The sequence below is a fragment of the Pseudomonas sp. PDM22 genome (genome assembly GCF_014851965.1).
In the GTDB taxonomy this organism is placed as follows: Bacteria; Pseudomonadota; Gammaproteobacteria; order Pseudomonadales; family Pseudomonadaceae; genus Pseudomonas.
Map to the genome: position 1 here is coordinate 1 of NZ_JACVAR010000003.1, position 112,629 is coordinate 112,629.

107 protein-coding genes, 1 tRNA gene and 1 rRNA gene are annotated in these 112,629 nt (G+C 65.2%); 43 read left to right on the forward strand and 66 right to left on the reverse strand.

Going from position 1 to position 112,629, the window contains the following annotated elements; all coding sequences use genetic code 11:
* Together IB255_RS10865 and tyrS are read right to left on the reverse strand one after the other, a co-directional pair.
* Nucleotides 1–73, reverse strand: a 16S ribosomal RNA gene (locus IB255_RS10865); the annotation flags it as partial.
* Between the two features lie 545 nt (nt 74–618).
* The gene (gene tyrS, locus IB255_RS10870) at nt 619–1,818 is read right to left on the reverse strand and encodes a tyrosine--tRNA ligase (RefSeq protein ID WP_192210367.1); all 1,200 of its coding nucleotides are present in this window, start codon (nt 1,816–1,818) and stop codon (nt 619–621) included.
* A gap of 182 nt (nt 1,819–2,000) precedes the next feature.
* On the opposite strand from tyrS, the gene IB255_RS10875 reads away from it, so the two are divergent.
* Both IB255_RS10875 and IB255_RS10880 read left to right on the forward strand, forming a co-directional pair.
* On the forward strand, nt 2,001–3,446 hold the full coding sequence (locus tag IB255_RS10875) for a peptidoglycan DD-metalloendopeptidase family protein (protein ID WP_192210368.1): 1,446 nt from the start codon (nt 2,001–2,003) through the stop codon (nt 3,444–3,446).
* Nucleotides 3,447–3,449: 3 nt separating this feature from the next.
* Complete coding sequence (locus IB255_RS10880) at nt 3,450–4,541, forward strand: anhydro-N-acetylmuramic acid kinase (RefSeq protein WP_192210369.1); 1,092 nt, start codon at nt 3,450–3,452, stop codon at nt 4,539–4,541.
* A gap of 57 nt (nt 4,542–4,598) precedes the next feature.
* On the opposite strand, the gene erpA is transcribed toward IB255_RS10880, so the two are convergent.
* The 3 genes from erpA to IB255_RS10895 all read right to left on the reverse strand — a co-directional run bounded on the left by erpA (nt 4,599) and on the right by IB255_RS10895 (nt 7,576).
* Nucleotides 4,599–4,949: an iron-sulfur cluster insertion protein ErpA gene (erpA, locus tag IB255_RS10885; protein ID WP_045212604.1), complete on the reverse strand. Its 351-nt coding sequence runs from the start codon at nt 4,947–4,949 to the stop codon at nt 4,599–4,601.
* 135 nt (nt 4,950–5,084) lie between these two features.
* Nucleotides 5,085–6,119: an N-acetyl-gamma-glutamyl-phosphate reductase gene (gene argC, locus IB255_RS10890; RefSeq protein ID WP_081520749.1), complete on the reverse strand. Its 1,035-nt coding sequence runs from the start codon at nt 6,117–6,119 to the stop codon at nt 5,085–5,087.
* A gap of 89 nt (nt 6,120–6,208) precedes the next feature.
* Nucleotides 6,209–7,576, reverse strand: a complete 1,368-nt coding sequence (locus IB255_RS10895) for a chloride channel protein (protein ID WP_225594816.1) — start codon at nt 7,574–7,576, stop codon at nt 6,209–6,211.
* 145 nt (nt 7,577–7,721) lie between these two features.
* Here IB255_RS10895 and hemJ point away from each other — a divergent pair, with 145 nt between their 5' ends.
* From hemJ to IB255_RS10915, 4 genes are all read left to right on the forward strand, one after another.
* Nucleotides 7,722–8,147: a protoporphyrinogen oxidase HemJ gene (gene hemJ, locus IB255_RS10900; protein WP_192210370.1), complete on the forward strand. Its 426-nt coding sequence runs from the start codon at nt 7,722–7,724 to the stop codon at nt 8,145–8,147.
* Nucleotides 8,148–8,166: 19 nt separating this feature from the next.
* Complete coding sequence (locus tag IB255_RS10905) at nt 8,167–9,135, forward strand: NAD(P)H-dependent flavin oxidoreductase (RefSeq protein ID WP_081520751.1); 969 nt, start codon at nt 8,167–8,169, stop codon at nt 9,133–9,135.
* Nucleotides 9,136–9,240: 105 nt separating this feature from the next.
* Complete coding sequence (locus IB255_RS10910; RefSeq protein ID WP_081520752.1) at nt 9,241–10,341, forward strand: DUF805 domain-containing protein; 1,101 nt, start codon at nt 9,241–9,243, stop codon at nt 10,339–10,341.
* A 55-nt stretch (nt 10,342–10,396) separates the two neighbouring features.
* Nucleotides 10,397–11,185: an SDR family NAD(P)-dependent oxidoreductase gene (locus IB255_RS10915; protein WP_045212616.1), complete on the forward strand. Its 789-nt coding sequence runs from the start codon at nt 10,397–10,399 to the stop codon at nt 11,183–11,185.
* A 7-nt stretch (nt 11,186–11,192) separates the two neighbouring features.
* Here the strand turns inward: IB255_RS10915 and IB255_RS10920 are convergent, their stop codons facing one another.
* Complete coding sequence (locus IB255_RS10920) at nt 11,193–12,674, reverse strand: AAA family ATPase (protein ID WP_192210371.1); 1,482 nt, start codon at nt 12,672–12,674, stop codon at nt 11,193–11,195.
* 93 nt (nt 12,675–12,767) lie between these two features.
* On the opposite strand from IB255_RS10920, the gene IB255_RS10925 reads away from it, so the two are divergent.
* The 3 genes from IB255_RS10925 (at nt 12,768) to IB255_RS10935 (ending at nt 14,754) form a co-directional block, all read left to right on the forward strand.
* A complete protein-coding gene (locus IB255_RS10925) occupies nt 12,768–13,106 on the forward strand; it encodes a histidine triad nucleotide-binding protein (RefSeq protein ID WP_081520754.1) in 339 nt (112 codons plus the stop codon).
* A 102-nt stretch (nt 13,107–13,208) separates the two neighbouring features.
* A complete protein-coding gene (gene coq7, locus IB255_RS10930; RefSeq protein ID WP_081520755.1) occupies nt 13,209–13,856 on the forward strand; it encodes a 2-polyprenyl-3-methyl-6-methoxy-1,4-benzoquinone monooxygenase in 648 nt (215 codons plus the stop codon).
* Nucleotides 13,857–13,998: 142 nt separating this feature from the next.
* Nucleotides 13,999–14,754: a carbonic anhydrase gene (locus IB255_RS10935; RefSeq protein WP_081520756.1), complete on the forward strand. Its 756-nt coding sequence runs from the start codon at nt 13,999–14,001 to the stop codon at nt 14,752–14,754.
* Nucleotides 14,755–14,810: 56 nt separating this feature from the next.
* Here the strand turns inward: IB255_RS10935 and speD are convergent, their stop codons facing one another.
* Nucleotides 14,811–15,605, reverse strand: a complete 795-nt coding sequence (gene speD / locus IB255_RS10940; protein ID WP_017517341.1) for an adenosylmethionine decarboxylase — start codon at nt 15,603–15,605, stop codon at nt 14,811–14,813.
* 226 nt (nt 15,606–15,831) lie between these two features.
* On the reverse strand, nt 15,832–16,254 hold the full coding sequence (locus IB255_RS10945) for an OsmC family protein (RefSeq protein WP_015475289.1): 423 nt from the start codon (nt 16,252–16,254) through the stop codon (nt 15,832–15,834).
* 375 nt (nt 16,255–16,629) lie between these two features.
* On the opposite strand from IB255_RS10945, the gene crp reads away from it, so the two are divergent.
* On the forward strand, nt 16,630–17,277 hold the full coding sequence (crp, locus tag IB255_RS10950; protein ID WP_024763566.1) for a cAMP-activated global transcriptional regulator CRP: 648 nt from the start codon (nt 16,630–16,632) through the stop codon (nt 17,275–17,277).
* 60 nt (nt 17,278–17,337) lie between these two features.
* Here the strand turns inward: crp and trpC are convergent, their stop codons facing one another.
* From trpC to IB255_RS11065, 23 genes are all read right to left on the reverse strand, one after another.
* Complete coding sequence (gene trpC, locus IB255_RS10955; protein ID WP_081520757.1) at nt 17,338–18,174, reverse strand: indole-3-glycerol phosphate synthase TrpC; 837 nt, start codon at nt 18,172–18,174, stop codon at nt 17,338–17,340.
* Nucleotides 18,171–19,220 (reverse strand): anthranilate phosphoribosyltransferase, encoded by a 1,050-nt coding sequence (trpD, locus tag IB255_RS10960; protein WP_081520758.1) that lies wholly within the window; start codon nt 19,218–19,220, stop codon nt 18,171–18,173. The genes trpC and trpD overlap by 4 nt, the downstream gene beginning before the upstream one ends.
* Nucleotides 19,217–19,813, reverse strand: coding sequence for an aminodeoxychorismate/anthranilate synthase component II (locus tag IB255_RS10965; protein ID WP_081520759.1), 597 nt, complete (start codon nt 19,811–19,813; stop codon nt 19,217–19,219). The genes trpD and IB255_RS10965 overlap by 4 nt, the downstream gene beginning before the upstream one ends.
* A 317-nt stretch (nt 19,814–20,130) precedes the next feature.
* Nucleotides 20,131–20,379, reverse strand: coding sequence for a hypothetical protein (locus IB255_RS10970; protein ID WP_081520760.1), 249 nt, complete (start codon nt 20,377–20,379; stop codon nt 20,131–20,133).
* Entirely contained in the window at nt 20,376–20,732 is a 357-nt protein-coding gene (locus IB255_RS10975; RefSeq protein ID WP_081520761.1) for a hypothetical protein, read from the reverse strand. Before IB255_RS10975 ends, IB255_RS10970 begins: the two co-directional genes overlap by 4 nt.
* Nucleotides 20,729–21,358 carry a glycoside hydrolase family 19 protein gene (locus IB255_RS10980; RefSeq protein ID WP_081520762.1) on the reverse strand — a complete coding sequence of 210 codons (630 nt, stop codon included), beginning with the start codon at nt 21,356–21,358 and terminating at the stop codon, nt 20,729–20,731. The genes IB255_RS10975 and IB255_RS10980 overlap by 4 nt, the downstream gene beginning before the upstream one ends.
* Before the next feature lies 1 nt (nt 21,359).
* The gene (locus tag IB255_RS10985; protein WP_081520763.1) at nt 21,360–22,364 is read right to left on the reverse strand and encodes a phage late control D family protein; all 1,005 of its coding nucleotides are present in this window, start codon (nt 22,362–22,364) and stop codon (nt 21,360–21,362) included.
* Nucleotides 22,365–22,428: 64 nt separating this feature from the next.
* Complete coding sequence (locus IB255_RS10990; RefSeq protein ID WP_081520764.1) at nt 22,429–22,638, reverse strand: tail protein X; 210 nt, start codon at nt 22,636–22,638, stop codon at nt 22,429–22,431.
* Complete coding sequence (locus tag IB255_RS10995) at nt 22,610–23,515, reverse strand: phage tail protein (protein ID WP_081520765.1); 906 nt, start codon at nt 23,513–23,515, stop codon at nt 22,610–22,612. The genes IB255_RS10990 and IB255_RS10995 overlap by 29 nt, the downstream gene beginning before the upstream one ends.
* A 9-nt stretch (nt 23,516–23,524) precedes the next feature.
* Nucleotides 23,525–25,456, reverse strand: coding sequence for a glycine zipper domain-containing protein (locus tag IB255_RS11000; RefSeq protein ID WP_139791705.1), 1,932 nt, complete (start codon nt 25,454–25,456; stop codon nt 23,525–23,527).
* Nucleotides 25,457–25,611: 155 nt separating this feature from the next.
* The gene (locus IB255_RS11005; protein ID WP_081520767.1) at nt 25,612–25,953 is read right to left on the reverse strand and encodes a phage tail assembly protein; all 342 of its coding nucleotides are present in this window, start codon (nt 25,951–25,953) and stop codon (nt 25,612–25,614) included.
* Nucleotides 25,954–25,964: 11 nt separating this feature from the next.
* Complete coding sequence (locus IB255_RS11010; RefSeq protein ID WP_081520768.1) at nt 25,965–26,468, reverse strand: phage major tail tube protein; 504 nt, start codon at nt 26,466–26,468, stop codon at nt 25,965–25,967.
* 12 nt (nt 26,469–26,480) lie between these two features.
* A complete protein-coding gene (locus IB255_RS11015) occupies nt 26,481–27,641 on the reverse strand; it encodes a phage tail sheath family protein (protein WP_192210372.1) in 1,161 nt (386 codons plus the stop codon).
* Between the two features lie 89 nt (nt 27,642–27,730).
* Nucleotides 27,731–29,605, reverse strand: a complete 1,875-nt coding sequence (locus tag IB255_RS11020) for a phage tail protein (protein ID WP_225594817.1) — start codon at nt 29,603–29,605, stop codon at nt 27,731–27,733.
* Nucleotides 29,596–30,210 carry a phage tail protein I gene (locus IB255_RS11025; RefSeq protein ID WP_081520770.1) on the reverse strand — a complete coding sequence of 205 codons (615 nt, stop codon included), beginning with the start codon at nt 30,208–30,210 and terminating at the stop codon, nt 29,596–29,598. Before IB255_RS11025 ends, IB255_RS11020 begins: the two co-directional genes overlap by 10 nt.
* Nucleotides 30,203–31,093, reverse strand: coding sequence for a baseplate J/gp47 family protein (locus IB255_RS11030; protein ID WP_081520771.1), 891 nt, complete (start codon nt 31,091–31,093; stop codon nt 30,203–30,205). Before IB255_RS11030 ends, IB255_RS11025 begins: the two co-directional genes overlap by 8 nt.
* On the reverse strand, nt 31,090–31,416 hold the full coding sequence (locus IB255_RS11035; RefSeq protein WP_081520772.1) for a GPW/gp25 family protein: 327 nt from the start codon (nt 31,414–31,416) through the stop codon (nt 31,090–31,092). Before IB255_RS11035 ends, IB255_RS11030 begins: the two co-directional genes overlap by 4 nt.
* Before the next feature lie 110 nt (nt 31,417–31,526).
* Nucleotides 31,527–32,090, reverse strand: a complete 564-nt coding sequence (locus IB255_RS11040) for a phage baseplate assembly protein V (protein ID WP_081520773.1) — start codon at nt 32,088–32,090, stop codon at nt 31,527–31,529.
* Nucleotides 32,087–32,617: a hypothetical protein gene (locus IB255_RS11045; RefSeq protein WP_081520774.1), complete on the reverse strand. Its 531-nt coding sequence runs from the start codon at nt 32,615–32,617 to the stop codon at nt 32,087–32,089. Before IB255_RS11045 ends, IB255_RS11040 begins: the two co-directional genes overlap by 4 nt.
* A gap of 17 nt (nt 32,618–32,634) precedes the next feature.
* Entirely contained in the window at nt 32,635–32,979 is a 345-nt protein-coding gene (locus IB255_RS11050) for a phage holin family protein (RefSeq protein WP_081520775.1), read from the reverse strand.
* A 316-nt stretch (nt 32,980–33,295) separates the two neighbouring features.
* Nucleotides 33,296–33,769 (reverse strand): GNAT family N-acetyltransferase, encoded by a 474-nt coding sequence (locus tag IB255_RS11055; protein WP_081520776.1) that lies wholly within the window; start codon nt 33,767–33,769, stop codon nt 33,296–33,298.
* Between the two features lie 82 nt (nt 33,770–33,851).
* Nucleotides 33,852–34,211, reverse strand: coding sequence for a hypothetical protein (locus IB255_RS11060; protein ID WP_045212666.1), 360 nt, complete (start codon nt 34,209–34,211; stop codon nt 33,852–33,854).
* Nucleotides 34,212–34,230: 19 nt separating this feature from the next.
* The gene (locus IB255_RS11065) at nt 34,231–34,440 is read right to left on the reverse strand and encodes a TraR/DksA C4-type zinc finger protein (RefSeq protein ID WP_081520777.1); all 210 of its coding nucleotides are present in this window, start codon (nt 34,438–34,440) and stop codon (nt 34,231–34,233) included.
* Nucleotides 34,441–34,850: 410 nt separating this feature from the next.
* Between IB255_RS11065 and IB255_RS11070 the strand changes: the two genes are divergently transcribed.
* Both IB255_RS11070 and IB255_RS11075 read left to right on the forward strand, forming a co-directional pair.
* On the forward strand, nt 34,851–35,621 hold the full coding sequence (locus tag IB255_RS11070) for an XRE family transcriptional regulator (RefSeq protein WP_081520778.1): 771 nt from the start codon (nt 34,851–34,853) through the stop codon (nt 35,619–35,621).
* Nucleotides 35,622–35,742: 121 nt separating this feature from the next.
* Entirely contained in the window at nt 35,743–36,057 is a 315-nt protein-coding gene (locus tag IB255_RS11075) for a pyocin activator PrtN family protein (RefSeq protein ID WP_081520779.1), read from the forward strand.
* 188 nt (nt 36,058–36,245) lie between these two features.
* On the opposite strand, the gene trpE is transcribed toward IB255_RS11075, so the two are convergent.
* From trpE to IB255_RS11125, 10 genes are all read right to left on the reverse strand, one after another.
* Nucleotides 36,246–37,739 (reverse strand): anthranilate synthase component I, encoded by a 1,494-nt coding sequence (gene trpE, locus IB255_RS11080; RefSeq protein WP_081520780.1) that lies wholly within the window; start codon nt 37,737–37,739, stop codon nt 36,246–36,248.
* A 72-nt stretch (nt 37,740–37,811) separates the two neighbouring features.
* A complete protein-coding gene (locus IB255_RS11085) occupies nt 37,812–38,630 on the reverse strand; it encodes a phosphoglycolate phosphatase (RefSeq protein ID WP_081520781.1) in 819 nt (272 codons plus the stop codon).
* Nucleotides 38,630–39,304, reverse strand: a complete 675-nt coding sequence (rpe, locus tag IB255_RS11090; RefSeq protein WP_015475282.1) for a ribulose-phosphate 3-epimerase — start codon at nt 39,302–39,304, stop codon at nt 38,630–38,632. Before rpe ends, IB255_RS11085 begins: the two co-directional genes overlap by 1 nt.
* A 188-nt stretch (nt 39,305–39,492) precedes the next feature.
* On the reverse strand, nt 39,493–40,320 hold the full coding sequence (locus tag IB255_RS11095; protein WP_045214142.1) for an ABC transporter permease: 828 nt from the start codon (nt 40,318–40,320) through the stop codon (nt 39,493–39,495).
* A gap of 16 nt (nt 40,321–40,336) precedes the next feature.
* Complete coding sequence (locus IB255_RS11100; protein WP_081520782.1) at nt 40,337–41,584, reverse strand: ABC transporter permease; 1,248 nt, start codon at nt 41,582–41,584, stop codon at nt 40,337–40,339.
* 127 nt (nt 41,585–41,711) lie between these two features.
* Nucleotides 41,712–42,761 (reverse strand): ABC transporter substrate-binding protein, encoded by a 1,050-nt coding sequence (locus IB255_RS11105; RefSeq protein WP_081520783.1) that lies wholly within the window; start codon nt 42,759–42,761, stop codon nt 41,712–41,714.
* 68 nt (nt 42,762–42,829) lie between these two features.
* On the reverse strand, nt 42,830–43,939 hold the full coding sequence (locus IB255_RS11110; RefSeq protein WP_081520784.1) for an ABC transporter ATP-binding protein: 1,110 nt from the start codon (nt 43,937–43,939) through the stop codon (nt 42,830–42,832).
* A 180-nt stretch (nt 43,940–44,119) separates the two neighbouring features.
* On the reverse strand, nt 44,120–45,157 hold the full coding sequence (locus tag IB255_RS11115; protein ID WP_139791706.1) for an ABC transporter substrate-binding protein: 1,038 nt from the start codon (nt 45,155–45,157) through the stop codon (nt 44,120–44,122).
* A gap of 164 nt (nt 45,158–45,321) precedes the next feature.
* Nucleotides 45,322–45,951, reverse strand: coding sequence for a response regulator transcription factor (locus IB255_RS11120; protein WP_081520786.1), 630 nt, complete (start codon nt 45,949–45,951; stop codon nt 45,322–45,324).
* 51 nt (nt 45,952–46,002) lie between these two features.
* Complete coding sequence (locus IB255_RS11125) at nt 46,003–48,414, reverse strand: PAS domain S-box protein (RefSeq protein WP_081520787.1); 2,412 nt, start codon at nt 48,412–48,414, stop codon at nt 46,003–46,005.
* A gap of 165 nt (nt 48,415–48,579) precedes the next feature.
* Between IB255_RS11125 and IB255_RS11130 the strand changes: the two genes are divergently transcribed.
* Nucleotides 48,580–49,629, forward strand: coding sequence for an alpha/beta hydrolase family protein (locus IB255_RS11130; protein WP_151189150.1), 1,050 nt, complete (start codon nt 48,580–48,582; stop codon nt 49,627–49,629).
* Nucleotides 49,630–49,641: 12 nt separating this feature from the next.
* Here the strand turns inward: IB255_RS11130 and IB255_RS11135 are convergent, their stop codons facing one another.
* Genes IB255_RS11135 through IB255_RS11145 form a run of 3 tightly spaced genes read right to left on the reverse strand, consistent with a single transcriptional unit; the run spans nt 49,642 to nt 52,101 of the window.
* The gene (locus IB255_RS11135) at nt 49,642–50,406 is read right to left on the reverse strand and encodes a DnaJ domain-containing protein (protein ID WP_192210373.1); all 765 of its coding nucleotides are present in this window, start codon (nt 50,404–50,406) and stop codon (nt 49,642–49,644) included.
* 1 nt (nt 50,407) lies between these two features.
* A complete protein-coding gene (murU, locus tag IB255_RS11140; RefSeq protein WP_081520790.1) occupies nt 50,408–51,082 on the reverse strand; it encodes an N-acetylmuramate alpha-1-phosphate uridylyltransferase MurU in 675 nt (224 codons plus the stop codon).
* Nucleotides 51,079–52,101: an aminoglycoside phosphotransferase family protein gene (locus IB255_RS11145; protein WP_081520791.1), complete on the reverse strand. Its 1,023-nt coding sequence runs from the start codon at nt 52,099–52,101 to the stop codon at nt 51,079–51,081. Before IB255_RS11145 ends, murU begins: the two co-directional genes overlap by 4 nt.
* A 129-nt stretch (nt 52,102–52,230) precedes the next feature.
* On the opposite strand from IB255_RS11145, the gene IB255_RS11150 reads away from it, so the two are divergent.
* The 12 genes from IB255_RS11150 (at nt 52,231) to IB255_RS11205 (ending at nt 67,074) form a co-directional block, all read left to right on the forward strand.
* Nucleotides 52,231–55,002: an LPS-assembly protein LptD gene (locus IB255_RS11150; protein WP_192210374.1), complete on the forward strand. Its 2,772-nt coding sequence runs from the start codon at nt 52,231–52,233 to the stop codon at nt 55,000–55,002.
* Entirely contained in the window at nt 54,983–56,275 is a 1,293-nt protein-coding gene (locus IB255_RS11155) for a peptidylprolyl isomerase (RefSeq protein WP_192210375.1), read from the forward strand. Before IB255_RS11150 ends, IB255_RS11155 begins: the two co-directional genes overlap by 20 nt.
* Before the next feature lie 131 nt (nt 56,276–56,406).
* Nucleotides 56,407–57,408 (forward strand): 4-hydroxythreonine-4-phosphate dehydrogenase PdxA, encoded by a 1,002-nt coding sequence (gene pdxA, locus IB255_RS11160; protein ID WP_192210376.1) that lies wholly within the window; start codon nt 56,407–56,409, stop codon nt 57,406–57,408.
* A 116-nt stretch (nt 57,409–57,524) separates the two neighbouring features.
* Nucleotides 57,525–58,352 (forward strand): 16S rRNA (adenine(1518)-N(6)/adenine(1519)-N(6))-dimethyltransferase RsmA, encoded by an 828-nt coding sequence (gene rsmA / locus IB255_RS11165; protein ID WP_192210377.1) that lies wholly within the window; start codon nt 57,525–57,527, stop codon nt 58,350–58,352.
* Nucleotides 58,349–58,729 (forward strand): Co2+/Mg2+ efflux protein ApaG, encoded by a 381-nt coding sequence (apaG, locus tag IB255_RS11170; protein WP_054908027.1) that lies wholly within the window; start codon nt 58,349–58,351, stop codon nt 58,727–58,729. The genes rsmA and apaG overlap by 4 nt, the downstream gene beginning before the upstream one ends.
* The gene (locus tag IB255_RS11175; protein WP_192210378.1) at nt 58,729–59,553 is read left to right on the forward strand and encodes a symmetrical bis(5'-nucleosyl)-tetraphosphatase; all 825 of its coding nucleotides are present in this window, start codon (nt 58,729–58,731) and stop codon (nt 59,551–59,553) included. The genes apaG and IB255_RS11175 overlap by 1 nt, the downstream gene beginning before the upstream one ends.
* Nucleotides 59,554–59,599: 46 nt before the next feature.
* A complete protein-coding gene (gene glpE, locus IB255_RS11180; RefSeq protein ID WP_081520797.1) occupies nt 59,600–59,929 on the forward strand; it encodes a thiosulfate sulfurtransferase GlpE in 330 nt (109 codons plus the stop codon).
* A gap of 288 nt (nt 59,930–60,217) precedes the next feature.
* Nucleotides 60,218–62,140 (forward strand): PrkA family serine protein kinase, encoded by a 1,923-nt coding sequence (locus IB255_RS11185; protein ID WP_045212719.1) that lies wholly within the window; start codon nt 60,218–60,220, stop codon nt 62,138–62,140.
* 104 nt (nt 62,141–62,244) lie between these two features.
* Nucleotides 62,245–63,516: a YeaH/YhbH family protein gene (locus IB255_RS11190; RefSeq protein WP_045212721.1), complete on the forward strand. Its 1,272-nt coding sequence runs from the start codon at nt 62,245–62,247 to the stop codon at nt 63,514–63,516.
* Nucleotides 63,513–65,066 carry a SpoVR family protein gene (locus IB255_RS11195; RefSeq protein ID WP_192210379.1) on the forward strand — a complete coding sequence of 518 codons (1,554 nt, stop codon included), beginning with the start codon at nt 63,513–63,515 and terminating at the stop codon, nt 65,064–65,066. Before IB255_RS11190 ends, IB255_RS11195 begins: the two co-directional genes overlap by 4 nt.
* 58 nt (nt 65,067–65,124) lie before the next feature.
* Nucleotides 65,125–65,634, forward strand: coding sequence for a DUF4136 domain-containing protein (locus IB255_RS11200; RefSeq protein WP_081520799.1), 510 nt, complete (start codon nt 65,125–65,127; stop codon nt 65,632–65,634).
* Between the two features lie 210 nt (nt 65,635–65,844).
* Nucleotides 65,845–67,074 (forward strand): multifunctional CCA addition/repair protein, encoded by a 1,230-nt coding sequence (locus IB255_RS11205; protein WP_081520800.1) that lies wholly within the window; start codon nt 65,845–65,847, stop codon nt 67,072–67,074.
* 143 nt (nt 67,075–67,217) lie between these two features.
* Here IB255_RS11205 and folK read toward each other — a convergent pair whose 3' ends face one another.
* Nucleotides 67,218–67,754, reverse strand: a complete 537-nt coding sequence (folK, locus tag IB255_RS11210; RefSeq protein ID WP_192210380.1) for a 2-amino-4-hydroxy-6-hydroxymethyldihydropteridine diphosphokinase — start codon at nt 67,752–67,754, stop codon at nt 67,218–67,220.
* A complete protein-coding gene (folB, locus tag IB255_RS11215; protein ID WP_015475255.1) occupies nt 67,745–68,098 on the reverse strand; it encodes a dihydroneopterin aldolase in 354 nt (117 codons plus the stop codon). Before folB ends, folK begins: the two co-directional genes overlap by 10 nt.
* Nucleotides 68,099–68,178: 80 nt before the next feature.
* Between folB and plsY the strand changes: the two genes are divergently transcribed.
* Complete coding sequence (gene plsY, locus IB255_RS11220) at nt 68,179–68,748, forward strand: glycerol-3-phosphate 1-O-acyltransferase PlsY (RefSeq protein ID WP_081520802.1); 570 nt, start codon at nt 68,179–68,181, stop codon at nt 68,746–68,748.
* Nucleotides 68,749–68,842: 94 nt separating this feature from the next.
* Here the strand turns inward: plsY and tsaD are convergent, their stop codons facing one another.
* The gene (gene tsaD, locus IB255_RS11225) at nt 68,843–69,868 is read right to left on the reverse strand and encodes a tRNA (adenosine(37)-N6)-threonylcarbamoyltransferase complex transferase subunit TsaD (protein ID WP_192210381.1); all 1,026 of its coding nucleotides are present in this window, start codon (nt 69,866–69,868) and stop codon (nt 68,843–68,845) included.
* Between the two features lie 200 nt (nt 69,869–70,068).
* On the opposite strand from tsaD, the gene rpsU reads away from it, so the two are divergent.
* The 5 genes from rpsU (at nt 70,069) to IB255_RS11250 (ending at nt 78,384) form a co-directional block, all read left to right on the forward strand.
* Entirely contained in the window at nt 70,069–70,284 is a 216-nt protein-coding gene (gene rpsU, locus IB255_RS11230) for a 30S ribosomal protein S21 (RefSeq protein ID WP_003085057.1), read from the forward strand.
* A 200-nt stretch (nt 70,285–70,484) separates the two neighbouring features.
* Nucleotides 70,485–72,521: a DNA primase gene (gene dnaG / locus IB255_RS11235; RefSeq protein WP_192210382.1), complete on the forward strand. Its 2,037-nt coding sequence runs from the start codon at nt 70,485–70,487 to the stop codon at nt 72,519–72,521.
* Between the two features lie 78 nt (nt 72,522–72,599).
* The gene (gene rpoD, locus IB255_RS11240) at nt 72,600–74,453 is read left to right on the forward strand and encodes an RNA polymerase sigma factor RpoD (RefSeq protein WP_054908018.1); all 1,854 of its coding nucleotides are present in this window, start codon (nt 72,600–72,602) and stop codon (nt 74,451–74,453) included.
* A gap of 103 nt (nt 74,454–74,556) precedes the next feature.
* On the forward strand, nt 74,557–78,291 hold the full coding sequence (locus tag IB255_RS11245; RefSeq protein WP_192210383.1) for a bifunctional diguanylate cyclase/phosphodiesterase: 3,735 nt from the start codon (nt 74,557–74,559) through the stop codon (nt 78,289–78,291).
* A 16-nt stretch (nt 78,292–78,307) separates the two neighbouring features.
* Nucleotides 78,308–78,384 (forward strand) — tRNA-Ile (locus IB255_RS11250).
* Nucleotides 78,385–78,441: 57 nt separating this feature from the next.
* Here IB255_RS11250 and IB255_RS11255 read toward each other — a convergent pair.
* Both IB255_RS11255 and IB255_RS11260 read right to left on the reverse strand, forming a co-directional pair.
* Nucleotides 78,442–78,846: a type II toxin-antitoxin system HicB family antitoxin gene (locus IB255_RS11255; RefSeq protein ID WP_081520806.1), complete on the reverse strand. Its 405-nt coding sequence runs from the start codon at nt 78,844–78,846 to the stop codon at nt 78,442–78,444.
* Nucleotides 78,847–78,876: 30 nt separating this feature from the next.
* The gene (locus tag IB255_RS11260; RefSeq protein ID WP_081520807.1) at nt 78,877–79,083 is read right to left on the reverse strand and encodes a type II toxin-antitoxin system HicA family toxin; all 207 of its coding nucleotides are present in this window, start codon (nt 79,081–79,083) and stop codon (nt 78,877–78,879) included.
* Nucleotides 79,084–79,529: 446 nt separating this feature from the next.
* Between IB255_RS11260 and IB255_RS11265 the strand changes: the two genes are divergently transcribed.
* The 4 genes from IB255_RS11265 (at nt 79,530) to IB255_RS11280 (ending at nt 84,696) form a co-directional block, all read left to right on the forward strand.
* Complete coding sequence (locus IB255_RS11265; protein ID WP_174824615.1) at nt 79,530–80,015, forward strand: Bro-N domain-containing protein; 486 nt, start codon at nt 79,530–79,532, stop codon at nt 80,013–80,015.
* A gap of 445 nt (nt 80,016–80,460) precedes the next feature.
* Nucleotides 80,461–80,784 (forward strand): hypothetical protein, encoded by a 324-nt coding sequence (locus IB255_RS11270; RefSeq protein WP_081520808.1) that lies wholly within the window; start codon nt 80,461–80,463, stop codon nt 80,782–80,784.
* 166 nt (nt 80,785–80,950) lie between these two features.
* Entirely contained in the window at nt 80,951–83,131 is a 2,181-nt protein-coding gene (locus IB255_RS11275) for a putative bifunctional diguanylate cyclase/phosphodiesterase (protein WP_192210384.1), read from the forward strand.
* A complete protein-coding gene (locus IB255_RS11280) occupies nt 83,128–84,696 on the forward strand; it encodes a PAS domain-containing methyl-accepting chemotaxis protein (protein ID WP_192210385.1) in 1,569 nt (522 codons plus the stop codon). The genes IB255_RS11275 and IB255_RS11280 overlap by 4 nt, the downstream gene beginning before the upstream one ends.
* On the opposite strand, the gene IB255_RS11285 is transcribed toward IB255_RS11280, so the two are convergent.
* From IB255_RS11285 to IB255_RS11305, 5 genes are all read right to left on the reverse strand, one after another.
* On the reverse strand, nt 84,693–84,851 hold the full coding sequence (locus IB255_RS11285) for a YqaE/Pmp3 family membrane protein (protein ID WP_003084988.1): 159 nt from the start codon (nt 84,849–84,851) through the stop codon (nt 84,693–84,695). The genes IB255_RS11280 and IB255_RS11285 overlap by 4 nt on opposite strands.
* 273 nt (nt 84,852–85,124) lie before the next feature.
* Nucleotides 85,125–86,474: a glutamine synthetase family protein gene (locus IB255_RS11290; RefSeq protein ID WP_081520811.1), complete on the reverse strand. Its 1,350-nt coding sequence runs from the start codon at nt 86,472–86,474 to the stop codon at nt 85,125–85,127.
* A 76-nt stretch (nt 86,475–86,550) separates the two neighbouring features.
* Complete coding sequence (locus IB255_RS11295) at nt 86,551–87,102, reverse strand: helix-turn-helix domain-containing protein (protein ID WP_081520812.1); 552 nt, start codon at nt 87,100–87,102, stop codon at nt 86,551–86,553.
* A gap of 14 nt (nt 87,103–87,116) precedes the next feature.
* On the reverse strand, nt 87,117–88,421 hold the full coding sequence (locus IB255_RS11300) for an NAD(P)/FAD-dependent oxidoreductase (RefSeq protein WP_081520813.1): 1,305 nt from the start codon (nt 88,419–88,421) through the stop codon (nt 87,117–87,119).
* Between the two features lie 105 nt (nt 88,422–88,526).
* Nucleotides 88,527–89,246, reverse strand: coding sequence for a hypothetical protein (locus IB255_RS11305; protein WP_081520818.1), 720 nt, complete (start codon nt 89,244–89,246; stop codon nt 88,527–88,529).
* 323 nt (nt 89,247–89,569) lie between these two features.
* On the opposite strand from IB255_RS11305, the gene fnr reads away from it, so the two are divergent.
* Entirely contained in the window at nt 89,570–90,271 is a 702-nt protein-coding gene (fnr, locus tag IB255_RS11310) for a fumarate/nitrate reduction transcriptional regulator Fnr (RefSeq protein ID WP_139791708.1), read from the forward strand.
* A 194-nt stretch (nt 90,272–90,465) separates the two neighbouring features.
* On the opposite strand, the gene IB255_RS11315 is transcribed toward fnr, so the two are convergent.
* Both IB255_RS11315 and IB255_RS11320 read right to left on the reverse strand, forming a co-directional pair.
* Nucleotides 90,466–92,439 carry a PhoX family protein gene (locus IB255_RS11315; protein WP_192210386.1) on the reverse strand — a complete coding sequence of 658 codons (1,974 nt, stop codon included), beginning with the start codon at nt 92,437–92,439 and terminating at the stop codon, nt 90,466–90,468.
* Between the two features lie 206 nt (nt 92,440–92,645).
* Nucleotides 92,646–93,353 (reverse strand): MOSC domain-containing protein, encoded by a 708-nt coding sequence (locus IB255_RS11320; protein ID WP_151189106.1) that lies wholly within the window; start codon nt 93,351–93,353, stop codon nt 92,646–92,648.
* Between the two features lie 100 nt (nt 93,354–93,453).
* On the opposite strand from IB255_RS11320, the gene IB255_RS11325 reads away from it, so the two are divergent.
* Nucleotides 93,454–94,332 (forward strand): LysR family transcriptional regulator, encoded by an 879-nt coding sequence (locus tag IB255_RS11325; RefSeq protein ID WP_081519682.1) that lies wholly within the window; start codon nt 93,454–93,456, stop codon nt 94,330–94,332.
* 449 nt (nt 94,333–94,781) lie between these two features.
* Here the strand turns inward: IB255_RS11325 and IB255_RS11330 are convergent, their stop codons facing one another.
* The 10 genes from IB255_RS11330 to bioB form a co-directional block, all read right to left on the reverse strand.
* Nucleotides 94,782–96,560: an acyl-CoA dehydrogenase C-terminal domain-containing protein gene (locus IB255_RS11330; RefSeq protein WP_081519681.1), complete on the reverse strand. Its 1,779-nt coding sequence runs from the start codon at nt 96,558–96,560 to the stop codon at nt 94,782–94,784.
* A gap of 208 nt (nt 96,561–96,768) precedes the next feature.
* Nucleotides 96,769–98,565, reverse strand: coding sequence for an acyl-CoA dehydrogenase C-terminal domain-containing protein (locus tag IB255_RS11335; protein ID WP_192210387.1), 1,797 nt, complete (start codon nt 98,563–98,565; stop codon nt 96,769–96,771).
* Between the two features lie 119 nt (nt 98,566–98,684).
* Nucleotides 98,685–99,965 (reverse strand): sensor domain-containing diguanylate cyclase, encoded by a 1,281-nt coding sequence (locus tag IB255_RS11340; RefSeq protein ID WP_192210388.1) that lies wholly within the window; start codon nt 99,963–99,965, stop codon nt 98,685–98,687.
* Nucleotides 99,966–100,136: 171 nt separating this feature from the next.
* A complete protein-coding gene (locus IB255_RS11345) occupies nt 100,137–101,942 on the reverse strand; it encodes a phenylacyl-CoA dehydrogenase (RefSeq protein ID WP_081519678.1) in 1,806 nt (601 codons plus the stop codon).
* A 309-nt stretch (nt 101,943–102,251) separates the two neighbouring features.
* Nucleotides 102,252–102,482: a hypothetical protein gene (locus IB255_RS11350; protein ID WP_081519677.1), complete on the reverse strand. Its 231-nt coding sequence runs from the start codon at nt 102,480–102,482 to the stop codon at nt 102,252–102,254.
* A 74-nt stretch (nt 102,483–102,556) separates the two neighbouring features.
* Nucleotides 102,557–103,240, reverse strand: a complete 684-nt coding sequence (gene bioD / locus IB255_RS11355) for a dethiobiotin synthase (protein WP_192210389.1) — start codon at nt 103,238–103,240, stop codon at nt 102,557–102,559.
* A gap of 11 nt (nt 103,241–103,251) precedes the next feature.
* Entirely contained in the window at nt 103,252–104,049 is a 798-nt protein-coding gene (gene bioC, locus IB255_RS11360; protein WP_192210390.1) for a malonyl-ACP O-methyltransferase BioC, read from the reverse strand.
* Entirely contained in the window at nt 104,042–104,767 is a 726-nt protein-coding gene (locus IB255_RS11365) for an alpha/beta fold hydrolase (RefSeq protein WP_081519674.1), read from the reverse strand. Before IB255_RS11365 ends, bioC begins: the two co-directional genes overlap by 8 nt.
* A complete protein-coding gene (bioF, locus tag IB255_RS11370) occupies nt 104,760–105,965 on the reverse strand; it encodes an 8-amino-7-oxononanoate synthase (protein WP_192210391.1) in 1,206 nt (401 codons plus the stop codon). The genes IB255_RS11365 and bioF overlap by 8 nt, the downstream gene beginning before the upstream one ends.
* A 138-nt stretch (nt 105,966–106,103) precedes the next feature.
* Nucleotides 106,104–107,162, reverse strand: coding sequence for a biotin synthase BioB (gene bioB, locus IB255_RS11375; protein WP_138213038.1), 1,059 nt, complete (start codon nt 107,160–107,162; stop codon nt 106,104–106,106).
* A gap of 241 nt (nt 107,163–107,403) precedes the next feature.
* Between bioB and IB255_RS11380 the strand changes: the two genes are divergently transcribed.
* The 6 genes from IB255_RS11380 to rarD all read left to right on the forward strand — a co-directional run bounded on the left by IB255_RS11380 (nt 107,404) and on the right by rarD (nt 112,002).
* Complete coding sequence (locus IB255_RS11380) at nt 107,404–107,697, forward strand: hypothetical protein (RefSeq protein ID WP_081519671.1); 294 nt, start codon at nt 107,404–107,406, stop codon at nt 107,695–107,697.
* 39 nt (nt 107,698–107,736) lie between these two features.
* On the forward strand, nt 107,737–108,459 hold the full coding sequence (locus IB255_RS11385) for a ComF family protein (RefSeq protein WP_081519670.1): 723 nt from the start codon (nt 107,737–107,739) through the stop codon (nt 108,457–108,459).
* Between the two features lie 93 nt (nt 108,460–108,552).
* Entirely contained in the window at nt 108,553–109,317 is a 765-nt protein-coding gene (locus IB255_RS11390; protein ID WP_081519669.1) for a TOBE domain-containing protein, read from the forward strand.
* A 121-nt stretch (nt 109,318–109,438) separates the two neighbouring features.
* Entirely contained in the window at nt 109,439–109,819 is a 381-nt protein-coding gene (locus tag IB255_RS11395; RefSeq protein ID WP_081519668.1) for a substrate-binding domain-containing protein, read from the forward strand.
* Between the two features lie 68 nt (nt 109,820–109,887).
* Nucleotides 109,888–110,862, forward strand: coding sequence for a serine/threonine protein kinase (locus IB255_RS11400; RefSeq protein WP_081519667.1), 975 nt, complete (start codon nt 109,888–109,890; stop codon nt 110,860–110,862).
* A 252-nt stretch (nt 110,863–111,114) separates the two neighbouring features.
* The gene (gene rarD, locus IB255_RS11405; RefSeq protein ID WP_081519666.1) at nt 111,115–112,002 is read left to right on the forward strand and encodes an EamA family transporter RarD; all 888 of its coding nucleotides are present in this window, start codon (nt 111,115–111,117) and stop codon (nt 112,000–112,002) included.
* Nucleotides 112,003–112,629 lie beyond the last annotated feature (627 nt).

Genomic DNA, 112,629 nt, shown 5'->3' on the forward strand with positions numbered 1-112,629 from the left:
TCATCCGCTCGACTTGCATGTGTTAGGCCTGCCGCCAGCGTTCAATCTGAGCCATGATCAAACTCTTCAGTTCAATACTGCTTGGGTTTTGAGAAAACCCTAAACTTGGCTCAGCAATCGCATGCTCTATTTAAAGAGCTAAAACTCTCGAATTCACGAGTGTTACTTGCGCTGCTGATAATCAGTCGATCATCAGTCTTACATCACAAGCACCCACACGAATTGCTTGATTCAACTTGTTAAAGAGCGTTTGACTGAGGCTTTCGTCTCAACCGAGGCGCGCATTCTACGCTAACCTCTCTTTCCGTCAAGCTTTATTTTTCGAAAATTTCTTTTCTACTCAATCGCTTGCGCTTCAGCGAAGGAAACCTTCTCATCAGCGGGAGACGCATTCTACAGCGATCAAACTCGCTGTCAACCACCTCAGCGATCTTCTTTTCAGCTCGCTGCCGGAGCAGCTAATGAAGAGCGGCAAGTGAATCACCTGCCTGACCACCACCCTCACCTTCGAATCTCTGTAAGTACTTGATTTTCAAGTTCTTTCAGCGCTTCGTCGCTGGGAGTGGTGCGCATTATAGGGAGTTTAAATCGGCCGTCAACGACTAATTTAAACTTTCTTCACTCAGCGGCCAGGGAGACGCGAGCGAAAGCCTTCTTGCCGGCCTGCAGGACATGGGTAGCGCCTACCTTGAAGACAAAGCTGCGATCCACAGCCTCACCATCCACCCGCACACCGCCGGACGACAGTAGGTCGCGAGCGACAGCCGAGTTCTTCACCAGGCCTGCCTTATTAAGGACGGCACCAATGGGCAGGTCTTCCGTAGCGGCGACCTCCACTTCCGGCAGGTCTTCCGGCAGCTCACCCTCTTTCAGGCGGTTGCCAGCGGACTTGTGCGCGGAAGCAGCCGCTTCCTCACCATGGAAGCGGGCCACGATCTCTTCCGCCAGCTTGATCTTGATGTCGCGGGGGTTGGCGCCAGCCTCGACGTCTTTCTTGAAGCCCTCGATCTCTTCCATGGAGCGGAAGCTGAGCAGCTCGAAGTAACGCCACATCAGGGTATCCGGAATGGAGACCAGCTTGCTGTACATGACGCCCGGCGCTTCCTGGATGCCGATGTAGTTGCCCAGGGACTTGGACATCTTCTTCACGCCATCCAGGCCTTCGAGCAGCGGCATGGTCAGGATGCACTGAGGCTCCTGCTCATAGGCACGCTGGAGCTCACGCCCCATCAGCAGGTTGAACTTCTGGTCGGTGCCGCCGAGCTCGACGTCCGCACGCAGTGCTACCGAGTCGTAGCCCTGGACCAGCGGATAGAGGAACTCGTGAATGGCGATGGACTGATTGCTGGCATAGCGTTTGCTGAAATCATCGCGTTCCAGCATACGAGCAACGGTGTACTGGGAAGCCAGACGAATGAAATCAGCGGGGGAAAGCTGGTCCATCCAGGTGGAATTGAAGGCTACTTCGGTCTTCGCGGGGTCGAGAATCTTGAAAACCTGGGCCTTGTACGTCTCGGCGTTGTCGAGAACCTGCTCGCGGGTGAGGGGTGGGCGGGTAACACTTTTCCCGCTGGGGTCACCGATCATCCCAGTGAAGTCACCGATCAGGAAGATCACCTGATGGCCCAGCTCCTGGAACTGACGCAGCTTATTAATAAGGACGGTGTGTCCCAGGTGCAGGTCAGGAGCGGTCGGGTCGAAGCCGGCCTTGATACGCAGGGGCTGGCCGCGCTTGAGCTTTTCGATCAGCTCGGCCTCCACGAGAATTTCGTCTGCACCGCGCTGGATCAGCGCCAGCTGCTCTTCGACCGACTTCATTGCAGGTTCCTGTACGTTGCGAATTGCGAAAGGGAACCAACGATACAAGAACAGGCACTAAAAACAAGTTTTGCCCAGCGCCAGAAGACAGGACGTCAGAAGCCCGACATCAGGGTTGCTTCAGAGGGAATTTGGTTATATTTTAGGCAGTTATTTCACATTCCAAAAACACCACTCACGCCATGACGCAATCCGATCAGAAAGCGCCGTACTACCCGAAGAGCCATCTGCTGGCCGCAAGCGGTGTAGCAGCGCTCCTCAGCCTGGCTCTGCTGGTGTTCCCTTCGGCCGAGGTCGAAGCGAAGAAGACCACGCTCAACCTCGAGCTGGAGAGCGGCACCGAGCAGATCCTCCAGGAAAAAGACGACCTCCGACCCAATCCGGTCACGGAAGACAGCGGCTCTTCGCCTTTTGCACAGATAGAAGGCCAGCCGGACAACCAGAACAGCGCCGAAAAAGACGCGCAGAAGAACAAAGCTCTCGCCGATTCGAACCAGCAACCCTCCCCCTCCGCACCGGCTGAACCTGCCTGGAAGAGCGTGACCGTGGGCAAGGGCGACACTCTTTCCAACGTGTTCGCGAAGGCCGGCCTGCCGGCGAACGCCGTGCACGACATGCTTGCCGCCAGCAAGGACGCCAAGCAGTTCACCCGTCTTGATATCGGCCAGGACGTGGACTTCCTCATCGACACCAAGGGCGAGCTGCAGAGCCTGAAGGTCAAGCGCAGTGACCTGGAAACCATCAGCCTGAACAAGTCCGCCAAGGGCTATGACTTCAAGCGCGACCTGGTCAAACCCTCGGTACATGCGAACTATGCCCACGGCCGCGTCGACAGCTCGCTGTTCGTCGCCGGCAAGAATGCCGGGCTGTCCCATGATCTGATCATGTCGATGGCCAACATCCTCGGCTACGACATCGACTTCGCCCAGGATATTCGCGAAGGCGACTCGTTCGACGTGATCTACGAATCCCAGCAGGTGAAAGGCAAGCAGGTCGGCACCGGCAGCATCCTCGCGGTGCGCTTCGTCAACCGCGGCAAGGAATACACCGCCGTGCGCTACACCAGCAAACAGGGCAGCACCAGCTACCTGCGCGCCGATGGCAGCAGCATGCGCAAGGCGTTCATCCGTACTCCGGTGGACTTCGCCCGTATCAGCTCGCGCTTCTCCATTGGGCGTTTCCACCCGATCCTGAACAAGATTCGTGCGCACAAGGGCGTGGACTACGCGGCGCCGATCGGCACCCCGATCAAGGCGACCGGCGACGGCAAGATCCTCGAAGCCGGTCGCAAGGGTGGCTACGGCAATGCCGTGGTGATCCAGCATGGCCAGCGCTATCGCACCGTGTACGGCCACATGAGCCGCTTCGCCAAGGGCATCCGCTCCGGCGTGGCGGTGAAGCAGGGCCAGATCATCGGCTACGTCGGCATGACCGGCCTCGCCACCGGCCCGCACCTGCACTACGAGTTCCAGGTGAACGGCCAGCATGTCGATCCGCTGAGCGCCAAGCTGCCGACGGCTGATCCGCTGTCCGGCCCGGAGCGCAAGCGCTTCATGGCACAGGCGCAACCGCTGATCGCGCGCATGGACCAGGAGAAGGCAACCTTCCTGGCCCTGAACAAGCGCTGATCCATGCCGCTCTATCTGGGGGTAATGTCCGGTACCAGCCTCGATGGGCTGGACATCGCCCTGATCGAGCAAGGCGAGCAGACCACTCTGCTCGCCTCCCACTACCTCCCCATGCCTGCTGCGTTGCGCGCCGACCTTCTGGCACTCTGCTCTCCCGGCCCTGACGAGATCGCCCGCTCCGCCCTCGCGGAAAACAGCTGGGTACGCCTGGCTGCCCAGGGCATCAATGAACTCCTCGCCCGCGAGAAACTGAGCGCCAGCGCCATTCGCGCCATCGGCAGCCACGGCCAGACCATTCGCCACGAACCGCATCTGGGCTTCACCGTGCAGATCGGCAACCCAGCACTGCTAGCCGAACTGACCGGCATCGATGTCGTCGCCGACTTCCGCCGCCGCGACGTAGCCGCCGGCGGCCAGGGCGCACCGCTGGTGCCCGCTTTCCACCGTGCGCTGTTCGGCAGCGAGGGTCGCGAGTGCACCATCCTGAATGTGGGCGGTTTCAGCAATGTCTCGCTGCTCAGCCCTGACAAACCGGTTCGCGGATTCGACTGTGGCCCCGGCAACGTCCTGCTGGATGCCTGGATTCAGGAGCAGCGCGGCGAAGCCTATGACCGAGATGGCGCCTGGGCTGCCAGCGGCAGCATCGACCAGACGCTGCTGCAGAAGATGCTGACCGATGATTTCTTCGCGGCAAAAGGCCCGAAGAGCACCGGACGGGAGCGCTTCAACCTGAACTGGCTGAACGCAGTCCTGGCCGGCCACGGCCCGGCAAAGGCTGAAGACGTGCAGGCAACCCTGCTCGAACTGACCGCGCAAAGCATCGCCGCCGCACTATTGGATGCGCAGCCCGGCTGTGAAGAAGTAGTGGTTTGCGGTGGCGGCGCCTTCAACGTGGCACTGATGCAACGACTGGCCGCGCACATGCCTGGCGCCAGCGTGATCAGCAGCCTCGAGCGTGGCGTACCACCGGAGTGGATGGAGGCAATGGCCTTTGCCTGGCTGGCCCATCGCTTCTTCGAACGCGCGCCCGGCAACTGCCCGGAAGTCACGGCCGCGCAGGGACCCCGTATCCTCGGCGCGCTCTACCCCGCCTGAGTCCGACGCACAAACAAAAACGCCGCGCATCTGCGCGGCGTTTTCGCTGCTACGGCATCAGATCGAGAAGGACTGACCGCAGCCGCAGGTGGTCGCTGCGTTCGGGTTCTTGATGACGAACCGCGAACCTTCGAGGCCTTCCTGATAGTCCACTTCCGCACCGGCAAGGTACTGGAAGCTCATCGGATCGACCACGAGGTTGACGCCATCGCGCTCGACGATGGTGTCGTCGTCCGCGGTGTCTTCATCGAAGGTGAACCCGTACTGGAAGCCCGAACAGCCACCGCCCGTGACGAATACCCGCAGCTTGAGGCGCGGATTGCCTTCTTCGTCGATCAGGTTCTTCACCTTGTTCGCAGCGCCTTGCGAGAACATCAGCGGAGTGGGGGTGAAGGTTTCGATGGTCATGGTGAAAACTCTCCCGGCCGAGGCCGTACGTTACAACATTGCGGACCATTATCCGCTTACCCCAGAAAAACGGTCAACTAATCCGACTCATCCATTGGTCCAGATCAATCGACCGCCTTACGGGGCAGTCTTTCCTTACGGCAGCAGCGCGACGTTGGACAGGCCCAGGTGCTCGTCCAGGCCGAACAGGATGTTCATGTTCTGGATCGCCTGGCCGGATGCACCCTTCACCAGGTTGTCGATGACCGAGAGGATCACCACCAGGTCTCCGCCCTGCGGACGGTGTACCGCGATGCGGCAGACGTTGGCGCCGCGCACGCTGCGGGTTTCCGGGTGGCTGCCTGCCGGCATCACGTCGACGAACGGCTCGTTGGCGTAGCGCTCTTCATACAGCTTCTGCAGGTCGACGCCACGGTCAGCGACGCGCGCGTACAGGGTCGCGTGGATACCGCGGATCATCGGGGTCAGGTGCGGCACGAAGGTCAGGCCGACATCGCCCTTGGCTGCGCGACGCAGGCCCTGGCTGATTTCCGGCAGGTGACGGTGACCTTTCACCGAGTAGGCCATCATGCTTTCACCGGCTTCGCAGAACAGCGAACCGACCTTGGCACCACGGCCAGCACCGCTGACACCGGATTTGCAGTCAGCGATCAGCTGGCTGGCATCGGCCAGACCGTTCTCCAGCAGCGGGATGAAACCGAGCTGGGTAGCGGTCGGGTAGCAGCCGGGAACGGCGATCAGGCGCGCGGACTTGATCGCCTCGCGATTCACTTCCGGCAGGCCATAGACGGCTTCGGACAGCAGTTCGGGCGCACCGTGGGGCTGGCCGTACCACTTGGCCCATTCCTCCGCGTCCTGCAGGCGGAAGTCTGCGGACAGGTCGATCACCCGGGTACCGGTCGCCAGCAGTTCGCCGGCCAGTGCGTGGGCCACGCCGTGCGGAGTGGCGAAGAACACCACGTCGCATTCGCCCAGACGCTTCACGTCCGGCACGCTGAAAGCCAGGCCGTCGTAGTGGCCTCGCAGGTTCGGGTACATGTCGGCGACTTTCACGCCCTCCTCGGACCGCGAGGTAATCACCTCGACGCGAGCCTGGGGATGCTGTGCCAGCAGGCGCAGCAGTTCCACGCCCGTATAACCCGTACCGCCTACGATACCGACCTTGATCATCTGCCTGTCACTCCACCTATGGGGCCAAATTCAGGGGCAGCCATGATATGAGCCGCTGCCCCCGCTGAACAGAGCGAATGCACGCAGGTTTAAGAGCCTTTGGTCGGAGCCAGGGTTTCCTGCATCTGACGAGCGAGCGCGTGATAGATCGGCAACGGGTTCAGGCGCGCCGATACACCACTGGCCAGCAGCGTGGCGGCGAGGATGGGGATCAGCATGTCCGGGCTGTGGGACATCTCGACGGTGATCACCGTGGCGGTGAGCGGCGTGCGCGTGACCCCGGCGAGGTAGGCGGACATCCCCAGCAGCGCCACTGCCGGCAGGCTTGCGCCGGGAATCAGCGGCGTCAGCCAGGGCGCCAGACTGGCGCCTACGGTGAGCGAAGGCGAGAACAGTCCGCCTGGAATGCCGGCGATGAACGAGATCACGTTGGCGATGAACTTCCACAGGAGGAAGTCCTGCCCCACCACCGGCTGCCCCTCGAGGATGGACCGGGTCTCTGCGTACCCGGTGCCGAACACGTGCTGCCCGGACAACAGGCCGAGCAGCGCCAGCAGCAGACCACACACCGCCGCGAAACGGATCGGCCAGCGCCCGCGCCAGCGGCTGATGAAGCCGAGCGGACCGCGATGGGTCGGCAGCACGAGCCGGCAGTAGAGGCCGCCAAGCAAGCCACCGAGCACCCCACAGACCACCACGGCGATCCATGCCGGGCCCAGAGGCATGCTTTCCGAGAGGCGACCGAAATAGCTGTAGCTGCCCATCAGGCCGAGCGTGACCATGCCGCCGAGCAGGACAGCGGTGAGCACCAGCCCGCTGAAGCGTTGCTCGAAGGTGCGGCTCAGCTCCTCGATGGCGAAGACCACCCCGCCCAGTGGCGTATTGAAGGCGGCCGCGATGCCCGCCGCACCGCCAGCGATGATCAGGCCGGACACCGTGCGCTTGTCGTAGAGCCCCAGGCGACGGCCGAGCGAATACATAAGTGCCGCGCCAATATGCACGGTCGGGCCCTCGCGGCCGGCCGAGGCCCCCACCAGCAGCGCCAGCAAAGTCATCGCCAGCTTGCCCACGGCAATCCGCACCGATAGCAGGGCATTGCGTGTGCGGCTGCTGCGCTGCTCCAGCGCCACGATGACCTGTGGAATGCCGCTGCCACGGGTGTTCTTCAGCGCCCCCTGGGTCAGCCAGACCAGGCCGGCGAAGCCCAGCGGGCAAAGCAGCCACGGCCACCACGGGCTATGCGCGACCACGCCGCGGAAGGTCGCGCTGGCGAGGTCCGCCAGGTGGGCGAAGGCCAGGGCCACCAGCCCGACCAGCAGCGCACCGAGCCAGAACGCCAGGTTGCGCCGCCACTGGCGCAGCAATGGGTGTCGCGCCAGCGGGCGCTTGGGGACGGTACGAGCAGACGAGTCACCAGTCGGCTCGCTGGAACTCTCCGGCAATGCAGGTTCTGACATGGACACGAAGCCGGGCATCTTCCGGATGCCATGCGGCGCGCGCGGCAAACAGCCACGGACGGAAGAGCTCAGTGTAATAGACGCAGGGATGACGCCATTGCACGGCGCCACTACTATCGGCTCACCGTGATCCGAGGAAGTCCTGATGCTTTACCTGTGGTTGAAAGCCTTTCACATCATTGCCGTGGTCTGCTGGTTCGCCGGCCTCTTCTATCTGCCGCGACTGTTCGTCTACCACGCCATGAGCGAGGACGCCGCCAGCCGCGAGCGCTTCTGCATCATGGAACGCAAGCTGTACCGCGGCATCATGGGCCCGTCGATGATCCTCACCCTCGTCCTCGGCGCCTGGATGCTCTACCTCAACCCGGCCTGGCTGACCCAGGGCTGGATGCACGCCAAGCTGACCCTGGTGGTCCTGCTGATCGGCTACCACCACGCCTGCGGCGCCATGCTCAAGCGCTTCGCCCGTGGCGAGAAAGGCCGCAGCCATGTGTTCTACCGCTGGTTCAACGAAGTGCCGGTGCTGTTCCTGATCGCCATCGTGATCCTGGTGGTCGTCAAACCCTTCTGACCCCGACAAGGAGACTGTCATGTCCCTGCCCGCCCTGCTCGACCGCCGCCTGCGCATTCCCCTGGTGGCGGCACCGATGTTCCTGGTCTCCAACCCGCAACTGGTGCTGGCCTGCTGCAAGAGCGGCATCGTCGGCAGCTTCCCGGCGCTGAACCAGCGCGAGAGCAGCGGTTTCAAGGCCTGGCTGGAAGAGATCGAGGCCGGGCTGGCCGCCGACCCGCAGGCCGCGCCCTATGCGGTAAACCTGATCGTCCACAACACCAACCCGCGCCTGCAGGAAGACCTAAAGCTCTGCGTCGAGCACAAGGTGCCCATCGTCATCACCAGCCTGGGCGCGGTGCGCGAAGTGGTAGACGCAGTGCACAGCTATGGCGGCCTGGTATTCCATGACGTCACCACCCGCCGTCATGCCGAAAAGGCGGCGGAAGCCGGCGTCGATGGCCTGATCGCCGTGGCCGCCGGCGCCGGTGGTCACGCCGGCACCTGGAGCCCGTTCGCGCTGGTTGCCGAGATCCGCCAGTTCTTCGACAAGACCCTGCTGCTGGCCGGCTGCATCAACCACGGCCACGAAATCCTCGCCGCCCAGGTGCTGGGCGCCGACCTTGCCTACCTCGGCACCCGCTTCATCGCCACCCGCGAGAGCGCCGCCTCCGAGGACTACAAGCACATGCTGCTCAACGCCCGCGCCGCCGACATCATCCACACCCCCGCCGTCTCCGGTGTGCCGGCCAGTTTCATGCGCCAGAGCCTCGAGGCCGCCGGCTTCGACATGCAACGGCTGAACGACAAGGGCGCGCTCGACTACGGCGAGAAGCTCAAGCCGGTCAGCGACGAGGCCAAGGCCTGGAAGACCGTATGGTCCGCCGGCCAGGGTGTCGGCGATATCCGCGACCTGCCCGCAGTGGGCGAGTTGATCGCGCGGCTCGACCACGAATACCGCCAGGCCCTGACCCGCAGCGCCGGCCTGTCCAACCAATTGCTGGTCTGAGCTGCGGCACCGCTCACGATATATCCGCCGGGGCCGCTTGTTGGCCCTCGGCGGCCCGATTACGCTGTAGCGATTCCAACATAGCCAGAAGACAAGGATGCCCCGATGGATCAATCCCGCTTCAAGATCGTGTTCGACGGCGCGCTGATGCCGCAGACCCCCCTGGAAACCGCCAAGGAGAACCTCGCCCGCCTGTTCAAGAGCGACGCCGCGAAGATCGAAGCGCTGTTCAGCGGCCAGCCGGTCGTGCTCAAGCGCGACCTCTCCGACGATGAAGCCGACAAGTACCTGCGCGCCCTCCACGGCGCCGGCGCCAACGCCCGCAAGGAAGCCGAAGGCGTTGCCGGTTTCAGCCTGGTGGAGACCGATGACCATCCCAGCGAAGCGACCCTGGCCGCTCGTGCCGCCGGCGAAAACACCAGCAACGAGCAGATGACCTGCCCCAAGTGCGGCCATGAGCAGGCCGCCGCCATCGAGTGCAGCGCCTGCGGCATCGTCATCGAGAAGTACCTGGCACGTCAGGCCGAGCTGGCAGCCAACCCGGTGCCCACCGTGGCAGCCACGGCTCCGAACGCGCCGGCCTCCCCCTATGCACCGCCCCAGGCCAAGGTCGGCGACGACCTGCCGGAGTTCGGCGAACTGAAAGTCCGCAGCCTGTCAGGCCGGATCGGTCGCGTGCGCTACCTCGGCTGGTCCGCCGCGCTGTCCTTCATCGTCTTCGGCGCCTACCTGGTCGCCAGCCTGCTGATGGCCGTCTCGATGCCCCTGGGCGTGGTCGCCATCGCCGCAGTAGTCATCGCCGCCATGGTCTTCAGCGTCCCCATCGGCGTACAGCGCCTGCATGACCTGGGCTGGTCCGGCTGGCTCTGGCTGGTCCTGCTGGTGCCCTTCGTCAACGCCGTCCTCAGCCTGCTGATGCTGTTCATGCCCGGCGAACAGAGCACCAACCGCTTCGGCCCGCCGCCGCCGCCCAACAGCACCGGCGTCAAGGTCCTGGCCTTCTCCTGGCTGCTGTTCCCGGTGTTTGGCGGTATCCTCGCCGCCATCGCGATCCCGGCCTATCAGAGCTACGTCGAACGCGCCCAGGCAGCGCAGGCCTCGCAATACCAGCAAGGCGACGAGACTGCCGATCCGGCTGCCACCGCGGAGCCCTCCGACGGCGACTTCAGCAGTGGCGACACCGAAGGCGGCGACTCGGATCAGTAATGCAACAACCCGTGGCGGGCGTGGTCGAACGCCACCCCGTCACAGAGACTCCTGAATGCCTCGTTTTGCCCTCATCACCGGCGCTTCCAGCGGTATCGGCCTGGCCCTGGCCGAAGCCCTCGCGCGCCGCGGCCAGGCACTGATCCTGGTGGCGCGCCAGCGCGATGCACTGGACAGCGCCGCCTGCGAGTTGTCTCAGCGTTTCGGGGTGGAGGTGCTGTTCCGCGTCTGCGACCTGTCAGAACCGCTGCAGATCTCAGGCCTGCTGCACGAGCTGGAACAGAGCGGGCGGCAGATCGAGCTGCTGGTGAACAATGCCGGCGTCGGCACTTCCGGCGCCTTCATCGACCAGGACTGGTCCCGCGAGCAGGAACTGCTGGAGCTCAACGTCCTGGCCCTGGCCCGCCTGTGCCACGGCATCGGCGCGATGATGGAGCGCACCGGCGGCGGGCGGATTCTCAACGTCGCCTCCATGGCCAGCCTGCTGCCTGGTCCGTGGATGAGCAGCTACTACGCCAGCAAGGCGTTCGTACTGCATTTCTCCGAAGGTCTGCGCGAAGAACTCAAAGGCCGCGGCATCAAGGTCTCGGTGCTGTGCCCAGGACCGACCCGCACGGCCTTCTACCGCAATGCCGATATGCGCCTGGGCAAGCTCGACGACGGCAAGCGCGTCATGACTCCCGAGGAAGTCGCCTTCCTCACCGTGAAAGCGCTGCGCCGCGCGCCCGCGCTGATCATCCCCGGCTGGCGCAACCGTCTGTTCGCCTGTGGCGTGCGCCTGCTGCCACGCTGGGTCATGCGCAAGCTGGCCGGGCGCATCAACCGCCTGGCGCTGGCCAGCTGATTCAGGCTCAGTCCGCGCGCACGGTACGGCCGTCGGCCCACTGGCGCAGGGCGGCCAGCTCTTCCGCCATGACCACCGACAACGGTGCGGTGCGGCGGATTTCCTCCAGCAGCAGCGTCTGATCCACCGCCTTCTGCCGTGCCTGCGCGGCGTAGAAGGCGCCCACCACCGCCTGCTCGATCTCCGCCCCCGAGAAACCGTCGGCCGCTTCGGCCAGCTCGCCCAGATCGAACTGCGTCACCTCCAGCTCCCGGCGCACGAGGTGAATACGGAAGATGTCCATGCGCACGGCATGATCGGGCAGATCGACGAAAAACAGCTCGTCGAAGCGCCCCTTGCGCACCAGCTCCGGCGGCAGCCGATCGATGGCGTTGGCGGTCGCCACCATGAATACCGGCGCCTTGCGCTCGGCCATCCAGGTCAGCAGCGTCGCCAGAACGCGCTGACTGACGCCGTTGTCCTGATCCCCCGTGGCCACGCCTTTCTCGATCTCGTCCGCCCAGAGCACGCAGGGCGCCATGCTGTCCGCGAGGCGCAACGCCTCGCGCAGATTGCGTTCGGTCTCGCCGAAGTACTTGTTGTAGAGGCTGCCGAAATCCAGGCGCAGCAATGGCAGTCCCCAGAGGCCGGCAACGGCCTTGGCCGCCAGGCTCTTGCCGCCGCCCTGCACACCCACCAGCAGCACGCCCTTGGGCAGGTCCTTCTCCTTGCTCTCGGTGAAGGCGCTCTGCCGCTCGCCCAGCCAGCGCTTGAGGTTGGCCAGTCCGCCCACTTCGGCGAAGCGTGCGGTGTCGTGTTCGAAACTGAGGACGCCGTCGAGGTTGAGCAGCTCGAACTTGGTGCGATTGAGCTCCGGCAGGTCTTCCTGGGTGATCGCCCCGTCGTTGCAGATCACACTGCGCGCCAGCAGCCGGGCCTCGCCATGGGTCAGGCCGCGCAGGTTCTTCACGACCTGGCGCAGGGTCCGGTTATCCGTGCGTACCCGCGCGCCCTTGTTGCGCTCGCTCCAGCGGCTCGCCTCCTCGCGCACCAGCCCCACCAGCTCATCCTCGGAGGGCAGCGACAGGGCAAAGCGCGCGGCGAAGCGCTGGACTTCGGCGGGCAGCTTCAGCGCATGGGAAACCAGCACCACGGTCGGGCGGAAATTGCCCTCGGCCATGGCGATCTCCTTGAGCAGACGCACGGCGCGCGGGTTATCCACCAGATAAGGATGCAGATCGCAAAGCACATAGAGGTTCGGCTGCAGGTCGGCCTTGATCAGACGCAGCGCATTCTCCGCCTCGCGACTGTCGTTCTCTCCCTGGGGCTCCCCGCCAAAACCGAGGCGCTGCAGGCCTTCGGTCGTCGACCACAGCTGCAGGTTGAGCCCACGGCGTACCGCGAGGCCGGTCAGGGTCTCCAGCACACGGGGTTCATCCCAGGACTCGATGACGATCAGCTTGACCCTGGAATCGAGCACCAGGCCCAGGTCATGGATATCGTTCTGCACGCTCGCTCCTTGCGTTGGCCGGCCCGGAACTGGGCGCGACGGTCGACGGCCGCTAAACTGCTGCTCCTGACCCCACCGCTGGAGGAGCAATTCGTGGACTGTCTGTTCTGCAAGATCGTCGCCGGGGACATTCCCGCGCGCAAGCTCTATGAAGATGACCAGGTCATCGCCTTCCACGACATCGGCCCGCAGGCGCCGGTGCACTTCCTGGTGATTCCGAAGAAGCACGTTTCTACCCTCAACGACCTGACCGAGGCGGACAAGCCGCTGGCCGGCCACATCCTCTTCACCGCCCAGCGCCTGGCGAAGGAGCAGGGCTGCGACGAGGGCTTCCGCGTGGTGATGAACTGCAACGACCTGGGCGGCCAGACCGTGCACCACATCCACATGCACGTGCTGGGTCAGCGCCAGATGCACTGGCCGCCGGGCTGACCATCGGCTGATCGGGCAGAAGAAGTTGCGCGCACCTCGGCAAGACCTGTCATCCGCCATCCGGTAAACTGCCGGGCGAATGTTCCTACTCGGAGGTGCGCCATGTCCGCCGACCGTCACTACTCCCCCGCCGACCGCTTCCTGCTGCAGGCCGATGCCGCGCTGCGCACCCTGCTGCCCTTCAGCGGTCACCCGGGACGTCCGTCCCCTGCCATCGTCCAGCCCGACGCCGAGCTCAGCGACACCGATGCCCGCCACGTAGCCGGCCTGATGCGCATCAACCATACCGGCGAGGTCTGCGCCCAGGCGCTGTACCAGGGCCAGGCACTGACCGCCAAGCTGCCGAAGGTGCGCAAGGCCATGGAAGAGGCGGCCGACGAGGAAGTCGACCATCTCGCCTGGTGCGAACAGCGTATCCGCGAGCTGGGCAGCCGCCCGAGCGTGCTCAACCCGATCTTCTACGGCCTGTCCTTCGGTGTCGGCGCTGCCGCCGGGCTGATCAGCGACCGCGTCAGCCTGGGCTTCGTCGCAGCCACCGAGGACCAGGTGTGCAAGCACCTGGACGAACACCTGGCGGAAATCCCCGCCGAGGACCAGAAGTCCCGCGCCATCCTCGAACAGATGCGCGAAGACGAGGAGCACCACGCCACCAGTGCCATCGAGGCTGGCGGCCTGCGCTTCCCGGCGCCGGTGAAGTTCGGCATGACGCTGCTGTCCAAGGTGATGACCAAGTCCACCTACCGGATCTGATCCGGATCTGGGGCGATCGAATTGCATCGCCCCAGGAGAATTCCTCCAAATCCAGGAATATTTCCTAAGTATTTTCCTTCATCTTCCGCCGCGCAATGCAGGCGAGGATGCTGCTCCGGCTGTTCATTCAACCGGAGTCACCATGCGCCTCATTCCCCGCATTACCTATCTGCTAGCCCCGCTCTGCCTCGCCCTCTCCACAGCCCACGCCACTGACGCACACTGGTCCTACAGCGGCGACCAGGGCCCTGCACATTGGGGCGAGGAAGGTAGCGCGCTGTGCGCCAAGGGCACGGAGCAATCGCCGATCAACGTTGAAAAGTCCAAAGTCGAACCGAAGAAAGCTCCCAGTACTGACCTGGCACTGCATTACAGCAAGACGCCTCTCAAGCTGATCAACAACGGCCACACCATCCAGGCCAGCATCGAAGGTGGCGATACCCTGATCTATAAGGGTACCGAGTACCAGCTGCTGCAATTTCATTTCCACACGCCCAGCGAACATCAGTTCAACCACCAGTCCTATCCCATGGAAATGCATCTGGTAAATCAGGACAAGAACGGCCATCTGCTGGTGCTGGGGCTGATGATCAAACAAGGGCAAGCCAACAAGCAGTTGGCGCAACTGTGGAAACAATTGCCGGCCAAGGAAGGAGAGGAAGCGGCAATCACTGCCAAGCTGGCGCCAAACCTTGCCAAACTGCTCCCGACCAGCAGCCACCACTTGTTCTACCACGGCTCGCTGACCACCCCGCCGTGCACCGAAGGTGTGCAGTGGGTGCTGTTCGAGAATCCCATCGAGATGTCAAAGCAGCAGATCGAGCAGTTCCACAAGCTGTTCCCTGACAACCACCGTCCTACTCAGACGGCAACCGGGCGCGAAGTCGACGAGGACTGAGTGAACGGAAACGAAAAAGGGCGCTTTCGGGCGCCCTTTTTCGTGAAGCCGGAGGATCAGCGCGGCATGTTGCGCGCGTAGAAGATCTCCAGCATTTCGTGTCGCACTCGCTCTTCCACCTGCTTGCGCTGTTCGGGCGACAGGTTGCTGGTCGCATCCCCGAACAGGTAGTTGTCCAGGTCGAACTCCTTGAGCAGCATCTTGGTGTGGAACAGGTTCTCCTGGTACACGTTCACGTCGGTCATCTGATAGGCCTCGTACGTGTCGTCGGAGAGATAGTTCTGGATCGAGTTGATCTCGTGGTCGATGAAGTGCTTCTTGCCTTCCACGTCGCGGGTGAAGCCGCGCACGCGGTAATCCACGGTGACGATGTCCGAGTCGAACTGGTGGATGAGGTAGTTGAGCGCTTTCAGCGGCGAGATGACGCCGCAGGTCGACACATCGATGTCCACCCGGAAGGTCGCGATGCCTTCCACCGGATGGATCTCCGGATAGGTGTGCACGGTGATATGGCTCTTGTCGAGGTGCGCCAGGATGGTTTCCGGTAGCGGCCCCGGGGACTCCTCGATCTGGCTGTCGGTCGGGGTGACCGGCTGCTCGGAGATCAGGATGGTTACGCTGGCGCCTTGCGGATCGTAATCCTGACGGGCGATGTTCAGGATGTTTGCGCCAATGATGTCGACAACATCGGTGAGGATCTGCGTGAGACGTTCGGCATCGTACTCTTCGTCGATGTACTGCACGTAGGCCTGCTGGTCTTCAGGCGTCTCGGCATAGCAGATGTCATAGATGTTGAAGCTCAAGGTCTTCGTCAGGTTGTTGAACCCGTGGAGCTTGAGTTTGCTTTTCACCGTGGGATAACTCTCATCAAATGCGGCTCTGCCGCGTGGTTGAGCATGCCCGTCAGATGCGTACGGCGGCACCTGCGTAGGACGGTTTACACCTCTTCGCGATGGCGATTGTGGTTGCTTGGTTTCGGGCCGGATGACCCTGAAAAAAGGTGGCGCATTATGCAGAGGTCAGGCGACCTCTGCCAGAGTTTGCGCACCCTTGATGATGAAAGGATGAAGGGGGCTGTCAGCCCAGCTCCACGATCTCGTAGTCGTGGGTGATCTCGACGCCGGCGCGGCCGAGCATGATCGACGCGGAGCAGTATTTCTCGGCAGACAGTTCCACCGCGCGCTTCACCTGCGCTTCCTTCAGGCCACGACCCTTGACCACGAAATGCACATGGATCTTGGTGAACACCTTGGGGTCTTCGTCGGCACGCTCGGCTTCGAGGAAGGCCTCGCAGCTTTCCACGGGCTGGCGGCCCTTCTTCAGGATGCTGACCACGTCGAAGTTGGTGCAACCGCCCAGGCCGAGCAGGAGCATTTCCATGGGGCGCACGCCCAGGTTGCGGCCACCGGCGTCTGGCGGGCCGTCCATCACCACGACGTGGCCGCTGCCGGATTCACCGAGGAACATCGCCTCGCCCGCCCACTGGATTCGCGCTTTCATTGCAAGGAACTCCGCCGGAAAAAAGGGGCGACAGCTTATCACAGGCCCCTAGCACGCCCAGTGGGAGCGATGGCTGTTACCCAGGTCTCATTTCCACACGGCCAGTATGCATTTATCACTTAAGCTGGCGCCGGTTTACTGGCACACTCTCAGAAATTGCCTACACGAACGTTCCAGACTTCCGATTGCTGGTAACACGTCGTCTGTTAAGCTCTTGCTGATTTACATACATGCAAGACTGCTCAGCAAGGCAATCATGCCGCCCTGGGGATCGAGGGGGATCGCGCCAGGGACGCACGGCACTACAGCTGAACATAAAAAATCATTAGCGCCTGTTGTGCAAAGGCCACTCTTTCTACTTTCCGGGACTCGGGCATGGTAGCTATTACCCTCACACCCAAAATCAAGAACCTCGACAAGTTGCTCGCGCACTGTCATCGCCGCCGCTTCACCGCCAAGAGCACCATCATCTACGCCGGTGACCGCTGCGAGAGCCTGTTCTTCATCATCAAGGGGTCGGTAACCGTCCTGATCGAGGATGACGACGGCCGCGAGATGATCATCGGGTACCTCAACACTGGCGACTTCTTCGGGGAGATGGGGCTCTTCGAGAAGGAAGGCAGCACCGGCCAGGAGCGTAGCGCCTGGATCCGCGCCAAGACCGAATGCGAAGTCGCCGAGATCAGCTACGCGAAGTTCCGCGAACTGAGCCAGCAGGACCCGGAGATTCTCTTCACCCTGGGCAGCCAGATGGCGGACCGCCTGCGCAAGACCACGCGCAAGGTCGGCGACCTGGCCTTCCTCGACGTCACCGGTCGCGTCGCGCGCACCCTGCTGGACCTGTGCCAGCAGCCGGACGCCATGACCCACCCGGACGGCATGCAGATCAAGATCACCCGCCAGGAAATCGGCCGCATCGTCGGCTGCTCCCGCGAGATGGTCGGTCGCGTGCTCAAGAGCCTGGAAGAGCAGGGCCTGGTGCACGTGAAAGGCAAGACCATGGTGGTCTTCGGCACCCGCTGAAGAGTCGCCAGAAAGCAAAAAAGCCGGCAATCGCCGGCTTTTTTGTGTCCGCAGGATGCCTCAGTCCGGATCGGCACCCAGCTTGACCTTGCTGCGCTCGGGGAAGAACAGGCGCTTGAGCTCGGTGCCCGGCTCGTCGGCGCGCATGAAGGCTTCACCGACCAGGAAGCCGAACACATCGCTGACTTCCATCAGCTCGACATCCGCGCGGTTGAGGATGCCGCTCTCGGTGATCACCATGCGCTCGCGCGGGATCTCCGGCAGCAGGTCCAGGGTGGTCTCCAGACTCACCTCGAAGGTGTGCAGGTTGCGGTTGTTGATGCCGACCAGCGGGGTGTCCAGGGTCTTCAGCGCGCGCTCAAGCTCCGGCGCGTCATGCACTTCCACCAGCACATCGAGGCCGACGTCCTTGGCCACCGAGGCCAGCTCGGCCATGCGCACGTCATCCAGCGCCGAGACGATCAGCAGGATGCAGTCGGCGCCGATGGCGCGGGCTTCCACGACCTGGTACGGATCGATCAGGAAGTCCTTGCGGATCACCGGCAGCTTGCAGGCCGCGCGGGCTTCCTTCAGGTAGGCGTCGCTGCCGAGGAAGAAGTCGATATCGGTCAGCACCGAGAGACAGGCTGCGCCGCCCTCTTCGTAGCTGCGGGCGATATCGGCAGGGTCGAAGTTCTCGCGCAGGATGCCCTTGCTCGGGGAAGCCTTCTTCACCTCGGCGATCACCGCCGGCTCACGGCGCTTCGCGCGCTCCAGCAGGGCATTGGCGAAACCGCGCGGGGCATCAGCGGCACGCGCCAGCTGCTCGAGCTCGGCGATGCTCACGCGGGTGCGGCGTTCGGCGACTTCTTCGGCCTTGCGGGCCAGGATCTTCTGCAGAACCGTCGGCACACTCACTGTGCATTCTCCTCTCGGTAAACGGCGGTGAAGGCCGCCAGCTCTTCCATCTTCTCCCGCGCCAGCCCGGTGTGCAGGGCGTCGTGGGCCAATTGCATGCCTTCGTGCAGGCTGGTGGCCAGGTCCGCGGCGTAGAGCGCGGCGCCGGCGTTGAGCACGATCAGCTCGGCAGCCTTCTGCCCAGCCTCGGTCTTGCGCCGGCCGAGGGCATCACGGATCAGCTCCAGCGACTGCTGCGGGCTGTCCACGGTCAGGCCGATCAGGCTCTGGCTCTTGATGCCGAAATCTTCGGGCTGCACTTCGTATTCGGTAACCACGCCGTCCTTCAGCTCAGCAACGTGAGTCGGCGCGGCGAGGCTGAACTCGTCCAGGCCATCGCGCGAATGCACCACCAGGATGTGCTCGCTGCCCAGGCGCTTGAGCACCTCGGCCAGCGGGCGACACAGTGCCTGGCTGAACACACCGACCACCTGGTGTTTCACGCCCGCCGGGTTGGTCAGCGGGCCGAGCATGTTGAACAGGGTACGCAGGCCCAGCTCGCGGCGCGGCGCGGCGGCGTGCTTCATGGCCTTGTGGTGGACCTGGGCGAACATGAAGCCGACGCCCACGGTCTCGATGCAGCGCTTCACCTGGACCGGCTTGAGGTCCAGGTAGATACCGGCGGCTTCCAACAGGTCGGCGCTGCCGCTCTTGCCGGAGACCGCACGGTTACCGTGCTTGGCAACCTTGCCGCCAGCTGCGGCGACCACGAAGGCCGCCGCCGAGGATACGTTGAAGATGTTCGCGCCGTCGCCGCCGGTGCCGACCACGTCGACCACGTGCTTGAGGCTGTCCAGCTCGACCTGGTCGGCCAGCTCGCGCATCACCGCCACGGCGCCGACGATCTCGTCGATGGTCTCGCTCTTCATGCGCATGCCCATGAGGAAAGCGCCGATCTGTGCGTCGGTGCACTGCCCGGTCATGATCTCGCGCATGACGTCCTGCATTTCCTCGGTGGTCAGGTCCAGCTGGTTGACCACGCGGCCGAGGGCTTCCTTGATGTTCATGCGCGCACTCCGCCGGTCTGCTTGAGGAAGTTGGCCAGCATCTCGTGGCCCTGTTCGGAAAGGATCGACTCGGGGTGGAACTGCACGCCCTCGACGTTCAGCGTCTTGTGGCGCAGGCCCATGATCTCGTCGACCGAGCCGTCTTCCAGCGCCGTCCAGGCAGTGATTTCCAGGCAGTCGGGCAGCGTCTCGCGCTTCACCACCAGGGAGTGGTAACGGGTCTGGGTCAGCGGATTGTTCAGGCCGGCGAATACGCCCTGGTCCTTGTGGAACACCGGGCTGACCTTGCCGTGCATGACCTGGCGGGCCCGCACCACGTCACCGCCGAAGGCCTGGCCGATGGACTGGTGGCCCAGACACACGCCCAGCAGCGGCAGCTTGCCGGCGAAGCGCTCGATGACTTCCAGGGACACGCCCGCCTCGTTCGGCGTGCACGGGCCGGGGGACAGGACGATGCGTTCGGGGTTGAGCGCGGCGATCTCGTCGACGCTCAGTTCGTCATTGCGAATGACGTGGATGTCGGCCTTCAACTCGGCGAAGTACTGCACCAGGTTGTAGGTGAAGGAATCGTAGTTATCGATCATCAGCAGCATGTCTGCTCGAACCTCATGATTGCACTGCTTTCGGATCGCGCCATCGTCGACACCCGTTGCGGCCTCGCGGGCTGCGCGAATCTGGCAATTATGCCAGCGGATGGGAGAAATGGACGCGTAAGAAGAGACCGGCGCTATGCCGGGAAAGAAGGAATCAGGCGCGCCAGCGCCAACGGGCGAATGCCTTGAGGAGGGAGGTGATGATGCGGGTGCTGTGGATCACGGTTGCGGTCTCGCCTAGCGATGGCCGAACAGTAGCCCAAGGCCGGGCGCCAGCGCAATACGCGCGGCGGCCCTGCCGACGAAGGTAGGAAAGTTCAGCGGCACGCATCGAGCGCGGCGCGCAGGCGGGTTTCGTAGGCCAGGTGCTGCTGCCGCTCGGCCAGCAGCGCGCGCACCTTGGTTTGCAGATCGTCCGCCGGGCGCAGGTCGGCAGTGGCGAATCGAGGGGGTTCGACGACCGGCACCTGGCAAGGCACCGGGACGGGAAGGCGCACCTCCACCGGTACCGGCGCGGTCGACGCGCAACCCGCCAGGAACAGCACGGGAATGAGCAGCAGCTTCATGGCAAAAGCTCCCGGTCGATCAGCTGACGAACCACGGTGCACTCCTCACCCTCGCTGCGCTCCAGCAGCAGCCGGCTGGCAGCGGTCTCATGGCTCTGCGCCTGTTCGCGGGCCTGGGCCAGCGTACGCTCGACGGCGTCCGCACGCTGGCGGGCAGCCTGCCCCAGCGCTTCGACCTGGATGTTCTGCAGCGCCAGCTTCGATTCCAGAGCTTTGCCGGCGTCGCTGCAACGAGCCTGCTCCAGGTGCAGGCTCTCCATCTGCTCACCATAGAAACGCGCGGTCAGCCAGCCACCGATGCAGCCCCCCATCAGAAAGCCGGTCAGGCCCAGCGCCAGCCAGAAGCGGCTCATTGCAGAACCTCCAGCGCACGGCGCCAGAGCTGCGCCCGTTCCTCCAGGCCATTCAACCCACCATTGATTCGTCGGGTGATGTCCTCGAAGCGCCCCGCATCGGCCAGCTCATTGAGCCCGCTGCACTGCCACCACCAGGCGGCGGTACGACACGCCCAGCGCGGTTCCGCCAGCAGCTGCGGGCGGGCGACAAAAGGTTGCGCGAGCCCTTCGCCGACAGAACGGTAATTGCTCCGCCCTGTCACCTGCAGCAGACCCCGTCCTCGAAAGCGCCAGCCATCGCCGGAGGCCTCGTCGCCGTTTCCGTTGCGCCCGGCGTAGACAAGGTTGGCGATGCGCTCCGGCTGGTACGCCACCTCCCGCGCCAGCGCCGTCGGCGAACCGTCGGCACTGCGGAAGCGCCGGGGCCAGACGGCAGCGAGACGCTGAGCACTGTAGGTCAGGCTTTCCACGCAGCGGGTCAGCTGCGCACTTTCGTGGCCCACCTGGGCAATGAAGGCAGCTCCGCGCTGCGGCGTGTCGATACCGAAGTCGCGCATCGCTGCCTCCAGCACCGGCAGAAAAACGCCCGCGACGGGGCGGGCGCTGGGCAGGATCAGCAGAAGCTGACGTTCATCGATGAGCATGTCAGCCGCCCTCCCCCGCCTTGCCCTTGCCCTGCGCGCCGCCATTGCACTGCACCGTGGTGGTCCAACCGCCTGCGGAAAAATGCTGGGTCACCGAGTCGATCAGGTAGCGGCCGTCGAGCCCGGTCTTGAACCCCTTCAGATCAATGGTCAGCTCGGCGAACAGGTCGGCACGGCCGGGCATGTCCAACTGCACTTCAGCGCTCTTGCGATTGAACTCGGCCAGCCGTGCGGCGGCGACCCGCCGGGCGGCTGCCTCATTAGGCTGCGGGTGACGGTCGCAGTGCTCCGCGGCCACCAGGGACGGTGCATCTGCGTTGGCCACGCGCACCTGCTGCTGCACGCCATCGACACCGCGATAAGGCACTTTCACCGCCGCCACCACCTTGCGGTCATCCAGGCTGAAGCGGAACGAGGCGACATCCCCTCGCCCCAGTACCGGTATTTCCAGGGCCTGGCCACTGGCGCTGCGGCCGGACTGGCGCGGCTGCACCAGCAGGCTGTTGTTCGCCAGTTTCGCGGTGCAGTCGTACAAGCGCGCCAGCCGGGTGATGAAATTGAAATCCGACTCGCGGATCTGGTCGACCCGCTCGACCAGCGTCTCGACGTTGCATGCCGCGCGCCAGCCGTTGCGTGCAGCGATATCGGCAACGATGGTCGCCAGGCTCGCCCCTTCCCAGCTGCAGTTGCGGCTCGCCTTGCCCTGGCCGCGCATGTCGCCACTCTTGCCCTTGATCACCAGGTTGTCCGGCATGCCGCTGTAGGTCAGCGTGTCCACCACGTAGCGACCCATGCGGGCGAGCGCTGCGCCGTCGTAGCCGAGGAAGACTTCCAGCGCGGCGCCACGGCGCGGCAGGACCACGGCACCGTCGCGATCATCGATGGTGATCTGCAAGGTGTCCGACTCCAGGCCAGGCTTGTCAGTCAGCTGCAGTTCGATCAGCCGGTCGCTGACCAGCGGGGTGATGTCTGCACCGTCGGCGCTGATGCGAAAGACTGGTTTCATAGCCCCCTCCGAATGAAAAGGCCCCGCGTGAGCGAGGCCTGGTTACTGATGCGAATGCCGGCGGTCACTCCCACAGACGCACACTGGGGTCCGCCGGCACGGCCATCTCCGGCAGGCGGATGACCACCCCGGCCCGCAGCGGTTGCGGCTCCTCCGCCAGCCCGGGATTGGCATCCAGCACGCCCTCCACGCAACCGTTGAGATGCCCGTAGCGCTGGTAGCAGAGCCGGTCCAGCAGGTCGCCGTCAGAGCTTCTGACTATCGTCGTCGCCATAGCGGATGAACTCCAGGTCGAGGGTTTGCTGACGCGGTACGCCATTGGCGAACAGCGCCTCCTGCGTTTCGGTGATCTTGCTCAGGCACCAATTGCCCAGGTCGTCGCCACGGCCGGTACCGAGGTGGACCGGCTCGCGCAGTTGGGCAATGTCCCGCAGCATGCGCGGCTGGTTCCAGCCGACCCGCTGCGAGGCGTCGCCGGCACGAATGAACAGCGGCATCACCACGCCATTGAGCGTGAGGGTTTCCGGGCCCAATCCGACGCTCTGCTGCGCGCTGCGCCGGCCCAGTCGCGCCTGCTCCTTCCAGGCATAGCTGGTGCTGCGAGTCAGGCGCTGGAAGCCGGTGGTGTCGACGTTGAAGTAGTAGGTCTGCTCGGTCGACTTCAGCGGCGTCATGATCAGCAGATGCTGCGGCACCTTGCACATCTGCTCGGACGGATCGAGCTTGGGCGCCAGCACCGAACTGGGCAGGATGTTCTGCAGGCGCGGATCGATCCTGCCCAGCACCTTGTTCACCGCCTGGCCGGCATTGTCGACTTCCTCGCCCAGCAGCTTGATCCGCTCGTTCACCTCGGCAGCGACCTTTCGGGTCTTGTCGAGATTCTCCTGCAGCTTTTCCTGCTCGGTCTGAGCCCTCTTCACCACATCCTGCAGCTTGCCCTGGGCGCGTACGATGCCATCGGTGACGCGCTTGAGCCTGGCTGCCGCCTCGGGCGTAACGCCGGGCAGGCCTTCGAGCGCGGCGACGCCGCTGCGGATGTGCAGCATCGCCTTGTCCACCGGCGCGGCAACCTGTTCCAGGTCGCGCCGAGCAGCCGTGGCAGCGCCCGCAATCATGCCGAGGCCGGTATTGAACTGTTCCAGATAGGTCATGGGGCCTCCTTACATGACGACGGTGTCGAACAGCGCGTTGCGCTGCCGTTCCTGCTGGGCCTCGGCGATCAGCCGGCGCATGGCCGGGATCAGCTCGTCGAGCAGCTGCTGCGGATTGACGATGTTGCCCGCCACGTTGATGCTCACCTGCGGCGAAAACGTCCAGTTGGGCGGGCCACTGGCAACGACTGCCGCGGCCACAGGAGCTGCGGGTGGGGGCGGAACCGGCTGTGGGTTCCGGGGATTCTCGGACGGCCCGAACAGCGCTCCGGCCCTGCCGCCGATCCACTCGCCTACGGTCGCGCCGATGGCGCCTCCGACCAGCGTCCCCACCACCGGAATCGGGATCAGCGTGCCCAAGGCGGCACCGGCCGCCGCGCCAATGGCGGAGCCACCGGCCTTGCCGTAGCCAACCGCCTTCTGCGCGGGCGACTGATCACTGGCATAGACCGAGGCGGCATCGGCAATCGCCATCGCGGCGCTCACCGGACCGAAACGTCGCAGCCCTGTCCCAGCGCCCCGCACCAATCCGCCCACCGCCCTTCCGAGTCCGGACGCACCCACGCTTCGCACCAGGCCTGCGCCACGACGCAGGATGCCGCCTGCGGCGCGACCTGTACGCGAAGATCGTACGGATTGGGCAACCCTGCCGAGCCTGCCAGAAACTGCTCCAGCAACTCGCCCCAGAGCGGACCTGGCGCGTTGAAAGATCCCTCCGCGCGATCCCTGGCCAGCACCACCGGGCTTCGGCTTGCCGCCGCTCTTGCCCTTGCCTTTCCCCTTGTCTTTGCCTTTCGACCCGCCATCGAACGGGTCGCAATAGCCGCATACAGGCCAATTGGTGACGAAGACTTTCTGAATGTCCGACTTGCCGCCCAGCAATGGCTTGGCCGCGAAGAGTCCACCGGCAATCGCCGCCGCCGAGACAGCCAGCAGCTTGTGATGGTTGAGCAGGGTGTCGCCTATCCCCAGCATCGCGCCAGAAATCAGCTGCTCCGTCTCTTCCAGCTCGCCGAGCGGAGAGTCACGGTACTTGTCCACGCCCGAATTCAGCACATCCGGCGGCGCAGCGGGCGTCCCTTGCCGGGCTTGCAGCAGATTCCCGACCTTCTGCGTATCGCCGGGGCGAAGCGCCTGCAGACCATTGAGCAGATCACGGCTGAGCGACTCGACCGATGGAGCCTCTTTCTGGCCCCGCCATGCCACCGTACTCAATGCGCGCTCAAGGTCGGCCGCGCTCTTGATATCGCCCTTCTGCTGCAGCGCGCTGACGAGCTGAGCCGTGGTTTCGACCGAGACGCCCTGGCCCTGGGCAAATTTCGCCGCCACCGGCAGCATCGCCACCATATCGTTCAGCGGCACCTTGCTCTCCACCAGGGCCTGCGCCAGGTCCAGCACCTTGTCGCGAGGCATCGCCGCCTCACGACCTGCGCCTACAACCTGATCACTAAGCGCCGCTTCAGCTTTGGGATCGTAGGGCTGACCCGCCGCTGCGCGGACCTGCATCAGACGACCGCGATACGCCAGTGTCATGCTGGCCGAAGCGCGTAGAACGTCCCCGACGGAGCTCAGTTCGAGCAGCGGCTTGGTCGCCGCCTCCAGGCGCTGCCAATCGTTCACCGGTGTACTCGCTTGCGCAGCCATACTGACGATGATCTTCGGCAGACGAATATCCAACGGCCTCGGCGCCAGCAGATCGATGATCCGCCGCAGCGCCAGCCTCGCTTCCCCCGCGTTGCGCTCACTGGCGCGATGGCGGATGTCCTGGTTGTTCTGAACGGCATCGATGCCATCCACCAGCGCGCGCAACGGCAGACTCGCATCCAGTTTTCCAACGAGGGTCCCCAGGCGCATGGTGGAGTCCGCTATCACCCGCCCGAGCGTACTGCCCAGACCGACGACGGTCGCCACCAGCACTTCCGGCTTTTCACTCATTTCCATTTCACTCGCCCTCTGACGACTTTCGCCACTTCGACGACAAGGGAGCGCTGGTCACCCGGCGCTCCTCGAGGGCGAACTAGCTCGCGTCGTCCCCCAGCCACCAACGCAGGTCGCTGAGGGTCATGCGTTCCAGTTCGCCGGCCGTGAAGCCCGACTCAGTCGCCAGTCGCCGCGCCAGCTGGCGCATCAGCGCGAAGCTCATCGCCGTCCTCTCGCACCAGGCGAAAGTAGGCGTGCTGCAGGCGCTGGTAATCGCTGAGCTTGAGTCCCTCCAGGTCCTGGCGGCTGACCTGCAGCAGTGAGGCGAACAGTTGCAGCTCGCGCTCCTCGTCATCGCTGGCGACCTTGCTGGCCAGGCGGATGTCGCGCACGGTCGGCGCACGCAGAGTGAGTGCGTCGACCTCGACGCCGTTGCAGGAGGTCGGACGGGACAGTTTCACCACCGCCGCGTCCTCGGACAGGCTCAGCCACACGGGCTGTTTGACGGAGTCTTGCATCACGGTTCTCCTCAGACGCCCAGGTCGTTACGCATGGCGGCGAGCTGGTCGACGCCGTCGATCTTGCGCACCGAATTGGCCGGGTCGATCTCGAACATCTCGCGGCCCTCGACTTCCAGCTTGTAGTAGGAGACGGCCACGCTGTAGGTACAGGCGGCCAGGTCACCTGCCTTCCAGTCGCCCGGATTGATCTCCTTGAGCAGGCCGCGGACCGTGGCGACCACCGGCACGGTGCCGCCCTTCTGGGTCTTGAAGGAGCCGCGGAAGGTGCCGTTGAACGCACCCTGGTCGCTCAGGCCAAAGAACTTCATGGCCTCGCGGCGCGCGCCGTTGGTGGTGAACTTGGCCTCCATGGCTTCCAGGCCGACGTCGAGCAGGACCGGAGCGTCCATGCCGCCGGCACGGTACTCCTGGGTCTTTACCTTGAGGGTCGGCAGGGTCAGGGACGGCACGTCACCGGCGAAGCTGACGCCGTCGACGAAGAGGTTGGTGTTGGTGAGAATCTGCGGAATCATCTGGGGTTCTCCTTAAGCTGCGTCCAGGACTTCGGTGAGCCATTGGTCGGTCACCTCGACGCGGAAGTTGGGGTTCTCGGCAGGCGGTACGTCGGTGAAGCGGATGTTCCAGTACACCTTGCCCTGGGCCAGCTGGCTGGCGGTGTTGAGTTCCGGGTCGGCGTAGACCTCGAAGTCGATCACCGCGCCCTGGTTCTTCAGGTCGCGCATGAAGGCCTGCAGGCCCTCGGTGACGTCCTTCACGTAGGTCTTGGTGATACCGCGGTCGACCGCCCACTTGTGCCCGGCGAGGATCGCGTCCATCACCATGTCCATGGTCCGCACGCGGGTCACGAAGGGCCACTTGGCATCGCTGGAGAGGGTGCGGTTGCCCCACAGGCGGTAGCCGTCGTCACGGATGATGGTGGTGATGTTGGCGTTGTTGAGCAGGTTGGCGCGGCAAGTCTCGTCGCCGTCGAGGAACTCGATCGGCCGGCCAGTACCGGTGATGCCGAGCAGCTCCTTGTTCGACGGCGAGGACCAGAAGCCGTACTGGCTGTCGGTCCAGGCGAACAGCGCGGCGGCGTTGGCCGAAGCCGGCGCATCGACGGTGGCGCTGCTGGCGGTATCCCAGTACTGCACGCCCGGATCGACCAGGTAGATGCGCTTGCTGCCGAACTCGCCGGCGTAGGCGATGGCCGCCTCGTCGGTGGTGTTCGGGCCGTCGACGATGGCGATGGCGCGCAGCTTCTCGGCCAGCGCGCCCATGGCGGTGGCCACCGCCTGGGTGGCGGAATGCTTCGGCGCGACCAGCAGGCGCGGCTGGGCGTTGAAGCGCGACTTGCCGTCGAGCAGCGCCTGCAGGCCGGTACGCTGGCCTGCTTCGGTGACGGTGCCGATGATCGCGGAGGTCAGCTGTGCCGCATCCTCGACTTTCGCCACGCCCACCGCCACGACCACCGCAGCGGACTGGGTGAAGATGGCGGTGCAGGACTTGTAGATCGCCGAGGCGGTGCCGAACGCGGCGGCCGCTTCACGCAGGCTGGTGAGCAGCACCGGCACATCGGCCTGCGCGGTCAGCTTGGCATCGGGGGTGAAGGTATCCACCAGGCCGATGATCGAGGACGACGGCAGCGCAATGGTGCGCGCACCGACGTCGACATTGGTCACGGTGACGCCGTGAAAGAAGCTCATAGGGTTTTCTCCAGACATAAAAAAACCGCCGGGAGGCGGTTGGGTGGTCTGAGCAGACGCTCAGAATTCGCGTTGATACTTTGATCAGCTCATGCCAGTTGCGTACAGAGATTCATCTGACAGTCATAGTTCGCAGCATTGGCAGTACTGCCGATGGAGTAATCAAGAGTCAGTACTCCGTTGGCCTCGAGAGTCCAAGAGAACCAGCCCAACCCAAGTGGGCTCGCATGAGCCCAATCGCCAATACCACAAATTCGGAACTTTGGACGAGCCCCTACCGGAAGAGTCAGAATGATTGTGGCGTTGGGGGGAGCTGTGGCCCGATGGATGTCAAGATTCAAGTATAGGTTTCCGTTTGCGGTCCAATAGCGACTACTGTTGTTGTCGGTGAAGCCGTTTACCAGTGGGGGAGCAGATGGAGAGGACGCAGACAACGCCGAAATCGCCGAGGTGACGAATGCAGTTGTAGCCACTTGAGTACTGCTAGAAGTGGCAGCAGCAGTTGGAGCTGTTGGCACACCGGTCAATGCTGGACTGTTGAGCGGTGCCTTGGCTGCCAATGCACTGTTCAATGTAACAGCAAAAGCCGGATCGTTATTTAGAGCCGATGCAAGTTTGGCTAGTGTATTAAGAGTTGCTGGCGTTGCTCCCAGAAGTCCGTCAATAGCCGCCTGCACGAAAGCAGTGTTAGCCACCTGACTTGTTTTCGAACCAGCGGATGCTAAAGGCGCAGTTGGAGTTCCTGTCAGCGTGGTATTCACATAATCCAACTCCGGCGAATACACATCCACGGTATTGCAAATAAGAAGTCGCTGCAGACCTTGTGTCACCGCCACGCCATTACCCGTAGCCGTCTTCAAAGTCATACTGAAAGCACCGCTGGTGCGGTTATGCACCACCCACTGTCGATACACGTTCGGCACGATCACATTGATATTCGTCGTCAGCGCCCCAGTGAATGTCAACATGCCGTACCCAACTTCATCAGCTGTCAACGTGACATCGGTTCCCCCTGCAACCGACTTGCTCATGCTCCCCGCAACAAGGTTTCGAACATAGCTCGTGGTAGCCAGTCGAGAAGACAGGTCACTCTGTGCCGGATTCGGGGCGGTGGGTGTACCGGAGAATGCCGGCGACGCCAGCTTCGCCAGCCCATTGGTAATGTTCTGGAACGCCAGCGCCGTAGTGCCGAGAACAATCGCCCCATCGGTCACCAACTGCCAGACGCTGTCCGCCTGCGCAGTGCCGCTCTCCACGGTGACGGTGAGCCCCGGCGTGACCTCGCTGTTCTCATCTGCATCGGTCGCACGTTTCCAGACACCGGCTGCAACGACATACAGCCCATTGTCCACGGCGCTCGTCTGGTTCTTCACCAGCACACGGTCACCCGCCGCGAGCGCGACACCATCGACTGTCTGCAGTCCGCTCAGCGTGATACTCGCAGTGGTCGCAGCGCGCACGGACTGTTTGTAATCCAGCCGGTTCAGGGCCGTGACAATGGAATTATCCACATACTCCCGCGTCGCCAGCACCACACTCGGATCGATCTTCAGTTCCACCGACGCGGCATTACTGACGATCAGCACGATGCGCACGGTCTGGGTGCGGCCGCTGCCTTCGGCCAGTTGCGGTTTGTAGGATGGCGCGCAGTTGGCGTAGGCGATCAGCGCGCCGGCTTCGTCGTACAGGCCCATCTCGCGAATCCACCAGCCGCCCACGTCCTCGGGGATGACCTGTTCGGCGATGATCTGCGCGCTGTTCGCCGGGTCGACGCTCAGGCGGTTCAGTGGTGCGCGGCGGACTTCGTTGACCAGCTGGGTACGGCTGGCATCGGGGCTGGGCACATTGCCGCCACCGTCGCCCACGGCGAGCTGGGTGATTTTCAGGGTGGTGCCCAGCGCGGTGGCATTCGCCAGCTTGCCGGCACCGATCGTGGTGAGAAGTGCGTAGTAGGTTACTGCCATGGGTAGACACTCAAGCTATCGATGGTGTGTTCCCGGCCCGGCAAGCCGTGGCTGCCGATCGCTTCGATCACGTCCGGGAGGTAGGGGTAGACGGTGACGATGTCGCCGTCGTATTGCCCGGAGCCGACGGTGATCCGCCCCTGGGATTCCAGGCTGATATCCAGCCCGATGAGGTGTCGCGTGAGCGGTTTGGCGTCTTCGATCAGGCGCTCCACCTCCTGGTACATCTCCTCGCTGATACCGCTGTCGAGCACGCCGATGCGCAGGCGGAAGGTGCCCGGCTCGCCCATGGGCGAGCCCTGCCACCACTCGATGATCTCGATCAGGTAACCCAGCGGCTCGATCACCCGCCGCAGCGCGGCGATGGTTCCCTTGTGCTGGTGGATGCGGAAGGCTGCAGCCACCGCCTTGCGCTTCACCGCCTCGTTCCACGCCGGATCCCAGCGGTCCACCGACCAGGCCCAGGCCAGATAGGGCAGCAGCGCGACGGGGCAGCGTTGCGGGTCCATCAGCTCACGCAGTGGCACCGGCAGGTCGGCGACCTGTACGTCCGCCAGTACCCGCTCCAGCGACGTCGAGTTGATAGGCAGCAGGCGGCTACTCATCCGAACCTCCCACGCGGATCTGGTAGCCGCTGCAGTACGCCGCCTGGGTCGAATCGAGCACCACGTCGGCAGCCGGCTTGGCCAGCTCCACGCGCTGCACGCCTTCCACATGCAGCGCGGCGAACAATGCGCTGCGGCGGATGTCGCGTCCGATACGGCGCTGGGTCGCGATGTAGGTCTGCAGCGACGCCTCGGCGGCCTGCTGGATCAGCTCGGCTTCCGGGCCCGGATAGATGTAGAGCAGCGCATCGACCTGGTAGGGCACGATGGTTGCGGACTGTACGGTGAGACGGTCGCCGACCGGGCGCACGTCTTCGTCGTTCAGCGCCTTGCGCACGGCATCCAGCAGGTCGGCCGACGCCGCGCCATTGCCTTCGGAAGACAGCACGCTGACCAGCGCCTCGCACGGCTGCGGACTGATCGCCGAGGCATCGGCAATACGCCCGTCGGCGCCAAGCGCAAAGGCCACGTAGGCATTGCGTGGGCCGGCCACCGAGAGCTGGTCGAAGGCCAGTTGCGTGCGATTGCGCAGCGAGTCATCGCCCTCCAGCACGGCCGGAGTCGGTGGCGAGGTCGTGGCATCCGCCTGCTGGATCACCAGGCGCTTCACGTTGTAGCCGGCGGCCAGTTGATCGAGGTCGCCCTGTGTCGCATAACCGAGCATCACCGCGCGGGCGGCATCGTTGATCCGCGCGCGCAGCAGCAGCTCGCGATAGGCCGCCAGCTCGAGCAGCTTGACCACCGGATCGGACTCCACCGCAGCGGTCCAGCCTTCGCCCATGGCGCCGCGAAAATCTGCCAGCAGCTCTTCGTAGAGCGTCTCGTAGTCGAGGTTCTCCACGACCGTGGGAGCGGGCAGTTGGGACAGGTCGATCAGGCTCATGCCGCCACCTCCAGTCCGATCTCGTCGCCCAGGTAGACGCCGCGCAGGCGCAGCGAAACGCTGCCGGCGAGCACCGCCACCACCTGCACCGAACTCAGCCGCAGACGGGGCTCCCAGCGGCCGACGGCGCGGGCCACTTCAGCCTGTACCGCGCCCTTCCAGCCTTCGGTCACCGGCAGGTCGACCATGCGCCGCAGGCGGCTGCCGTACTCGGGGCGCATGCGCCGGCTGCCCAGCGGGGTGGTGAGGATGTCCTCGATGGATTGCTTCAGGTGCGCCAGCGCGCTCAGCGGCTGGCCGTTGCGTCGATCCATGCCGATCATGGCCGCGCCCTCCGTCGCTCAGGGTGCGCACGGGAAAAGTTGCCCATGGCAGGTCTCCAGAAATGCAAAGGCCCGCACGTGGCGGGCCCGGGTTGGAAGTCGATACGACTTCAATGGGTGTGGTGGTTGCTGTTGCCGGCGGTGTCCATGATCGAGCCGGTACTGCTGATGTTGCCGTTCACTGTCAGCGCGCCCTGGATGCTCACCGGGCCGCTCAGCTGGATGCTGGCGGCGGTGACAGCCACCGCTCCAGGGTCGATCACCACCTGCGTGCCACCGACTTTCACCGTGGCGCTGCCGGCGGGCAGCTGCAGGTCATAGCGATGCGCCTGCCAGTCGTAGCTGAGTACCGCGCCATCAGGGAAATGCCAGCTCTCCACCTCGCCGCGATTGTTCGGCGGCGCCGAGGCCGCGCCGAACAGCCCCGGCACGAAGGTGCCCATGGCCGCCACGCCGGACGGACTGAGCAGCACGCCCTGCTCGCCCAGGCTCGGCGCACGCCAGTGCCGCGCGGCGCCGGCGGCCTGGGCATGCCAGCGCACCCAGGCGCTGGTCCACTCGCCGGAGCGCACGCGCACCCGCGCCGCCGCCAGATCCACGGCCACCACTTCGCAGGGCATGACCAGCGCAGCGAGCATGCGATCGTGCTCGGCACTCACATAGTCCTGATTCATTGCAGGGCTCCCGGATCGAAGTAGTCGTCCTCGTGGCCGGGGCCGGTCTGCGGGTCGAAGCCGAGCCTGAGGCTGCCCGGCGGCTGGTCCTCCCAGGGCCACTCGGCCTCACCCAGCAACACGGGCTGCCGCCATTCGACCAACCACACGCGGCAGGCCGCGAGCACCGGGTTGTCGAGCTCCGGCTGGGCCTGGATGAAGCTCACCGGCTCCAGTTCCAGCCCCCAGCTCTGTGCACGCAGCAGTACCGCCAGCGCCGCGACATTGCGCAGCGCCAGTTCCTCGGCCTCGGCATCGTCGCGCGCCACCAGCAGGCGCGCCTGCAGCCGACAGATCAGTGCCGTCTGGCCATTGCCAGGGTCCTGGCCCGGCAGCATCCCGGCGTACTCCAGCGCCAGCGCCGGGAGCGCCGCCGGGACCTGCTTCAGCGGGCCGCGCAGATAAGCGCCAATCTCGCCCAGTCGTGCGGTCAGCGTCTGTTCGACCGCATCGAGCAACAGCGCCAGGGTCAAAGGTTGTTCGGACATGTCGTCTCCTTGCTGCTTCACTCTGGTCCGCGCTCGCTCGGCGGCAACTCGCAGACACCCAGGCGCTTCGCCGCCCAGCGTTCATAAAGGCCGACGGCAATCTCCGCGCCGGCCGCCGCGGTCAGGCTGCCGATCGCGGCAGCCAGCGTCAGCGAGGCGCCGCAGGCCATGGCCAGAAACATCACCGCCATGCCGCAGACAATGGAGGCGCCTGAGCGCAGCGCCAGCCGCCGCAGCAACCGCCAGCCGCCCAGGCCCGCCTTGTCGGCGCGCCACATTTCACCGCTGATGCCGCCCGCGACGGCGAGCAGGATCAGCCCCCACAAAGGCACGTCGGCCAGGGTCTGAGGTTCGTTGCCCATTGGCTCACCTTGGATAAAGACGCCCGTGAACGGGCGAAACCGGCGGCTATCAGCCAGCCGGGGATGACTGCCAGCGTCCTCGCCGGCCACCCGCCGCAACGACGGATCAGAAAAACGCGGGCATGAAAAAGCCCGGCTCACTGGCCGGGCTTTTCGGGGTTTCGCGTTGTGCTCCCTGGGGACGCACCTTTACAAGAATGACTACTTTTTACCCCCCGATTCCCGCCGGAACAATGCTTCTTGGGGAATACGCTGCAATACGCAGATGACACACCGCAATGTGCTGTCGAAACGCCGAAATCCGGCGTCGGAAATTTCAGAGAGCCTTGCTCATCAGCACAGTGGTGAAGCCGCTGTGCCACTCCTCGTCCGGGTAGTAGTCGATCTCCGCATAGCCGTGCTTGCCGTAGAAAGCGCGCGCCTGCTGGTTGAAGGTGTCGGTCTCCAGGCGAACACATGCACTGCCGTTACGGCTGATGGCAGCCTCTGCGTGATTCAGCAGCGCCGCACCGATTCCCAGACGCTGATGACGGGGAGAGACATGCAGGGCATCGATGAAGTCATCGCGCCAATCGAGCAGGCCGACTACCTCGCCAGCCATGCAAGCGACCGCGAAATGCGCCAGGCGCTCGCGAACATAAGTAGAGGTGTGCGCGGAGGACTCGAAGCGCGCGATGGCTTCCGCGCTCAGCGCCGGCTTCCAGTTGGCTTGGTAGGTTTCACCGAGAATGCGCAGGATGGCCTCGGTGTCGGCGGCCTCGGCACAGCGAATCAGGAGTGGTGTCGTCATGGGCCGCGAGCATAGCTCCGGGCACACGCGAAAAGCACGAAGCCCGGCGCAGGGCCGGGCTTGGGATGAAGAAGGGAAAGGATCAGGCGACGCGGCGCATCAACCGCGACTGGATGCTCTGGTGCGCCACGTGCAGGCGCAGGTAGAAGGTGTTGCGGCTGCAGCGGCAGTGCCGGTACTTCTGCGAAGCCTCGCTGTCGCGATTGAGGTAGTGCTCGGTGACCACGTCCTTCTGCTCGTCGGGCAGGTGGTTGATGATCAGGTCCAGTTCGGCAACGCGGTCGAGGATCACCTTGCTGCCCCGCGTGCCGCGAATCATCTCGCCCTTGTTGGCCATCATCATCGCCAGCAGGTTGCCGCCGGCATAGCCGCCACCGGCGCTGCCCGGGTTGTGCATCTCTTCGGCCCAGAGCTTGAGCATTTCATCGATGGGTTTGATCACGGCGTTTCTCCCGCGCGGCTCAGTGCCGCCGCTCCAGTTCATCCAGGGCCTGGCAGTCGATGCAGCGGGTGCAGCCCGGCGCCGCCAGGCGGCGCGCCGGCGGGATGTCGTCGCCGCAATCCTCGCAATACTCGGCGGAGCTGATCGCCGCCGAGGAGCGACGGCTGTGCAGCATGTCCTCGATGCGCTCCAGCATCAGGTCGTTGGCGTAGTCAGCGATATCAGCCACGGCGCACCTCCGCATCGGCGGGGGATTCGGGCTGCATCGTGCAGTTCGGGTGTTGGTTCATGAAGGTCCTCCTGGCGACATGCCCTCCGTGGTCGCCGTGCTTCGGCCGCCTGGGGTGGTCAGTCGCGATCTGTTCGTCACGGACGCCGACTCGTCGGGCGGCATCCCTTGCCGGTACGCGGGCGGCGCCTCCCTGGCCCACCCGCGTCCTCCAGCCTGCCCCGCTAGTGACGGTCTGCAGGCAACCCACGGCCTCCTTGCCGCAGTGAGGGGGAAGCCACGGCCTCCCTTCAGCCGAACCGGTTCTCGTGCCTCCGGTGTGCTGCTGGCTTTCATGATTACAACCATAGCTATATTCAGTCAACACCAAAGCTATTTACACGCTACAACCCAGGAGGTAGAGTGCCGCCATGGACAAGACTCCCTCATCAACGCTGGCCGACCGCCTGAAACAGGCGATGGCCTCGCGCAACCTCAAGCAGGAAACCCTGGCCGAAGCTGCCGGGGTTTCGCAGAACACCATCCACAAGCTGACCTCGGGCAAGGCGCAGAGCACGCGCAAGCTGATCGAGATCGCCAGCGCGCTGGGGGTCTCGCCGACCTGGCTGGCCACCGGAGAAGGCACGCCGGCGCCGGGCACCAGCACACCCGCGCCACGCCCGGCCGATGGCAGCCCGCTGCGACTGGAACCGCTGCACCCATGGGATAGCGACACACCGCTGGACGAGGACGAAGTGGAACTACGCCTGTACAAGGAAGTGGAACTGGCGGCCGGCGCTGGCCGCACCGCAGTGCGCGAGATAGAGGGGCGCAAGCTGCGTTTCTCCTACGCCACATTGCGCGCCGCAGGGGTCGACCCGGCGGCGGCGATCTGCGCCCAGCTCACCGGCAACAGCATGGAGCCGCTGATCATGGATGGCTCCACCATCGGCATCGACACGGCCACGACGCACATCACCGACGGCGAGATCTACGCCCTGGAACACGAGGGCATGCTGCGGGTGAAGTTCGTTTACCGCCTGCCCGGCGGCGGCATCCGCCTGCGCAGCTTCAACCGCGACGAATACCCCGACGAGGAGTACCCGGCGGAGCAGTTCGACAGCGGGCAGATCCGCCTGATCGGCTGGGTCTTCTGGTGGTCCACGGTGCGCCATCGCCGCGCCCCGACCCTGGTTCGCTGAGCCCGTTTCACGATGAAAAAGCCCCGCTTCGGCGGGGTTTTTCCTGGGTGTCGATTGAAGAGAAGTACAACCTTTGCTATATTTACTCCTGTCGCCACCACCATCGGAACAGGAGAGTCCCATGCAGTCGACCGCAGATGTCCGCCCCGCCCCGCGCCCGGAGACGGTGAGCCTGGTCTATCAGATCTTCGGGGATGTCCTGGTGCCGCTGGAGCAGGTGCGCGAGCGCTGGTTCCGCAACCTGAACCGGGAGAATTTCAGCAAGGCGCTGTCCTGCGGGCGCATCGCCCTGCCGGTGACCACGCTGGACGACAGCCACAAGGCGATGCAGTACGTCGCGGTGGATCACCTGGCGGCCTATGTGGAGGAGCGCTCGCAGCAGGCCGATGCCGCGCTGGCGCGGCGCAAGGCGAGCCTGCAGGTGGTATCCCTGTAGGAGCGAGCTTGCTCGCGAACCCGCTCGGCGACGGAGAAACCGGCTGAATCTTCGCGAGCAAGCTCGCTCCTACGAAGGGCCGACGCTGCTGATATCCCTGCGCAGGGCTTCTCCACTCACCCCAGCCGACAACTTTGAGCCCAATAAAAAAGCCCCGCCGAAGCGGGGCTTTTCATCGAGCCTACAACTCAGTCGCGGCCATGCACCTTGGCGGTGTGCTCGGCCAGCGCCACGGCGCGGAACATCGCGCGGCGCTTGTTGATGGTTTCTTCCCACTCCGCCGCCGGCACCGAGTCGGCGACGATGCCGCCGCCGGCCTGGACGTGAAGTTCGCCGTTCTTGATCACCGCGGTGCGGATGGCGATGGCGGTGTCCATGTTGCCGTTCCAGGCGAGGTAACCCACGGCGCCACCGTAGACACCGCGCTTGACCGGCTCCAGCTCGTCGATGATTTCCATCGCGCGAATCTTCGGCGCGCCGGACAGGGTGCCGGCCGGCAGGATGGCGCGCAGGGCGTCCATCGCGCTGAGCTTCTCGTTCAGCTGACCGTTCACGTTGGAGACGATGTGCATCACGTTGGAGTAGCGCTCGATGACCATCTGCTCGGTGACCTTCACGCTGCCGGTCTGCGACACGCGGCCGACGTCGTTGCGGCCCAGGTCGATGAGCATCAGGTGCTCGGCGATTTCCTTGGCGTCGGAGAGCAGGTCCTCTTCCAGCGCCCGGTCAGCCTCTTCGGTCGCGCCACGTGGGCGGGTGCCGGCGATGGGGCGCACGGTGACTTCGCCATCCTCGACGCGCACCAGCACTTCCGGCGAGCTGCCGACGACGTGGAAGTCGCCGAAGTTGAAGAAGTACATGTAGGGCGTCGGGTTGAAGCAGCGCAGTGCACGGTACAGGTCGATCGGCGCTGCGCTGAAGTCGATGGACATGCGCTGCGACGGCACGACCTGCATGCAGTCGCCAGCCAGGATGTATTCCTTGATGGTGCCGACGGCGCGCTCGTAGTCCTCGCGGGTGAAGCTGGCGCGGAACTGCGGTTCCGGGGCGTTCACGGCGCTGAAGTCCAGGCCGCGGCGCGGGGTGATCGGTTGGCGCAGGCGCTCCAGCAGTTCTTCCAGCCGGGCCAGGCCCTGGTCGTAGGCATCGGCCTGCGCCGGGTCGGCGAGGACGATCGCGTGCATCTTGCCGGCGAGGTTGTCGAACACGACGACCGCGTCGGAAACCATCAGCAGGATGTCGGGATTGTTCAGCGGATCCGGATTCGGGCACTGCGCCAGACGCTGCTCGACGTAGCGCACGCAGTCATAGCCGAAGTAACCGACCAGGCCGCCGTTGAAGCGCGGCAGACCGGCGATGGTCGGCACGCGGTAGCGGTCCTTGAACTCCTCGACGAAGGCCAGCGGGTCGGCGCATTCGAAGCTCTCGGTCTCGATGCCGTCGACCTTGATGCTCGCCTGGTGGCCGTAGACACGCAGCACGGTGCGACTGGGCAGGCCGATGATCGAGTAGCGGCCCCACTTTTCGCCGCCCTGCACGGATTCGAGCAGGTAGGTGTTGGGGCCGTCGGCCAGCTTCAGGTAGATCGACAGCGGGGTGTCGAAGTCGGCAAGGGTTTCGCAGGTCAGCGGAATGCGGTTGTAGCCTTCGGCGGCCAGGCGCTGGAATTCTTCGCGGGTCATGATCAGCCTCGTGGAATGAGGAGGTAACGGACTTGGTTGCACACACGCGCCGGGCGTACCGGCCAAAGGATGTCAGGCGCGCCAGCGCCAGCGGGCCAGGGCCTTGATGACCTTCATCCAGAGTGTGTGGGGAGCCGTTTCCACGGTGCTGTCTCGCTGAGCGGGAGTTGAGGCGGAGTCGGGCAACACTATCGCTTTGCCCGAGTCGAAGCAAGGCAGCAGATGGCGCAGGTCGTCGAGCACCAGTGTCGGGGTTTCCTCGGCGATGGGACGCCCGTGGTTGTAGCCGTAGCTCAGGCCTACGCTGCGCACGCCGGCGGCCTTGGCGGCGAGGATGTCGTTGCGCGAATCGCCGACGAACAGGGCCTGTTCCGCCGACACGCCGGCCATCTTCATCACGAACAGCAGCGCAGCCGGATCGGGTTTCTGCTGCGGCAGGGTGTCGCCGCCGATGATCCAGCGGAAGAACTTGCCCAGCTTCATCTCATCCAGCAGCGGGCCGACGAAGCGCTCGGGCTTGTTGGTGATCAGCGCCAGCTCGACGTCGCGCTTCTTCAGCCACTTCAGGGTCTCGATCACGCCGGGGTAGACCACGGTCAGCGCATGGCTGTCGGCGTAGGCATCCATGAACAGTTCGAGGGCGCGCTCGGTGTCTTCCTCGCTGACGCCATCGTGTTCGATGTCATTGGCCAGGGCGCGGCGCACCAGCACCCGCGCGCCGTTGCCGACCCAGTGACGCACCGCCTCCAGGCCAGCCGGCTGGCGCCCGAGCGCCAGCAGCATCTTGTCCACCGCCGCGGCGAGGTCGGGGACGGAGTCCACCAGGGTGCCGTCCAGGTCGAACATCACCAGACGCGGCAGCCCGGCGAACGGCAGTTGTGCAGCACTCATCACTTGCGCGCCTGCGCCAGCTCAGCGTGCATGGCGCGGATGACCTCGGCGTAATCCGGTGCGTTGAAGATGGCAGAGCCGGCGACGAAGGTGTCGGCGCCCGCTTCGGCGATCTCGCGGATGTTCTTCACGTTCACCCCGCCGTCGATCTCCAGGCGGATGTCACGGCCGGAAGCGTCGATCAGCGCGCGGGCTTCGCGCAGCTTGTCGAGGGTGCCGGGGATGAACTTCTGCCCGCCGAAGCCGGGGTTCACGCTCATCAGCAGGACCATGTCGATCTTGTCCATCACGTACTTGAGCGCGTCCAGCGAGGTGGCCGGGTTGAACACCAGGCCGGCCTTGCAGCCGCCGTCCTTGATCAGTTGCAGGGAACGGTCGATGTGCTGCGAGGCTTCCGGGTGGAAGGTGATGTAGGTGGCGCCGGCTTCGATGAAGTCGCCAATGATGCGGTCCACCGGGGAAACCATCAGGTGCACGTCGATGGGCGCGGTGACGCCGTACTTGCGCAGGGCCGTGCAGACCATCGGGCCGATGGTCAGGTTCGGCACGTAGTGGTTGTCCATCACATCGAAGTGAACGATGTCGGCGCCGGCAGCGAGCACCTTGTCCACATCCTCGCCCAGGCGGGCGAAGTCGGCGGAAAGGATCGACGGAGCGATGGCGTAGGGTTGCATGGCGCACCTCTGTGGGCGGAAATCACGGATGGCGCGCATTGTAGCCGCTCGGACGGCTCGAAGGGGATCGGGCCGATAGTCGAAGCGAAAAGGACGGTTTCAGGCGGGAAAGCGGGCAAAAAAATCGCGGATCGATCCCGCCCCTGTGGGTGAGCACAGGGACGCAACCGTCCGCGAAACACTGTGAATCAGGAAGTCGGTGCGGTACGCAGTTTCTCGCTGCGGCCGCGCAGCCACTCGAGGGTGAGCAGGAGCACGACGGAGAAGCCGATCAGCAGGGTCGCCGCTGCGGCGATGGTCGGGCTGAGGTTCTCGCGGATGCCACTGAACATCTGGCGCGGCAGGGTGGCCTGCTCGGGGCCGGCGAGGAACAGGGTCACCACCACTTCATCGAAGGAGGTAGCGAAGGCGAACAGCGCGCCGGAAATCACCCCCGGAGCGATCAGCGGCAGGGTGACCTTGAAGAAGGTCAGCACTGGCGGCGCGCCCAGGCTGGCGGCGGCGCGCACCAGGTTGTAGTTGAAGCCCTGCAGGGTCGCCGACACGGTGATGATGACGAACGGCACACCCAGTACCGCGTGGACGATGATCAGCGAGATGTAGCTGTTGCCCAGGCCCAGCGGCGCGAAGAACAGGTAGCTCGCCACGCCGATGATCACCACCGGCACCACCATCGGCGAAATCACCAGACTCATGACCAGCGCCTTGCCGCGGAACTCGCCGCGGGTCAGGCCGATCGACGCCAGGGTGCCGAAGACCATCGCCAGCACGGTGGCCGCCGGGGCGACGATGATGCTGTTGGTCAGCGCACGCATCCACTCGGCGGAGTTGAAGAAGTCGGCGTACCAGCGCAGGGAGAAGCCCTGCAGCGGGTAGACCAGGAAGGTGCCGGAGTTGAACGACAGCGGCACGATGACCAGTACCGGCAGCACCAGGAACAGCAGGATCAGGCCGCAGAGGATGCGCAGGGTGTAGAACCACACGCGCTCGACCGGGGACATGTACGGGCTCAGCATCTTCTTGTTCTCCTCATCAGCCCAGGCGCAGGCGGCTCGCGCCCACCAGCCAGCCATAGATCACGTAGAGCACCAGGGTGGCGAACAGCAGCAGGCCGCCCAGGGCCGTGGCCATGCCCCAGTTGATGGTGGTGTTGGTGTAGAAGGCGACGAAGTAGCTGACCATCTGGTCGTTCGGGCTGCCCAGCAGGGCCGGGGTGATGTAGTAGCCGATCGACAGGATGAACACCAGCAGGCAACCGGCGCCGACACCGGCCACGGTCTGCGGGAAGTAGACCTTCCAGAAGCTGGAGAACGGATGGCAGCCCAGAGAAATTGCGGCGCGCATGTAGCTGGGGGAAATGCCCTTCATCACGCTGTAGATCGGCAGGATCATGAACGGCAGCATGATGTGGACCATGGAGATGTACACGCCGGTGCGGTTGAACACCAGCTGCAATGGCTCGTCGATCAGGCCCATCTTCAATAGCGCGCCGTTGATCAGGCCGCCCGACTGCAACAGCACGATCCACGCGGCGACGCGCACCAGGATCGAGGTCCAGAACGGCAGCAGCACCATGATCATCAGCAGGTTGGACTTGCGGGTCGGCAGGATCGCCAGCAGGTAGGCCAGCGGGTAGGCCAGCGCCAGGCAGATCAGGGTGATCACCGCGCCCATCCAGAAGGTGCGGGCGAAGATGTCCAGGTAGATCGACTGGTCCGGTGTGGCGCGGGCGATTTCGCCCAGGTCATCGATACGGTGATCGAGCGCCGCCAGCAGGTAATAGGGCGTGACGGAGCTGGCGTTGCGACGGATCGCCTGCCAGTAGGCCGGGTCGCCCCAGCGCTCGTCGAGTGCTTCCATTGCGTCCTTGTACGACGCCGGCTGCTCCTTGAACGGCAGCGCGCGAGCGGTCTTGGACAGCAGGCTGCGGTAGCCGGCCAGTTCCATGTTCAGGCGCTTGGACAGGTCACCGATGGTCTGGTTCTTGCGCGCGGCGACCAGGTCGTCGCTCAGCGCCTTGTACACCGCATCCGAAGGCAGCGACTTGCCGTCCCACTCGGAAATGGCGTTGACGGTCAGCGGCAGCGCACCGACGACCTCGGGGTTGTTCACGCTCTTGTAGAGCAGTGCCGCGATGGGCACGAGGAAGGTCAGCAGGAGGAAGACCAGCAGGGGCAGGACCAGCGCCTGCGACTTCAGGCGGTTCATCCGCTCCGCGCGCGCCAGGCGCTGCTTGAGGGTGGGGCCGGCGACCTCGTTCATCGACACAGCGGTGGCCATAGCGAACTCCGGTAAAACGGGCCGCCCGGGAGCGGCCAAGGTGTGGTGTCAGGAGGAGCCGCCGCGAGAGGGGGTGCGACGGTTCCGGTCCGCCACGGTCCGGGCGACCGTGGCGGTAAGGGCTTGCTTACTTGGCGGCCCAGGCGTTGAAGCGCTGCTCCAGCTGCTCGCCGTAGTCAGCCCAGAAGGTCACGTCCATGCCCACCTGGCCCTGCATGTTTTCCGGGGTGGTCGGCATGTCCTTCAGCAGCTCCTTGCTCAGCAGCGGTACGGCGTTCTTGTTGACCGGGCCGTAGGCGATGTTCTCGGAGTAGGTCTTCTGCTGCTCGGGTTGAACCGAGAAGGCGATGAACTTCAGGCTCTCGTCGACCTTCTTGGCGCCCTTCGGGATGGCCCAGGCGTCGAAGTCGTAGATGCCGCCGTTCCAGACGATCTTCAGGTTGCTCTCTTTCTGCACGGCGGCGATGCGGCCGTTGTAGGCGGAGCTCATGACCACGTCACCCGAAGCGAGGTACTGCGGCGGCTGGGCGCCGGCTTCCCACCACTGGATGTTCGGCTTGATCTGGTCGAGTTTCTTAAAGGCGCGGTCCTGGCCTTCCTTGGTGGCCAGCACCTTGTAGACGTCCTTGGGCGCGACACCGTCGGCCATCAGGGCGAATTCCAGGGTGTACTTGGCGCCCTTGCGCAGGCCGCGCTTGCCCGGGAATTTGCTGGTGTCCCAGAAGTCGGCCCAGCTGGTCGGTGCAGTCTTCAGCTTGTCGGCGTTGTAGGCCAGCACGGTGGACCAGACGAAGAAGCCCACGCCGCAGTTGCTGACGGCGCCCGGTACGTAGTCTTCGGCCTTGCCGAGGATGGCCGGGTCGATGGTTTCGAACAGGCCTTCGTCACAGCCGCGGGCCAGTTCCGGCGACTCGACCTCCACCAGGTCCCAGGAGACGCTGTTGGTATCGACCATGGCCTTCACCTTGGCCATCTCGCCGTTGTACTCGCCGGCGACGATCTTGTTGCCGGTGCTCTTCTCGTAGGGGCCGTAGAACGCCTTCACCTGGGCGTTCTTGTTGGCGCCGCCGAAGGACACCACGGTCAGGTCGGTAGCGGCCATGGACTGGGCCGCGAAGGCCACGCCCAGGGTCAGCGCTGCGAGTTTGAGCCCCGATGCTTTCAAGGACTTCGACATTATTGTTGTCTCCACAGTGTGCAGGTTTGTTTTTCTTGGATGCGTCCGGGAGTGGCCGGGCCGCGCTGTTACGCCGCGGACAGTGGGTCGAGCGCGCGGACGTGCTCGACTTCCCAGCCCAGCGGAACCACGTCGCCAACACTGAGCGCAGGATCGAGCTCGGCGATCGGCTGTTTGACGAAGAAATCGGTACGGCCGCAGACCTCCAGGCGAATGCGCACGTGGTCACCCAGGTAGATGAACTCGGCGACGCGGCCGGAGAAGCGGTTCGCGCAGTTTTCGCTGTGGCCGTTCAGGCGCACGCGCTCGGGGCGGATCGACAGGCTGACGGTGTCGCCGACGCTGCCGACGTTGACCGCCAGTGCCTCGACCTTCTCGCCACGGGCCAGGCCCACGGTGCAGCGGTCGCCATCGCGGGCCTGGAGCTGGCCGGCGATGCGGTTGTTCTCGCCGATGAAGTTGGCGACGAAGGAGTTGCGCGGGTGTTCGTAGAGTTCGGCCGGCGGGGCGATCTGCTGGATCTCGCCCTGGTGGAACACGGCCACGCGGTCGGACATGGTCAGGGCTTCGCCCTGGTCGTGGGTCACGTAGACCACGGTCACGCCCAGGCGCTGGTGGATGTGCTTGATCTCCATCTGCATGTGCTCGCGCAGCTGCTTGTCGAGCGCACCCAGGGGTTCGTCCATCAGCACCAGTTGCGGCTCGAAGACCAGCGCACGGGCCAGGGCCACGCGCTGCTGCTGACCACCGGAGAGCTGGCCGGGATAGCGGCCGGCGAAGGTGTCGAGCTGGACCATGGACAGCGCACGCTTCACGCGCTCGCTCACATCGGTCTTGCTCATGCCACGAACGGAGAGCGGGAAGGCCAGGTTCTCGGCCACCGTCATGTGCGGGAACAGGGCGTAGTTCTGGAACACCATGCCGATGTCGCGCTTGTGCGGGGGGACGTTGTTGATGGCGCGGCCGGCGAGCTGGATTTCACCGGCGGTAGGAGTTTCGAAACCGGCCAGCATCATCAGGCTGGTGGTCTTGCCGGAACCGGAAGGCCCCAGCAGTGTCAGGAATTCGCCTTTGCGAATGTCCAGATTGAGGTCCTTCACGATGAGGGATTCGCCGTCGTAGCTCTTCTGCACGCCACGGAAACTCACCAGCACATCGTTTGCCTGATTCTCGGCCATCACCGCACCTTTGTATTTTTGTAAATGCCGTTGATCTCAAGACTAGAGAAGCAGAACCGGCGCGCAAATCGGGCGGTATGAGAGATTGCTATAAGGCTTAGAGAGGATGCTTTGTAGGGTTCGCCCTACAAAAAATGGCGAAACAGACTGCCGACCAGCTTGTGGTCGGCAGCCCGGCGATCAGCGCTTGGCCCAGGCCTGGAAACGCTGCTCCAGCGCGTCGCCGTGCTCGGCCCAGAACGCCACGTTCATGCCCACGGCATTGGCGATGTTCTGCGGCGCGGTGGGCAGGTTGGCGGCCACGTCCGGCGCCAGCAGTTCCACGGCCTTGCGGTTGGTCGGGCCGTAGGAGATGTTCTCGGCGAAAGCCTTCTGCTGCTGCGGCTGGCCGGCGAAGTTGACGAACTGTTCGGCCAGCTCCTTCTTGAACACGCCCGAGGGCAGCGCCCAGAAGTCGAAGTCGTAGATGCCGCCGGCCCAGACCATGCGGAAGCCCTTCTGCTCGGCCTGCGCGGCGGCGATCCGGCCGTTGTAGGCGGAGCTCATCACCACGGTGCCATCGGCGAGGTCGCGCACCGGGTCCTGGCCGGACTTCCACCAGTTGATGCTCGGCTTGAGTTCGTCGAGCTTGCGGAAGGCGCGGTCGACGCCATCGTTGGTGGCGAGCACCTTGTAGACGTCCTTCGGCGCCACGCCATCGGCCATCAGGGCGAATTCCAGGCTGTACTTGGCGCCCCAGCGCAGGCCGCGCTTGCCGGGGAACTTCTTCGTGTCCCAGAAATCCGCCCAGCTGCTGGGCGTGCCCTGCAGCTTGCTCTGGTTGTAAGCCAGCAGCGTGGTCCAGACGAAGATGCCGACTCCGCACGGCTGCACTGCGCCGGGAACGAAGTCGGCGGTGTTGCCCAGGGTCTTGGGATCGAGCTTCATGAACAGCCCTTCCTCGCAACCGCGTGCGAGCTCGGGGGCCTCGACTTCCACCACGTCCCAGGACACATGGCTGATCTCCACCATGCGCTTGAGCTTGGCCAGGTCGCCGTTGTAGGAACCGTGTACGACGGCGTTGCCGGTCACTTCCTTGAACGGCTTGTAGAAGGCCGCTTCCTGCGCCTGCTTGTTGGCGCCACCGAAGGAAATCACGGTGACGTAGTCCGCCAGCGCCGGCATCGCAGCGCTCCCCAGCAGGCCGAACAGCAGCCCTCCCCTTACCGCTCGCAACATCTTCTTCTCCTTGTTATCACGACGTACTGCATGAAGCCGGCAATCATTCCCTGCCTCACGCCCGCTAGATAGACGGTGTGTTACAGAAATCGGACACGTCGCACAGAGTGGAGGGAAAATTCAGCGAGCGATCTGCCGCAGGTCAAGCCGGCGTCGCAGACGGTTCAGACGAGCTTGTGCTCCATGGCGTAACGCACCAGGTCAGCCACCGAGTTGGCATTGAGTTTCTGCATCAGCCGCGCCTTGTGGGTGCTGATGGTCTTGCTGCTGACCGCCAGTTGCTGGGCGATCTCGTTGACGCCCTCGCCCTGTACCAGGCGCTCGAATACCGAGAACTCGCGCTCCGACAGCAGCGCATGGGGCGGGCGCGAATCAGTCAGGCCGACCTCGAAGACCATGCGGTCGGCGAGATCGGGATCGATGTAGCGGCCGCCGCTGGCGACCTTGCGGATCGCCGTGAGCAGCAGCGCCGGGTCGCTGTCCTTGGTGGCGTAGCCGGCGGCGCCGACCTTCAGCGCGCGGGCGACCATCTGCACTTCGTCGTGCATCGACAGCATCAGGATCGCCGGCGGGTTGTTCAGCGCGCGGATGCGCGGGATGGCCTCCAGGCCGTTGACGCCGGGCATGGAGATGTCCAGCAGAACCACTTCGCAGGGCGTCTGGCGCAGGGTGTCGAGCAACTGCTCGCCGTTGGTGGCCTCGCCGACCACCTGCAGGTCCTTGGCCATGCCGATCAGTTGCTTGATGCCCTCGCGCACGATCGTATGGTCTTCCGCCACCAGCACTCGAATCACCGCCTTTCCTCCCGTTCCACACTTGTCATTGTCGTTATGGTTTTCGCCCGTTCATCCACCTCTGGAGCGCAACGGCACGCGGATCCACAGCGTGGTGCCCTCCCCGGGCTGGCTGTCGATCTGCAGGGTGCCGCCGAACATTAGCACCCGCTCGCGCATCCCCACCAGGCCGAAGGAAACGCCCTGGCGCGTGGCGTTCGGATCGAAGCCCACGCCGTCGTCGGCGATGCGCAGGCACAACTCGCGCCCTTCGACGCTCAGCTGCAATTCCACAGTATGCGCCTGGGCATGGCGCATGACATTGGTCAGTGCCTCCTGGAGGATGCGGAACAGCCCGATGGCCTTGGCGTCGGACAGCTCCGGCGGATTCTCCGGCACCTGCACCAGGCAGGGAATCTGCGTGCGCGATTCGAAGCGGCGCGCCTGCCATTCCACCGCCGAGCCGATGCCGGCATCGAGGATCGGCGGGCGAAGCGCGGTGGCCACGTCGCGGACCAGCTGAAACAGCTGGGCGATCAGCCGCTTCATGTTGTCCAGGCGCTCGCGCAGGCCGCTGTCCAGCTCGGCGTAGGCCAGTTCGCACATGGAGGTTTCCAGCTTGAGCACGGTGAGCACCTGGCCCAGCTCATCGTGCACTTCGCGGGCGATGCGCGCCTTCTCCTCCTCCCGCACGCTCTCCAGGTGCGCCGACAGCTCGCGCAGCTGCGCGCGGGAATCCTGCAGTTCCAGCTCGATCTGCTTGTGCTCGGTGATGTCCCAGACCACGCCGTCCCAGGCCGGGCGACCGTCGTCCAGGGTACGCACCGTAGCCTTGATATCGACCCAGCGCGGTTCGTGGCTGCGGGTGAGGATACGGCCCTGCCACAGCCAGTTGCGATGGCCTTCCACCGCGTCCAGCTGGCTGGCCAGGTAGCTCTCGCGCTCGGACGGATGCACCAGGCCCATGATGCCCAGGCCGCTCTCGCGCAAGTAGCCGGGCGAGTACCCCAGCGAGGTTTCGCTGCCGCCGGTGATGAAGCTGATATAGGCGAAATCGGAGTCATCGTCCGGCGCGTTGGGCTCCAGGCGGAACACCAGCCCCGGCACGTTGGCGGCGATGCCCTGCAGGCGCGCCTCGCTCTCTTCCAGCGCGGCGCGGGCGCGGCGGCGTTCGGTAACGTCAGTGAGGAACACCAGCAGGTACTCCGAATCGCCGAAACGCAGGAAGCTCAGCGAAACGTCCGCCGGCAGCCACTGGCCGTCGGCGCGCAGGCAGCGGGTCTCGAAGCTCAGTGGCGCCTCGTCGGCGTTGCGCGCGCGGCGCCAGAGGTTGAGCCAGCGGTCCATGTTCAGCGTCGGCTCGAAGTCCGACAGCGGCCGATCCACCACCGCTCCCGGCAAGTAGCCGAGCATCTCTTCGGCCGCGCGGTTGGCGTAGCGCACGTGGCTGTCCCAGTTGACCCAGAGGATGCCGACGGTGCTGCTGTCGATGGCGAACTGGGTCAGGCGCAGGGCCTGTTCCGCCGCCTGGCGCAACTCGATATCGCGGCGCGCGGCGAGCAGGCGCGACTCCAGCGCGCGGTGCTGGCGCCGCAACCAGAGCAGCGCGGCAACCGCCAATAGAAGCAGCAGGCCGAGCAGGATGCAGAGGTTCTGCCAGAAGCCGGGGGAGGAGCCCAGGCGCGGGTAGGTCGGTTGCAGCCAGCGTTCGTGGAGCTGGTCGAGGTCCTTGGCGGGTACCGCGCGCAGAGCCGCGTCGATGATCCCCGCCAGCTCCGGCAGGCCGCGCCGGGTCGCCACGCGCAGCAGCTGCGGATAGCCGATGTCGGCCACCACCAGCAGGCCGGTGAATTCGGTTTCGCGGGTCAGGCGCGCCAGCTGCGCCTCGTCGATCACCGCGTAATTGGCCTCGCGACCGAGCACCTTGCGCAGCACTTCGCGGTCGCTGTCGACGACCTGCAGGGTCAGACCCGAGTAGGTGCCACGCAGGTAGTCCACCACCGGGCCGGGACCGCGCACGGAAACGGACTCGCCCTCGCCGAGGGTATCCAGCTCCACCGAGGTGCCGCTGCGTCGGTCTCCCACAACGAGACGCGGAACGCGCAGGTAGGGATCGGAGAACAGCCAGTCGCGCAAGGTCGAAGGTGTCTGGCTGACGCCGGGCGCAAGATCGATTTCGCCAGCGCGCACCGCTTTCTCCAGCGCGGCCTGGTCGGGAAAGGTGCGCCACTCCAGGCTGACGTGCAGGGACTTGGCCAGCCACTCCAGCAGTTCGACGTTGGCCCCGGAGAGCTGCTGCAGGCGGCGATCCTGCTGCACATAAGGTGCCTCGAGCACCGCGCCGACACGCAGCTGCGGATGCTCGGCAAGCCACGCGAGTTGCGCCTGATCCAGGGTCAACGGTGGCGCGGCAGTTTCCGCCACGGCCAGCAACGGCAGGCAGCAGAGCCAGGCCAGGCAGGCTTTCCAGAACAGACGTCTCATGCCGAAAGCACCATGGATTTCACTCGGGTCAAAGCAAATGGCCGGCATACCTTACAGCAACCCTGGTTGAACCCGGCACGCCTGCGCCTGACAAAGCTAATACAAGCCGCTAGGCTGGCCGCTCTCGCGCCCGCCGCTTGCTGCCGCCAGACAGGGATATCTTTGATGCCGCATTTGCCTCGCCCGACGTTTCTCGCCCTCAGCCTGTGCCTCGGCCTTGCGCCGCTGGGGGCCAGTTGGGCCGAAGACGCCAAGCCCGCCGCTGAAAAACCGGCTGCCACACCAGTCGTGCGTCCGGCAGTGAGCGAGCGCAGCCAGGACGAAGCCAGCGGCCTGGGACGCCAGTTGCCCGAAAGCGAGCGCCAGGAACTCAAGGCCGGCGACGAAACCTTCCTGGCTCTCTGGCTGCCGGCCAATGCTGCCGACGCATCGGGGGCGGTGATCCTGATACCCGGCGATGGCGAGAGCGCCGACTGGCCGGTAGCGATCGGCCCGCTGCGACGCAAACTGCCCGATGCCGGCTGGCAGACCCTCGCCGTGACCCTGCCCGACCCGCAAAGCACCGCGCCGGTCCCGCGGCCGAAGGAATCGCCGGACAAGGCCAGCGCCGATACCGACGCCACGGTCGCCGACAGCGCCAGCAAACCCGAAGTGAAGGGCAGCGAAGGCAGCGCGATCCCGACACCGGAAAGCACCGGCGAAGCCGGCAGCGCGGAGCCGGCCCAGGCCAGCGCCGAAGCTCCGCCGCCGCCCACCGACCCGGTGGAGCTGCGCAAGGCCCACGCCGAGCGTGTGCTGGCACGCATCCAGGCGGCCGTCGAACTGGCCCAGCAGCACAACCCGAAAACCATCGTCCTGCTCGGCCATGGCACCGGCGCCTACTGGGCGACCCGCTACCTGGGCGAACGCACGCCAGCCGAAATCAGGAACCTGCTGCTGGTGGCGCCCCAGATGCCGCGCGACTTCAAGCCGTCGCTGGACGAAACCGTGCCACTGCTGAACCTCGCCACCGGCGACTTCTATTACAAGGACAAGGCGCCTGACGTGGCCGCCGCGAAACTGCGCCTGCAGGCGAGCAAGCGGCAGAAGGCACCGAACTACGTGCAGATCGGCATGAATGCCCTGCCCGCCGACCTGGGCACCGAGCAGGACCAGCTCTACCGGCGCATCCGCGGCTGGCTGTCGATGCACCTGGAGCCGATCGAGCAGCCCTGAGGGCCGCCCGACTCAGCGAAAGCCGCGACGCTGACGCACCAGCAGGTAAGCATCCTGGATCTCGCGGGTCCGGCTGGTCGCCGCGGCAATCCGCTCCGGGCTCGCACCCAAGCCTTCGAGCTTGTCCGGGTGGTTCTGGCTGATCAGCTTGCGGTAGGCGCGCTTGATCTCTTCCGGTTCGCTCTCCAGCGTCACGCCCAATAGTCGCAGCGCCGCGGTGTAGGACTCGCGCGGCCTGGCGGGCGGCTTGGTCGGTTCGGCGCCCGCCGACAGCGCGAGAACCCTGGACCGGGAAAGCCCCAGCGAATCGCCCCACTGCAGCAGCAGGTTCTTCTGCGCAGCGTTCGGTGCGCCGCCGGCCCAGGCCATACGCCAACAGGCCTGGATCAGGCCTTCGGCCGTAGCCTCCTGGCCGTGGCGCTGGTGCAAGCCGGCGTCCAGCAACTCACCACCGAGCTTGCCGCGACCGAAGGCATCGATGGCCTGGCGACGAGCCTTGTCATCCAGTTGCAGACGCTGCATTTCCGCCCGCGCCTGCTGGATGTGAGCATCGATCACACGCCCGCGGCTCTTGGCCAGCCGGCCAAGCAGCAGGAAGAGCAACTCCTGGTCGCCAACCCTCGGCCCGCCGCGCAACTGATCGAACAGCCCCGCCCAGGTGCGCTGCTTCAGGCGCCGGTCGAGCACCTGCCCCAGCAGAGCACCGAGCATGGCGCCCGGAATGCTTGCCAATGCCCAGCCGGCGATGACGCCTACCAAGGTGCCCGGCCAGAACACCTCAGCCCTCCGCCAGCTGGCGTTCGACTTCCGCCAGGCGCTCGTGGGTGCCCACATCGATCCAGCGACCCCGATGATGGACGCCGCTCACCCGGCCGGCTTCCATGGCCTGGCGCAGCAGCGGTGCCAGCTTGAAGGCACCAGGCTCGCAGCCCTCGAACAGCTCGGGGCGGAGGATGGCGATTCCACTGTAGGTCAGGCTCGGCTGGCCTTCGCGGTAATCGCTGACGCGGCCTTCGCTCAGGCAGAAATCACCGCGGGTGTGGTGACCGGGGTTGTCCACCAGCACCAGGTGCACCAGATCGTCCTCGGCCAGCGCGCCGAGCAGGCTCGCGTAATCGAAGTCGGTCCAGATGTCGCCGTTGGCAATGACGAAGGCCTCGTCACCCAGCAGCGGCAGCGCCTTGAAGATGCCGCCGCCGGTTTCCAGCGGCTCGCCCTCGGGGGAATAGCGGATGTTCACGCCGAAAGCCGAACCGTCGCAAAGGTGATCCTCGATCTGCTGGCCGAGCCAGGCGTGATTGATCACCAATTGATCGAATCCGGCCCGGCGCAGTGCCTGCAGCTGGTACTCGATCAGCGGCACGCCACCGGCGCGCACCAATGGCTTGGGCGTATGCAGGGTCAGCGGGCGCAAGCGTTCGCCCTTGCCCGCAGCGAGAATCATGGCCTTCATGCGGGATGCGTCTCGTCTTTGGGCAGATCGGCCAGCAGCGCCGCGAGGTCAGCCAGTTCAGGCCGGCGCACGATGACACTCTCCAGGTAGCGGAAGAACCGCGGCACGTCGCCCAGGTAGCGCGGCTTGCCGTCGCGGTGGCAAATGCGGGCAAAGATACCGATGACCTTGAGGTGACGCTGGGCGCCCATCAGGTCGCTGGCGCGGAAGAAGGTCTCGAAGCTGTCCGGCAGCGGGATACCGGCGGCCTGGGCCTTGCGCCAGTAGCGCGACAGGCCGTCGTGCACGCGCGGCTCCGGCCAGCTTAGGAAGGCGTCCTTATAGAGGCAGGTCACGTCGTAGGTCACCGGGCCATGGACCGCGTCCTGGAAATCCAGGATGCCGGGGTTCGGCTCGCTGAGCATCAGGTTGCGCGGCATGTAGTCGCGGTGCACGAAGACGCGCGGCTGCTCCAGGGCGCTTTGTACCAGCAGGTCACAGGTACGCTCCCAGCGGGCGAGCTGCTCGCCTTCCAGCGTCACGCCCAGGTGGCGTTGCAAGTACCAGTCGGGGAACAGCTGCAGCTCGCGGCGCAGCAGGGCCTCGTCGTAGGCCGGCAGACGCTCGGCGACGTCCACCTGCTGGAAGGCCACCAGGGCGTCGAGGGCATCCTCGAACAGTTCCTCGGCGTTCTGCGCGGTCAGCACATCCAGGTAGGTCTGGCGGCCCAGGTCATCGAGCAGCAGGAAACCCTGCTCGACTTCTTCGGCCAGAATCTTCGGGACGTGAACGCCGGCCTCAGCCAGCAGACCGGCGACCTTGATGAAGGGCCGGACGTTCTCCTGGGGCGGCGGCGCGTCCATCACGATCAGGCTGCGACCTTCACCCTGCCAGCGGAAATACCGGCGGAAACTGGCGTCGCTGCTGGCTGCGGTGAGGCTGGCCTCGGGCACCGGGCCCCAGCCCTGCGCGTTGAACACTGCGGGCAAACTCAAGTCCAACCAGCCGATCATCTGCTGGTAACGGGCATCCTGTGACATCTTTATGGGTTCTCCACGGCCCTAGCCGTTGCGCGGGTCATGCTTTATTATCCAGCATCTTTTTGAGCCCATCGAGAGGCGTGCGGTCCGCTTTGGGCCGATGGCTCGCAGGAAGCCCGGATTAACAAGATGGCAGTGAATTTCCCCGTGTTCCGTAGAAAATTCCCCTTACTGGTGACCGGTGGCCTGCTGGCTATCCAGCCGCTCGCCTCTGTGACCGCGGCACCCGGTGAGCAGTTCGCCTGCCAGCCCTCCGCGTCCGGCGCCTGGGACTGTTCCTCGCAGAACAGCGCCAGCAGCGTACCGCGCCCACAGCACGGCGCCAGCTCGGTCAGCGCCGGCGGCACCGCCGCCGCCAGCAGCTCGAAGTCCTCGGGCAGCTCGAGCAGCAGTGCCGGCGAAGAGCCGAAACAGCTGGTCACCGAGTCCGGCGGCCGCGGCCTGAAGTCGCGCAGCAACGACTACAGCCACCTCGACTGGATCCCGCGCGACAAGCTCACCGCCGCCCAACAGGCGGAAATGGGCCCGTACTGCAGCGGCGCCTATGTCGAGCCGACCCGCCCGGGCATGAACGACAAGACGCCGAACGACGAGGCCCCGACCTACGTTTCGGCGAAAGTGTCCCGCTACGAGCAGGAAAAGCAGGTCGCCACCCTCGCGGGTAACGTGGTCCTGCGCCAGGGCAGCATGCAGGTGGAGGCCGACGAGGCCAACCTGCACCAGGCCGAGAACCGCGGCGAACTGGTCGGCAACGTCAAGCTGCGCGACAACGGCGCGCTGATCGTCGGCGACCACGCCGAACTGCAACTGGACAACGGCGCGGCGAAGATCGACAACGCCGAATACGTCATGCACCAGGCGCAGATCCGCGGCAGCGCGCTGTACGCCAAGCGCCAGGAAGACGCGATCATCCAGCTCAAGGACGGCACCTATACCCGTTGCGAACCCAGCAGCAACGCCTGGGTCCTCAAGGGCAACAACATCAAGCTGAACCCGGCCACCGGTTTCGGCACCGCGACCAACGCGACCCTGCGGGTGAAGGACATTCCGGTCTTCTACACCCCGTACATCTATTTCCCGATCGACAACCGTCGTCAGTCCGGCTTCCTGGCGCCTTCCTTTGCCAGCTCGACCGACACCGGTTTCACGCTGACCACCCCGTACTACTTCAACCTGGCGCCCAACTACGACGCCACGTTGTACCCGCACTACATGGTCAAGCGCGGCCTGCTGATGGAAGGCGAGTTCCGCTACCTGACCCACAGCAGCGAAGGCCAGGTCACCGCGGCCTACCTGAACGACAAGAACGACGATCGCGAGGACTTCCCGCAGTACACCGACACCCGTTGGCTGTATGGCTGGAAAAACGTCAGCGGCCTGGATTCGCGCCTGATGGCGCAGGTCGACTACACCCGGATCAGCGACCCGTACTACTTCCAGGACCTGGATACCTCGCTGGGTATCGGCTCGCCGACCTACGTCAACCAGCAGGGCGTCCTGACCTATCGTGGCGACAGCTATACCGCCAGACTGAACACGCAGTCCTACCAGCTGGCGACCGTGACTGACGTCACCCCGTACGATCGCCTGCCGCAGCTCACCCTGGACGGCAAGCTGCCGTTCAACCCGGGCGGTCTGAACTTCACCTACAGCACCGAGGCCGTGCGTTTTGACCGTGATCTGGATGAGGGCTATTACCGCATCGATGTCGATAACCCGACACTCTATCCACGCCCGGATACATCCCTGACCGGTCTCGCCCGTGCGAATGGCGATCGCTTCCACGCCGAGCCGGGCATCAGCCTGCCGATGAACCGCAGCTGGGGCTTCATGACCCCGACCGTCAAGGCGTTGTACACCAAGTACGACCTGGACCTGGACGGCAAGGGCAAGGCCACACTGCCGTCGTACATCGACTACGAAAACAGCCCGGATCGCTCGCTCGGCCTGGCCAAGCTGGATTCGGGACTGTACTTCGACCGCGATACCACCTTCGGTGGCACCAAGTTCCGTCAGACCCTGGAACCGCGCGCGATGTACCTGTACGTCCCGTACAAGAACCAGGACAACCTGCCGACCTTCGACACCGGCGAGTTCACTTTCAGCTACGACTCGCTGTGGCGTGAAAACCGCTTCACCGGCCGTGACCGTATCGGCGACGCCAACCAGCTGTCCCTGGGCCTGGGCTCGCGCTTCATCGAAGACAATGGTTTCGAGCGCGCCTATATCGCCGCCGGCCAGATCTACTACTTCAGCGACCGACGCGTACAGCTGCCGGGCCTGACCGAAGACGACCTGCGTGCCAGCGGCGCGAAGAATCCGGACGCCGATACCTGGCGCTCGCCCTACGCGCTCACCGGCATCTACCGCTTCGACCATGACTGGTACGCCAGCTCCGACTTCAACTGGAACCCGAACACGCACCACACCGACAACGGCAACCTGATGTTCCACTATCAGCCCGAAGCCGATCCTCGCAAGGTGCTGAACGCCGGCTACCGCTACCGTGCGGACAGCAAGCGCTTCAACCCCAACTCCGGGCAGTTCGAGTACGGCAGCGACGAGTACAAGATCGAACAGCATGACTTCTCGTTCATCTGGCCGGTCCTGCCACAGTGGGCCGCCATCGGCCGCTGGCAGTTCGACTACAACCAGAGCCGCACGCTGGAGGCCTTCGGTGGCTTCGAGTACGACAGCTGCTGCTGGAAGCTGCGCCTGATCAATCGCTACTGGGTCGACTACGACGACGAGGAGTTCGTGACCTCCACGTCGAAGGCCGATCGCGGTGTATTCCTTCAAATCATCTTGAAAGGCCTTGGCGGCGTGGTTGGCAACCAGGTGGAAGGCTTCCTCGACCAAGGTATCCAGGGTTATCGTCAACGTGAAGACAATGCTATGTAAGGCCCTGCGCCCGCTGATGCTGGGCGCGCTGTTGGCAAGTTCCGTCGTGCACGCCGAAGTGGTTCCGCTGGACCGTGTGGTCGCCATCGTCGACAACGACGTGGTGATGCAGAGTCAGCTGGACCAGCGCCTGCGCGAAGTCCGTGCAACCATCCAGAAGCGCGGCGCGCCGCTGCCGCCCGAGCACGTGCTGACCCAGCAGGTGCTCGAGCGTCTGATCATCGAGAACATCCAGCTGCAGATCGGTGACCGCTCCGGCGTTCGCATCACCGACGAAGAGCTGAACCAGGCCATGGGCACCATTGCCCAGCGCAACAACATGAGCCTGGACCAGTTCCGCGCCGCCCTGTCCCGCGATGGCCTGTCCTATGACGAGGCCCGCGAGCAGGTCCGCCGCGAGATGATCATCAGCCGTGTGCGCCAGCGTCGCGTAGCGGAGCGCATCCAGGTCAGCGAGCAGGAAGTGCAGAACTTCCTGGCTTCCGACCTCGGCAAGATCCAGCTCTCCGAAGAGTACCGCCTGGCCAACATCCTGATCCCGGTCCCCGACAGCGCCTCGCCGGAAACCGTGCAGGCTGCGGCCCGTCAGGCCCAGGAAATGTACGAGCAGCTCAAGCAGGGCGCCGACTTCGGCCAACTGGCGGTGTCCCGCTCGGCCGGCGACAACGCCCTGGAAGGCGGCGAGATCGGCTGGCGCAAGGCTGCCCAGCTACCCTCCCCGTTCGACAGCATGGTCGGCAGCCTGGCCGTGGGCGACGTGACCGAGCCGGTCCGCACCCCGGGCGGCTTCATCATCATCAAGCTGGAAGAGAAGCGCGGCGGCAGCAAGATGCTGCGTGACGAAGTCCACGTCCGCCACATCCTGCTCAAGCCCAGCGAGATCCGCAGCGAAGAAGAGACCCAGCGTCTGGCCGAGAAGCTCTACGAGCGCATCCAGGCCGGCGAAAGCTTCAGCGATCTGGCGAAGAAGTTCTCCGAAGACCCGGGCTCCAAGCTCAACGGTGGCGACCTCAACTGGGTCGACCCGGAGTCCCTGGTACCGGAGTTCCGCGAGGTGATGAACAACGCGCCGCAAGGCCAGGTCACCAAGCCGTTCCGCTCGCCGTTCGGCTGGCACGTGCTGGAAGTCCTCGGTCGTCGCGCCACCGACAGCAGCGACAAGTTCCGCGAGCAACAAGCCGCCCAGACCCTCCGCGCACGCAAGTACGACGAGGAACTGCAGGCCTGGCTGCGCCAGATCCGCGACGAAGCCTACGTCGAGATCAAGCAGTAAGCAGCGCGAGTCGCTCAATAAAGAAACCCGGCCATGGCCGGGTTTCTTTTTGCCTGTCGAAAGCTTCGAAGAACCAGGGCTTCGTCGTAGAGTAGGCCCATCCGCTGCAACTCCCGATTCGAGAGCTCCTGATGAACACTTCCCACCTTTTCGCCCTCACCCCCGGCGAGCCCGCCGGCATCGGCCCCGACCTCTGCCTGCTGCTGGCCCGCGAAGCGCAACCACACCCGCTGGTCGCTGTCGCCAGCCGTGAACTGCTGGCCCAGCGCGCCGCCCTGCTGGGGCTGAACATCGACCTGCAGAGCGTCGGTCCGGGCCAGTGGCCCAGCGCCGCCGCCCCGGCCGGCACCCTGTATGTCTGGGATACACCGCTGGCCGCGCCGGTCGAGCCGGGCAAGCTGAACCAGGCCAACGCCGCCTACGTACTGGAGACCCTGACCCGCGCCGGCCAGGGCTGCCTGGACGGGCATTTCGCGGGGATGATCACCGCGCCGGTACACAAGGGTGTGATCAACGAAGCCGGAATCGCCTTCTCCGGCCATACCGAATTCCTCGCCGACCTCACCCGCACCGCCCAGGTGGTAATGATGCTCGCCACCCGCGGCCTGCGCGTCGCGCTGGTGACCACCCACCTGCCGCTTCGGCAGATCGCCGATGCCATCACTGCGGATCGCCTGGAGCGTGTCACCCGCATCCTGCACACCGACCTGCGCGACAAGTTCGGCCTGGCCAATCCGCGCATCCTGGTCTGCGGCCTGAACCCCCATGCCGGCGAGGGCGGCCACCTCGGCCATGAAGAAATCGACGTGATCGAACCGACCCTGGAACGCCTGCGCACCGAGGGCATGCAACTGATCGGCCCGCTACCGGCCGACACACTGTTCACCCCCAAGCACTTGGAACATTGCGATGCCGTGCTGGCGATGTACCACGACCAGGGCCTGCCGGTGCTCAAGTACAAGGGCTTCGGCGCGGCGGTGAACGTGACGCTGGGCCTGCCGATCATCCGCACCTCGGTGGACCACGGCACCGCGCTGGATCTGGCCGGCACCGGTCGGATCGACAGCGGCAGCCTGCAGGTCGCCCTGGAAACCGCCTACCAGATGGCCGAAGCCGGCGCTGGCGCGCGCTGATCGGGGGCATTCCGTTCGGCCAGCGTTTCGTGCTGGCCGCGCCGGACTGGTAAACTGATGGTTTTTCCGCCTCCAGCCGGCCGCCACAGGCGCCCGGCTGCTCTCCGGAGCCTTCGATGTCCGAACTCTTCCAGCACCGCGCCCGTAAACGCTTTGGGCAGAACTTCCTGCATGACGCCGGGGTGATTCACAAGATCCTGCGCGCCATCGCCGCCAAGGAAGGCCAGCACCTGCTGGAAATCGGCCCGGGCCAGGGCGCCCTGACCGAAGGCCTGGTGGACAGCAGCGCGAAGCTCGACGTGATCGAACTCGACCTGGACCTGATCCCGCAACTGAAATGGCGCTTCGGCCTGAAGCCCAACTTCAGCCTGCACCAGGGCGACGCCATGAAGTTCGACTTCGCAACCCTCATGGCCTCTCCGGAGGACAAGCTGCGCGTGGTAGGCAACCTGCCCTACAACATCTCCACCCCGCTGATCTTCCACCTCCTGGACCATGCCTCGCTGATCCAGGACATGCACTTCATGCTGCAGAAGGAAGTGGTGGAGCGCCTGGCCGCCGAGCCGGGCAACGGCGACTGGGGCCGTCTGTCGATCATGGTGCAGTACTTCTGCCGCGTGGATTACCTGTTCACCGTCGGCCCCGGCGCGTTCAACCCGCCGCCCAAGGTGGAGTCGGCCATCGTCCGCCTGGTGCCCTACGCCGAACCGCCGCATCCGGCCAAGGATCACCGAGTGCTGGAGCGCATCGTCCGCGAAGCCTTCAACCAGCGCCGCAAAACCCTGCGTAATACCCTGCGCACGCTGATGAGCGTCGAGGACATCGAAGCCGCCGGCGTCGACCCGACTCTGCGCCCCGAGCAGCTGAGCGTTGCCGACTTCGTCAGCCTGGCCAACCGCTACAGCGAAACCAACCCGGAAGCCGAGCAAGGACCGAGCGCATGAGCGACCCCCGCTACCAGGTCAGCGTCAGCGTCACCACCCGCCACCTGCCCGAGCAATCCCAGCCAGAACAGCAGCGCTACGTGTTCGCCTACACCGTGACCATCCACAACCACGGCGAACTGGCCGCCAAGCTGCTGACCCGCCACTGGATCATCACCGACGGTGACGGCCATGTGCAGGAAGTGCGCGGCGCCGGGGTAGTTGGCGAGAAGCCGCTGATCGAGCCGGGCGCCAGCCACACCTACACCAGCGGCACCGTGATGGCGACCAAGGTCGGCAGCATGCATGGCAGCTACCAGATGGTCGCCACCGACGGGCACCACTTCGATGCCGAGATCCCGGCGTTCCGCCTCGCCGTACCGGGGGCGCTGCACTGATGGCCACTTACGCCGTCGGCGACTTGCAGGGCTGCCTGGAACCGCTCAAGTGCCTCCTGGAGCAGGTGAAGTTCGACCCGGCCCGGGACAAGCTGTGGCTGGTGGGCGACCTGGTCAACCGCGGCCCGGCGTCGCTGGAAACCCTGCGCTTCCTTTATGGCATGCGCGATTCGCTGGTCTGCGTGCTGGGCAACCATGACCTGCACCTGATCGCCGTCGCCTACAACGCCGAGCGCCTGAAAAAGAACGACACCCTGCGCGAGATCGTCGAGGCGCCGGACTGCGCGCAACTGATCGAATGGCTGCGGCAGATGCCGCTGGTGCACCACGACGCCCAGCGCGACATGACCCTGGTGCACGCGGGCATTCCGCCGCAATGGGACATCGACAAGGCCCTGCAACGCGCCGCCGAAGTCGAAGCTGCCCTGCGCGACGACGCCCAGCTACCGATGTTCCTCGATGGCATGTACGGCAACGAGCCCGCCAAGTGGGACAAGAAACTCACCGGCATCGCGCGCCTGCGGGTGATCACCAACTACTTCACGCGCATGCGTTTCTGCACGCCCGACGGCAAGCTCGACCTGAAATCCAAGGAAGGCCTGGACACCGCGCCCCCCGGCTACGCCCCCTGGTTCAGCTACGCCGAGCGCAAGGCCGCCGGGCGCAAGATCATCTTCGGCCACTGGGCCGCGCTGGAGGGCCAGTGCGACGTCCCCGGCCTGTTCGCCCTCGACACCGGCTGCGTGTGGGGAGGCAGCATGACGCTGATGAACATCGATACCCTCGAGCGCATCCACTGCAGCTGCGCCGATAAACCAGAATGAATGATTGCAGCGCAGCCGCAGGCTGCGCGCCTTGCGAGGTAACCCCATGAGCGACTTCAAGCGCATCGCCCCCGACCAGGCCCAGCAACTGCGCGAAAGCGGCGCCCAGGTCGTCGACATCCGCGACCCGCAAAGCTACGCGACGGGCCACATCAGCGGCTCGCGGCACATCGACAACTACTCGGTGGCCGACTTCATCCGCGAGGCCGACATGGACGCACCGCTGGTCGTGGTCTGCTACCACGGCAACTCCAGCCAGAGTGCGGCAGCCTATTTCGTCCAGCAGGGCTTCTCCGAGGTCTACAGCCTCGATGGCGGCTTCGAACTGTGGCGCAACGTCTATCCCGCGGATACCAGCGCTGGCGGCTCTGACTGAAAGCCCCTACGAAAGGGGCGGATTAGCCCCTTCAAAAAATCTGTAACTTCTCGCTCTTTCGTCCTTTACACACCGAAGAACGAACTATCCTTTCCCTCAGGCCATCCAAAAAAGGGAGAGCCGGCACACCGGCTTCCGGTTAATCGGCAGTGACCATTGGGGCGGATCAGGGCAGTGGCCAGGTTCCGTTGGAGTTCTGGGGGATTCTCGCCGGTAAGCACTGGCAGCCCGACCGCACCCGCACAGACCGATCCGGCGCCGGCTCCATGCATCGAGCGAGGAGACGTCATGAGCATTTTCAGTCACTTCCAGGAACGCTTCGAAGCGACCCGTCAAGAAGAGTACTCCCTCCAGGAGTACCTGGATCTCTGCAAGCAGGACAAGATCGCCTACGCCACCGCCGCCGAGCGGATACTGATGGCCATCGGCGAGCCTGAACTACTCGACACATCCGTCGATTCCCGCCTGTCGCGAATCTTCTCCAACAAGGTGATCCGCCGATACCCGGCCTTTGCCGACTTCCATGGCATGGAAGAGTGCATCGACCAGATCGTCTCTTTCTTCCGCCACGCCGCCCAAGGCCTGGAAGAGAAGAAACAGATCCTTTACCTCCTGGGCCCGGTCGGTGGCGGTAAATCCTCCCTCGCCGAGAAGCTCAAGCAATTGATGGAGCACGTGCCCTTCTACGCCATCAAGGGCTCACCGGTGTTCGAATCGCCCCTGGGGCTGTTCAACCCGGACGAAGACGGCGCCATCCTCGAGGAAGACTACGGCATCCCGCGCCGCTACCTGCGCTCGGTGATGTCACCCTGGGCAACCAAGCGCCTCAACGAATTCGGCGGCGACATCAGCCAGTTCCGCGTGGTCAAGCTGCACCCCTCGATCCTCAACCAGATCGCCATCGCCAAGACCGAACCGGGCGATGAGAACAACCAGGACATCTCCGCGCTGGTCGGCAAGGTGGATATCCGCAAGCTGGAAGAATTCCCGCAGAACGACGCCGACGCCTACAGCTACTCGGGCGCGCTGTGCCGGGCCAACCAGGGCCTGATGGAATTCGTCGAGATGTTCAAGGCGCCGATCAAGGTCCTGCACCCCTTGCTCACCGCGACCCAGGAAGGCAACTACAACAGCACCGAAGGCCTCGGTTCTCTGCCCTACAGCGGCATCATCCTCGCCCACTCCAACGAATCGGAATGGCACAGCTTCCGCAACAACAAGAACAACGAGGCCTTCATCGACCGTATCTACATCGTCAAGGTGCCGTACTGCCTGCGCGTCTCCGACGAGATCAAGATCTACGACAAGCTGCTCATCAACAGCTCGCTGGCGCACGCCCACTGCGCGCCGGACACCCTGAAGATGCTCTCGCAGTTCTCCGTGCTGTCGCGTCTGAAGGAGCCGGAAAACTCCAACATCTACTCGAAGATGCGCGTCTACGACGGCGAAAACCTCAAGGACACCGATCCCAAGGCCAAGTCCATCCAGGAATACCGCGACACCGCCGGTGTGGACGAAGGCATGTCCGGGCTTTCCACCCGCTTCGCCTTCAAGATCCTTTCCAAGGTGTTCAACTTCGACCCGCATGAAGTCGCCGCCAACCCGGTGCACCTGCTCTACGTGCTGGAACAGCAGATCGAGCAGGAGCAGTTCCCGCCGGAGACCCGCGAGCGCTACCTGCGCTTCCTGAAGGAATACCTGGCACCGCGCTACGTCGAGTTCATCGGCAAGGAAATCCAGACCGCGTACCTGGAGTCCTACAGCGAGTACGGCCAGAACATCTTCGACCGCTACGTGCTGTACGCCGACTTCTGGATCCAGGACCAGGAATACCGCGACCCGGAGACCGGCGAAATCCTCAACCGCGCGGCCCTCAACGAGGAGCTGGAGAAGATCGAGAAACCGGCTGGCATCAGCAACCCGAAGGATTTCCGCAACGAAATCGTCAACTTCGTGCTGCGCGCCCGCGCCGGCAACAACGGCAAGAACCCCAGCTGGCTGTCGTACGAGAAGCTGCGCGTGGTGATCGAGAAGAAAATGTTCTCCAACACCGAGGACCTGCTGCCGGTCATCAGCTTCAACGCCAAGGCGAGCAAGGAGGATCAGCAGAAGCACAACGACTTCGTCAAACGCATGGTCGAGCGCGGCTACACCGAGAAGCAAGTGCGCCTGCTGTCGGAATGGTATCTGCGGGTTCGCAAGTCGCAGTAGTCTGCCATCGGCGCGGCGGCATTCCCGCCGCGCCGGTCGCCGTCGCATTCGGACCTGTCCGTGGCGGCTCCACGCCGCTACGCAGCAGGCCCTGAGGAGCATTCATGAGCTACGTCATCGACCGGCGTCTGAACGGCAAGAACAAGAGCACGGTGAATCGCCAGCGCTTCCTGCGGCGTTACCGTGAGCACATCAAGAAGGCCGTCGAAGAGGCCGTCAGCCGCCGCTCCATCACCGACATGGAACACGGCGAGCAGATCAGTATTCCTGGCCGCGATATCGACGAGCCGGTCCTGCATCATGGCCGTGGCGGTCGCCAGACGGTGATCCACCCCGGCAACAAGGAATTCACCACCGGCGAACACATCCCGCGCCCCCAGGGCGGCGGCGGTGGCCGTGGCGCCGGCAAGGCCAGCAACCAGGGTGACGGTATGGACGACTTCGTCTTCCAGATCACCCAGGAAGAATTCCTCGACTTCATGTTCGAGGATCTGGAGCTGCCCAACCTGGTCAAGCGCCACCTCACCGGCAGCGACACCTTCAAGACCGTGCGCGCCGGCATAAGCAACGAGGGCAACCCCTCGCGCATCAACATCGTGCGCACCCTGCGCTCGGCCCACGCACGGCGCATCGCCCTCTCCGGCTCCACCCGCGGCAAGCTGCGCGCAGCGATAGCGGAGCTGGATCGCCTGAAGCGCGAGGAACCGGACAACCTCGGCGATATCCAGGAGCTGGAGCAGAAGATCGCCGGCATGCGCGCGCGCATCGACAAGGTGCCGTTCCTCGACACCTTCGACCTCAAGTACAACCTGCTGGTGAAGCAGCCCAACCCGACCTCCAAGGCCGTGATGTTCTGCCTGATGGACGTCTCCGGCTCCATGACCCAGGCCACCAAGGACATCGCCAAACGCTTCTTCATCCTTCTCTACCTGTTCCTCAAGCGGAACTACGAGAAGATCGAAGTGGTGTTCATCCGCCACCACACCAGCGCCCGCGAGGTGGACGAGGAAGAGTTCTTCTATTCCCGCGAGACCGGCGGGACCATCGTCTCCAGCGCCCTGAAACTCATGCAGGAGGTGATGGCCGAGCGTTATCCCACCAACGAGTGGAACATCTACGCCGCCCAGGCCTCGGACGGCGACAACTGGAACGACGACTCGCCGGTCTGCCGCGACATCCTGATGAAGCAGATCATGCCCTTCGTCCAGTACTACACCTACGTCGAGATCACCCCGCGCGAGCACCAGGCGCTGTGGTTCGAGTACGAGAAGATCCGCGATACCTTCGAAGACAGCTTCGCCCAGCAGCAGATCGTCTCCGCCTCGGACATCTACCCGGTGTTCCGCGAGCTGTTCCAGAGGAGGCTAGTCGCATGAGCAAGCGCCAGCCGATCGCCACCGGCTCGGAGTGGACCTTCGAGCTGATCCAGCAGTACGACCGCGAAATCAGTCGCCTCGCCGAGCGCTACGCGCTGGACACCTACCCCAACCAGATCGAAGTGATCACCGCCGAGCAGATGATGGATGCCTATGCCTCCGTCGGCATGCCCATCGGTTACAACCACTGGTCCTACGGCAAGCACTTCCTTAGCACGGAAAAGAACTACAAGCGCGGTCAGATGGGCCTGGCCTACGAGATCGTGATCAACTCCGACCCGTGCATCGCCTACCTGATGGAAGAGAACACCCAGTGCATGCAGGCACTGGTGATCGCCCATGCCTGCTACGGGCACAACAGCTTCTTCAAGGGCAACTACCTGTTCCGCACCTGGACCGACGCCACCTCGATCATCGACTACCTGGTGTTCGCCAAGTCCTACATCAACAAGTGCGAGGAACGCTACGGCATCGACGCCGTGGAAGACCTGCTGGACTCCTGCCACGCCCTGATGAACTACGGCGTGGACCGCTACAAGCGGCCCTACCCGATCTCCGCAGAAGAAGAGAAGCAGCGCCAGAAGGAACGCGAGGAACAGATCCAGCGCCAGGTCAACGACCTCTGGCGGACCATTCCCAAGGCCGGCGGCAAGGACAAGGAACAGGGCCTGGCCCGCTACCCCAGCGAGCCGCAGGAAAACATCCTCTACTTCATCGAAAAGAACGCCCCGCTGCTCGAGCCCTGGCAGCGTGAAGTGGTGCGCATCGTGCGCAAGGTGGCGCAGTACTTCTACCCGCAGCGCCAGACCCAGGTCATGAACGAAGGCTGGGCGACCTTCTGGCACTACACCCTGATCAACGACCTCTACGACGAAGGCCTGGTCAGCGACGGCTTCATGATGGAATTCCTCCAGTACCACACCAGCGTCGTCTACCAGCCCGGCTTCGACAGCCCCTACTACAGCGGCATCAACCCCTACGCGCTGGGCTTCGCCATGTACCGCGACATCCGCCGCATCTGCGAGAACCCCACCGAGGAAGACAAGCGCTGGTTCCCGGACATCGCCGGCAACGACTGGCTGGCCACCATCAAGTTCGCCATGAAGAGCTTCAAGGACGAGAGCTTCGTCCTGCAGTTCCTCTCGCCCAAGGTGATCCGCGAGTTCAAGCTGTTCAGCATCCTCGACGACGACCAGAAGGACGACATGCTGGTCGACGCCATCCACGACGACGACGGCTACCGCAAGATCCGCGAAACCCTGGCTGCGCAGTACAACCTCGGCAACCGCGAGCCGAACATCCAGATCTGGGACGTCGACCGTCGTGGCGACCGCTCGCTGACCCTGCGCCACCAGCAGCACGACCGCAAACCGCTGGGCGAATCCACCGACGACGTGCTCAAGCACCTGCACCGCCTGTGGGGCTTCGACATCCACCTGGAGACCCTGCAGGGCGAGAACATCGTCAACACCTTCCACATGCCCCCAAAGGGTGAACGCGACAGCGAGGAGGGCTACCCGCGTCTCGACCTGATCATCCCACCCATTTGATCGGTTGACCGTGGCAGCAGGCGTGACAAGCATGGCGGCAACCCCGCTGGAGACCGCCATGCGTCTGTTCGCCATTCTCCTGCTTTGCCTTGCTGTCGCGACCTGCAGCAACCCCGTCCCGCACGCCCAGGTCGCGCATCCCGCCGATGCGCGCCTGGCCGGGCTGCGCGACTTCCAGCTGATGCCCCCGGAAAACGCCGTCGACGCCCTGCCCTACCGCAGCCGTTACCCCCTGATCAACGCCCAGGTGCGCCAGGGCCTGATCGAGCGCGGCTACCGCGAAAGCGCCACTCCGCAGCTGCGCGTCTACTACTGGCTGGCGCTGCAGGACGCGCCGCTGGAATTCAAGGTCGACGTACCGCCGCCCGATCCGCTCGGCCCCTATCTCGCCATCCACCGCCTGCGCGATGAGACGGGCACCCTGCGCCTGCGCCTGACCGATGCGCAGGAGCAGACGCTGTGGGAAGGCACCGTCAGCACCGGCCTGAGCCCCGCGCACTCCAGCGCCGCCCTGCTGCAGGACGCCATCGGCGCGTTGCTCCAGCAGGTCCCCGTCGCCGCGCCGTAATTCCAGATGTCGTAGGAGCGGACTCCGTCCGCGATTGGCCCGCATCGCGCCGGAAAGCATCGCGGACGAAGTCCACTCCTGCGCGAATCCCGGCCACACTTGCAGGAGCAGGCCATGCCCGCGATCGGCGCCGCAGGCGCCCCTTCCCTGCCGAGCTTGCCCCACCCGCCGCAAACCCCGAAGCTATCCCCCAGAACAGGAGACAGCTTCATGCAGATCTACAAGGTGGGCGGCGCCGTGCGCGACCGCCTGCTCGGCATCCCCTTCAGCGACACCGACTGGGTGGTGGTCGGCGCCAGCGCCGACGAGATGCTCACCCAGGGCTACCGCCCGGTGGGCGCCGACTTCCCGGTCTTCCTCCACCCCAAGACCGGCGAGGAATACGCCCTCGCCCGTACCGAGCGCAAAAGCGGGCGCGGCTATGGCGGCTTCACCTTCTACGCCAGCCCCGACGTCACCCTGGAAGAAGACCTGATCCGCCGCGACCTGACCATCAACGCCATGGCCGAGGACAATGACGGCCAGATCGTCGATCCCTACCACGGCCAGAAAGACCTCGAAGCCCGCCTGCTGCGCCACGTCTCCCCGGCCTTCGCCGAAGACCCGCTGCGCGTGCTGCGTGTCGCGCGCTTCGCCGCCCGCTATGCGCCGATGGGCTTCAGCGTGGCGCCGGAAACCCTGGCACTGATGCGCGAGCTGTCGGAATCCGGCGAACTGGAAGCGCTGACCGCCGAACGCAGCTGGAAGGAAATCTCCCGCGCCCTGATGGAATCGCGCCCGGACGTGTTCATCCAGGTCCTGCGCGACTGTGGCGCCCTGGCCGTGCTGATGCCGGAAGTCGACACGCTGTTCGGCGTACCGCAACCGCCGCAGCACCATCCCGAGGTGGATACCGGCGAGCATGTACTGGCCGTGCTGCGCGAGTGTGCCAGGTACGATCAGCCGCTGAGCGTGCGCTGGGCCTGCCTGGTGCATGACGTAGGCAAGGGCGAGACGCGCGAGGAAGAATGGCCCAAACACCACGCCCACGAACATCTGGGCCTGCCGCTGATCGACGCGATCAACGCACGCTTCAAGGTCCCGCGGGAATGCCAGGAACTGGCGCGACTGGTCGGCGAGTACCACACCCACTGCCACCGCGCGCTGGAGCTGCGGCCGAACACCATCCTCGAGCTGCTGCAATCCTTCGACGTCTACCGCCGGCCGCAGCGCTTCGAAGAGTTTCTCGCCGCCAGCGAGATGGACGCCCGCGGCCGCCATGGACTGGAGGACCGCGAATACCCGCAAGCCGAGTACCTGCGCGGTGCAGCACAGGCTGCCCGCTCGGTCGCGGTGCAGCCATTGCTGGAAAAGGGATACAAGGGTGCCGAGCTGGGCGAAGCGCTCAAGCGTGAGCGGCTGACAGCACTGAAGGCCTACAAGGAAAGCCACGCCGCCTGACAGCACTGCGGAGGGACCGCACCTCTAACGACAGGCTCTCACTGTAGGAGCGGGCCATGCCCGCGATCGCGCCCATCGGGCGCTCCTACAGGTGGCGATCAGGCCGCAGCGCTTACCGAGGCCCGGAGAGAACCGAACACAAATCAAGCCGCCGGATGCGCCTTGATCAGCGCCGCCGGTGTCAGCTCCACACCGCGCCACTGGAAGGGCACCGGCCAGAGCTTCTGCGCGATCTGCGCGTCCGCCCACAGTTCGGCAAACGAACGCTGCGCTCCCGGATGCTTCACCTCGGGGGCCAGCAACGCCAGCGGCCAGAGTACGAAGGCATTCTTCAGCACCTCCGCGCGCGGCAGCGTCAGGCCGTCGAACTCCCCGTGCAGGTCGCCATACAGCAGCACGTCGATATCCAGCGGCAGACCCTTGCGCTCCGGCGCATAGCGACCGTTGTCCGCCTCGATGTGCTTGAGCCGCAGGCTCAGCTCCGCCAATGGCAGATCGGTGCGTGCGATGATCACGAAGTTGTAGAAGGGGCCGCTGCGGATGCCCACCGGCTCGCTCTCGAACACCGGCGAGCAGTGGATGTCCTCGAGGAAGCCGTCCAGCGCCTCCAACCCGGCGAGCAGATGGCGCTCACGGTCGAAGTTGCTGCCCAACCCGAGGTAGACCGGCGTCAGCGGCATCCGCGTTCGATCTCCACACCCACGCCGATGGCAGCCGCGACGGCGCCGGGCTTGGTGACTTTCAGACGCAGCCACTGAATGCCGAATTCAGCCATCAGCAGCTCGGCCAGGCGCTCGGCGAAGGTTTCCACCAGCTGGAAATGCGCGTCACGGGCAAAAGCCATGACCCGCTCGGAGAGCACGGCGTAGTCCAGGGCCTTGGCAATATCGTCGTCGGCCGCCGCCGGGCGGTTGTCCCAACCCAGCGTCAGGTCCAGGCGCAGGCACTGCCGGATACCCCTTTCCCAGTCGTAGACGCCGATCACGGTGTCCACTTCCAGCCCCTCGATGAAAACTCTGTCCACTGACTGCATGCTCCAAGGCGACACGACAAGCGGCCGGCGCCCCGTTAGAATCGGAAACGACCTCGTCTCCGGTGGAAACCATGTTCTGGTTCTTGGCGATCCTCGCCTACCTGCTCGGATCACTGTCCTTCGCGGTACTCCTCAGCCGCCTGTTCGGCACGGCCGACCCGCGCGCCAGCGGCTCGGGCAATCCCGGCGCCACCAACATGCTGCGCCTGGCCGGGAAGAAGATCGCCATCCTCACCCTGCTCGGCGATCTCGCCAAGGGGCTGGTTCCGGTTCTTTTCGCCCGGATGATCGGCCTGTCCGACGTGGAGCAGGCCTGGATCGGGCTGGCAGCGGTGATCGGCCACCTCTACCCGCTGTACTTCAACTTCCGTGGCGGCAAGGGCGTCGCCACCGCCGCCGGCATGCTGCTGGCGCTGTACCCGCCGGCCGCCCTGCTTGCGGCAGTGGCCTGGCTGGTGACCTTCAAGCTGTCGCGCACCAGTTCGCTGGCTTCCCTGGTGGCCACGCCACTGACCCTGCCGCTGCTGGCCTGGCAGGAGCCTTCGGCGCTGCTGCCGATGACCGTGCTCACCGGCCTGATCGTCTGGCGCCACCGCAGCAACCTGCGCGACCTGATCGCCGGACGCGAACGTCACTTCTAAAGCCGCGAGCTTCCCGGCCCGCGTAACGCGCTGCAAGCGAAAAAACGGCCCATGCCGCTCAGAGCATGGGCCGCGTCGTTTGCAGCTTCATTATTCAGATCGCTGGCAGCGACTCCATTGGCCAACGCGCCTGGACGCCGATCGACGGGCCGTCCTGCTGCCCGGCCACCAGCCGCTGGCAGCCAGCATAGGCGATCATCGCGCCGTTATCGGTACAGAAGCGCGGGCGGGCGTAGAACACCTGGCCCTTCATCTCGCCGAGCATCTTATCCAGATGCTGGCGCAAGGCCTGGTTGGCGCTGACGCCACCGGCGATCACCAGGCTCTTCAGATGAGTCTGCTTGAGCGCGCGCTTGCACTTGATGGTCAGGGTCTCGACCACCGCCGTCTGGAACGCCAGGGCGATGTCGCAGCGGGTCTGCTCGCTATCGTCACCTTCGGCCACGCAGCGCTGCCAGGTGTTCAGGGCGAAAGTCTTGAGGCCGCTGAAGCTGAAATCCAGGCCCGGACGGTCGGTCATCGGGCGCGGGAAGACGAAGCGACCAGCGGTGCCGCTCTCGGCCAGACGTGCGATCTCCGGACCACCGGGATAGGCCAGGCCGAGCAGTTTGGCGGTCTTGTCGAAGGCTTCGCCGGCCGCGTCGTCCACCGACTCGCCGAGCACCTGGTACTGGCCGATGCCGTCCACCCGCACCAGTTGGGTGTGGCCGCCGGACACCAGCAAGGCGACGAACGGGAACTGCGGCGGCTGCTCTTCGAGCATCGGCGCCAGCAGGTGGCCTTCCATATGGTGCACGCCGACAGCCGGTATGCCCCAGGCGAACGCCATGGCCTGGGCGCAGGAAGCACCGACCAGCAGTGCGCCCACCAGGCCGGGGCCAGCGGTGTAGGCGATGGCGTCGATGTCTTCGGCGGTGCGGCCGGAGTCGGCCAGCACCTGGCGAATCAGCGGCAGCATGCGCTTGACGTGATCACGGGAGGCCAGCTCGGGAACCACGCCGCCGTATACGCGGTGCAGGTCGATCTGGCTGAACAGCGCGTCGGCCAGCAGGCCTTTTTCGCTGTCGTACAGGGCGACGCCGGTCTCGTCGCAGGAGGTTTCCAACCCCAGCACTAGCATGGGTTTGAGCCTTTACTCTGGGCAAAATTGAAGCCGCGCATCATAATCGCCGGCTGGGCTTCGGACCAGTGCTTTTCGATCGGAGGCTTTGCATTCCTCCTTCCGAACGTTTAATATCCGCAACCCTTGAAAACCGCCGACTCCGAACAACCGTCAGGAGCGCGATAAATCCTCCGGTAATCATTGAAGGTACGACCTGGATGCCCGCCGTCAAAGTTAAAGAGAACGAACCCTTCGACGTAGCTCTGCGTCGTTTCAAGCGCTCCTGCGAAAAAGCAGGCGTACTGGCCGAAGTCCGTAGCCGTGAGTTCTACGAAAAGCCGACCGCCGAGCGTAAGCGCAAGGCCGCTGCCGCTGTTAAGCGTCACGCTAAGAAAGTGCAGCGCGAACAGCGCCGCCGCGAGCGCCTGTACTGAGTTACAGCGCCTCGTCGCACGCTTTCCGCATCGCCCGGCCCACTCGCCGGGCGAGTGCCTGAAACCAGGCACCCCACTCCGATTCGCATTCGCGGACTTCGGAGTTTTTGCTTTTCCAGCCCCATGCTTAGCCTCAAGCCTCGCTAGCGGCCTCAACGCCCCGCGCTATGCTTGGGTCCACCCTGCGTCCCGATGAGTCTATGGCCGGCCTGATTCCACAATCCTTCATCGATGACCTGCTCAACCGCACCGACATTCTCGATGTGGTGAGTTCGCGCATCCAGCTGAAGAAGACCGGCAAGAACTACAGCGCGTGCTGCCCGTTCCACAAGGAGAAGACACCCTCCTTCACCGTCAGCCCGGACAAGCAGTTCTATTACTGCTTCGGCTGTGGCGCCGGCGGCAACGCGCTCGGCTTCATCATGGACCACGACCAGCTGGACTTCGTCCAGGCGGTCGAGGACTTGGCCAAGCGCGCCGGCATGGACATCCCCCGCGAGGAAGGCCGGCGCGGCAACAAGCCCCGACAGCCGGTCGACTCGCCGCTCTACCCGCTGCTGGCTGCGTCCGCCGAGTTCTACCGCCAGGCGCTGAAAGGCCACCCGGCGCGCAAGGCCGCGGTGGAGTACCTCAAGGGCCGCGGCCTCACCGGCGAGATCGCCCGCGACTTCGGCCTGGGCTTCGCCCCGCCGGGCTGGGACAACCTGCTGAAGAACCTGGGCGGCGACAACCTGCAGCTCAAGGCCATGCTCGACGCAGGCCTTTTGGTGGAGAACCCCGACAGCGGCAAGCGCTACGACCGCTTCCGCGACCGAGTGATCTTCCCCATCCGCGACAGCCGCGGCCGGGTGATCGCCTTCGGCGGCCGGGTGCTGGGCGACGACAAGCCGAAGTACCTGAACTCGCCGGAAACTCCGGTCTTCCATAAAGGGCAGGAGCTCTACGGCCTGTACGAGGCACGGAAGAACAACCGGGATCTCGACGAGATCATGGTGGTCGAAGGCTACATGGACGTCATCGCGCTGGCCCAGCAAGGCATCCGCAATGCGGTCGCCACCCTGGGCACGGCCACCAGCGAAGAACACATCAAGCGGCTGTTCCGCATCGTGCCGAACATCCTCTTCTGCTTCGACGGCGACCAGGCCGGCCGCAATGCTGCCTGGCGCGCACTGGAGTCGGCGCTGAGCAACCTGCAGGACGGGCGCAAGGTGCGCTTCCTGTTCCTGCCCGAGGGTGAGGACCCGGACAGCCTGGTACGCGCCGAAGGCCCGGACGCGTTCCGCGCACGCCTCGCCCACCAGGCCCAGCCGCTGGCGGACTACTTCTTCCAGCAACTGACCCAGGAAGCCGACCCCAGCACGCTGGAAGGCAAGGCGCACCTGGCGACCCTGGCCGGGCCATTGCTGGAAAAGATTCCCGGCAACACCCTGCGCCTGCTGATGCGCCAGCGCCTGGGCGAGATCACCGGGCTGTCCGCCGAGGCGCTCAGCCAGATCAGCGCCCCGCGCTCGGGCCTCACCGGCCAGGGCAAGCCCAGCCATGCGCCCGCTCCGGCCAAGGCACAAGGCACGGATCAGCACGCCCACGAGTACGCCGACTACGACATGGGCCAGTTCGCCGGCCAGTTCGCAGAGCATGGCGACAGTCATTACCAGGATGCTTCGAGCTACTTCGAGGCTCCGCAGGAGTTTTCCGCCGGCAACGGCGGCGCCAAGCAGGGCAAGAAGCCCTGGAAGGGCGATCGCAAATGGGACGGCAAGGGCAAGAAAGGCGACTTTACGCCGCGCCAGCCACGTACCGAGATCAGCGTCGAATCGCCGACGCTGACCGCGCTGCGCACCCTGCTGCACCATCCTCAACTGGCGCAGAGCGTCGAGGATGCGAGCCACTTCTCCAACGAGGGACAGACCTACTCGCAACTGCTCGCGGCCCTGGTCGAAGCGTTGCAGAAGAATCCGAGACAGAGCTCGATGCACCTCATCGCGCGCTGGCACGGAACACCCCAAGGGCGCCTGCTGCAGGTGCTGGCGGGGAAAGAATGGCTGATCGATGACGGCAATCTTGAAAAGCAGTTCGTCGACACCATTACTACACTTGCACACAACCAACTGCTCAGCAGCCGCGAAGCCCGCCTGCACAGTGTGCTGCGAAAGAACCCCAGTGAACTGACCGACGAAGAGAAAGCGTTACTGCGGGAGCACTACAGCACCCCCTCTTCAACAGGCAGCCAGAGCTGAACTGGCGCCTGAAGCCTCGAATCTGGTATAATCCTCGGCTTATTTCAGCCCGCCAAGACCTTCAGTGGATAGGGTGTTATGTCCGGAAAAGCGCAACAGCAATCTCGTCTCAAAGAGTTGATCACCCGTGGTCGTGAGCAGGGTTACCTGACTTACGCGGAGGTCAACGACCACCTGCCGGAGGATATCTCTGATCCGGAACAGGTAGAAGACATCATCCGCATGATCAACGACATGGGGATCAACGTATTCGAGACAGCCCCGGATGCGGATGCCCTGCTGCTGGCGGAAACCGATACCGATGAAGCTGCCGCCGAAGAAGCTGCTGCCGCCCTCGCTGCGGTAGAGAGCGACGTTGGCCGCACGACCGACCCGGTGCGCATGTACATGCGTGAAATGGGTACCGTGGAACTGCTGACCCGCGAAGGCGAGATCGAAATCGCCAAACGCATCGAGGAAGGCATCCGCGAGGTCATGAGTGCCATCGCCCAGTTCCCGGGCGCGGTGGACGGCATTCTCGAAGAGTACAACCGCATCGTCGCCGAAGGCGGCCGCCTGTCTGACGTCCTCAGTGGCTATATCGACCCGGATGACGGCACCCTGCCGGCCGAAGAAGTCGAGCCGGTCGGCCTGAAAGACGACGCCGAAGCCAAGGACAAGGATAAGGACGAAGAGGACGAAGAGTCCGACGGCGACAGCGAGGAAGAAGAAGGCGACGGCGGTCCGGATCCGGAAGAAGCCGCTCGTCGTTTCGGCGCCGTTTCCGAGCAGCTGGAAAAAGCCAAGAAGGCCCTGAAGAAGCACGGCCGTGGCAGCAAGCAGGCGACCGAAGAACTGGTCGCCCTGGCCGAACTGTTCATGCCGATCAAGCTCGTGCCCAAGCAGTTCGACGTGCTGGTCGCCAAGGTCCGCGATGCGCTGGACAGCGTCCGCCGCCAGGAACGCGCCATCATGCAGCTGTGCGTGCGTGATGCCCGCATGCCGCGTGCCGACTTCCTGCGCCAGTTCCCCGGCCACGAAACCGACACCGCCTGGGTCGACTCCGTACTCAAGGGCAAGCCCAAGTACGCCGAGGCCATCGAGCGCCTGCGTGACGACATCCTGCGCAACCAGCAGAAGCTGGTCGACCTGGAAACCAGCTCGCAGCTGACCGTTGCCGAGATCAAGGACGTCAACCGCTCCATGTCCATCGGCGAGGCGAAAGCCCGTCGTGCGAAGAAGGAGATGGTGGAGGCGAACCTGCGTCTGGTGATCTCCATCGCCAAGAAGTACACCAACCGCGGTCTGCAGTTCCTCGACCTGATCCAGGAAGGCAACATCGGCCTGATGAAGGCGGTGGACAAGTTCGAATACCGTCGCGGCTACAAGTTCTCGACCTATGCCACCTGGTGGATTCGCCAGGCGATCACCCGTTCGATCGCCGACCAGGCCCGCACCATCCGTATTCCGGTGCACATGATCGAGACGATCAACAAGCTCAACCGTATCTCCCGCCAGATGCTGCAGGAGATGGGCCGTGAACCGACCCCGGAAGAGCTGGGCGAACGCATGGACATGCCGGAAGACAAGATCCGCAAGGTCCTGAAGATCGCCAAGGAACCGATCTCCATGGAAACGCCGATCGGTGACGACGAAGACTCGCACCTGGGCGACTTCATCGAGGACTCCACCATGCAGTCGCCGATCGAAGTGGCGACCAGCGAGAGCCTCAAGGAAGCCACCCGCGAAGTCCTCGCCGGCCTCACAGCTCGCGAAGCCAAGGTCCTGCGCATGCGCTTCGGCATCGACATGAATACCGACCACACCCTCGAGGAAGTCGGCAAGCAGTTCGATGTAACCCGTGAGCGTATCCGCCAGATCGAAGCCAAGGCGCTGCGCAAGCTGCGCCACCCGTCGCGAAGCGAGCATCTGCGCTCCTTCCTCGACGAGTGACGAAGAACCCCCGGCCAAAACCGGGGGTTTTTCTTTGGGCCTTCCATCGGGCAAAGTGCCACGTCTACACTTCGGCATAGTCCCCCCTGGAATGAGGCCCTTCATGCCGCGTCTGCAGGCAGTTCTACTGTGGTGCCTCGCATTCTGGGCGGGACAGGCATTCGCCCTGAGCCTCACGCCCGAGGAGCAGCAGTGGCTGCAGGCACATCCCAGCCTGCGCCTGGGCGTCGATACCTCCTGGCCACCCTTTGAATTCCGTGACACCGAGGGCCGCTACCAGGGGCTCGCTGCCAGCTATGTGCAGCTCATCAGTCAACAACTCAAGGTGAAGTTGCAGCCGGTCGAACCGGCCAGCTGGAGCGAAGTCCTGCAACAGGCGCGCGACAACCGCATCGACCTGCTGCCCGGCGTCATGGCTACGCCCAGGCGCCTCGACTACCTGACCTTCACCCGCCCCTACCTCGACTTTCCGATCATCATCCTTGCCCGCAAGGACGGCCCGGCCCCCGGCGGCCTCAAGGAACTCTACGGGCTCAAGGTCGGCGTCGTGGCCAACTACGCGGCTCACGAACTGTTGACCGCCAAGCACCCCGACCTGAACCTGCAACCCTTGCCGAGCGTCGCCGCCGGCCTGCAGGCCCTGGCCACCGGGCAGGTGGATGCATTCGTCGGCGATCTCGCCTCTGCCGTCTGGAACCTGCGCCAGCTCAAGCTCGACGGCCTGCAGATCAGCGGCGAAACGCCCTATCGCTACCAACTGGCAATGGGCGTGCCGAAGGACCAGGCGATCTTCGCCGGCATCATCGACAAGGTACTGGCCGACCTGACCGTCGAGCAGATCGATGCCCTCCAGGCGCCCTGGGTCGGGGGCCTGCTGGATCGCCGCTCGGTGTGGCGCGAAGTCCTGGAAATCGCCGTCCCCATTGCCCTCCTGACCGCCATCACCCTGCTGGTGCTGTTCACCATGAACCGCCGCCTGCGCGGCGAGATGCAGCGCCGCGAGAAGCTCGAACAGGCCCTGCGCGACAGCGAACAGCACTACCGCGGCCTGGTGGAAAGCCTTACCGCCATCGCCTGGGAAATGCGCCTGGCGGAAAACCGCTTCACCTACGTCTCGCCTCACGCCCAGCGGCTGCTCGGCTACCCGATCAAGGACTGGCTGGAACCCGGCTTCTGGCAGCGCACCCTGCACCCGGAAGACGCCGAGCGCGCCATCCATTTCTGCCTCAGCGAAAGCCAGGCCGGGCGCAACCACAGCTTCGACTACCGCATGCTCGCCGCCGACGGGCGGATCGTCTGGATTCGCGACATCGTCACGCTGATCCACCATGACGATGAAATGATCCTGCGCGGCCTGATGATCGACATCACCGACGCCATGCACACCGAGCAGGCCCTGCGCCTGTCCGAACAGAAATTCGCCTCGGTGTTCCACCACTGCCCGGACATCATCGTCCTCGCCCGCCGCGTCGACGGGCAGCTGCTCGCGGTGAACAGCACCTTCGAACAGCAGATCGGCATCCCCGCCAGCGAGGCGCTGGGCAAGACCTCCACCGAGCTGGGCATCTGGGGCGAGCCGGGCATGGGCCCGGCGATGCTCGCGCGCCTGCAGGGCGAGCCGCTGAACAACGTCGAGATTCCGCTCAACCGCCGCGACGGCACGCGCTTCACCGCCCTGCTCTCGGCCCAGCACATCGTCCTCGACGACACCCCGGCGCTGGTGGTGGTGGTGCGCAACATCTCCCAGGTCAAGGAGACCCAGGAGCAGCTGCGCGTCTCCGAGGAAAAGTTCGCCAAGGCCTTCCACGCCTCCCCCGACGGCATGCTCATCTCGCGCATCAGCGACGGCCGGCTGGTGGAAGTGAACCAGGGCTTCACCCGCATCACCGGGTACAGCCGCGAAGAAGCCGCCGAGCGCTCCACGCTCGACCTGCGCCTGTGGGCCAACCCGGCCGACCGCAGCAAGCTGCTGGGCATCCTCGACAACGCATCCAGCGCCCCGGACTTCACCGCGCAGATTCGCACCCGCGACGGCAGCCTGCGCCTGTGCGAGCTATCCGCCCACCGCATCACCATCGGCAGCGACGACTGCATGCTGACCATCGCCCGGGACATCACCGAGCAGCAGCAGATGCAGGAAAAGCTCCGCCTCGCCGCCACCGTGTTCGAAAGCACCGCCGAAGGCGTGATGATCACCGACGCGCACCAGCAGATAGTCGCAGTCAACCGCGCCTTCAGCGAAATCACCGGCTACAGCGAACAGGAAGCCCTCGGCAACTCGCCGCGCCTGCTTGCCTCCGGCCAGCATGACACCAGCTTCTACGTCGCCCTCTGGCACCAGCTCAACGCCGAAGGCCACTGGCAGGGCGAGATCTGGAACCGGCGGAAGAACCAAGAACTGTACCCGGAGTGGCTGACCGTCAGCGCCGTGCGCAACGCCGACGGCGAGCTGACCCACTACGTCGGCGTGTTCGCCGACATCTCCACCCTCAAGTACGCCCAGGCGCGGCTCGACTACCAGGCCCACCATGACCCGCTCACCGGCCTGCCCAACCGCCTGCTGTTCGAAAGCCGCCTGAACGCCTCGCTCAAGGAAGCCCAGGAAGACGATCACCAGGGCGCCGTACTGTTCCTCGACCTCGACCGCTTCAAGCACATCAACGACAGCCTCGGCCACCCGGTGGGCGACCTGCTGCTGAAATCCATCGCCACCCGCCTGCGCGAGCAGCTGCGCGACGTCGACACCGTGGCCCGCCAGGGCGGCGACGAATTCATCATCCTGCTGCCCGGCCTGCACCACGCGCTGGACGCCGAGCACGTGGCGAACAAGCTGCTGGTCTGCTTCGAAAAACCGTTCATCGCCGGCGAACAGGAGTTCTTCGTCAGCGCCAGCATCGGTATCTGCCTCTATCCCAGCGACGGCGGCGACGTCGCCACCCTGGTGAAGAACGCCGATGCCGCCATGTACCGGGCCAAGGCCCAGGGCCGCAACCGCGTCGAGTTCTACACCCGCGAACTGACCTTCCAGGCCACCGAACGCATGGCCCTGGAGCACGAACTGCGCCGCGCCCTGGAAAGCGACCAGCTCCAGCTCTACTACCAACCCAAACTGTCCCTCGCGAGCGGGCAGCTTGTAGGAGCAGAAGCGCTAATCCGCTGGAAACACCCGCAATTCGGCGCGATTTCTCCGGATCGCTTCATCCCTCTGGCCGAGGAAAACGGCCTGATCCTGCCGCTGGGCGACTGGGTGCTGCGCGAAGCCTGCCGGCAGATGAGCCGCTGGCAGGACAGCCACGCCGCCTTCGGCCCGCTCTCGGTCAACCTCGCCGGCGCCCAGCTGCGCCAGACCAACCTGGTCGAACGCATCCGCGAACTGCTCGCCCACTACAACCTGCAGTCCTCGCGCCTGCAACTGGAGATCACCGAAAGCTTCCTCATGCACCAGACCGAGGAAGCCCTGTCGATCCTGCACAGCCTCAAGCACCTCGGCGTGCAACTGGCCATCGATGACTTCGGCACCGGCTACTCCTCGCTCAGCTACCTGAAGCAACTGCCGCTGGACACCCTGAAGATCGATCAGTCCTTCGTCCACGGCCTGCCGGACGACCCCCACGACGCCGCCATCGCCCGCGCCATCATCGCCCTGGGCCGCAGCATGAACCTCACGGTGATCGCCGAAGGCGTGGAGCACGAAGCCCAGGAACGCTTCCTCGAAGCCGAAGGCTGCGACCAGATCCAGGGTTACGCGCTGAGCGCCCCGCTACCGGCCGACGCCTTTGCCAACCGCTTCCTGGTCCCGCTGCATCCGGTTGGCGCAAGCCAGAACGCCCCGGTATAATCCGCCCGCCTTCTGGGGGCCTATAGCTCAGTTGGTTAGAGCAGAGGACTCATAATCCTTTGGTCCACGGTTCAAGTCCGTGTGGGCCCACCACCCTTTCAGCAAAAAGCCGCGCGAATGCGCGGCTTTTTCGTTTCTGTCGTTCAGCGATCAGGATTGCGCCAGCTCGCGCAACGCGGCGGTAGCGAGGAAGCCGGAGCGGGAGCTATAGCGCTGATCCTTGCTGACGCGGTCGTCGATGCGTTGCAGCAGGTGTTCGGGAAGTGTGGCGTTGAAGCGTACGGCTTTTCCCAGGTAGGGCGTGACGTCGAATTCGATTACGGCCCAGACGCCGCCGGCGTAGTCCGGGTTGGCCAAGTGCTGGTCGATGGACTGCGCCTGGGGCAGTTCTTCGCCATCGGCCACCAGGCCTTCGAAATGCAGGGCCAGCGCTTCCTTGGCGTTATCCAAAGCCTCGTCGACGGTACAGCCGGCGGAGTAGCAGCCGGGAACGTCGGGAAGAGTGACGCCGTAGTCGCTGTCCGGGTCCTTGTGGAGCACGACGGGAAATTTCATAGGGTGGCTCCCGCTACGGCGTAGCGCAGCTCAATGGGTGGTGTCAGACCGGCAGGGTTTCAAACCGGCCTGCTTGAGGATGCTGTTCACCGTTCCCTTGGGCAGGCTCGCCTTGGGGTGCGGCACGGTGACCTTGCCGGGCTTGTCAGGATGCTTGAACTGGTGGTGGCTACCGTTGCAGCCGATCTCCAGCCAACCATCCTCGATCAGCAGTTCGATAATTTCCCTGCTGCGCATCCTCGCCCTCCCGGCGACTCTGCAGTGTGTACCATACACACCACTCTTTAAGTCAGTCAATTTGCTCTGGAGGAAAGCCGACGAGCGCTGTTCTTGTGGGCTTGAACTGGAGGTTCACCGCCGCGGTACGGTATTTACCGAATCCCCCTACACCGCAACTGCGTTGCTGTCCTACAAGGGCTCTGCGTAGCGTTCTGCCTGCCACGGTTCGCCGTGGCCAGGAGTGGAATCCTGAAGACATAAGAGGAAGGCATTACACACGCCGTGGCGGATGACGCTGGCTCTAACAGTCAACGTCTTCTGGTAGTCCATGGCGGACCGTGTAAGGCGGGCTTCGGCTCGGCCGGGCTTTCTCCTCTAGATGTCTCGGTATTCCACCCTTGCACGGTCCGCCTCCCTCTGTGGTTGTTCGGGCGGCGGCTTCTGGACGTACATGGAGAGACAGCATGAAGTTTTCCGATTCGATGTCGGCCGACGAAGGCCTGATTCCCACTGTGTTCCAACGCTACAACCGTCGTCTGCGCGGGCTGCTCATCGAGCGCCAGGCGTGGTTCGTCCTGCGCGATCTGGCCAAGCTGACCAACAGCCACCTGGGCGAACGAGTCACCAGTAAGCTCGATCCGGACCAGCTTCGTCATGAGCACCTCGCCGGGTGCGAAGAAAAGCTCTATCTGGTCAGTGAAAGCGGCCTCTACGCGCTGCTGCTGGTGCACTTCTATCACCCGGAGAATCGCAGCCTGCGGCAGTGGATCAGCACCGAGGTGTTGCCGGCCCTGCGCGATGCGCAGCAGCACAACCCGCACCTGCCGCGCCGGCGCATGGAGCAGATCGAGGGCCAGCCAACCAGCGTGATGGACTGGCAGGGTAAGGTCTGGGTGCGCTGGACCGATGCGGTGCGCATCATGGAAAACCAGGTGCGTTCGCTGCACTGATACTACTCCTGCGCACTTCGTAGGATGGCGTGGAGCGAAGCGATACCCATCGCTTCACGCCCTACCCAATGAGCTTCGCGGACAAGTCCGCACCTACAGGATCAAAGGCCCCTCACCCTGGCCCTCTCCCGCAAGCGGGAGAGGGGACCGTTCGGAGCGAGAAGTAACCTCGGTGTCAGCCGGTACGTTTTCCCTGTTCTCCCTGCCTGTAGGGCGCATAACGCGTCAGCGTTATCCGCCGCCAAGGGTATGGCGGATAACCTGTCCCAGGTTATGCGCCCCGCGTTTACCGCGCGTTCCTGGCAATTTACCGGCACCGCAATGCGAGACACTTCACACCAACCGTCGACTCCCTGGCGCAAGCCGCCTCAGCCTATGACAGGGGTCAATATCAGATAGCCATTAGCCATTAAATTGGCATCTCCCTGATATGAGTGATCCCCTCATGACTCTCCACCGGCATCCCGTCCAATTGCTTGTCGCGTCCGAGGACCCGGCGCTGGCCCGTCAGGTTCGTGCCCTGCTGGCCGCCTATGAGTTGCGCTGCGGCGTGATGGAAGGCCCTTGTGACTGCCAGCAGGCGCCGCTGTGCCGCTGGTTCCAGGACGCACCGCTGGGCGAGACCGGGAAGATCACCGCGCTGCTGGCCGATGCCATCGGTGTGCTGGAGCGCACCCGCCATGCCTTCCGCTCCCGCGAACTGGGCGAGCTGCGCCAGCGCCTGAGCGGCGCGCTGCAAGAGTTGTCGGGGCCCCGCCCCCTGGTGTAAAAGACAAACCACCCGCGTTCCGCCATTGCGGAAGCTGGCTTTGCCGGGCAGGACTTGTGGGCCTGCAAGACAAAGCGCCGAGTTGGTCGCCGTCGATTTAGACGGGACGACGAGCCGGCGCTTTTTTCATGCCCGACAAAAACAGCAGACCCGCAAGGAGCCGAACATGGGCCTGGGACCGAAGCTCGAGAGCGTGCTCGAGCGCATCGGCCTGTCGACGATGGAAGTCGATCAGCGCCTGAGTTACCTGGAGTGGCGCGAGGAGGATGGCTGCCATCTCCATGGCCGCGCCGCCGAACTGGAAGGCTGCCACCAGCGCTTCATCGAGCAGCTCTACGACCACCTGCGCCACTACCCGCCGCTGGGAGCGATCCTCGCCGAGCCGGCAACGCTGGCGCGGCTGAAATGCAGCCAGTTCGAATACTACCGCCAGCTCTGGGATGCCCCGCAGGACGCCGATTACGTACGCGACCGCCTGCGCATCGGGCTGGTGCACCAGCAGGTCGGCGTCGAGCTGAAGTGGTACCTGGGTGCGTATCGCCTGTACCTGGACCAGATGCTCGCCGACCTGATGGGCGATGCCCCGGAAGCCAGGACCTACGCCAGCCTGCTCAAGCGGGTATTCTTTGATATGTCGCTGGCCATCGACACATACGGCGCGGCCCAGCGCCAGGCGCTGGAGGACAGCGAGGCGCGCTATGCCCGCGCCCTGCGTGGCGCCAACGACGGTATCTGGGACTGGGACCTGGGCAACGACCGCCTCTACGTCTCCGAGCGCTGGGCGCGCATGCTCGGCCTGACCCGCGACAACCTCGGCGAAGGCAGTACCAGCTGGTTCGCCCGCGTGCACCCGGACGACCTGCCTGGCCTGCGCAAGGCCATCGACACGCACCTGCGCGGCAGCAGCGCGCTGCTCAGCCACGAGTACCGCATCCGCCAGCGCGACGGCAATTACCTCTGGGTGCTGGCGCGCGGCGTGGTCACCGACGGGCGCATGGCCGGCTCGCAGACCGACATCAGCCAGCACAAGGCCAGCGAGCACCAGCTCAGCCACGCGGCGCGGCACGACCCGCTCACCGGCCTGGGCAACCGCTTGCGCCTGGACGAACTGCTGCAACAGGCCCTGATGCGCCAGCGCCGCCCCGGCGCACGCGAGTCCGGCCTGCTGTTCATCGACCTGGACCGTTTCAAGCTGATCAACGACAGCCTCGGCCACGCCGTCGGTGACCGCGTACTGGTGGAAGTCTCCCAGCGCCTGCTGCGCTGTCTGCGGCCGGGCGATCACCTGGCGCGCTTCGGCGGCGACGAGTTCGTCGTGCTGCTGGACGACCTGGCCAGCCTGGTCGACGCCGAGCAGGTCGCGCAACGCATGCTCGACTGCCTGCGCCAGCCGCTGCACGTGGATGGCCGCACACTGGTGGTCAGCGCCAGCATCGGCATCACCGGGCTGATGACCGACGGCCAGGCCATCGACACCCTGCAGGCCGCGGACCTTGCGCTGTACCGCGCCAAGGAGGCCGGCAAGGCACAGTACGCGCGCTTCAGCCTGGAGCTGCAGGCCGAGGCGCAGCGCCGGCTGGACCTGGAAAGCGCGCTGGCCCAGGCACTGCGCCGCGAGGAATTCAGCCTGCACTACCAGCCCATCGTCCGCCTCGACCGCGACTCGCCGCACTGGGAAGCGGTGGAGGTGCTGCTGCGCTGGAAGCACAACGGCCAGTCGATCTCGCCGCTGGACTTCATCCCGGCGCTGGAGGAATCCGGCGAGATCGTCCCGGTCGGCGACTGGGTGCTGCGCCAGGCTTGCCGGCAGACGGCGCTGTGGCAGAGCCAGGGGCATCGCAGCCTGTACTGCTCGGTCAATCTGTCGAGCCGGCAACTGCAGCAGCCGGGATTCGCCGCGCGGGTGCAGCGGATTCTCGCGGAGAGCGGCCTGTCGCCGCGCAGCCTGGTGCTGGAAATCACTGAAAGCCTGCTGATGCAGGACGGCGCGGAAACCCTCGCCTGCCTGCGCGAACTGGCCGCCGAGGGCGTGCGCCTGGCGCTGGACGACTTCGGCACCGGCTATTCCTCGCTGGGCTATCTCAAGCGCTACCCGCTGCACATCCTCAAGGTCGACCGCAGCTTCATCACCCGCGTGCCGGACGACCCGGAGCTCAGCGCCATCTGCCGGGCAATCATCGGCCTGGGCCACAGCCTCGGCCTGGAAGTGGTGGCCGAGGGCGTGGAGCGCCAGGAGCACCTGGACTTCCTGCGCGCCGAAGGCTGCCGCCACGCCCAGGGCTTCCTGTTCAGCAAGCCGCTGGCGCCGGAGCAACTCTTCCAGACCCGCCTGGAGCACCAGCGATGAAGCTCAACATGCCCGTCACCGGGCGCCAGGTAGACGTGCCAGTCAATGCCAACATCCTCTCCACTACCGACCTCAAGGGCGCGGTCACCCATGTGAACCCGGACTTCATTCAGGTCAGCGGCTTCGAGGCCGAGGAGCTGGTGGGCTTCAACCACAACCGCGTGCGCCATCCGGACATGCCGCCCGCCGCCTTCGCCCACCTCTGGCAGACCTTGCAGGCCGGGCGCAGCTGGATGGGCCTGGTGAAGAACCGCTGCAAGAACGGCGACCACTATTGGGTCAGCGCCTTCGTCACGCCGATCCGCCATGGCGGCAAGGTCGTGGAGTACCAGTCGGTGCGCACCCGTCCCGGTGCCGAGCAGATCGACGCAGCGGAGCGCCTTTATGCGCGCATGCGCCAGGGCAGGACATTGCGTCGCCCGCGCGTGCCGCTGGTGCTCCAGTTGCTGCTCGGCCTGTTGCTGGCGCAGGCCGGCGGCGCTCTTCTCGCGCTGCTGCTGCCCAAGCTGACCGCACTGGCCTTCCTGTTGGCGCTGGGCGCATCAGGCACTTGGCTGGTACTGCGCCTGCAACCGCTGGGCGCGCTGCTCGGGCGCGCACGGAAGATTGCCGACAACCCGCTGAGCCAGCAGCTCTATTCGGGCCGTGCGGACGAGTTCGGCGAGCTGGATTTCGCTTTCCGGATGCTGGAGGCGGAGACCGCCGCGGTGGTCGGGCGCATGGCCGACGCATCCCAGCAGTTGGCCGAGCACTCCGCCGCACTGGCCGACGCCATGGCCGGTGGCAGCGCCGCTTCTCAGTTGCAGCAGCGCGAGACCGAGCAGGTCGCCAGCGCCATGCAGCAGTTGGCGCAGAGCGTCCAGGAAGTGGCTCGTCACGCGCAGCACAGCGCGGTGGCGGCGCAGTGCAGCGAGCGCATCACCCAGTCAGGGCATCAGGATGTGCACGGCACGCGCGGGCAACTCGCTGCGCTGGAAGCCGGCGTGCGCGCGGCCAGTGCCGCAGTGGAACAACAGAAGGAACACAGCGAGGCGATCTCGCGGATGCTCGAGGTGATCCGCGACGTCGCCGGGCAGACCAACCTGCTGGCGCTGAACGCCGCCATCGAGGCGGCGCGCGCCGGGGAAAGCGGACGCGGTTTCGCGGTGGTCGCCGACGAGGTTCGCGCGCTGGCTTCGCGCACGGAGCATTCCGCGCGGGACATCCAGTCGCTGGTCGGCAACCTTCAGCAGGGCGCCGAGGATTCGGTGCGGGCGCTATGGCATTGCTGCGACCAGGCGGTGGCCAGCCTGGCCCAGGCAGGCCAGGCGGCAGGAACGCTGGAACGCATCAGCGAACAGGTTTCGGCGATCCAGCGGATGAGCCTGGAGATCGCCGAAGCCATCGAGGAACAGGGCGCTGCCAGCGAGGACGTGCAGCGCAGCCTGCACGCCATTCGCGGCTCGGCCGACAGCAACGCCGCGAAGGTCGGCACCTGCCAGCGCAGCGCCGCACGCATGGCGGAACTGTCGGCGGAGCTGCGGATGCTGGCGGAGCATTTCTGGGAGGGCAGCCGGGCGGGTTAGCGCTTGGCGATGATGTACACGGCGTGGACGATGCCGGGGATGTAGCCGAGCAGCGTCAGCAGGATGTTGAGCCAGAACGCTCCGCCGAAACCGACCTGGAGGAACACGCCCAGCGGCGGCAGAAGGATGGCGATGAGGATGCGGATGAGGTCCATGCGGTGGCTCCTTGTGAGATTGCCTCTTGCATGGAATGGACCGCCGGGCAGCGGAGCGGGTTCAGAGAATCTGGTGTTCCCTGCAGGAGCGGGCCATGCCCGCGATCGCATCCATGGAACGCTCCTACAGGTGGAGTCCGTGCGTGAGCCACCCTCACCCCAGCCCTCTCCCAGAGGGAGAGGGAGCCGTTCGGCATGGCGCCGGGATCAGCGTTCGCCGGGGACCTCGGCTCGCTCCTACAAAGTCCGAAGATCAATTTTGGCCTCGGGCTCTCAGAGGAACCAGCGGTACTCCCGCGCGCTGACTTCGTTCATGAAGTCCAGGTGGTCGTGGCGCTTGTTCTCGCAGTAGACGAAGACGAACTCGCTGCCCAGGCCTTCCTTGACCACCGGGTGGTCTTCCATCTCGGCGACGGCGCCGAGCATGTCGCGGGGGAAATCGATGCCGCTGGCGCGGTCTTCGTTCAGCGGCGGGATCGGCTCCTGGCGGGTTTCCAGGCCGTGCTCCATGCCGGTGAGGATCGCCGCGAGCACCAGGTAGGGGTTGGCGTCGGCGCCGGCCAGGCGGTGCTCGATGCGCAGGTTCCTGCCATCGGATTCGGGAATGCGGATGCATGCATCGCGGTCCTCGAAGCCCCAGCTGGCCTTGCTCGCAGCGTTCACGCGGGAGCCGTAGCGGCGGTAGGCGTTGTGGTTGGCGGCGAAGATCGGCATGCAGTGCGGCAGCAGTTCCAGGCAGCCGGCCACGGCGTGGCGCAGGGCCTGCTGGTTGTCGCGGTCGAGCAGGTTGTTGCCGTCACGGTCGTACAGGCTGACGTGTACGTGCATGCCGCTGCCCGGTGCATGCAGGTAAGGCTTGCTCATGAAGCTGGCGCGGTAGCCGTGCTTGAGCGCCACGCCACGGGTCGCGCGGGTGAACAGCGCAGCCTGGTCGGCGGCGTGCAGGCCATCGTCGCAGTGGGCGAAGTTGATCTCGAACTGCCCCGGACCGATCTCGGCAGTGATGACGTTGGCGTCCACGCCCTGCTCGCGGGAGGCTTCGACGATCTCATGGAGCACATCCGAGAAGCGCGACAGGCGCTCGATGTGCATGTTCGGCTGGTCGTCCTCGTCGTCGCTCAGCGGGTCGCGCGGGTACTGAGGCAGGCCGGCATCCAGCTTCTTGTCGAACAGGTAGAACTCCAGCTCGAAGGCCACCACCGGGCGAATGCCCTTGGACTCCAGGCGCTGCATGACGCGGGCGAGCACTTCGCGCGGCTCGAATTCGATGGGCGCCTCGGTGCCGTCGGAGCTGATCAGCATCTGCCCCAGCGGCTGGTTTTCCCAGCGCACCGGCTTGAGCGAGCCGGGGATCAGGCGGCGCGGCGCATCCGGGTCGCCGTCGTTGAAGCAGTAGTCGCCGATGGGGTGCAGGCCACCTTGTACGCCCAGCAGCACGCAGTTCTGCGGCAGTTTCAGCGGGCTGCCGGCGGCGACTTTTTCCAGCATGTCCACGGGGTAGCGCTTGCCGTAGAAGTGGCCGGGAATGTCCAGGCAGATCAGGTCGACGTAGCGGATATCCGGGTATTGCTGGCGGAAGGCGCGGACTTCGCTGAGCAGGTCGGGATGCATCGGGCGGTTCATGATGTTCTCTGGGGCCTTTGTGCGGGAGCGGCCGGATCGTTTTCCCAAGCCAACCCTCGCGGGCTGGCTTGGGAAATCAGGTGAAGATCCACAGCACCCGGGTTGGTTTGTCGGTGAGGTTGCCGTAGCGGAACTGGCTGTGCGGCGGCAGCTGGAAACTGTCGTTGGGGTAGAGGGTGACGGTGTCGTCCTCGTACCAGAGGGTCAGCTCGCCTTCGAGGACGAAGCCGCCCTGCTCCGAGCTGTCGTCCAGGTGGCCTTCGCCGCTGGTGGCGCCGGGGGCGAGGATGCTGTCGAGCATGGAGAAGCCGCCGGACATGTTCGGCGAGGCGAGGATGTCGGTGACGCCACCGGCGTAGTACAGGGTGCGGCGGTCGTTTGGCCGGGTCACCCAGTCGCGCTCGCGGCGGGTGTCGCCGGCGTAGAAGTAGGTAGTCGGTACGCCCAGGGCTTCGCTGATGGCGGTGAGGTCGGCGACGGTCGGTTGCGACAGGCCACGCTCGACCTGGGACAGGAAGCCCACCGAGCGGCCGATCTGCTCGGCCAGCTCGCCCAGGGTGAGGTTCTTGTGCTTGCGCAGGTCGCGGATCAGCGTGGCAAGGTGTTCGTTGGCAACCGTCTGGGTCATGTCAGGGGTCCGGATCAGATGAAATCCCGTAATCGATACCAGGCCTTGCCGACGGCTTCCAGTGGCGCGGCGAAGCGCTGGCCGCCGGGGAACCCGGGATTGCGGATGCGTTGATAGAGGTCAAGCTCGTCGCTGCGGCCGCCCATGGCTTCGCTCACGGCGTGGGCCGCGGCCAGGCTCGGCAGCACGCCGTGGCCGGAATAGCCCTGCAGCCAGTAGAGGTCGCCGCGCCGGCCGATGTCCGGGGTGCGCCGCATGCTGCAGTCGATGTGCCCGCCCCAGGCGTATTCCAGCTCCACACCCTTGAGCTGCGGGAACACCCGCTCGACATAGGGGCGCGTGGCAGCGCGAATGTCCGAAGGCATGCCGCCCAGGTAGGTGCAGCCGCCGCCGAACAGCAGGCGATGATCGGGGGTCAGGCGGAAGTAGTCGAGGACGAACTGGTTGTCGGTGACGCAGCAGTTCTTCGGCAGCAGCGAGCGGGCCAGTTCCTCGCCCAGCGGCGCGGTGGCAACCTGGTAGGTGCCCACCGGCAGGATGCGTTCGGAGACGTCGCGGTCCAACCCGTCGATGTAGGCGTTGCAGGCCAGCACCAGGGAGGCGCAGCGCACGCTGCCCCGCTCGCCATTGGGAAGCTCGGTGGTCACTTCGTAGCCACTGCCGCTCTCGCGGAAGCTCAGCGCGCGGGTCTGCTCGAAGATGCGGCCACCGGCGCGCTCGATGGCGCCTGCCAGGCCGTAGGCCAGTTTCAGCGGGTTGAGGTGCGCGGAGTTCGGGTCATACAGGCCGGCCTGGTAGCGGTCGCTGGCGATCCACTGCGGCAGGTCTTCACGGGGAATGAACTGCAGGCCTTCGTAGCCCCAGCGGCGATTGGCTTCGGCCTGCCAGTCGTAGAGCGAACCAACCCGGCGCGGCAGCACGGCGGTCCACAGGTGGCCGATGCGGTAGTCGCAGTCGAAGCCGTGGCGTTGCGGCAGGTCGCGCAGTTCGTGGGCAGCCCAGAGCATGCCCTGCCAGAGACGCAGCGCGCCTTCGTGGCCGAGGTCGTCCTCGATGGGGCCCAGGTCGCTGGACCAGCCCGGCAATGCCTGCCCGCCGTTGCGTCCGGAGGCGGCCCAGGCGATGCGGCTGGCCTCGATCATGCAGACCTGGCGGCCGCCTTCGACCAGTTGCAGCGCCGTGTGCAGGCCGCTGAAACCGGCACCGATCACCAGGACTTCGCACTCCAGCGGCTCGCGAAGGGCTTCGCGGGGCTGGATCAGCTCGGGGTTGGCGCCGGCGTAGTAGGTGCCGACCGGTTCGGGCGAACGCAGGAACATCGCTACCTCGTGAAATTGTTCTGATTATTTTTCATGAAAAATAACAGAACAAATTTCACAAGGCTAGCCCGTCGCACTTTTGCGGACGGGGTGCGTTTCAGATCATCAGGAAGACAGCACCGCAGCGCTGCCCTGCTCCTCGCGCTTCTGCCGCACGCTGACCACCACCACCAGCGCCACCAGGATGGCGGCGAGGATGGCCGAGGAGCCGATGGTGCCGAAGTCCAGACCGCCCTTCTCGTGGGACTTGGTCAGCACGTCGCCCAGGGTCGCGCCGAACGGACGGGTCAGCACGAAGGCCACCCAGAACAGCAGCACCGAGGACAACCTGGTGAAGTAGTGCAGCGCCACCACCACGGCGATGAGGCTACCGATCAGCAGCGCGCCGCCGGCGAAGCCCAGGCCGGAGTCGTCGGCGAGGAAGTCGCCCAGCGCGGTGCCCAGGGTGTTGGAGAAGAGAATGGCGATCCAGTAGAACATCTCGCCCTTGAAGCTGCGGATGTTGTCCACCGACAGCGAGGTGCCGCTGAAGCGCCAGGCCGCGAAGATCGCCACCAGGATGCTGATGAGGATCGCCGAACCGGTGGCGTAGCCCAGGCCCAGCGTGCGGTCCATGAAGTCCGACATGGTGGTGCCGGCGGTGCTGGTGGAGAGGATCACCAGCCAGTACAGCCAGGGCACGTAGCGCTTGCTGGCAAGCTGGCCGACCAGGGTGACGAGGAACAGGCTGATGAGGATCAGCGAACTGATCGCATAGCCGACATTGAGGGTCATCGACAGCAGGTCGCCGGCGGTTTCCCCCAGGGTGGTGGCGCAGATCTTCATCACCCAGAAGGCCAGGGTGATCTGTGGCAGTTTGTTGTTCACGGGTTTGTCTCCGGAAATGAGCGGGATCGACGCGCGTCGGTCACGTCGCTGCACCCGGAGTTGACGGTCTCCCCCGATACCCCCTGGCGCATGGTCGTGGAGACTGAGGGCGGCGCGGTGAAGAAAGGGTCAAGCCGGTATGAAAAAACCATTGGCCATCGTCGTTTCGGGCCAACCGACGGATGACAGATCACATTGAGTTGCTATGGTTTTACGTGGGGGCGATGCGCCCGAGGACCGCTTCACTTCGCGCGCGGCGCATGGGGACAGGAATGAATCAGATGATCAAACCGCAACCGTACTGCAAGAACTGCCGGCTGGCGCCGCCGACCCTGAGCGACGACAAGGTCATGGAGCTCGAGGCGATCATCAAGCCGGGGCACCTGCTGCACAAAGGGGACTTCGTATTCCGCCAGGGCGACCCGTTCCACAGCGTGTACCTGGTGCGCTCCGGTTCGATCAAGACCTTCACCACCAACGAACAGGGGCTGGAGAAGATCACCGGCTTCTACTTCGCCACCGAGATTTTCGGCTTCTCCGGGATGGGCGAAGGCAGCTACCCGGTGTCCGCGCAGGCGCTGGAAAGTACGTTGTGCAGCGAGATTCCGTTCAGCCAGCTGGAGGAGCTGTCGCTGCAGATTCCGGGGCTGTCGCACCAGATCATGCTGATGATGAGCCGCAAGATTCGCGAGGATCAGCAGATGAAGCTGCTGCTCTCGCGGCTGAACTCCGACTCGCGCATCGCCGCCTTCCTGCTGAACATTTCCGCGCACTTCCGCGAGCGCGGCTTCTCCGCCACGCGTTTCCGCCTGAGCATGTCGCGCAACGAGATCGGCGATTACCTGGGGCTGGCAGTGGAGACCGTATCGCGCAGCTTCACCCGCCTCCAGAAGCACGGGTTGATCCGGGTGGATGGGCGGGAGACGGAGATCGTCGACTTCACCGAGCTGTGCGCGCTGGCCGGGGGTGAGGTCGAGCTTTGAGTTTCCGCGAGGGGACGGGGTTCGCGAGCAAGCTCGCTCCTGCGAAGATCAATTTGGTGCCAGACCTGTAGGAAAGGCGGGGCGCCTGGCCCATGCCCGCGACCAGCCCTGCGCCATGTCTTTCAGGCCGGCGCAGGGCAGATTCCGGCCTGCCGGCCGGTTCGCGGGCAGGGTCCGCTCCTGCAGGGGACCGATCAGGTACCGATCACGCCGCCATCATCCTTGGTGATCACCAGCGTCGTGGAACGCGGGATGCTCTTGCCGTCGCTGGCCGGGAAGCTCAGGGTCGGGTGCTGGATGTTCACCCACAGCGTCTTGCCGTCCGGGGTCTGGGTGATGCCGGTCAGCTCGCAGCCGCGCGGGCCGACCAGGAAGCGTCGCACCTCGCGGCTGTGCGGGTCGGCGCAGAGCAACTGGTTGCAGCCCATGGCCTGCATCGCCGGGACGTCATCGTCGTAGTCGGTTTCGATCCACAGGCGCCCGGCGGTGTCGAAGTACAGGCCATCCGGCGAGGAGAAGATGTCGCCGTTGATGGTACCGATCAGGTTCTCCGGCGCGCTGGAGCCCTTGTGCTCGCCGGCCAGCAGGAAGATTTCCCATTGGAAGCGGGTGGCGGTCGGGTCGCCGCCTGCCTCGTTCCAGCGCAGGATCTGCCCGTGGAGGTTTTCCTTGCGCGGGTTGGCGGCGTCCACCGGCTGCTTCTTGCCGCGGGCATCGTTGTTGGTGAGGCTGACGTAGACCTCGCGGGTGGTCTGCTGCACGGCGACCCACTCGGGGCGGTCCATCGGCGTGGCGCCCAGCTTGTCGGCGGCGGCGCGGGCGTTGACCAGCACCTCGGCCTGGCTGGCGAAGCCGTTCTCGGCGCTCAGGCCATTCTGCCCGTGCACCAGCGGCAGCCACTGGCCGCTGCCATCGGCATTGAAGCGGGCCACGTAGAGGGTGCCTTCGTCGAGCAGGTCGACGTTCGCCGCGCGGTTGTTCGCGTCGTATCGGCCGGCCGGGACGAATTTGTAGATGTACTCGCCCTTGGTGTCGTCGCCGTAATAGAACGCCATGCGGTTGTCGGCGCCCAGCGAGAGGGTCGAACACTCGCGGCAGAAACGGCCGACGGCGGTGCGTTTCTTCGGCGTGGAGGTCGGGTCGAACGGGTCGATCTCCACCACCCAGCCGAAGCGGTTCGGTTCGTTGACATGGCCGCCGTGGGGCTGGTCAGCCTTGGGCGTGGCGTCGAAGCGCGCATCCACCGCTTCCCAGGCGTAGTAGTTGCTGAACTGGCCGTTGGACAGGCCGTAGCGCTTGTGCGAGACGCGCTTGGCGTAGTCGTCCTTGTCGCGGTTGACGAAGTACTGGTGCCAGTTCTCTTCGCAGGCCAGGTAGGTGCCCCAGGGCGTGACGCCCATGGAGCAGTTGTTCAGGGTGCCGAGCACCTGTTTGGCCTCGGGGTCGCTGGCGGTGCGCAGCAGGTCGTTGCCGGCCAGCGGGCCGGACAGGTCCAGCGGCGAGCTGCCGGTGATGCGGCGGTTGTAGCTCGAGCCCTCGACGCGCTGCCACTGGCCGCCGGGGTCCTTCTTCACCTCGATGACGCTCAGGCCGTGGGCGGCGATTTCCTTGCGTACCTCGCCTTCCGGGCGGCCGCGCGAACCATCGGGGCGGTCCTCGAAGGTCTGGCCTTTGGGGTGCAGCGTCGGGTTGATGTATTCGTGGTTGATCACCAGCAGGCCGTGGTTGTCCGGCGCATCGGGGAAGGGGAAGTAGTGCATGCCGTCATGGTTGTCGCCGGCCTGCAGTTCCTGGGCTTTCCAGTCCTCGCTGGCATCGCCTTTCCAGGCCGGCGAGCCGCTCACCACGGCGTCGCCCCAGGAGAAGAACGGGCGAGCCGTGTAACCGTCAGCGACGATAACGCGGTCGAACTTCGGGTCCTGCTGCACCGGCACGCCCTTGAAGCCCAGCAGCGCGGTGGGCACCGGGGCGTCGGCGGCGAACAGCGAGCGGCCGGGGAACAGGCCGCCGCCGAGGAAGCCGACGGCGCCCAGCACCAGGCTGTTCTTCAACAGGCGGCGGCGCGAGGCGTCGATGATCTCGCTCATCGGCAGGTTGCCGGAGGGGTTGATCGCCTGGTCGTCGAAGGCGGCCAGTCGGTCGTGGAAATCCTGGAAACGCTCGCTCATCAGATGGTTCCTTCCGCGCGGCCGTCTTTCTGACGGCTCGGGTTGTCAGTAGAAGCTATCGGCGGAAGGTTAGGAACGCGGTGTTACGTCGGCATGACAACGCCGCCGAGCCCTGTGACAGGCTCGGCGGCGAGGATAAAAGCCGCCCCGCAGGACCAAGACGACGTCCGGGGGCGGGCGCGAGGGCATTTGCGGAATAGCGCGGCTCAGCTTTGCAGGCCGCCCTGCTCCGAACATTCGGGGCCCGCCAGGCGGGCCGTCCAGTCTTCCAGCACGCCACTGGTGAGGCGTTGCGCGGCAGTCTTGCGCCAGCGCAGGGAGAGCGCGTCGCACGCCATCATCAGGCGCAGGCCGGTACGTTCCAGCGGGTGGCCAAAGTACCAGTCCAGCAGGCTCGCCACGCTGAGCTGCGGGTAGTGCCGCTGCACCAGCTCCAGCGGTGCATCGGGGGCGACCATGCCGGAGCGGCGCACCCGGTAGAACCAGCCGCAGCGCCCCTGCTCCTGCACTTGCTGCGGCAGCTCGGGGAGATTCCAGCGACGCGCCAGGCGGTAGCTGGGCGAGCGCGGCTGGCTCACTTCGATCAGCGCTTCGCCCCAGCGGAACAGGTCGCCGATGCAGACCTCCTGCTCATTGAGGCCGAAGGTCGAGAGGTTTTCGCCGAAGGCCGGCTGTCGCCAGCGCGTCTGCGGGTGCTGCTTGCGCCAGTGGCGGTAGTGCTCGGCCGGATAGTGGTGCAGCGCGCGGTCCAGGCCGCCGTCGCGGCGCAGGTCGGGCCGTGCGTCCCCCGGCAACCCTTCGGCGCCGAGCCAGACTTCCTGATGCGCTTCCAGCTTGTCGATATCGCTGAGCAGACCTCCCCAGCTTTCTTCGACTTTGCCTATGAAAACGCCCTGGATGACGATGCTTTCCACCTTTGTCTACCCATCTGAGACAGCGGACAAGCGCTAGAGTAGTGGCCTGGATAGCTGACTATCCATTTCGATTTTCCAGTTTCGTTGATAAGTAGACCTTATGGATTTCCGCCAGCTCCGCTATTTCGTCGCGCTCTACGAGGAAGGCCATGTCGGGCGCGCGGCCGAACGCCTGGCGATTTCCCAGCCGGCACTGTCGCAGCAGATACGCCAACTGGAGCAGAACCTCGACGTGGCGCTGTTCCAGCGCAGCGGCAAGCGCCTGCTGCCGACCGCCGCCGCACACACGCTGTACAACCATGCGGTGCCGCTGCTGGAAGGCCTGGAGCGCGCCCGCGAGGCGCTGCGGGGTTTCCGTGGGCAGAGTGCGCGCAGCCTGGCCATTGGCGTACTGCAGACGGTCAACGCGAGCCTGGTGCCGCACCTGGTGGAACGCCTGCACGCTGCGCAGCCGCACGTGCAGGTGCGCATCTACGAACTCTCCGGGGTGGAGATCGAGCGCCGCCTGCTGATCGGCCAGCTGGATATCGGCATCGGCTTCCTGCCGCCGCGCCAGCCGGCGTTGCACGGCGTGGAGCTGTACCCGGACGAGCTGCAACTGGTGATCCCGGCGGAGCATCCGCTGAAGGACTTCAAGAAGGTCTCGCTGGCCCAGGCGGCGGAGCTGCCGATGCTGCTGCTCGGCGAGGAATTCCGTGCCCGGCAGATCTGGCAGGAACAACTGGCGGCCATCGGCCGGCGGCCACGGGTACAGGCGGAGCTGAACCACATGGGCGGCATCCTCGACAGCCTGCCGCAGAGCCGCTTCGCCACCGTGCTGCCGGGGCGTGCGCGACAGATGCATGCGCACAAGGACCTGCTCTGGAAGCCATTGAGCGAACCGCGCATTCCACTGAGCGTGGGGCTGGTGTATCGCGATGCACAACGGCAGCAGCCGACGGTGGAGCTGCTGCGCTCGTTGCTGGATGGGGCGGTGTGACGCCCAACATCGCTGATGGGTATCGCTGCGGTCGCACGCCCGCACGGAGTCTCTACGTAGGGCGCATAACCTGGAACAGGTTATCCGCCGTCCCGACAACCAGCGGCGGATAACGCTGGCGCGTTATTCGCCCTACGGGAAGCCAATCCAGATCGCAGGCAAGAAAAAACCCCGCTTCTTGCGAAGCGGGGTTTTGCAGACCGATATCCTGACGTCCATGCAGGCCACCATCCATGGTGGAATCCCTATATTTCCGTGTTGTCTTTGGCGCTTCCTGCGCAATGTCCTGACTGAGGAGAAGGTTACCGCCAGAAGCCTTTATCAGAAAGACGCCGATCACCACCGCTGTTTGTAAGCTTTGGCTTACACGGATTCGTACTAGCGCCCTTCGGAAAGGAAATATCCCCATAAAAAAGCCCCGCCGGAGCGGGGCTTTTCAGAGCGAGCGCTTAGAACTGCGCGGCGTCCAGCAGGTACAGCGACTCGCTGCCGGCCTTCACCGAGGCACTCAGCGAGTGGATGCGCGGCAGCAGGCGGGCGAAGTAGAAGCGCGCGGTGCCGAGCTTGCTGGCGTAGAACTCGTCCTGGCCTTCCTTGCCCAGCGAAGCGCGAGCCATCAGGGCCCACATGTACGCGTAGGCGGTGTAGCCGAAGGCGTGCAGGTACTCGACCGAGGCGGCGCCGATTTCATTCGGGTTGCCCTTGGCGCGGTCCAGGACCCAGGCGGTCAGCTCGTCGAGGTTCTGCACGGCGGCGTTCAGCGGGCCGGTGAATTCGGCCAGCTCGGCGGACGCCGAGGCGGTGAAGGCACGGATCTCGTCAGTAAACAGCTTGCAGTAGGCCCCGCCGCTGCCGACGATCTTGCGGCCCATCAGGTCCAGCGCCTGGATGCCGTTGGTGCCTTCGTAGATCTGGGTGATGCGGCAGTCGCGTACCAGCTGCTCCTGGCCCCACTCGCGGATGAAGCCGTGGCCGCCGAAGATCTGCTGGCCGTGGATGGTGGTTTCCAGGCCCATGTCGGTGAGGAAGGCCTTGGCCACCGGGGTCAGCAGGGCGACCAGTTCCTCGGCGCGCTTGCGGGTGGTCGGCTCTTCGCTGTACTTGGCGGTGTCCAGCTGCATGGCAACGTAGCTGGAGAAGGCACGACCGCCTTCGTTCAGCGCCTTCATGGTCAGCAGCATGCGACGCACGTCCGGGTGGACGATGATCGGGTCGGCAGCCTTGTCCTTGGCGACCGGGCCGGTCGGCGCGCGGCTCTGGATACGCTCGCGGGCGTATTCCACGGCGCTCTGGTAGGAGCGCTCGCCGGTAGCCAGGCCCTGGATGCCAACGCCCAGGCGCTCGTAGTTCATCATGGTGAACATGGCGGCCAGGCCCTTGTTCGGCGCATCGACGATCCAGCCGGTGGCGCCGTCGAAGTTCATCACGCAGGTGGCGGAGCCCTTGATGCCCATCTTGTGCTCGATGGAACCACAGGACACGGCGTTGCGCTCGGCCAGCGAGCCGTCGGCGTTGACCATCACCTTGGGCACCAGGAACAGCGAGATGCCCTTGGAGCCGGCCGGCGCGTCGGGCAGCTTGGCCAGGACCAGGTGGATGATGTTCTCGGTCAGGTCGTGCTCGCCGCCGGTGATGAAGATCTTGGTGCCGGAAATCTTGAAGCTGCCGTCTGCCTGGGGTTCGGCCTTGGTGCGGATGATGCCCAGGTCGGTGCCGGCGTGCGGCTCGGTCAGGCACATGGAACCGGCCCAGGTGCCGGCGTACATGTTCGGCAGGTACTTGGCCTTCAATTCTTCGCTGGCGTGGTTGAGCAGCGACAGGCAGGCGCCGGCGGTCAGCATCGGGTACAGGCCGAAGGACAGGTTGGCCGAGTTGACCATTTCCTCGACCTGGGCGCCGATCACCTTGGGCATGCCCATGCCGCCGAATTCCGGCGCGCCGCCCACGCCCACCCAGCCGCCTTCGGCGTAGGTGCGGTAGGCTTCGGGGAAGCCGGCCGGGGTCTTCACGCCCTCGGCGCTCCAGCTGCAGCCTTCTTCGTCGCCGCTGCGGTTCAGCGGGGCGATCACGCCGCCGGTGACCTTGCCGGCCTCTTCGAGGATCGCGGATGCGGTCTCGGCATCGACGGTCTCGGCCAGGGCGGGCAGTTCGGCCCACAGGTTGGCGACCTCGAAGACTTCATTGAGGACGAATTGCATGTCGCGCAGGGGAGCTTTGTAGTCAGCCATGATGGATCCTCGAACGAAAACGACGGCTGATCTGGCAGCCAGCGGTATCAGAATAGGAGGTACACGAAGGTACGCCGCCGGAGTTTACTCCAACAACTTTTCAGACTTTAAGCGTCATGTTGTGACCGCACAACTATATATTGGTCACAATATGTAGCGAAAAACGAGGAGGCCCGCGCGAAGCGGGCCTCCTTGTCTGACACGCGGATTACAGGGCGAACTGCTCGGCCGACAGGCGCATCAGCACCTCGGAGCCGGCTTCCGCCGCTGCCACGTGAGCCTGCGCGCGCGGCAGCAGGCGGCTGAAGTAGAACTCGGCGGTGGCCAGCTTGGTCTGGTAGTAGGCCGCCTCGCTGGCGCCCTCTTCCAGCTTCTGCTGGGCGACGAGCGCCATGCGCAGCCAGAAGTAGCCGAGGGTGACGTAGCCGGAGAACATCAGGTAGTCGACCGAGGCCGCGCCGACTTCATCCGGGTTCTTCATGGCGGCCATGCCGACTTTCTGGGTCAGCTCGCCCCACTGCTTGTTCAGCGTCGACAGCTGGGCAACCTGTGCCTTCAGTTGCGGGTGCTCGGCGTGCTGCTGGCAGAGCTGATGGACGAGCTTGGTGAAGCCCATCAGCAACTTGCCCTGGCTGCCGAGGACCTTGCGGCCCAGCAGGTCCAGTGCCTGGATGCCGTTGGTGCCCTCGTAGATCGGCGCAATGCGGCAGTCGCGCACCAGCTGTTCCATGCCCCACTCGCGGATGAACCCGTGGCCGCCGAACACCTGCATGCCGATGTTGGTGACTTCCAGGCCGCTCTCGGTCATGAAGGCCTTGCAGATCGGGGTAAGGAAGGCCAGCAGGCTGGCGGCGCGTTCGCGCTCCTCGGCGTCCTGGGACAGGTGCTCGATGTCCAGCAGTTGCGCGGTGAAGTAGGCCAGCGCGCGGTTGCCTTCGTTGAACGCCTTCATGGTCAGCAGCATGCGGCGCACGTCCGGGTGGACGATGATCGGGTCGGCGGGCTTCTCCGGCGCCTTCGGGCCGGTCAGCGAACGCATCTGCAGGCGGTCCTGGGCGTAGCGCACGGCGCCCTGGTAGCTGGTCTCGCCAAGGCAGAGGCCCTGCATGCCGGTGCCCAGGCGTGCGTGGTTCATCATGGTGAACATGCAGGCCAGGCCCTTGTTGGCCTCACCGATGAGGAAGCCGCGCGCGCCGTCGAAGTTCATCACGCAGGTGGCGGACGCCTTGATGCCCATCTTGTGCTCGATGGAGCCGCAGGCCACGGCGTTGCGCTCGCCGGCTTCGCCGTTCGCATCGAGGTTGAACTTCGGCACGATGAACAGCGAGATGCCCTTGGTGCCGGCCGGCGCATCGGGCAGCTTGGCCAGGACCAGGTGGATGATGTTCTCGGAGAGGTCGTGCTCGCCGGCGGAGATAAAGATCTTGGTGCCGGTGATCGCGTAGCTGCCATCCGCATTGGGCACGGCGCGGGTCTTGATGATGCCCAGGTCGGTGCCGCAGTGCGGCTCGGTGAGGCACATGGTGCCGGTCCAGACCGCGCTGGTCATGCGCGGCAGGTAGGTGTCCTTCTGCTCCTGCGTGCCGTGGGCGTGGATGGCGGCCATGGCGCCCTTGGTCAGGCCGGGGTACATGCCCCAGGAGCAGTTGGACGCGCCGATCATCTCGCTGACCAGCAGGCCGAGAGACGGCGGCAGACCCTGGCCACCGAATTCCGGGTCGCTGGACACGCCGTTCCAGCCGGCCTCGACGTACTGCGCGAAGGCTTCCTTGAAGCCCTTGGGCGTGGTCACCACACCGTTGTCGAAGTGGCAGCCTTCCTGGTCGCCGGAGCGGTTCAGCGGGGCGATGACCTGCTCGCAGAACTTCGCGCCTTCCTCGAGGATGGCGGCGAACATGTCCGGGGTGGCGTCGGTGGCGCCGAGGGCTTCGTAGCGGCCGGTGAAGTCGAAGACTTCGTCGGTGAGGAAGCGCACGTCGCGCAGGGGGGCCTTGTACTCGGGCATCGCGAATCTCCGTTCGGTTCAGGGCGCCAGCGTGGCGCGGAAAACTCGAACCTAACGGCCCGCCACGATGCGGACAATCACGCTGCACGCGCTGAATGCGCGGTCATAACGCAGGCCGCTCAGGCTGTGCGCACCGCTCCGCGACGTGACTGCCCGTGCACGGCCACGCGGTTGCGCCCGCCGCTCTTGGCCGAGTACAGCGCCTCATCGGCGCCCTTGATGACTTCCTCGGGGCTGCGCCGCTCGCCGTCGCGCTCGGCGACGCCGACGCTGATGGTCACCGAGACCGTCTGCGCCTCCTTGCCGGCGCGCTTGCCGCGGCCCTGGCGGTCGTCCTTGGGGCGGTTGCCACGGTCGCGCAGGTGCATGGCGTAACCCTCGATGGCCTGGCGCACGCCATCGAGGTAAGGCAGGCACTGCTCCACGGTCTTGCCGGCGAACACCACGGTGAATTCCTCGCCGCCATAGCGGTACGCCTTGCCGCCGCCACCGGTACGACGCAACTGGCTGGCGACCATGCGCAGCACCTGGTCGCCGACGTCGTGGCCGTGGCTGTCGTTGAATTTCTTGAAATGGTCCACGTCGATCATCGCCAGCACGTACTGCTGGCCCAGGCGCTGGAAGCGCTCGTTCAGCGCGCGGCGTCCGGGCAGGCCGGTGAGCTCGTCGCGGAAGGCCATCTGGTACGCCTCGTGGGCCACCGCGCCGGCCAGGGTGAGCATCACCAGGCTGGTCATCACGGTCAGCGCGTGGGGCAGGATGAATACCTTGGGCAGCATCCACAGCAGCCCGAGCAGGCCCAGCAGTTGCGCGGCGTGCAACGGCCGCGGCTGGCGCACGTAGGCGGAGACCAGGGCGACGAAGGCCATCAGGAAACCGAAGTAGGACAGCTGCGCCAGGCTCATCCAGTGGCCATGCAAAGCCGGCCAGTAGGTGTCGCTGAGCAGCTCCGCCAGCCCCTGCGGGAAGCGCTTGGCCAGTGCTGTCGCCACCCCGGCCACGGCGACCAGCGCGGCGCTGCGGGCGAGCAGGTCCTGCAGCATGTGCATGCGCTCCTGCCAGATGCCGTAAAGGCCGTAGAGCAGCGGCAGCAGCACGCAACACAGGTGGAACACCAGCGCCGCTTCCGGCATCACCACGCGGTGCGCCTGGAAGTAGTCGACCTGGGTATCGAGCAGGAAATAGGCGATGTACACCACCGTCAGCATGAACAGCTGGCGCTGGCGGCCATAGACCATGCACAGCGCGCCGCCGAGCAGGAGCAGCAGGGTCGGCAGGACGTTGAACAGGGAGATGAAGAAGTCAGACAGTTCGCCCAGGGAGCCGGCGGCGATGCCGGCCGGAATCAGCAACAGGGGCGTGAGGAAATGGCTGATCCGGTAAGGGGCCGTGGGTCGCACAAAGGGTTCCGCAGAGTGGGTGCCGGTCTTGCCGTCAGTCGATCGGCAAGTGGCGTAATGATGGCATTTTCTGCGGCGTTTTGTGTGGATTCGGATACGAAAAAGCCCGCCTTGCGGCGGGCTTCCTGCTGTTCAGCAGACGGACGGCGAACCGTCCGTCCAGGGCGCTGATCAGTAACCGAGGGCGAAATCTTCCTCGGCCAGGTCCATCAGGTTGTTGGCGCCGGACAGCATGGAGCCAACGTGCGCGCGGGTGCGCGGCAGGATGCGCTGGAAGTAGAAGCGCGCGGTCTTCAGCTTGGCCTGGTAGAAGGCCTCTTCGCTGGTACCGGCAGCCAGCTTCTCGGCAGCCAGGCGAGCCATGTCGGCCCAGAAGTAGGCCAGGCAGGCGTAGCCGGAGAACATCAGGTAATCGACCGAGGCAGCGCCGACTTCCTCGCGGTCCTTCATGGCAGCCATGCCGACCTTCATGGTCAGGTCGCCCCACTCCTTGTTCAGCGCAGCCAGCGGTGCAACGAACTCTTTAACGGCTTCGTTGGCTTCGTTGGCCTGGCAGAACTTGTGCACGATCTTGGTGAAGCCCTTGAGCGCTTCGCCCTGGGTCATGAGGATCTTGCGGCCCAGCAGGTCCAGCGCCTGAACGCCGGTGGTGCCTTCGTACAGCATGGAGATGCGGCTGTCGCGGACGTTCTGTTCCATGCCGTGCTCGGCGATGAAGCCGTGGCCGCCATAGATCTGCACGCCGTGGTTGGCAGCTTCGAAGCCCACTTCGGTCATGAACGCCTTGGCGATCGGGGTGAGGAAGGCCAGCATCGCGTCAGCGGCTTTCTTCTCTTCTTCGTCCTGGCTGCGCTGGACGATGTCGACCTGCTTGGCAGCGAAGTACAGCATGGCGCGGTTGCCTTCGGCGAAAGCCTTGGCGGTCAGCAGCATGCGGCGTACGTCCGGGTGCACGATGATCGGGTCAGCGGCTTTTTCCGGAGCTTTCGGGCCGGTCAGCGAACGCATCTGCAGACGCTCGCGAGCGTAGGCGATGCCACCCTGGAAACCGATTTCGGCGTGGGCCAGGCCTTGCAGCGCGGTACCCAGGCGAGCGGTGTTCATGAAGGTGAACATGCAGTTCAGGCCCTTGTTCGGCGGGCCGATCAGGAAGCCGGTGGCGGCGTCGAAGTTCATCACGCAGGTGGCGTTGCCGTGGATGCCCATCTTGTGTTCGATGGAGCCACAGGAAACGGCGTTGCGCTCGCCCACGTTGCCTTCGGCGTTGGGCAGGAACTTCGGCACGATGAACAGCGAGATGCCCTTGGTGCCCTGCGGGGCGTCGGGCAGGCGGGCCAGCACGATGTGGACGATGTTGTCGGCCATGTCGTGTTCGCCAGCGGAAATGAAGATCTTGGTGCCGGTGATCTTGTAGGTGCCGTCAGCCTGCGGCTCGGCCTTGGTGCGCAGCATGCCCAGGTCGGTGCCGCAATGCGGCTCGGTCAGGCACATGGTGCCGGTCCACTCGCCGGAAACCAGCTTGGTCAGGTAGGCGTGCTGCTGCTCCGGAGTACCGTGGGCGTGCAGGGTGTTCATGGCGCCGTGGGACAGGCCCGGGTACATGCCCCAGGACCAGTTGGCCTGGCCGACCATTTCGCTGATGGCCAGACCCAGGGATTCGGGCAGACCCTGACCGCCGTGCTCGACGTCATGGGCCAGGCTCGGCCAGCCGCCTTCGACGAACTGCTGGTAGGCCTCTTTGAAGCCGGTCGGCGTCTTGACGCCTTCCGGGCTCCATTTGCAGCCTTCCAGGTCGCCAGTGCGGTTCAGCGGAGCGATTACCTGTTCGCAGAACTTCGCACCCTCTTCGAGGATGGCATTGACCATGTCCGGGGTGGCGTCTTCGGCGCCCGGCAGGTTCTGGTAGTGCGCTTCGTAGCCCAGCAGCTCGTCGCGAACGAAACGGATATCACGCAAGGGGGCCTTGTAATCAGGCATAGCGGTAAACCTCTACGAAGGGTTCTGGTTAATGGGCGACCGGTTGCTGCGGTCGCAGTGCGGGAGCATTCCCGGCCGCCCAGTCGGTGCGCGTGCGCATCCGGACAGTCAAACAGGCGTTTGAAACATACGTTTACGCCATACCCTTGTCAAGCGTGCAAACCGACCGCCTGGTCACGCTCGCAGGGCTGTCCGCGGGGTGTATTGGCAGCGAGGCCCTGAGGCTAATTAAAGCCCATGGCAGAGCGGCCGGCGTGTCACAAGGACAGCCGGCCGCGCGGAAGAATTCAGGGTGGGGAAAGCGTCGCGTCAGGCGCGGATATCGATGAGGGTGCCGAGCGTTTCGTCGGCAGCCTGGATGACCTTGGCGTTGGCCTTTACCTCGTGCTCGCCGCGGCGCAGGTCCACCAGACGGTCGTTGAGCACTTCGCTGGGCGCGCTGCCCGCGGTAGCGATGTCGGTGCTGGCGCGGTCGACGCGGCGCTGGCCGTTCTGCACGCCGTACAGGCCCGCAGAGAAAGCATTACCGGAGATTTCCATCGACACGCCTCCACAGCAAAAAGCAGCAAGTGGCCACTATTCAAGCAGACGGAGTCCGCCAGGCCAAGGCCCGGTTACAAATCCAGGATGCCCAGGTCCAGGTGCGCGGCCACTGCCGCCGAGGTCGCGTGGGCCAGGCGCGGCACGCGTCCGATGCAGGGTGCGGGCAGGCGTTCGGCGAGGGTCGCGAGGTTTTCTTCCAGACGGGAGGTCTGCGGGTCGACGATGTTCGCCACCCAGCCGGCCAGCAGCAGGCCGTCGCGCTGGATCGCCTCGGCGCTGAGCACCGCATGGTTGATGCAACCCAGGCGCACGCCGACGACGAGGATCACCGGCAACTCCAGGGCGATGGCCAGGCCGGAAAGGTTCTCCTCCCCCGCCAGCGGCACGCGCCAGCCCCCGGCGCCTTCCACCAGGGTGAAATCGGCGCCCAGCTCCAGCACCGAACGAACCGGCCCCTTGAGCGCTTCCACTGTCAGCTTCACGCCCATTTCGCGGGCAGCGAGGTGCGGCGCAATGGCCGGCTCAAAGGCGAAGGGGTTCACCTGTTCGTAGGCCAGCGGCACGCTGCATTCACCCAGCAGCGCCAGCGCATCGGAATTGCGCAGGCCCTCGGGGCTGCGCTCGCAACCGGAAGCCACCGGCTTGGCAGCCGCTGTGGACAACCCGGCCAGCCGCGCCGCATGCAGCAGGCCGGAGGCGATGGTGGTCTTGCCGATTTCGGTGTCGGTGCCGGTGACGAAGTAGGCGTGGGACATGGTTTCCTCGGTCAGTGCTTGCGCAGGACGGCGTAGACCACCCGGTAGGTCGCCGGCAGCCCTTCGGGCTGGCGGAAGCGCTCGTAGGCGGCGATCAGCGCACGCACCCGCTCGCGCCCGGTGAGACCGTCGGGCCGGCCGGGATTGAGGTTGTGCGCGCCGAGCGCCTTGAGTTCGTGGGTCAGGCTGCGCAGGTCGGGGAAGTGCAGGACACGGTCCTCGGTGCACAGCTCCAGCACTTCCAGGCCGCTGCCTGCGCAGTGCTGCTGATACTGCTCGAAGGCGCGGAAGCGATTCACGTGGACGAAGCCGTCCACCGCTTCCCAGCTCTGCCGCAGCTCGCCCAGCGTGCCGATGCACAGGCTGCTGAACGCCGCGACGCCACCAGGACGCAGCACGCGGCGCGCCTCGTCCAGCACCGCCGGCAAGTCCCCGCACCACTGGATCGCCAGGCTGGAGAACAGCAGGTCAGTGGCGCCATCGCGCAACGGCAGCCGTTCGGCATCGCCGCCGATGAAGTGCTGCGCACCGCCCTGCTCGCGGGCGTGGCGCAGCATGCCTTCGGCGATATCGACGGACAGGCCCTGCGCCTGTGGATAACGCGCCGCCAGGGCGCGGGTGAAATAACCGGTGCCGCTGCCCAGGTCGATCCAGCGCTGCGGCGCGACGTGCGCCGGCAGCAGCTCCAGCAGACGACCGCCGACGGTGCGCTGCAGTTCGGCCACCGCGTCGTAGGTGGACGCGGCGCGGGAGAAGGAGGCGGCTACCTGGCGTTTGTCGGGCAGCGCGCTGGTACTGCAATCAGGCATCGTCACCCTCGTGGATGAACTTCAGGATGGCGCTCGCCACTTCGTCGGGCTGCTCCAGCGGCAGGCCGTGACTGGCACCGGGCAACAGGCTGACTTCAACGTCCGGCAACCACTCCAGCAGCGCATCGGCGGCACTGGCCGGGACCAGCGCATCGTTGGCGGCGAACAGGTGCAGTTGCGGGCCGGGATAGCGACCGAGGGCGGCGCGGGTATCGAGCTGCCCCAGCAGTTGCAGGCCGGCGGTCAGACCTTCGGCGTTCAATTGCGGCAGCGCCACCTGCAGCTGGCGTGCAAGGGTGCGCGGGTCGCGGGCGCCCTGGCTGACCAGCAGGGTGAAGCGCTTGCGCACCAGGTGCGGCTCCAGCAGGAAGGCCTCGAAGAAATCCTCGAAGACGTCATTGGCCATCGCGTCCGGCCAGTCCTCGCGGCGGCGGAAGCAGAGGTTGCTGGCGATGGTCACCAGCCCCCGACAGGACTCGCCCCGACGCGCCGCCAGTTCGGCACCCAGCATGCCGCCCAGCGACCATCCGGCGATCCAGGCGTCGTGAGCGACGTTGTCGTCCAGTTCGTCGAGCCAGGCATTGGGATCGGTATCCGCCGGCAGCGGCTCGATCTGCACATTCAAATGCGGTGCCTGCTCCAGCAGCGCATCGCGCAGCGGCTCCAGCGGCGCACTCCCCAGGCCCCAGCCCGGCAGCAGGATCAGTTGGTCACGCATCATCGCCCTCCTCGGCATCGATCTCTGCCAGAAGGCTAGACGACACGCGCTGCCAGCTTTCAGCGAGCGCCAGCAACAGGCGGTCAACCTGCGTCTCGGTGTGCGAGGCGGACAGGGTCACGCGCAGGCGCGCGGTGCCGGCCGGCACGGTGGGCGGGCGGATCGCGCCGACGAGGATGCCGCGCTGGCGCAGCTCCGCCGACAACGCCATGGCCTGGGCGCTGCTGCCGATGAGGATCGGCTGGATCGGCGTCGGGCTGTCCATCAGGCTCAGGCCGATGGCCTCGGCGCCGGCGCGGAAGCGCGCGATCAGCGCATTCAGGTGATCGCGGCGCCAGCTCTCGGCGCGCAGCAGCTCCAGGCTTTTCAGCGTGGCGCAGGCCACCGCGGGCGGCTGGCTGGTGGTGTAGATGTAGGGGCGGGCGAACTGGATCAGCGTCTCGATCAGCTCCTCGCTGCCGGCAACGAAGGCGCCAGCGGTGCCGAAGGCCTTGCCGAGGGTGCCGACCAGCACGGGCACATCATCCATCCCCAGGCCGAAGTGCTCGACGATGCCGCCACCGTTCGCGCCCAGCGGGCCGAAACCATGGGCGTCGTCGACCATCACCCAGGCGCCCTTCTCCCGGGCCCTGGCGCAGAGCACGGGCAGGCTGGCCAGGTCGCCGTCCATGCTGAACACGCCGTCGGTGACCACCAGCGTGTTGCCTTCAGCCTTGTCCAGGCGGGAGGCGAGGCTGGCGGCGTCGTTGTGCAGGTAGCGCGAGAAGCGCGCACCGGAAAGCAGGCCGGCGTCCAGCAGCGAGGCGTGGTTGAGGCGGTCCTCCAGCACGCTGTCGCCTTTACCGACGAGGGCGGTGACGGTGCCGAGGTTGGCCATATAGCCGGTGGAGAACAGCAGCGCTCGCGGGCGTCCGGTGAACTCGGCGAGCGCCAGCTCCAGCTCGTGGTGCGGGCCGCAGTGGCCGTTGACCAGGTGCGAGGCACCGCCGCCGACGCCCCAGAGCTCGGCGCCGGCACGCAGGGCGGCAATCACCTCGGGGTGATTGGCCAGGCCCAGGTAATCGTTGGAACAGAAGGCCAGCATCGGCTGGCCGTCGATGACCACTTCCGGCCCCTGCGGTGATTCCAGCAGCGGACGGCGGCGGTAGAGGTCCTCCGCCTGGCGCTGGGCCAGGCGGGCGGCGAGATCGAAAGGCATGCGCAACCCCGTGTCGGCGGTGGTCCTGCGAGGCGAGGACCTGTAGGAGCGAGCTTGCTCGCAAACCGCCCGGCACCGAAGTACTCGGGAAGACCGTTCGCGAGCAAGCTCGCTCCTACATGAAGAAAAGCGGCTCTATCAGGCCGAAGCCGCGTTATAGAACAGCTGGGAGTCGCGTTGTTCCACCAGCGCCTGTTCGATGGCGGCCTGGTGCACCTCGTCGGCGTGCTCCTCGCGCTCTTCGGGCTTGATGCCCAGACGCGCGAACAGCTGCATGTCCTTCTCGGCCTGCGGGTTGGTGGTGGTCAGCAGCTTCTCGCCGTAGAAAATCGAGTTGGCGCCGGCCATGAAGGCCAGGGCCTGCATCTGCTCGTTCATCTGCTCGCGACCGGCGGACAGGCGCACGTGGGATTTCGGCATCATGAGGCGGGCGACCGCCAGGGTGCGGATGAAGTCGAACGGATCGACATCCTTCTCTTCGGCCAGCGGGGTGCCCTTCACTTTCACCAGCATGTTGATCGGCACCGACTCCGGATGCTCGGGCAGGTTGGCCAGCTGGATCAGCAGGCCGGCGCGGTCGTCCACCGACTCGCCCATGCCGAGGATGCCGCCGGAGCAGATCTTCATCCCCGCCTCGCGCACGTACGCCAGGGTCTGCAGGCGCTCGCTGTAGGTGCGGGTGGTGATGATGTTGCCGTAGAACTCCGGCGAGGTATCGAGGTTGTGGTTGTAGTAGTCCAGGCCCGCTTCAGCCAGCGACTGGGTCTGCTCCTGGGTCAGCTTGCCCAGGGTCATGCAGGTTTCCAGGCCAAGCTTCTTCACGCCCTTGACCATTTCCAGCACGTAGGGCATGTCCTTGGCCGACGGATGCTTCCAGGCAGCGCCCATGCAGAAGCGCGTGGAGCCGATGGCCTTGGCTTCGGCAGCGGCCTGCAGCACCTTCTGCACTTCCATCAGCTTTTCCTTGTCCAGGCCAGTGTTGTAGTGGCCGGACTGCGGGCAATATTTGCAGTCTTCCGGGCAGGCGCCGGTCTTGATCGACAGCAGGGTGGACACCTGTACGCGGTTCGGGTCGAAATGCGCGCGGTGCATGGTCTGCGCCTGGAACAGCAGGTCATTGAAGGGCTGTTCGAACAGGGCGCGGACTTCGGCAAGGGTCCAGTCGTGGCGGGTTACTTGGGCTGCGGTGGCACTCATCGGCAAAGTCCTTCGACGCTTGGGGGCGCCTCTTGTCTAGGGTGCCCCGGCGGCGCGCCACCGGGGAAATCAGGCTCAAGGCATCATATGTGGAGCTGTGACGCTGTCAACCACTCTCGCGACACAGGTCGACAAGTGACCATTTATTGATCAGTCACGGCGATCTCGTTGCGGCTGCGGCTGAACCGATCCGCTCCATTGCCGCTCCAATCAGGCAGAACACTCAGGAGTCAGACCCCAGATGGGAACAGAAGGATTCTTCGACGGCCTTGGCCAGATGGTCGGCAAGGCCATCCGCTTCATCGTCGATCTGCTATCGGGCGTGCTCGGCGGCCTGTGGCGCGCCATGGACGACTTCTTCCACGGCCTGGCGCGGGCTGTGGGAATCGACGTCTCGATCTTCAGCTTCGTCCTGCTCTTCATCGGCCTGCTGCTGCTCTACAGTGGCATCCGCGCCTTCCTGCGGCGCTCGATCTTCGGCGGGCTGATCTGGACGGTGCTGGGCCTGGTGGTATTGAGCTGGCTGATTCACTGAGCCGCTAACCCCTGAACGCCCCGCCCATGGAGGGGCTGAATGTGGATATCTCAATGGCGCCCCGTCTGGTGGCGCCCTCGCGTGCAATGTCTTCTTTGCGGCGGGGCGGCGGAACAGGCCGCCCTGCCCCTCTGCGCCGGCTGCGACGATGACCTGCCGTGGCTCGCCGGGCACTGCGCGGTCTGCGCCCTTCCCCTCCCAGCTTCCGGACTGACCTGCGGCCAGTGTTTGCGCCGCGCTCCGTCTTTTCACCGGGTCGAGACACCGCTGCGCTACGGCTTCCCCGTCGATGCGCTGGTCACCCGCTTCAAGCACCAGGCTAATGCCCCGCTCGGACGTCTGCTCGGCCAGTTGCTCGAACGCCACCTGCTGCATGCCTTTGATGAAGGACTGCCGCGCCCGGACCGGCTGATCCCCGTGCCACTGTCGCGCCGGCGCGAGCGGCAACGGGGCTTCAACCAGGCGCAACTGTTGGCCGACTGGCTGGCCGCGCCGCTGCATCTGCCTGTGGATAACCAGCTCGTCCGCCGCACGCAGGACACCCCGGCCCAGCAAGGCCTGGACGCCGTCACCCGCAAGAAGAACCTGCGCAACGCCTTCACCCTGGCCGCTGGCGCGAGCGTCGAAGGCCTGCACCTGGCGCTGGTGGACGACGTGCTGACCACCGGCGCCACCGCCGAGCGCATCGCCCGCCTGTTGCGTCGTGCTGGTGCGCGGCGGGTCGACGTCTACTGCCTGGCGCGCACGCCGGCCCCGGAATAGACGACCGTTCGGCCACATTCCCGACATCTGCCCCTTGCGTTTTGCACGCCAGCAACGGAGCCTCGTCGCATACCAATAAGTACCCGCGAAACCATGACCACCCTCAGCCTGTTGACCCAACACGTTACCCGCCGCCCGCAGCGCATCGCCCTGCTGGCGCAGATCGCCCAGCTCGGCTCGATCACCCACGCCGCCAAGGCCGCCGGGATGAGCTACAAGACCGCCTGGGACGCCATCGATGAACTGAACAACCTCTCCGACCGGCCACTGGTGGAACGCAGCGTCGGCGGCAAGGGCGGTGGAGGCGCGCGCCTGACCGCCGAGGGCGAACGCCTGCTGGCGCTCTACCAGCGCCTGGAAGCCCTGCGCGAGCACATTGTCGAGCACGTCGAGCACCAGGCCGACCTGGAACTGATCGGCCGCCTGATGATGCGCACCAGCGCGCGCAACCAGCTTCACGGGCGCGTCTGCTCGGTGGAGCCGTCCGGCCTCAACGACCTGGTGTGCATCGAACTGCCTGGCGGCTCGCGCATCCAGGCGCGGGTCACCCGCGAAAGCACCGAGAAGCTGGAACTGGCCGACGGCGTGCCGGTGGTGGCGCTGATGAAGGCCGGCTGGCTCTACGTCGACCTGCCGCACATCCCCTGCCCGGAGGGCCTGAACGCGCTGGAAGGCCACGTCGATGACATCCGCGAAGCCGAAGACGGCCCCAGCGAAGTGCGCATCCAGCTGCCCAGCGGCCAGATGCTCTGCGCCCTGACCGACCCGGAGCGCATCGAAATCCTCGGCCTGCAAGCCGGTTTGGCGGTGCGCGCGCAGTTCTCCCCGGCGCAGGTGATCCTCGGCACGCCGCTGTAGTCGCCCCGGCAAATGGGTTTCCCTGCCTCATATCAAGCCCGACGAGTGCGCGGCGCGCTCCAATAACCGCCTGAGTCCCGCCCGGGGTCGGGCGGGGCCGTGGTCAATCGGAGCTCCCACCATGCGCCGCTCGCTCGCCCTGCTTGCCCTGCCGTTCCTGCTTTCCCTGCCCCTGGCCAGCCAGGCCGGCCCCGATGTCCTGCGGGTCGGCGCCAGCACCGAACTGATGCCGACGCTGGAACCACTGGTTGACCAGTACCAGCTCGCCACCCACAACAAGGTCCTGCTGATCGGCGGCGGCGAAGGCGAACTCGCCGAACAGGTCCGCCAGGGCACACCCTACGACCTGCTGCTGACGCCGCTGCACAATACCGACAAGCCCTCGCAAAGGCTCGAGTGCAAAGCCCGCACGATGCAGAAGCTGACCCTGGTGAAGGGCGAGCGCCGGGCGCTCGCCACGGACTTCGTCGAGTACCTGAAAAAACACTGCGCCGACCACTGAGGCGACTGCGCACCCAAACAGGGCGGACTGGGTAAACTAGGCAGCTTTACCATTGCCGGAACGTCGCCATGTCCCATCCCTTTTCCGACCTCACCCCCGACCTGGTGCTGGATGCGGTGGAAAGCATCGGTTTCCTCAGCGACGCCCGCGTACTCGCGCTCAACAGCTACGAGAACCGCGTCTACCAGGTGGGCATCGAGGACAGCGAGCCGCTGATCGCCAAGTTCTACCGCCCCGGCCGCTGGACCACCGAGGCGATCCTCGAGGAGCACGCCTTCTCCGCCGAACTGGCCGAATGTGAAGTCCCGGTGGTGGCGCCGCTGGTGCACGAGGGCAAGACCCTCTTCGAACACGCCGGCTTTCGCTTCACCCTGTTCCCCCGTCGTGGCGGCCGCGCGCCGGAGCCGGGCAACCTCGACCAGTTGTATCGCCTCGGCCAACTGCTCGGCCGCCTGCACGCCGTGGGCGCCAATCGCCCGTTCGAGCACCGCGAGGCGCTGACGCCACAGAACTTCGGCCACCAGTCCCTCGCCACCCTGCTGGACGGCAACTTCATTCCCAGGAGCCTGCTGCCGGCCTACGAGTCCGTGGCCCGCGACCTGCTGAAGAAGATCGACGACCTCTACGCCCGGACGAAGTACTCGCCCATCCGCATGCACGGCGATTGCCACCCCGGCAACCTGCTGTGCCGCGACGAGACCTTCCACGTCGTCGACCTCGACGACTGCCGCATGGGTCCGGCCGTGCAGGACCTGTGGATGATGCTCGCCGGCGAGCGCCAGGAGCGCCTCGGGCAGCTCTCGGAACTGGTCGACGGCTACCAGGAATTCCACGACTTCGACCCGCGCGAGCTGCCGCTGATCGAGGGCCTGCGCGCCCTGCGCCTGATGCACTACAGCGCCTGGCTGGCGCGCCGCTGGGACGACCCGGCATTCCCGCCGAGCTTCCCCTGGTTCGGCACCGAGCGTTACTGGGGCGAACAGGTGCTGGTGCTGCGCGAGCAGCTGGCAGCGCTGGATGAGGAACCGTTGCGGCTGTTCTGATTTCCGCATTTCGTCACCCAATCGTGGATATCCGACTGACTCCCTGCAGGAATGCCCCATGGGCGCGATCGCGGGCATGGCCCGCTCCTACAGGTCGACTTCGCTGGCGTGGTGTTATCCACAACCCGTAACGGCATCGTTACGCACATTCGCCAGCGCCACCGAGACATCCAGCGAAGCGGCACAGACAAGCCAGCACGAGCGCCCTAGAATTGTGCAGCCACTCATTAGCTGCCTAACCAAGGATGTTCCATGGCCACCGCCAACCCCCGCCGGGGCTACGCCCTGGGCTTGACTGCCTACGTCATCTGGGGACTCTTCCCGATCTACTTCAAGCTGCTCGAACGCATCCCCGCCCTGGAAATCATCACCCACCGGGCCATCTGGTCGGCGGTGTTCGGCGCCCTGCTCCTGCTGGTGTGGAAACACCCCGGCTGGTGGCGCGAGCTGCGCGAGAACCCCAAGCGCATCGCGGTGCTCACTGCCAGCGGCCTGCTGATCGCCAGCAACTGGCTGGTCTACGTCTGGGCGGTGAACAACGGCCACATGATCGAGGCCAGCCTGGGCTACTACATCAACCCGCTGATCAACGTATTGCTCGGCCTGGTGATCCTGCGCGAACGCCTGCGCCCGCTGCAGTGGGTCGCGGTCGGCCTCGCCGCGCTGGGCGTGGCGCAGCAGCTGTGGCAACTGGGCAGCCTGCCCTGGGTATCCCTGGCGCTGGCGCTGACCTTCGGCTTCTACGGGCTGATCCGCAAGCAGGCGCCGGTCGCCGCGCTGCCGGGGCTGGTGGTGGAAACCTGGATCCTGCTGCCGCTGGCGATCGGCTACCTCGTGCTGTTCGCCGATGGCCCGAGCGTGCATGCGGACTTCTGGACCACCAAGGACGCCATCTGGCTCGCCGCCGCCGGCCCGATCACCCTGGTGCCGCTGGTGTGCTTCAACGCCGCCGCACGCCACCTTCCTTATGCAACCCTCGGCTTCCTGCAGTACCTGGCGCCGACCCTGGTGCTGCTGCAGGCGATCCTGCTGTTCGGCGAACATCTGGACACCACACGGCTGATTTCCCTCTGCTGCATCTGGGCAGGCCTGGTCGTCTACAGCGTGGACATCTGGTACCGCCTCGCCCGCGGAGACTGATCATTAATTGATCCACTGCCTGGAAGCCACGCCAGCCGTGACTTGCAGGCAGTCACCCGCAGATTGTCCACAGCTCTATCCCGCGATTGCGGGGATAACGGCCAGATCTTCCACAGGCCGTCCTGCCAAGCGTTTCACACCGCCCCTTTCTCCAGGCGCGAGCCGGCCCCTGATCAAGAATTGATCAACACCTCAGAAGCCCCGCAAGCTCTGGCCTGCATGAATATTCCCCCGGCTTTTCCACAGGCTGATCCCCGCTTCGTGTGGATGGAGCAGAGCCGCCCGCTCAGAAAGTGGACAACCCTATGAAACCCAGAGCCAACGTGCCCTGCAGCGTTTCATGAACGGCTTCTCCACAGATTCTTCCAGTGTATTTGTGCACAGCGGTTGCCTGGCCCGCAGCGCCCTATTCGCCGCGCGCCATCTGTACGAAAACTGACCACATCGCCCAAGGCCACGGTAATAGCGGGATGCAGAGACTTATCAACAAAATGCCCACGGCGCGATCCCCGCAATCTGTGCACAGCCGCGAAGCAGGAAGTGGATAAACGGATTGGCGTGAAGCCCATGTAAAATGGGCCCTCTGTCGATCCATCAACAGAGAGCCCACAGGTTTTTCCACAAGAA

Coding starts and splice junctions, on each gene's coding strand:
- tyrS (WP_192210367.1), bottom strand. CDS start 1,818: ATGAAGTCGGTCGAAGAGCAGCTGGCGCTGATCCAGCGCGGTGCAGAC.
- IB255_RS10875 (WP_192210368.1), top strand. CDS start 2,001: ATGACGCAATCCGATCAGAAAGCGCCGTACTACCCGAAGAGCCATCTG.
- IB255_RS10880 (WP_192210369.1), top strand. CDS start 3,450: ATGCCGCTCTATCTGGGGGTAATGTCCGGTACCAGCCTCGATGGGCTG.
- erpA (WP_045212604.1), bottom strand. CDS start 4,949: ATGACCATCGAAACCTTCACCCCCACTCCGCTGATGTTCTCGCAAGGC.
- argC (WP_081520749.1), bottom strand. CDS start 6,119: ATGATCAAGGTCGGTATCGTAGGCGGTACGGGTTATACGGGCGTGGAA.
- IB255_RS10895 (WP_225594816.1), bottom strand. CDS start 7,576: ATGTCAGAACCTGCATTGCCGGAGAGTTCCAGCGAGCCGACTGGTGAC.
- hemJ (WP_192210370.1), top strand. CDS start 7,722: ATGCTTTACCTGTGGTTGAAAGCCTTTCACATCATTGCCGTGGTCTGC.
- IB255_RS10905 (WP_081520751.1), top strand. CDS start 8,167: ATGTCCCTGCCCGCCCTGCTCGACCGCCGCCTGCGCATTCCCCTGGTG.
- IB255_RS10910 (WP_081520752.1), top strand. CDS start 9,241: ATGGATCAATCCCGCTTCAAGATCGTGTTCGACGGCGCGCTGATGCCG.
- IB255_RS10915 (WP_045212616.1), top strand. CDS start 10,397: ATGCCTCGTTTTGCCCTCATCACCGGCGCTTCCAGCGGTATCGGCCTG.
- coq7 (WP_081520755.1), top strand. CDS start 13,209: ATGTCCGCCGACCGTCACTACTCCCCCGCCGACCGCTTCCTGCTGCAG.
- IB255_RS10935 (WP_081520756.1), top strand. CDS start 13,999: ATGCGCCTCATTCCCCGCATTACCTATCTGCTAGCCCCGCTCTGCCTC.
- IB255_RS10945 (WP_015475289.1), bottom strand. CDS start 16,254: ATGAAAGCGCGAATCCAGTGGGCGGGCGAGGCGATGTTCCTCGGTGAA.
- crp (WP_024763566.1), top strand. CDS start 16,630: ATGGTAGCTATTACCCTCACACCCAAAATCAAGAACCTCGACAAGTTG.
- trpD (WP_081520758.1), bottom strand. CDS start 19,220: ATGAACATCAAGGAAGCCCTCGGCCGCGTGGTCAACCAGCTGGACCTG.
- IB255_RS10965 (WP_081520759.1), bottom strand. CDS start 19,813: ATGCTGCTGATGATCGATAACTACGATTCCTTCACCTACAACCTGGTG.
- IB255_RS10970 (WP_081520760.1), bottom strand. CDS start 20,379: ATGAAGCTGCTGCTCATTCCCGTGCTGTTCCTGGCGGGTTGCGCGTCG.
- IB255_RS10975 (WP_081520761.1), bottom strand. CDS start 20,732: ATGAGCCGCTTCTGGCTGGCGCTGGGCCTGACCGGCTTTCTGATGGGG.
- IB255_RS10980 (WP_081520762.1), bottom strand. CDS start 21,358: ATGCTCATCGATGAACGTCAGCTTCTGCTGATCCTGCCCAGCGCCCGC.
- IB255_RS10985 (WP_081520763.1), bottom strand. CDS start 22,364: ATGAAACCAGTCTTTCGCATCAGCGCCGACGGTGCAGACATCACCCCG.
- IB255_RS10990 (WP_081520764.1), bottom strand. CDS start 22,638: ATGGCGACGACGATAGTCAGAAGCTCTGACGGCGACCTGCTGGACCGG.
- IB255_RS10995 (WP_081520765.1), bottom strand. CDS start 23,515: ATGACCTATCTGGAACAGTTCAATACCGGCCTCGGCATGATTGCGGGC.
- IB255_RS11000 (WP_139791705.1), bottom strand. CDS start 25,456: ATGGAAATGAGTGAAAAGCCGGAAGTGCTGGTGGCGACCGTCGTCGGT.
- IB255_RS11005 (WP_081520767.1), bottom strand. CDS start 25,953: ATGCAAGACTCCGTCAAACAGCCCGTGTGGCTGAGCCTGTCCGAGGAC.
- IB255_RS11010 (WP_081520768.1), bottom strand. CDS start 26,468: ATGATTCCGCAGATTCTCACCAACACCAACCTCTTCGTCGACGGCGTC.
- IB255_RS11015 (WP_192210372.1), bottom strand. CDS start 27,641: ATGAGCTTCTTTCACGGCGTCACCGTGACCAATGTCGACGTCGGTGCG.
- IB255_RS11020 (WP_225594817.1), bottom strand. CDS start 29,605: ATGGCAGTAACCTACTACGCACTTCTCACCACGATCGGTGCCGGCAAG.
- IB255_RS11025 (WP_081520770.1), bottom strand. CDS start 30,210: ATGAGTAGCCGCCTGCTGCCTATCAACTCGACGTCGCTGGAGCGGGTA.
- IB255_RS11030 (WP_081520771.1), bottom strand. CDS start 31,093: ATGAGCCTGATCGACCTGTCCCAACTGCCCGCTCCCACGGTCGTGGAG.
- IB255_RS11035 (WP_081520772.1), bottom strand. CDS start 31,416: ATGATCGGCATGGATCGACGCAACGGCCAGCCGCTGAGCGCGCTGGCG.
- IB255_RS11040 (WP_081520773.1), bottom strand. CDS start 32,090: ATGAATCAGGACTATGTGAGTGCCGAGCACGATCGCATGCTCGCTGCG.
- IB255_RS11045 (WP_081520774.1), bottom strand. CDS start 32,617: ATGTCCGAACAACCTTTGACCCTGGCGCTGTTGCTCGATGCGGTCGAA.
- IB255_RS11050 (WP_081520775.1), bottom strand. CDS start 32,979: ATGGGCAACGAACCTCAGACCCTGGCCGACGTGCCTTTGTGGGGGCTG.
- IB255_RS11055 (WP_081520776.1), bottom strand. CDS start 33,769: ATGACGACACCACTCCTGATTCGCTGTGCCGAGGCCGCCGACACCGAG.
- IB255_RS11070 (WP_081520778.1), top strand. CDS start 34,851: ATGGACAAGACTCCCTCATCAACGCTGGCCGACCGCCTGAAACAGGCG.
- IB255_RS11075 (WP_081520779.1), top strand. CDS start 35,743: ATGCAGTCGACCGCAGATGTCCGCCCCGCCCCGCGCCCGGAGACGGTG.
- trpE (WP_081520780.1), bottom strand. CDS start 37,739: ATGACCCGCGAAGAATTCCAGCGCCTGGCCGCCGAAGGCTACAACCGC.
- IB255_RS11085 (WP_081520781.1), bottom strand. CDS start 38,630: ATGAGTGCTGCACAACTGCCGTTCGCCGGGCTGCCGCGTCTGGTGATG.
- rpe (WP_015475282.1), bottom strand. CDS start 39,304: ATGCAACCCTACGCCATCGCTCCGTCGATCCTTTCCGCCGACTTCGCC.
- IB255_RS11095 (WP_045214142.1), bottom strand. CDS start 40,320: ATGCTGAGCCCGTACATGTCCCCGGTCGAGCGCGTGTGGTTCTACACC.
- IB255_RS11100 (WP_081520782.1), bottom strand. CDS start 41,584: ATGGCCACCGCTGTGTCGATGAACGAGGTCGCCGGCCCCACCCTCAAG.
- IB255_RS11105 (WP_081520783.1), bottom strand. CDS start 42,761: ATGTCGAAGTCCTTGAAAGCATCGGGGCTCAAACTCGCAGCGCTGACC.
- IB255_RS11110 (WP_081520784.1), bottom strand. CDS start 43,939: ATGGCCGAGAATCAGGCAAACGATGTGCTGGTGAGTTTCCGTGGCGTG.
- IB255_RS11115 (WP_139791706.1), bottom strand. CDS start 45,157: ATGTTGCGAGCGGTAAGGGGAGGGCTGCTGTTCGGCCTGCTGGGGAGC.
- IB255_RS11125 (WP_081520787.1), bottom strand. CDS start 48,414: ATGAGACGTCTGTTCTGGAAAGCCTGCCTGGCCTGGCTCTGCTGCCTG.
- IB255_RS11130 (WP_151189150.1), top strand. CDS start 48,580: ATGCCGCATTTGCCTCGCCCGACGTTTCTCGCCCTCAGCCTGTGCCTC.
- murU (WP_081520790.1), bottom strand. CDS start 51,082: ATGAAGGCCATGATTCTCGCTGCGGGCAAGGGCGAACGCTTGCGCCCG.
- IB255_RS11145 (WP_081520791.1), bottom strand. CDS start 52,101: ATGTCACAGGATGCCCGTTACCAGCAGATGATCGGCTGGTTGGACTTG.
- IB255_RS11150 (WP_192210374.1), top strand. CDS start 52,231: ATGGCAGTGAATTTCCCCGTGTTCCGTAGAAAATTCCCCTTACTGGTG.
- pdxA (WP_192210376.1), top strand. CDS start 56,407: ATGAACACTTCCCACCTTTTCGCCCTCACCCCCGGCGAGCCCGCCGGC.
- rsmA (WP_192210377.1), top strand. CDS start 57,525: ATGTCCGAACTCTTCCAGCACCGCGCCCGTAAACGCTTTGGGCAGAAC.
- apaG (WP_054908027.1), top strand. CDS start 58,349: ATGAGCGACCCCCGCTACCAGGTCAGCGTCAGCGTCACCACCCGCCAC.
- IB255_RS11175 (WP_192210378.1), top strand. CDS start 58,729: ATGGCCACTTACGCCGTCGGCGACTTGCAGGGCTGCCTGGAACCGCTC.
- glpE (WP_081520797.1), top strand. CDS start 59,600: ATGAGCGACTTCAAGCGCATCGCCCCCGACCAGGCCCAGCAACTGCGC.
- IB255_RS11185 (WP_045212719.1), top strand. CDS start 60,218: ATGAGCATTTTCAGTCACTTCCAGGAACGCTTCGAAGCGACCCGTCAA.
- IB255_RS11190 (WP_045212721.1), top strand. CDS start 62,245: ATGAGCTACGTCATCGACCGGCGTCTGAACGGCAAGAACAAGAGCACG.
- IB255_RS11195 (WP_192210379.1), top strand. CDS start 63,513: ATGAGCAAGCGCCAGCCGATCGCCACCGGCTCGGAGTGGACCTTCGAG.
- IB255_RS11200 (WP_081520799.1), top strand. CDS start 65,125: ATGCGTCTGTTCGCCATTCTCCTGCTTTGCCTTGCTGTCGCGACCTGC.
- IB255_RS11205 (WP_081520800.1), top strand. CDS start 65,845: ATGCAGATCTACAAGGTGGGCGGCGCCGTGCGCGACCGCCTGCTCGGC.
- folK (WP_192210380.1), bottom strand. CDS start 67,754: ATGCCGCTGACGCCGGTCTACCTCGGGTTGGGCAGCAACTTCGACCGT.
- plsY (WP_081520802.1), top strand. CDS start 68,179: ATGTTCTGGTTCTTGGCGATCCTCGCCTACCTGCTCGGATCACTGTCC.
- tsaD (WP_192210381.1), bottom strand. CDS start 69,868: ATGCTAGTGCTGGGGTTGGAAACCTCCTGCGACGAGACCGGCGTCGCC.
- rpsU (WP_003085057.1), top strand. CDS start 70,069: ATGCCCGCCGTCAAAGTTAAAGAGAACGAACCCTTCGACGTAGCTCTG.
- dnaG (WP_192210382.1), top strand. CDS start 70,485: ATGGCCGGCCTGATTCCACAATCCTTCATCGATGACCTGCTCAACCGC.
- rpoD (WP_054908018.1), top strand. CDS start 72,600: ATGTCCGGAAAAGCGCAACAGCAATCTCGTCTCAAAGAGTTGATCACC.
- IB255_RS11245 (WP_192210383.1), top strand. CDS start 74,557: ATGCCGCGTCTGCAGGCAGTTCTACTGTGGTGCCTCGCATTCTGGGCG.
- IB255_RS11255 (WP_081520806.1), bottom strand. CDS start 78,846: ATGAAATTTCCCGTCGTGCTCCACAAGGACCCGGACAGCGACTACGGC.
- IB255_RS11260 (WP_081520807.1), bottom strand. CDS start 79,083: ATGCGCAGCAGGGAAATTATCGAACTGCTGATCGAGGATGGTTGGCTG.
- IB255_RS11265 (WP_174824615.1), top strand. CDS start 79,530: ATGAAGTTTTCCGATTCGATGTCGGCCGACGAAGGCCTGATTCCCACT.
- IB255_RS11270 (WP_081520808.1), top strand. CDS start 80,461: ATGACTCTCCACCGGCATCCCGTCCAATTGCTTGTCGCGTCCGAGGAC.
- IB255_RS11275 (WP_192210384.1), top strand. CDS start 80,951: ATGGGCCTGGGACCGAAGCTCGAGAGCGTGCTCGAGCGCATCGGCCTG.
- IB255_RS11280 (WP_192210385.1), top strand. CDS start 83,128: ATGAAGCTCAACATGCCCGTCACCGGGCGCCAGGTAGACGTGCCAGTC.
- IB255_RS11285 (WP_003084988.1), bottom strand. CDS start 84,851: ATGGACCTCATCCGCATCCTCATCGCCATCCTTCTGCCGCCGCTGGGC.
- IB255_RS11290 (WP_081520811.1), bottom strand. CDS start 86,474: ATGAACCGCCCGATGCATCCCGACCTGCTCAGCGAAGTCCGCGCCTTC.
- IB255_RS11295 (WP_081520812.1), bottom strand. CDS start 87,102: ATGACCCAGACGGTTGCCAACGAACACCTTGCCACGCTGATCCGCGAC.
- IB255_RS11300 (WP_081520813.1), bottom strand. CDS start 88,421: ATGTTCCTGCGTTCGCCCGAACCGGTCGGCACCTACTACGCCGGCGCC.
- IB255_RS11305 (WP_081520818.1), bottom strand. CDS start 89,246: ATGAAGATCTGCGCCACCACCCTGGGGGAAACCGCCGGCGACCTGCTG.
- fnr (WP_139791708.1), top strand. CDS start 89,570: ATGATCAAACCGCAACCGTACTGCAAGAACTGCCGGCTGGCGCCGCCG.
- IB255_RS11315 (WP_192210386.1), bottom strand. CDS start 92,439: ATGAGCGAGCGTTTCCAGGATTTCCACGACCGACTGGCCGCCTTCGAC.
- IB255_RS11325 (WP_081519682.1), top strand. CDS start 93,454: ATGGATTTCCGCCAGCTCCGCTATTTCGTCGCGCTCTACGAGGAAGGC.
- IB255_RS11330 (WP_081519681.1), bottom strand. CDS start 96,560: ATGGCTGACTACAAAGCTCCCCTGCGCGACATGCAATTCGTCCTCAAT.
- IB255_RS11335 (WP_192210387.1), bottom strand. CDS start 98,565: ATGCCCGAGTACAAGGCCCCCCTGCGCGACGTGCGCTTCCTCACCGAC.
- IB255_RS11345 (WP_081519678.1), bottom strand. CDS start 101,942: ATGCCTGATTACAAGGCCCCCTTGCGTGATATCCGTTTCGTTCGCGAC.
- IB255_RS11350 (WP_081519677.1), bottom strand. CDS start 102,482: ATGGAAATCTCCGGTAATGCTTTCTCTGCGGGCCTGTACGGCGTGCAG.
- bioD (WP_192210389.1), bottom strand. CDS start 103,240: ATGTCCCACGCCTACTTCGTCACCGGCACCGACACCGAAATCGGCAAG.
- bioC (WP_192210390.1), bottom strand. CDS start 104,049: ATGCCTGATTGCAGTACCAGCGCGCTGCCCGACAAACGCCAGGTAGCC.
- IB255_RS11365 (WP_081519674.1), bottom strand. CDS start 104,767: ATGCGTGACCAACTGATCCTGCTGCCGGGCTGGGGCCTGGGGAGTGCG.
- bioF (WP_192210391.1), bottom strand. CDS start 105,965: ATGCCTTTCGATCTCGCCGCCCGCCTGGCCCAGCGCCAGGCGGAGGAC.
- bioB (WP_138213038.1), bottom strand. CDS start 107,162: ATGAGTGCCACCGCAGCCCAAGTAACCCGCCACGACTGGACCCTTGCC.
- IB255_RS11380 (WP_081519671.1), top strand. CDS start 107,404: ATGGGAACAGAAGGATTCTTCGACGGCCTTGGCCAGATGGTCGGCAAG.
- IB255_RS11385 (WP_081519670.1), top strand. CDS start 107,737: ATGTGGATATCTCAATGGCGCCCCGTCTGGTGGCGCCCTCGCGTGCAA.
- IB255_RS11390 (WP_081519669.1), top strand. CDS start 108,553: ATGACCACCCTCAGCCTGTTGACCCAACACGTTACCCGCCGCCCGCAG.
- IB255_RS11395 (WP_081519668.1), top strand. CDS start 109,439: ATGCGCCGCTCGCTCGCCCTGCTTGCCCTGCCGTTCCTGCTTTCCCTG.
- IB255_RS11400 (WP_081519667.1), top strand. CDS start 109,888: ATGTCCCATCCCTTTTCCGACCTCACCCCCGACCTGGTGCTGGATGCG.
- rarD (WP_081519666.1), top strand. CDS start 111,115: ATGGCCACCGCCAACCCCCGCCGGGGCTACGCCCTGGGCTTGACTGCC.